General features: G+C 31.8%; 89 protein-coding genes, 4 tRNA genes, 1 other RNA gene and 1 pseudogene (1 of these 95 running past the window's edge). 30 read left to right on the forward strand and 65 right to left on the reverse strand.

Features of this window, described 5'->3' with window-relative positions:
• A partial coding sequence (locus T384_RS05900) for a hypothetical protein (protein ID WP_036498556.1) occupies positions 1 to 304 on the forward strand: 304 nt, incomplete at its 5' end.
• 106 nt (positions 305 to 410) lie between these two features.
• On the opposite strand, the gene T384_RS0100010 is transcribed toward T384_RS05900, so the two are convergent.
• From T384_RS0100010 to T384_RS0100055, 10 genes are all read right to left on the reverse strand, one after another.
• Positions 411 to 1,469, reverse strand: a complete 1,059-nt coding sequence (locus T384_RS0100010; RefSeq protein WP_027119310.1) for a DUF3196 family protein — start codon at positions 1,467 to 1,469, stop codon at positions 411 to 413.
• On the reverse strand, positions 1,450 to 1,914 hold the full coding sequence (locus T384_RS0100015) for a transcriptional repressor (RefSeq protein ID WP_027119311.1): 465 nt from the start codon (positions 1,912 to 1,914) through the stop codon (positions 1,450 to 1,452). The genes T384_RS0100010 and T384_RS0100015 overlap by 20 nt, the downstream gene beginning before the upstream one ends.
• Before the next feature lie 10 nt (positions 1,915 to 1,924).
• Positions 1,925 to 2,821: a deoxyribonuclease IV gene (locus tag T384_RS0100020; RefSeq protein WP_211247125.1), complete on the reverse strand. Its 897-nt coding sequence runs from the start codon at positions 2,819 to 2,821 to the stop codon at positions 1,925 to 1,927.
• A gap of 11 nt (positions 2,822 to 2,832) precedes the next feature.
• Positions 2,833 to 3,339 (reverse strand): cob(I)yrinic acid a,c-diamide adenosyltransferase, encoded by a 507-nt coding sequence (locus T384_RS0100025; protein ID WP_027119313.1) that lies wholly within the window; start codon positions 3,337 to 3,339, stop codon positions 2,833 to 2,835.
• 11 nt (positions 3,340 to 3,350) lie between these two features.
• A complete protein-coding gene (gene rpmA / locus T384_RS0100030; protein ID WP_027119314.1) occupies positions 3,351 to 3,656 on the reverse strand; it encodes a 50S ribosomal protein L27 in 306 nt (101 codons plus the stop codon).
• An 11-nt stretch (positions 3,657 to 3,667) separates the two neighbouring features.
• Complete coding sequence (locus T384_RS0100035; protein WP_027119315.1) at positions 3,668 to 3,976, reverse strand: ribosomal-processing cysteine protease Prp; 309 nt, start codon at positions 3,974 to 3,976, stop codon at positions 3,668 to 3,670.
• Between the two features lie 2 nt (positions 3,977 to 3,978).
• Positions 3,979 to 4,290, reverse strand: coding sequence for a 50S ribosomal protein L21 (gene rplU / locus T384_RS0100040; protein ID WP_027119316.1), 312 nt, complete (start codon positions 4,288 to 4,290; stop codon positions 3,979 to 3,981).
• A 370-nt stretch (positions 4,291 to 4,660) separates the two neighbouring features.
• Positions 4,661 to 6,442, reverse strand: a complete 1,782-nt coding sequence (dnaK, locus tag T384_RS0100045; protein WP_027119317.1) for a molecular chaperone DnaK — start codon at positions 6,440 to 6,442, stop codon at positions 4,661 to 4,663.
• Positions 6,443 to 6,618: 176 nt separating this feature from the next.
• Positions 6,619 to 7,788, reverse strand: coding sequence for a glycosyltransferase (locus T384_RS0100050; RefSeq protein WP_027119318.1), 1,170 nt, complete (start codon positions 7,786 to 7,788; stop codon positions 6,619 to 6,621).
• Between the two features lie 102 nt (positions 7,789 to 7,890).
• Positions 7,891 to 9,039, reverse strand: a complete 1,149-nt coding sequence (locus T384_RS0100055) for a glycosyltransferase (protein WP_027119319.1) — start codon at positions 9,037 to 9,039, stop codon at positions 7,891 to 7,893.
• Positions 9,040 to 9,223: 184 nt separating this feature from the next.
• Between T384_RS0100055 and T384_RS06850 the strand changes: the two genes are divergently transcribed.
• Positions 9,224 to 10,162, forward strand: a complete 939-nt coding sequence (locus T384_RS06850; RefSeq protein ID WP_052663369.1) for a glycosyltransferase — start codon at positions 9,224 to 9,226, stop codon at positions 10,160 to 10,162.
• Here T384_RS06850 and T384_RS0100065 read toward each other — a convergent pair.
• Complete coding sequence (locus T384_RS0100065) at positions 10,159 to 12,636, reverse strand: hypothetical protein (RefSeq protein WP_027119320.1); 2,478 nt, start codon at positions 12,634 to 12,636, stop codon at positions 10,159 to 10,161. The two genes, T384_RS06850 and T384_RS0100065, sit on opposite strands and share 4 nt — an antisense overlap.
• 231 nt (positions 12,637 to 12,867) lie before the next feature.
• Here T384_RS0100065 and rnpB point away from each other — a divergent pair.
• An RNA gene (gene rnpB / locus T384_RS07115) (RNase P RNA component class B) lies at positions 12,868 to 13,267 on the forward strand.
• Between the two features lie 150 nt (positions 13,268 to 13,417).
• On the opposite strand, the gene T384_RS0100070 is transcribed toward rnpB, so the two are convergent.
• Positions 13,418 to 14,017 carry an FMN-dependent NADH-azoreductase gene (locus tag T384_RS0100070; RefSeq protein WP_036498567.1) on the reverse strand — a complete coding sequence of 200 codons (600 nt, stop codon included), beginning with the start codon at positions 14,015 to 14,017 and terminating at the stop codon, positions 13,418 to 13,420.
• A gap of 270 nt (positions 14,018 to 14,287) precedes the next feature.
• Here T384_RS0100070 and T384_RS0100080 point away from each other — a divergent pair, with 270 nt between their 5' ends.
• The 5 genes from T384_RS0100080 to T384_RS0100100 all read left to right on the forward strand — a co-directional run bounded on the left by T384_RS0100080 (position 14,288) and on the right by T384_RS0100100 (position 23,614).
• On the forward strand, positions 14,288 to 15,226 hold the full coding sequence (locus tag T384_RS0100080) for an L-lactate dehydrogenase (protein ID WP_027119323.1): 939 nt from the start codon (positions 14,288 to 14,290) through the stop codon (positions 15,224 to 15,226).
• Positions 15,227 to 15,403: 177 nt separating this feature from the next.
• Positions 15,404 to 17,242, forward strand: a complete 1,839-nt coding sequence (locus tag T384_RS0100085; RefSeq protein WP_027119324.1) for an ABC transporter ATP-binding protein — start codon at positions 15,404 to 15,406, stop codon at positions 17,240 to 17,242.
• Complete coding sequence (locus tag T384_RS06855; protein WP_027119325.1) at positions 17,242 to 19,080, forward strand: ABC transporter ATP-binding protein; 1,839 nt, start codon at positions 17,242 to 17,244, stop codon at positions 19,078 to 19,080. The genes T384_RS0100085 and T384_RS06855 overlap by 1 nt, the downstream gene beginning before the upstream one ends.
• Positions 19,081 to 19,139: 59 nt before the next feature.
• Complete coding sequence (locus T384_RS0100095; protein ID WP_027119326.1) at positions 19,140 to 22,745, forward strand: AAA domain-containing protein; 3,606 nt, start codon at positions 19,140 to 19,142, stop codon at positions 22,743 to 22,745.
• Positions 22,746 to 22,891: 146 nt separating this feature from the next.
• Entirely contained in the window at positions 22,892 to 23,614 is a 723-nt protein-coding gene (locus tag T384_RS0100100; RefSeq protein ID WP_036498570.1) for a glucosamine-6-phosphate deaminase, read from the forward strand.
• Between the two features lie 126 nt (positions 23,615 to 23,740).
• Here the strand turns inward: T384_RS0100100 and T384_RS0100105 are convergent, their stop codons facing one another.
• The 3 genes from T384_RS0100105 to T384_RS0100115 all read right to left on the reverse strand — a co-directional run bounded on the left by T384_RS0100105 (position 23,741) and on the right by T384_RS0100115 (position 29,795).
• Positions 23,741 to 26,632, reverse strand: coding sequence for a discoidin domain-containing protein (locus tag T384_RS0100105; protein WP_027119328.1), 2,892 nt, complete (start codon positions 26,630 to 26,632; stop codon positions 23,741 to 23,743).
• 177 nt (positions 26,633 to 26,809) lie between these two features.
• Positions 26,810 to 27,529 (reverse strand): hypothetical protein, encoded by a 720-nt coding sequence (locus T384_RS0100110; protein WP_027119329.1) that lies wholly within the window; start codon positions 27,527 to 27,529, stop codon positions 26,810 to 26,812.
• 139 nt (positions 27,530 to 27,668) lie between these two features.
• Positions 27,669 to 29,795, reverse strand: coding sequence for a discoidin domain-containing protein (locus T384_RS0100115; protein WP_027119330.1), 2,127 nt, complete (start codon positions 29,793 to 29,795; stop codon positions 27,669 to 27,671).
• Positions 29,796 to 30,146: 351 nt separating this feature from the next.
• Between T384_RS0100115 and T384_RS06860 the strand changes: the two genes are divergently transcribed.
• Together T384_RS06860 and T384_RS0100125 are read left to right on the forward strand one after the other, a co-directional pair.
• The gene (locus tag T384_RS06860; RefSeq protein WP_027119331.1) at positions 30,147 to 30,989 is read left to right on the forward strand and encodes a Cof-type HAD-IIB family hydrolase; all 843 of its coding nucleotides are present in this window, start codon (positions 30,147 to 30,149) and stop codon (positions 30,987 to 30,989) included.
• A 339-nt stretch (positions 30,990 to 31,328) separates the two neighbouring features.
• On the forward strand, positions 31,329 to 32,924 hold the full coding sequence (locus tag T384_RS0100125; protein ID WP_156933087.1) for a hypothetical protein: 1,596 nt from the start codon (positions 31,329 to 31,331) through the stop codon (positions 32,922 to 32,924).
• Between the two features lie 88 nt (positions 32,925 to 33,012).
• Here T384_RS0100125 and T384_RS0100130 read toward each other — a convergent pair whose 3' ends face one another.
• From T384_RS0100130 to T384_RS0100230, 20 genes are all read right to left on the reverse strand, one after another.
• The gene (locus T384_RS0100130; RefSeq protein ID WP_027119333.1) at positions 33,013 to 33,507 is read right to left on the reverse strand and encodes an MPN499 family protein; all 495 of its coding nucleotides are present in this window, start codon (positions 33,505 to 33,507) and stop codon (positions 33,013 to 33,015) included.
• Positions 33,507 to 34,223, reverse strand: a complete 717-nt coding sequence (locus T384_RS0100135) for an L-ribulose-5-phosphate 4-epimerase (protein ID WP_084266082.1) — start codon at positions 34,221 to 34,223, stop codon at positions 33,507 to 33,509. Before T384_RS0100135 ends, T384_RS0100130 begins: the two co-directional genes overlap by 1 nt.
• A 2-nt stretch (positions 34,224 to 34,225) precedes the next feature.
• A complete protein-coding gene (locus T384_RS0100140; RefSeq protein WP_027119335.1) occupies positions 34,226 to 35,122 on the reverse strand; it encodes an L-ribulose-5-phosphate 3-epimerase in 897 nt (298 codons plus the stop codon).
• Complete coding sequence (locus T384_RS0100145) at positions 35,097 to 35,750, reverse strand: 3-keto-L-gulonate-6-phosphate decarboxylase UlaD (protein ID WP_027119336.1); 654 nt, start codon at positions 35,748 to 35,750, stop codon at positions 35,097 to 35,099. The genes T384_RS0100140 and T384_RS0100145 overlap by 26 nt, the downstream gene beginning before the upstream one ends.
• A 15-nt stretch (positions 35,751 to 35,765) precedes the next feature.
• Complete coding sequence (locus T384_RS0100150; RefSeq protein ID WP_036498573.1) at positions 35,766 to 36,248, reverse strand: PTS sugar transporter subunit IIA; 483 nt, start codon at positions 36,246 to 36,248, stop codon at positions 35,766 to 35,768.
• 5 nt (positions 36,249 to 36,253) lie between these two features.
• Entirely contained in the window at positions 36,254 to 36,529 is a 276-nt protein-coding gene (locus T384_RS0100155; RefSeq protein WP_027119338.1) for a PTS sugar transporter subunit IIB, read from the reverse strand.
• Between the two features lie 115 nt (positions 36,530 to 36,644).
• Complete coding sequence (locus T384_RS05920; protein WP_052663370.1) at positions 36,645 to 38,552, reverse strand: PTS ascorbate transporter subunit IIC; 1,908 nt, start codon at positions 38,550 to 38,552, stop codon at positions 36,645 to 36,647.
• 14 nt (positions 38,553 to 38,566) lie between these two features.
• Positions 38,567 to 39,625 (reverse strand): phospho-furanose lactonase, encoded by a 1,059-nt coding sequence (locus tag T384_RS0100165; RefSeq protein WP_027119339.1) that lies wholly within the window; start codon positions 39,623 to 39,625, stop codon positions 38,567 to 38,569.
• A gap of 363 nt (positions 39,626 to 39,988) precedes the next feature.
• Entirely contained in the window at positions 39,989 to 40,489 is a 501-nt protein-coding gene (locus T384_RS0100170; protein ID WP_027119340.1) for a hypothetical protein, read from the reverse strand.
• A gap of 210 nt (positions 40,490 to 40,699) precedes the next feature.
• Entirely contained in the window at positions 40,700 to 42,193 is a 1,494-nt protein-coding gene (locus tag T384_RS05925) for a serine hydrolase (RefSeq protein ID WP_052663371.1), read from the reverse strand.
• A gap of 284 nt (positions 42,194 to 42,477) precedes the next feature.
• Complete coding sequence (locus tag T384_RS0100180; protein WP_027119341.1) at positions 42,478 to 42,861, reverse strand: hypothetical protein; 384 nt, start codon at positions 42,859 to 42,861, stop codon at positions 42,478 to 42,480.
• Positions 42,842 to 43,864: a lipoate--protein ligase gene (locus T384_RS0100185; protein ID WP_027119342.1), complete on the reverse strand. Its 1,023-nt coding sequence runs from the start codon at positions 43,862 to 43,864 to the stop codon at positions 42,842 to 42,844. Before T384_RS0100185 ends, T384_RS0100180 begins: the two co-directional genes overlap by 20 nt.
• An 8-nt stretch (positions 43,865 to 43,872) precedes the next feature.
• Positions 43,873 to 45,279 carry a dihydrolipoyl dehydrogenase gene (gene lpdA / locus T384_RS0100190; RefSeq protein WP_036498578.1) on the reverse strand — a complete coding sequence of 469 codons (1,407 nt, stop codon included), beginning with the start codon at positions 45,277 to 45,279 and terminating at the stop codon, positions 43,873 to 43,875.
• Positions 45,280 to 45,323: 44 nt separating this feature from the next.
• Complete coding sequence (locus tag T384_RS07515; RefSeq protein WP_052663372.1) at positions 45,324 to 46,052, reverse strand: 2-oxo acid dehydrogenase subunit E2; 729 nt, start codon at positions 46,050 to 46,052, stop codon at positions 45,324 to 45,326.
• 88 nt (positions 46,053 to 46,140) lie between these two features.
• The gene (locus tag T384_RS07520; RefSeq protein ID WP_036498582.1) at positions 46,141 to 46,569 is read right to left on the reverse strand and encodes a biotin/lipoyl-containing protein; all 429 of its coding nucleotides are present in this window, start codon (positions 46,567 to 46,569) and stop codon (positions 46,141 to 46,143) included.
• 69 nt (positions 46,570 to 46,638) lie between these two features.
• The gene (locus T384_RS0100200; protein ID WP_027119344.1) at positions 46,639 to 47,610 is read right to left on the reverse strand and encodes an alpha-ketoacid dehydrogenase subunit beta; all 972 of its coding nucleotides are present in this window, start codon (positions 47,608 to 47,610) and stop codon (positions 46,639 to 46,641) included.
• A gap of 12 nt (positions 47,611 to 47,622) precedes the next feature.
• Positions 47,623 to 48,696: a thiamine pyrophosphate-dependent dehydrogenase E1 component subunit alpha gene (locus T384_RS0100205; protein WP_027119345.1), complete on the reverse strand. Its 1,074-nt coding sequence runs from the start codon at positions 48,694 to 48,696 to the stop codon at positions 47,623 to 47,625.
• Between the two features lie 286 nt (positions 48,697 to 48,982).
• Positions 48,983 to 50,371 carry an FAD-dependent oxidoreductase gene (locus T384_RS0100210; protein WP_027119346.1) on the reverse strand — a complete coding sequence of 463 codons (1,389 nt, stop codon included), beginning with the start codon at positions 50,369 to 50,371 and terminating at the stop codon, positions 48,983 to 48,985.
• A 305-nt stretch (positions 50,372 to 50,676) separates the two neighbouring features.
• The gene (locus T384_RS0100220; RefSeq protein WP_027119347.1) at positions 50,677 to 51,606 is read right to left on the reverse strand and encodes a hypothetical protein; all 930 of its coding nucleotides are present in this window, start codon (positions 51,604 to 51,606) and stop codon (positions 50,677 to 50,679) included.
• Between the two features lie 309 nt (positions 51,607 to 51,915).
• Positions 51,916 to 53,112 carry an acetate kinase gene (locus T384_RS0100230; protein ID WP_027119348.1) on the reverse strand — a complete coding sequence of 399 codons (1,197 nt, stop codon included), beginning with the start codon at positions 53,110 to 53,112 and terminating at the stop codon, positions 51,916 to 51,918.
• A gap of 167 nt (positions 53,113 to 53,279) precedes the next feature.
• Between T384_RS0100230 and T384_RS0100235 the strand changes: the two genes are divergently transcribed.
• Both T384_RS0100235 and T384_RS05940 read left to right on the forward strand, forming a co-directional pair.
• A complete protein-coding gene (locus tag T384_RS0100235) occupies positions 53,280 to 54,098 on the forward strand; it encodes an aldo/keto reductase family protein (RefSeq protein WP_027119349.1) in 819 nt (272 codons plus the stop codon).
• 164 nt (positions 54,099 to 54,262) lie between these two features.
• Positions 54,263 to 54,562: an MPN313 family protein gene (locus tag T384_RS05940; RefSeq protein ID WP_036498585.1), complete on the forward strand. Its 300-nt coding sequence runs from the start codon at positions 54,263 to 54,265 to the stop codon at positions 54,560 to 54,562.
• 41 nt (positions 54,563 to 54,603) lie between these two features.
• Here T384_RS05940 and T384_RS0100245 read toward each other — a convergent pair whose 3' ends face one another.
• From T384_RS0100245 to T384_RS0100265, 5 genes are all read right to left on the reverse strand, one after another.
• Positions 54,604 to 59,205, reverse strand: a complete 4,602-nt coding sequence (locus T384_RS0100245; RefSeq protein ID WP_027119350.1) for a hypothetical protein — start codon at positions 59,203 to 59,205, stop codon at positions 54,604 to 54,606.
• A 146-nt stretch (positions 59,206 to 59,351) separates the two neighbouring features.
• Positions 59,352 to 60,566 (reverse strand): hypothetical protein, encoded by a 1,215-nt coding sequence (locus T384_RS0100250; RefSeq protein ID WP_027119351.1) that lies wholly within the window; start codon positions 60,564 to 60,566, stop codon positions 59,352 to 59,354.
• Positions 60,567 to 60,573: 7 nt separating this feature from the next.
• Positions 60,574 to 63,144, reverse strand: coding sequence for a coiled-coil domain-containing protein (locus tag T384_RS0100255; RefSeq protein ID WP_027119352.1), 2,571 nt, complete (start codon positions 63,142 to 63,144; stop codon positions 60,574 to 60,576).
• Positions 63,145 to 63,182: 38 nt separating this feature from the next.
• The gene (locus tag T384_RS05945) at positions 63,183 to 69,014 is read right to left on the reverse strand and encodes a coiled-coil domain-containing protein (RefSeq protein ID WP_036498586.1); all 5,832 of its coding nucleotides are present in this window, start codon (positions 69,012 to 69,014) and stop codon (positions 63,183 to 63,185) included.
• 24 nt (positions 69,015 to 69,038) lie between these two features.
• Entirely contained in the window at positions 69,039 to 71,411 is a 2,373-nt protein-coding gene (locus T384_RS0100265) for a hypothetical protein (RefSeq protein ID WP_027119353.1), read from the reverse strand.
• Between the two features lie 243 nt (positions 71,412 to 71,654).
• Here T384_RS0100265 and T384_RS0100270 point away from each other — a divergent pair, with 243 nt between their 5' ends.
• Positions 71,655 to 72,032: a hypothetical protein gene (locus tag T384_RS0100270; RefSeq protein WP_156933089.1), complete on the forward strand. Its 378-nt coding sequence runs from the start codon at positions 71,655 to 71,657 to the stop codon at positions 72,030 to 72,032.
• Here T384_RS0100270 and ileS read toward each other — a convergent pair.
• Both ileS and ispH read right to left on the reverse strand, forming a co-directional pair.
• Entirely contained in the window at positions 72,029 to 74,728 is a 2,700-nt protein-coding gene (gene ileS / locus T384_RS0100275; protein WP_036498588.1) for an isoleucine--tRNA ligase, read from the reverse strand. The genes T384_RS0100270 and ileS overlap by 4 nt on opposite strands.
• A 9-nt stretch (positions 74,729 to 74,737) precedes the next feature.
• Positions 74,738 to 75,655, reverse strand: a complete 918-nt coding sequence (gene ispH, locus T384_RS0100280; protein WP_027119356.1) for a 4-hydroxy-3-methylbut-2-enyl diphosphate reductase — start codon at positions 75,653 to 75,655, stop codon at positions 74,738 to 74,740.
• Positions 75,656 to 75,704: 49 nt separating this feature from the next.
• Between ispH and trmL the strand changes: the two genes are divergently transcribed.
• A complete protein-coding gene (gene trmL, locus T384_RS0100285) occupies positions 75,705 to 76,226 on the forward strand; it encodes a tRNA (uridine(34)/cytosine(34)/5-carboxymethylaminomethyluridine(34)-2'-O)-methyltransferase TrmL (protein ID WP_052663373.1) in 522 nt (173 codons plus the stop codon).
• Positions 76,226 to 76,888, forward strand: coding sequence for a tRNA (guanosine(46)-N7)-methyltransferase TrmB (gene trmB, locus T384_RS0100290; RefSeq protein ID WP_027119358.1), 663 nt, complete (start codon positions 76,226 to 76,228; stop codon positions 76,886 to 76,888). Before trmL ends, trmB begins: the two co-directional genes overlap by 1 nt.
• A 4-nt stretch (positions 76,889 to 76,892) precedes the next feature.
• Here trmB and T384_RS0100295 read toward each other — a convergent pair whose 3' ends face one another.
• From T384_RS0100295 to T384_RS0100315, 5 genes are all read right to left on the reverse strand, one after another.
• The gene (locus T384_RS0100295) at positions 76,893 to 77,435 is read right to left on the reverse strand and encodes a hypothetical protein (protein ID WP_156933090.1); all 543 of its coding nucleotides are present in this window, start codon (positions 77,433 to 77,435) and stop codon (positions 76,893 to 76,895) included.
• A 35-nt stretch (positions 77,436 to 77,470) separates the two neighbouring features.
• On the reverse strand, positions 77,471 to 78,259 hold the full coding sequence (locus T384_RS0100300) for a hypothetical protein (RefSeq protein ID WP_027119360.1): 789 nt from the start codon (positions 78,257 to 78,259) through the stop codon (positions 77,471 to 77,473).
• Positions 78,260 to 78,429: 170 nt separating this feature from the next.
• Positions 78,430 to 79,137: an MFS transporter gene (locus T384_RS0100305; protein WP_027119361.1), complete on the reverse strand. Its 708-nt coding sequence runs from the start codon at positions 79,135 to 79,137 to the stop codon at positions 78,430 to 78,432.
• Between the two features lie 58 nt (positions 79,138 to 79,195).
• Entirely contained in the window at positions 79,196 to 80,557 is a 1,362-nt protein-coding gene (locus T384_RS0100310; protein ID WP_027119362.1) for an APC family permease, read from the reverse strand.
• Between the two features lie 269 nt (positions 80,558 to 80,826).
• Complete coding sequence (locus tag T384_RS0100315; protein WP_027119363.1) at positions 80,827 to 82,194, reverse strand: dihydrolipoyl dehydrogenase family protein; 1,368 nt, start codon at positions 82,192 to 82,194, stop codon at positions 80,827 to 80,829.
• Between the two features lie 162 nt (positions 82,195 to 82,356).
• Here T384_RS0100315 and T384_RS0100320 point away from each other — a divergent pair.
• Both T384_RS0100320 and T384_RS07205 read left to right on the forward strand, forming a co-directional pair.
• Positions 82,357 to 82,433 (forward strand) — tRNA-His (locus tag T384_RS0100320).
• 207 nt (positions 82,434 to 82,640) lie between these two features.
• Complete coding sequence (locus T384_RS07205) at positions 82,641 to 82,796, forward strand: hypothetical protein (RefSeq protein WP_156933091.1); 156 nt, start codon at positions 82,641 to 82,643, stop codon at positions 82,794 to 82,796.
• A gap of 55 nt (positions 82,797 to 82,851) precedes the next feature.
• Here the strand turns inward: T384_RS07205 and T384_RS0100330 are convergent, their stop codons facing one another.
• Positions 82,852 to 85,497, reverse strand: coding sequence for a hypothetical protein (locus tag T384_RS0100330; protein WP_027119364.1), 2,646 nt, complete (start codon positions 85,495 to 85,497; stop codon positions 82,852 to 82,854).
• A gap of 214 nt (positions 85,498 to 85,711) precedes the next feature.
• Here T384_RS0100330 and T384_RS0100335 point away from each other — a divergent pair, with 214 nt between their 5' ends.
• Positions 85,712 to 86,143: an OsmC family protein gene (locus T384_RS0100335; RefSeq protein WP_027119365.1), complete on the forward strand. Its 432-nt coding sequence runs from the start codon at positions 85,712 to 85,714 to the stop codon at positions 86,141 to 86,143.
• An 81-nt stretch (positions 86,144 to 86,224) separates the two neighbouring features.
• Positions 86,225 to 86,671, forward strand: coding sequence for a nucleoside 2-deoxyribosyltransferase (locus T384_RS0100340; protein WP_027119366.1), 447 nt, complete (start codon positions 86,225 to 86,227; stop codon positions 86,669 to 86,671).
• 29 nt (positions 86,672 to 86,700) lie between these two features.
• Here T384_RS0100340 and T384_RS0100345 read toward each other — a convergent pair whose 3' ends face one another.
• Positions 86,701 to 87,663: a DHH family phosphoesterase gene (locus T384_RS0100345; RefSeq protein WP_027119367.1), complete on the reverse strand. Its 963-nt coding sequence runs from the start codon at positions 87,661 to 87,663 to the stop codon at positions 86,701 to 86,703.
• A 532-nt stretch (positions 87,664 to 88,195) separates the two neighbouring features.
• Between T384_RS0100345 and thiE the strand changes: the two genes are divergently transcribed.
• A complete protein-coding gene (gene thiE, locus T384_RS0100350; protein ID WP_027119368.1) occupies positions 88,196 to 88,837 on the forward strand; it encodes a thiamine phosphate synthase in 642 nt (213 codons plus the stop codon).
• A gap of 101 nt (positions 88,838 to 88,938) precedes the next feature.
• On the opposite strand, the gene T384_RS0100355 is transcribed toward thiE, so the two are convergent.
• Genes T384_RS0100355 through miaA form a run of 3 tightly spaced genes read right to left on the reverse strand, consistent with a single transcriptional unit; the run spans position 88,939 to position 91,315 of the window.
• Entirely contained in the window at positions 88,939 to 89,310 is a 372-nt protein-coding gene (locus T384_RS0100355) for a desulfoferrodoxin family protein (protein WP_027119369.1), read from the reverse strand.
• 56 nt (positions 89,311 to 89,366) lie between these two features.
• Entirely contained in the window at positions 89,367 to 90,407 is a 1,041-nt protein-coding gene (locus T384_RS0100360; RefSeq protein ID WP_036498591.1) for a radical SAM protein, read from the reverse strand.
• A 2-nt stretch (positions 90,408 to 90,409) separates the two neighbouring features.
• On the reverse strand, positions 90,410 to 91,315 hold the full coding sequence (miaA, locus tag T384_RS0100365; protein ID WP_036498594.1) for a tRNA (adenosine(37)-N6)-dimethylallyltransferase MiaA: 906 nt from the start codon (positions 91,313 to 91,315) through the stop codon (positions 90,410 to 90,412).
• Between the two features lie 118 nt (positions 91,316 to 91,433).
• On the opposite strand from miaA, the gene T384_RS07445 reads away from it, so the two are divergent.
• A complete protein-coding gene (locus T384_RS07445; protein ID WP_027119372.1) occupies positions 91,434 to 92,327 on the forward strand; it encodes a DUF6856 family protein in 894 nt (297 codons plus the stop codon).
• A 25-nt stretch (positions 92,328 to 92,352) separates the two neighbouring features.
• Here T384_RS07445 and T384_RS0100375 read toward each other — a convergent pair whose 3' ends face one another.
• The 3 genes from T384_RS0100375 to T384_RS0100385 form a co-directional block, all read right to left on the reverse strand.
• Positions 92,353 to 92,652 (reverse strand): hypothetical protein, encoded by a 300-nt coding sequence (locus T384_RS0100375; RefSeq protein ID WP_027119373.1) that lies wholly within the window; start codon positions 92,650 to 92,652, stop codon positions 92,353 to 92,355.
• 164 nt (positions 92,653 to 92,816) lie between these two features.
• A complete protein-coding gene (locus T384_RS0100380; RefSeq protein ID WP_027119374.1) occupies positions 92,817 to 93,236 on the reverse strand; it encodes a hypothetical protein in 420 nt (139 codons plus the stop codon).
• Between the two features lie 104 nt (positions 93,237 to 93,340).
• Entirely contained in the window at positions 93,341 to 94,942 is a 1,602-nt protein-coding gene (locus T384_RS0100385; protein ID WP_027119375.1) for an amidohydrolase, read from the reverse strand.
• A 188-nt stretch (positions 94,943 to 95,130) separates the two neighbouring features.
• Here T384_RS0100385 and T384_RS0100390 point away from each other — a divergent pair, with 188 nt between their 5' ends.
• From T384_RS0100390 to T384_RS0100415, 5 genes are all read left to right on the forward strand, one after another.
• Positions 95,131 to 96,312 (forward strand): hypothetical protein, encoded by a 1,182-nt coding sequence (locus tag T384_RS0100390; RefSeq protein WP_027119376.1) that lies wholly within the window; start codon positions 95,131 to 95,133, stop codon positions 96,310 to 96,312.
• A gap of 90 nt (positions 96,313 to 96,402) precedes the next feature.
• Entirely contained in the window at positions 96,403 to 97,140 is a 738-nt protein-coding gene (locus T384_RS0100395; RefSeq protein WP_027119377.1) for a PQ-loop domain-containing transporter, read from the forward strand.
• 88 nt (positions 97,141 to 97,228) lie between these two features.
• On the forward strand, positions 97,229 to 98,572 hold the full coding sequence (locus T384_RS0100400; protein ID WP_027119378.1) for a Vmc-like lipoprotein signal peptide domain-containing protein: 1,344 nt from the start codon (positions 97,229 to 97,231) through the stop codon (positions 98,570 to 98,572).
• A gap of 35 nt (positions 98,573 to 98,607) precedes the next feature.
• Entirely contained in the window at positions 98,608 to 99,291 is a 684-nt protein-coding gene (locus T384_RS0100405; RefSeq protein WP_027119379.1) for a sialidase family protein, read from the forward strand.
• A 209-nt stretch (positions 99,292 to 99,500) separates the two neighbouring features.
• The gene (locus tag T384_RS0100415) at positions 99,501 to 100,733 is read left to right on the forward strand and encodes an ATP-binding protein (protein ID WP_027119380.1); all 1,233 of its coding nucleotides are present in this window, start codon (positions 99,501 to 99,503) and stop codon (positions 100,731 to 100,733) included.
• An 83-nt stretch (positions 100,734 to 100,816) separates the two neighbouring features.
• Here T384_RS0100415 and T384_RS0100420 read toward each other — a convergent pair whose 3' ends face one another.
• The 6 genes from T384_RS0100420 to T384_RS0100445 form a co-directional block, all read right to left on the reverse strand.
• Positions 100,817 to 101,191: a PH domain-containing protein gene (locus T384_RS0100420; RefSeq protein ID WP_027119381.1), complete on the reverse strand. Its 375-nt coding sequence runs from the start codon at positions 101,189 to 101,191 to the stop codon at positions 100,817 to 100,819.
• Between the two features lie 250 nt (positions 101,192 to 101,441).
• A tRNA-Leu gene (locus tag T384_RS0100425) sits at positions 101,442 to 101,525 on the reverse strand.
• Between the two features lie 5 nt (positions 101,526 to 101,530).
• A tRNA-Trp gene (locus T384_RS0100430) sits at positions 101,531 to 101,604 on the reverse strand.
• 3 nt (positions 101,605 to 101,607) lie between these two features.
• A tRNA-Arg gene (locus T384_RS0100435) sits at positions 101,608 to 101,682 on the reverse strand.
• 21 nt (positions 101,683 to 101,703) lie between these two features.
• A complete protein-coding gene (locus T384_RS0100440; RefSeq protein WP_027119382.1) occupies positions 101,704 to 102,864 on the reverse strand; it encodes a hypothetical protein in 1,161 nt (386 codons plus the stop codon).
• Between the two features lie 207 nt (positions 102,865 to 103,071).
• The gene (locus tag T384_RS0100445) at positions 103,072 to 103,368 is read right to left on the reverse strand and encodes a hypothetical protein (protein ID WP_027119383.1); all 297 of its coding nucleotides are present in this window, start codon (positions 103,366 to 103,368) and stop codon (positions 103,072 to 103,074) included.
• A 337-nt stretch (positions 103,369 to 103,705) separates the two neighbouring features.
• On the opposite strand from T384_RS0100445, the gene T384_RS0100450 reads away from it, so the two are divergent.
• Positions 103,706 to 106,588, forward strand: a complete 2,883-nt coding sequence (locus T384_RS0100450) for a hypothetical protein (RefSeq protein ID WP_027119384.1) — start codon at positions 103,706 to 103,708, stop codon at positions 106,586 to 106,588.
• A gap of 224 nt (positions 106,589 to 106,812) precedes the next feature.
• Entirely contained in the window at positions 106,813 to 107,436 is a 624-nt protein-coding gene (gene rpsD / locus T384_RS0100455) for a 30S ribosomal protein S4 (protein ID WP_027119385.1), read from the forward strand.
• A gap of 86 nt (positions 107,437 to 107,522) precedes the next feature.
• On the opposite strand, the gene T384_RS0100460 is transcribed toward rpsD, so the two are convergent.
• The 3 genes and pseudogenes from T384_RS0100460 to cypl all read right to left on the reverse strand — a co-directional run bounded on the left by T384_RS0100460 (position 107,523) and on the right by cypl (position 111,229).
• Positions 107,523 to 109,280, reverse strand: coding sequence for a PhnE/PtxC family ABC transporter permease (locus tag T384_RS0100460; RefSeq protein WP_027119386.1), 1,758 nt, complete (start codon positions 109,278 to 109,280; stop codon positions 107,523 to 107,525).
• 196 nt (positions 109,281 to 109,476) lie between these two features.
• Positions 109,477 to 110,016: pseudogene (locus tag T384_RS0100465) on the reverse strand (ATP-binding cassette domain-containing protein); the annotation flags it as partial.
• Between the two features lie 16 nt (positions 110,017 to 110,032).
• Complete coding sequence (cypl, locus tag T384_RS0100470; protein WP_027119388.1) at positions 110,033 to 111,229, reverse strand: ABC transporter thiamine pyrophosphate-binding lipoprotein p37/Cypl; 1,197 nt, start codon at positions 111,227 to 111,229, stop codon at positions 110,033 to 110,035.
• A gap of 606 nt (positions 111,230 to 111,835) precedes the next feature.
• Here cypl and T384_RS0100475 point away from each other — a divergent pair.
• A complete protein-coding gene (locus tag T384_RS0100475; RefSeq protein ID WP_156933093.1) occupies positions 111,836 to 112,405 on the forward strand; it encodes a hypothetical protein in 570 nt (189 codons plus the stop codon).
• A gap of 151 nt (positions 112,406 to 112,556) precedes the next feature.
• Here the strand turns inward: T384_RS0100475 and leuS are convergent, their stop codons facing one another.
• The gene (leuS, locus tag T384_RS0100480; protein WP_027119390.1) at positions 112,557 to 114,986 is read right to left on the reverse strand and encodes a leucine--tRNA ligase; all 2,430 of its coding nucleotides are present in this window, start codon (positions 114,984 to 114,986) and stop codon (positions 112,557 to 112,559) included.
• Between the two features lie 238 nt (positions 114,987 to 115,224).
• Here leuS and T384_RS0100485 point away from each other — a divergent pair, with 238 nt between their 5' ends.
• Positions 115,225 to 115,343, forward strand: the 5' portion of a protein-coding gene (locus tag T384_RS0100485; protein ID WP_027119391.1) for a hypothetical protein. Its footprint extends 97 nt past the window's final position; the window shows 119 of its 216 coding nt (coding positions 1-119); it begins with the start codon at positions 115,225 to 115,227; its stop codon lies beyond the right edge, outside the window.

Below are 115,343 nucleotides of genomic sequence, written 5' to 3' on the forward strand. Positions count from 1 at the left end.
CAAAAACACGATTGTTAATAAAATAAAATCATTGATTGAATGAAAACAATATTTTATGATTCAAAAGAAGATGAAACATCAAACGGGAGGTCATTCGCTTATAAGAATATTACAACACGCTCAACTTTCGTCTGCCAAAAAATTAGACCAAAACTATCAAGTTGTGTATAATTTTTCAAATCAAAAAAGTAATATTATAGAAACAGAAACTATAACTTATAAAAGTGGATCAAAGGGATTGCTAAAAACAAAAATGTTAGAGGGATATTTCATCAATTATTCCTTAGATAATACAATTCACTAACTGTTCTTCTACCACCTATTTATTTTATGAAACCTTTAAGTAAAAAAGCAATGATTAAAAGAAGAGTAAAAATATCCTTTTAATCAAATTTCTTTAAAGCAACAAATTAAATATCAATTTTCGTTAAAACTTCATCAATCAACTTGGTAATTTCGCTTTTTTTAACAGCAGGCGAAGAAACATCGTGATTAAGACTTCGATAAACGTATTCAACAATTTCTTGAGCAAGTAAAACTGGATCTAACTTAGGATGTTTTGGATAATAAAACAAAGCGATTCGATCAGCAATACTAATTGCTAACGAAGTAAGAGAAGGTTCATCAGCAACTAACTCGCTAAGCGTTTGACTAACAGTTTCAAAAAAAGTAATCGTTTCTTGAGAAGAAATTTGACCACCAATAACAGCTTTAGTAGTTTGTTTGGTGTTAGGGTTATGAATTTCTATTTCAATTCCATTAAATTCTGGAATTTTTGAAAAGATGTCAAACATATAAACTTTCCAATGACTTTCGGTTTGAGAAGAACTAAAGTAAGGGGCAATAAAAGCAAATTGTTCACGAGAAAAAAAGCCTTGGGGTTTATTTAAAGCAACTTCAAGAAGAGTCAAATTTGCTGGAAAATTACTGAATGCTTTTTCAATAAGTGCAGATGCACTTAAATGGCCTCATGAGTCTTCTTGATGTTTGTTCAAAATTTGAAAAATAACATTTTCAAACGAATGCATCGCATCTTCTACTTCTTTAGGAATATATGGCATTTCTAATTCCTCTTCAATTAGTGCAACTGCTTCTTTAAGTTTCTTTTGCTCAATATTTTCTTTAATCATTACAAAAATTTGACGGTAATAACTATACCCGGCAATATCTTTAGAATCGTTTAATTTATCATAATTGGAAAGAATTTCGTCAGCTGATAATTCTACTGTTTCATCAACTAAATCACTAAGTGGCATTGAATAAACTTGACTGGGGTCATCAATATATTTTTGAGCATAATTATCAATCATTTTCTCAACTTTTAAATATTCTGATTCGTTTATTGGCTGGCTACCTTCTGATTCATCTTTTTTGATGGCGCCAGATTTTAAACTATTATCACTTACTTGATTATGTTTCTTAGAAATTCTTTTTTTAGGTGTTGATGATTTATTTTCGGTCTTTTTCATTTTTGTTCTTCTTATGACTTGTGGCCACTAAATAATAATCGTGGACATCTATTTTATTAGATTTAAAAAATAAACTAATTTGTTTTGCTAGTTTGTCTGGAAATGGCAAAGTACTAAACGAAGCATTTTTTGTATTAAAAAAATAAGCGTGCTCGTGAGAATCGTGCCGAATATTAAAATAAATTTTAAAAGTATTAACTTCTAAAAACGCTTGAACTAAACCAAGTTTCACAAAAGAATGCAAAGTGTTATAAACACTTGCTGTATTAGGCTTTGATCCTTCAGTAGATTCCATATGACTAATTAAATCCTCAACAGTATGTCATCCTTGATGATCAATTAAACATTTTAATACTGATTTTCTTTGGCTTGTAACCCGCATCTTTTGAGAAGTTAATTTATCTATATAAAAATCCAGTTTATGATTATTTTCGTAGTCTCGCATGGCAGATTTCCTAAGCCTTTATTTTTTTATCGCTAGCTGCAAATGGGTTAGTGAATTTTTGTTTTTTAAGCATTTCAATTTCAACGGCATATGGTGGTTTGTCATCAACATAAGGGGTTTCTAAAATAACAGGTAATCCCAAAAATTTCTCATGATATAAAAGGTTCAGCAAATTTTCGAACCCAATGTGACCATACCCTATATTAGCATGACGGTCTTTGTGGGCTGATATGAAATTTAAAGAATCATTAAAGTGAACTACTTTAATTCGTTCAAAACCTACTTCTTTGTCGATTTGTGCAACCAATTTATCAACATCAGATAAATCATATCCAGCATCATGAATATGGCATGTATCTAAACAGATTCCTAACCGTTGATTATTTTTAGTCTTTTCAATAATATCATGAAGTTGTTTAAAATCTCTTCCGATTTCATTGCCTTTACCAGCCATTGTTTCCAAGCAGATAATGACATCTTGCGTTTTTGCAATTACAGTGGTTAAACTTTGAGATAAAAATTCAATTGCTGCTTGTGAAGTTGTATTGACGGCTGAACCAGGATGTAAAACTATATATTTTGCTCCTAATGCCTTAGTTCGTTCAACTTCTTTAATAAAAAAATCAACACCAAATGCCCTTTTTTGTTCGTCAACAGAAGCCAAGTTAATAATGTATGGAGCGTGAATTATTATACTACTTAAGTCACAACCGTTTTCTCGCCACAGCTTTTGAGCATCAGTTATCTTCATTTCATTGATATTTTTACGAATTGTATTTTGTGGTGGGCCAGTATAGATCATTAAAGCATTAGCCTGATAAGACAACGCTTCTTGAACGCTTCCTAAAAAATAATTGGGTGCTTTCATCATTACATGTGACCCTAAAATTAATTCGTTTTTTTTCATAATATTCTCGTTTAAAATTCAATATACTTGACGGCTTGAAGACCTTTATCAAAAGGATGTTTTTCTTTTTTAAAAAAGGTTACTAAATCACAAAATATTTTAATCGTGCTGTCCATGTGATGACCACTAATAAAGACATATTTATTTTGACTGATTTCTTTAAGAAAAGTACAAAATTGCCGAGAACTCATGATTTTATTTGTCACCAAATCCAAGGCCTCATCCAATATAATATAAGAATAAGAAGAAGCATTATCTAAAACGTATTGAATCCCTTTTTGGGCATTAGCAATTACCTGTTGCCTAGCCTTTAAATCCTTTGTTCAAATAAATGCTTTAGTTTTTTGCAATAATTTAACTTTTAAACCAAGTTTTGCAAAACTAATGTCTTCGCTGGTTGGCTTTCCTTTAAAAAAACGGACAAAAAAAACGGGTTGTTTGGACGCCAAAAGGCGCAAACATAATCCGTTTAAACAAGATGTTTTTCCTTGGCCATAGCCATAATAAGCATAAACCATTGTGGAAAAAATTATTCTACTTTAGAAGGGACAATTTCGACCTTAGTTTTAGCTGCGCCAAATTTCGTATAACGAACTGTACCTTCAGCTTTAGCAAACAATGTGTCATCAGTACCTTGACCAACATTTCTTCCTGGTCAAATTCGGTTACCACGTTGGCGGTAAATAATTTGACCAATTTTCGCATGTTGACCATCAGCTAATTTAGCACCTAAAAATTTAGGGTTAGAGTCACGACCATTTTTGGTTGAACCAACACCCTTTTTTGATGCAAAATATTGCAAATCAACTGTCAATCAAATTTTTTTGTTATTCATAATGTAATTCCTTAAATAATTATTTCACGTGAGCTGTTGATGATTTTGATATAGTTTGGATAAACTTTAGCAATCGCTTCAATTTGCGTTTGCATCACTTGTAATGCAACAAGTTTGTCATAATCACTATTTTTTAATTCAAATAAAAAGATGTTATTTTTTTCGACACGTTGGATATTGATGTCTTTGGGATCATATCAATTCAATCCGCCTAAAACAATTCCGCTAATTGCAGCACAAACAATATCATCACCTTTCGGTGCGAAAAAAGCATGACCTTCAATCTTAATGCCACCGGCATAAAAGGTGATAGCTAACATTTTTATTCCTTGCTTGATTCAACGATTTTAATAATTTTTAGTTTTGTATAAGGTTGACGATGACCATATTTTCGCATATGGTGTTTTTGACTAAGGTGTTTGATCACATTAATCTTTTTTTGCTTACCTTGCTTTTCAATTTTACAAACGACAGTAGCACCAGGTAAAGTTGGCCGTCCAACTTTAGTGTTAATTGCTAAAACTTTGTTAATGATAATTTCATCACCAACTTCTCCAGCAATTTTTTCTACAAAAATTTCGTCATTTTCACGAACCAGATATTGCTTGGCTCCGGCAGCTATAATTGCAAACATTTATTTCCTCCAGAATAGACTCGTTTGTCTGGTGTTTTATAAAAAAACTTAAAACCAGGATGAATACGGTTGAATCTGTTTATGTCAAATAATTAAACAAATAGTAACTATTTAGATAATTAGACATAGTATTTTAACATAAAGCAATTTTTAGTTGAATATCAAATTACTTCTTTTTTTGCAATTTAAAAAAATTATTATGAAAATCTCTTTAATCAGATTAATAATTTGAAATTCAATTTTCGGATATTTTTTGTTTAAAAGCTAATTTCATGTTTATCTAATCAAACTTTAGTTTACAAAAATAAAAAACCTCACGCTATCTTGCATGAGGTTTTTTAAAGGATTTATAGCTGACTCGGTAAGAGAATTATTTCTTGTCAGCTGGAGGAGTTTCTGGTCCGCCGTATTTTTTAGACATGTCGTCACGTCATTTCTTGAAGCCTTCAATTTGTTTTTTTAACTCATCTCAGTTTTCAGATTTCAATGCACCATTGATTCCGTCTGTAATTTTCTTCAAATTATCGCGGTCTTCTTTTGGTAATTGTTCAGCTTCTTTTGACGCTAGAATTTCATTAATAGTATTGACAATTCCTTCACCTTCATAACGCATTTCAATACGTTCTTTGATGATGGCATCACGTTCTTTATTAACTTCAGCTTCGTGCTTCATGCGTTCGATTTCTTCTTCAGATAAATCACTACTGTTTGTAATAGTAATACTGTTTTCTTTACCTGTAGTTAAATCTTTAGCTTTTACATTTAAGATTCCGTTAGCATCAATATTGAAAGTAATTTCAATTTGAGGCTTACCACGAGGTGCGGGTTGAATTCCTCCTAAACTGAAAGTACCAAGCGACTTGTTTTCGCGAGCCATAGGACGTTCCCCTTGACAAATTGAAACGTCTACAGATTCTTGATTATCTTGAGCGGTTGAGAAAATTTGACTTTTTGAAACAGGGATAGTTGTATTTCTCTTAATTAAAGCAGTAGCAACACCACCTAAAGTTTCAATTGCTAAAGTTAACGGAGTAACGTCAAGTAATAAAATATCTTTAACATCACCGCGTAATACACCACCTTGAACTGCAGCTCCAATCGCAACAACTTCATCAGGATTGATTGAACGGTTTGGTTTTTTGTTTGGAATCATGCCTTCAACTAACTTTTGAACAGCAGGCATTCTTGTCGAACCACCAACTAATAAAATTTCATCGATTTCATCAGCTTTAATTTTTGATTCCCGTAAAACATCACTAATTGGGTTACGTGTTCGTTCTAATAGGTCTTTAGTTAAATCTTCAAATTTAGCACGACTTAATTTGTATTCAGCATTAACTGGTCCACTTTGAGTTACTGCGATAAACGGTAAAGAAATTGTAGTTTCTAATTGTGCTGATAACTCAATCTTTGCACGTTCAGCCGCTTCTTTTAGCCGTTGCATCGCAATCTTTTCTTCGCGAATTTTAACAGATTGATTTTCTCTTTCGATGTTATCAACAATTCAGTCAATAATTCGATTATCTCAGTCATCACCACCTAAACGATTATCACCAGCAGTTGCTAGTACTTCGAAAGTTCCATCAGCAATATCAAGTAATGAAACGTCAAATGTACCACCACCAAGGTCATACACTAAAACCTTCATTTCACGATTAGCTTTATCTATACCGTAAGCTAAAGCCGCCGCAGTAGGTTCATTAATAATCCGTTCAACATTTAAACCTGCAATTTTCCCAGCAGTTTTTGTTGCTTGACGTTCTGCATCATTAAAGTAAGCTGGAACAGTAATTACCGCACGAGTAATTTTTTTACCGATTTTCTTTTCTGCGTAGTCTTTCAAGTAAGTTAAAATTTGTGCTGATACTTCTTCAGGAGATAATTCCTTTTCAACTCCGTTTTCATGGATAGTAACTTTTTTGTTGGTTCCCATTAAACGTTTAATTGAAGAGATTGTGTTCATATTTGTTAGCATTTGCCGCTTTGCAGCATCACCAACAATGATTTCACCGTTTCTGTACGAAACGATTGAAGGAGTCGTTCTTTTTCCTTCTGGGTTTTCTAAAACAACTTTTTGACTACCTTCCATAACCGCCACACAAGAGTTGGTGGTTCCAAGGTCGATTCCGATAATAATTCCAGAGTCTGCCATATATTGATTCCTTTCAGCAATATAATATTGTTAAATAAAGCACTATTTTGATGTACTTAAATCTAATTTACGATGATAATTATATACTATTTTTGTAAAAAATTAGCACTCAATACAAAAAAGTGCTAAAAAATTGAAATATTTTGTTTTCTGTGTTCGAAAATCAAATAATTTAATTAAATTCCGTTTTGTGCAAGAACAGTTTGAATTATTTCTAATCATTTTTTTTGAAAATTTATTGAGTCAAATTCTTTTTTACAATAAATCGTATTTTTGACCAACTGTTCATATTCAGAAAAATTAGCTAATAAATTATTGATCATTTTAGCAACATCTTCAGCATTAGCATTTTTGTCGTATAAGCATCCATTTTTAAATTTGGTTAAGAAGGGTGCATCCGTAAAACTATTGCGTAATGCTAAAGGTGTATTATTTGCAATAGTTTCTACTGCCGCGAACGGAAATCCTTCAGATTGACTAGTAATTAAAGTTAAACTAGATTCGTCAAAAATATTTGCCAATTCATTTCGATTATAAGGACCTTTGAATGTTAAATTAGGATATTTCTTGATCATATCGGGTCAAAAAGGACCATAAACAACAACTCTTTTATTCAAATGAGCAGCAATCTCATTAGCTAAATCAACCCGTTTATAGGCTAGGTCGGTCGCCCTACCTAGTCAACTAATTGGCTTTTCATACTTAGCTTTAATATCAATGGCATCGTTTTGGTTAATTGGTGTGCATAAATGATTTAAGAAAATTTGAAGTCTTGCATTCTTTTTTGTTTTTTTCGAAAAATAACGATTTTTAGAAAATTCACTAAACAAAACCTTTCGATGATAAGAATTGTAAGGAAAATGCAAACGTAGCAAAAATTTTAAAATTAACCTAGGAAAATAATAAATCTTTTTTGCATACGCCAAATCAAGATGCTGCACTCATATTATTCGCGGATGATCTTTATCACTCAAAGCACATTGAACAGTTGAAGAATCAATAATTAAATCGTAATTAGAAGCAATTTTTTTCAAATCTTTTCTTTGTCAAGATAAAGTTTTGAAATCAGCAAAGGCTTCTTGCATTCTTTGTTTAAATGAACCACGATAGTTGGATTCAACGCTTTCAGATAGCAAAAACTGACGCTTAGGTTGCAAATCATGAACAAATTCAAATCTTTCACAAACCTTCTTTTGGACATTTTGACAAGTAGAATATTCGTAAACTTCATATCCGGCTTGATGTAAAATTTTCATCAGATCACGATTGTATGTTTCTACCCCGCCAGCATAATTATGGTTTTGAATATCAATTAACAATATTTTTACAGGTTTTTTATTTTCCATTATTGATTACTTTTCTTTATATTCATTAATATAGATTAATGTAATATTAGGGTTTTATTTTTAAATGATTAAAATTGCAATAGCAAAATGAATTGTGGTTGCTTATTCATTCATAACTTCTTCTACTATTTTAATTCACTTTTTTTCAAATTTCTTAATATCAAAATACTTTTTACAAGCTATTGTGTTATTGACAAGTTTTTCATAAAGAATCGGGTCATTTAAAATCTCTTTCAAAATACCCGCGATTTTTTGTGGTTTTCATTTCCGATTACACAAAACACCATTATCTCATTGATTTAAGAAAGGCGCATCGGTAAATGTATTTCTCAAAATTAAAGGTGTATTATTGGTAATCGCTTCTACACCCACATAACTAAAACCTTCAGAGTCACTGGTGATTAAGCTTAAAGAAGTTTCGTTAAAAAGCTGTGCCAACTCGTTTATTTGATAAGGACCACAAAAATTCAGATATTTATATTTTTTAGGCTGCCAATCATAGTGCGTTCCATAAATGTTAATTTTTTGGCCTAGGTGTTTAGCAATTTCATTAGCAAAATCAACTCGTTTATTACGCTCATCTGTTGCTCGTCCAAATCAACCTATTGGACATTTTATTTTTTTACTTATATCAACATTATCATCAGGATTTATTTCGCTACACAAATTGTTTAAATAAATTTTCAAGTTCTTATTTTTGGGTTTTTCGAAAGGAAAATAACGGTCTTGAGAATAATGCGAATACAAAACTTTACGATGAAAAACATCATATGGAAAGTGAACTTTTGTAATTAAATTTCCTATTAAACGCGGAAGGTAGACAACATGTTTTGCATATGCTAAGTCAAGGTGTTGGACCCAAATAACTTTTGGATGTAAACGGTCACTCAAAGAAGATTGAACTGGAGAAGAATCAATTACTAAATCAAAGTCTTTAGCAATTAAAGGCAACTGCTGCCGTTGATACTTTAAAGTTTTAATGTCTTTAGGAATTTTTTTAATTTTTGTTCATAAAGTTCGCGTAAAGTTTTTTGGTGTATCAATTAGTCTTACAGTCCGGTCAACTTTGTAAATATGAACAAAAGGTAATGGATCACAAACTTGCGCATGAATATTTTCATATGTCGCATATTCATAAATCTCGTAACCAACGTCATATAAAATTTTCATCAATTGACGGCAGTAAGTTTCTAAACCGCCGGCAAAATAATGGTTCTGCTGAACAATAAATAAAATTTTCTTATTAGCCATAGTTTCCTTATTGTATTATTTTGATTAAAATTACATAGAAAAATTAACTTAAAAAATAATCGAAATATATTCAAAATTTTCGATGGACTTATGTTAACATTATTTACAAAAAATTTATAATACCTAACCAGATGCAAATAATACATAATTAACTTAATACTAATTTTAGATAACAAGATTAAATATGACCCATAATCAAAACGAATTTAAAGAACAAACATTTACAATTATCATTCCAGCTTATAACAGTGCAGCATATATTGATAAAGCTCTTAATTCAATCTATGACAATAATTATTCAAAGAATTTATTTGAAGTATTAGTTGTGGATGATGGATCAAATGATGATACCCAATTAAAAGTTCAAACTTTAATGCAAAAACATGAAAACCTTTTTTTATTTAAAAAAACAAACGGAAATTGAGGCTCAGTAATCAATTTTGTTAAACAACAAAAATTAATTAAAAACAAATATGTCGTTGTTTTGGATTCGGATGATCAATTAGATAAAAACTTTTTTAAAATGGTAAATAAAAAAATTAAGAATGCAGATGTGTTAATGTGTGGGGTAAAAATTCAAGGCAAAAATTTTAAATATCACTGTGATCCTTATTGATTTTTTTCTCGAAATTTACCCAATCAACAAAACCGTTTCACAATGTCGTTCGTTCCATTTTCAATAATTACTAAAACCGATATATTTATGCAAACCATTCCATTAACTGAAAATGTTTCATTTCAAGATACTTTACTTTTTTACAATATTTTAAAAATTGCTAAAACGGTTCGATGAACATCAGCAAGTGCTGGGTATTATTGACGTTCTCGTCCAGGCAATACTATGACCAGTTCATGGAGTGAAAAACGTTTTCATGATGAAACTCAATTGCATCAGGATTTACAAAAAATTGATTTAGCTCATCATGCTATTTGACGATTTTTATTAAATGGCTATAAACAAAAAGCTATAGAAAAGCAATATAAACTAGAATTGTCTAAAAAACCAGATGCAAAATGCTTACCATTTTGGCTTCGTCCAATTTTTTGAATAATGTATTTATTTTACTTAAAGAAACTAATTAAATACGTACCAAAAGAAAATCAGCAGACAAACAGCAACTAGTTTCTACTTACAGAAATATTAATCTTTGAAAAATCAAGATTAGATAAGCCCAAATTTTTGAAATAAGCAATGTCTGAAGTTTGATAAAACAATTGATAACCCGATTGATCAATTGATGGATCTGGTGCATATACGCCTGTTACTAAATTCATCTTTTTAACCAAATCAAGATCTTTATAATATGATGATTTCTTATTTAAGATAATTAAATCAGGTGCTCCAATTACGTCAATTTGATCTGTCAAAACCGGGTTCTTAGAAGCATCTGTAAGTGGTGCATCAGATGATGAATCAACTAAATTTGAGTCAGCAGATTCATTACTTTTAGCTACCATTACCCCAGGATGACTATTTTTATCGTTTGCTTGTTTTGGAATTATGGCATCTGTAGCCACGTTTTTTATCGCTTGGTTAATAATGAAATTAATGTTATTAACAGCATTTTTGAAATAGTAATAAATTAATTGATTGATTGGCTGACTTTGAATGGTATGCATCCTGCGATCATTCAAAACAAAATCTCCAACATTTGAAAAATTAGCTTCTCATGATGCACCTTGACTGAAGGGGGCACCATTATTTAAAAATTGGACTAATGATAGATCACTATAGTAATAAAAATTAGTATCTAGTAAATGAGACTTTGTTGTTAGAGGAATGTTTTGATCTTCATTAGCATTTTTCAATCGTGAAGCAACCCCTTGATTATTAAGCGCTTGTAAAAATGCTTGATCTTCAGGGGCGAATTGGCTAACTACAGGAGAAGTAACACCATCACTTCCAATAATTTCATTTCTAGTAACTCAAAAACCAATAGTCACAGCAGTTGCGATTCCAACTACTGCAAAATTTAAACTTGAAGAAATCAAGATCAATCGACCGCGTCTTCGAGGTGAAAAAGATAAATTCTTTTTTCCATACCTTAATCATTTAATAATTTTAGTTTCGTGATCTAAATAAATATGAACGACGATTAAAAAAATCATCCCAATGTAAACTGAAAGATTTCCCATGAAAGGAGATAAGTAAGTTGTTCTTCAAGCAGAAGCATTATTAGCAAACAAATGAGCTATCGTATACAAACTAGAAACCACCGCAAAAGCTATCAAAAATCATGTAATTCAATAAATGAATTCATTATTAACGCGTAATTTCACAGAACTATAAATTCCATAAAATAAAAGTAAACCAACAAAAATAATATTGACATAAGCAAACGGCTCAGCAATTGAAGATAATTTACTAATGGAGAAATAAGTAATAAATGAAGCAAAGATTCCAAAAATACTAAAAATACTTAATAGTCAAATTTGCTTTAGTTTATAAGTCCCAAATATTTTTTTGAAAGCCAATTGGGTTTTAATTCTTGCTTTAAACAAACCTTCAGTAGGCAAGATAAGACAATTAAATCTTGCAAATTTTTTAGAAATTAAAATTATTAACGGAATTGTTACAACTAAAAAAACAGTGGATCCGACTGCAGCATAACTTATTAAAGGGTTACCATCTGAATTACTAAGAAAACCAGACACCCCTAGTAAAAATAATCCTATTGCGCTAACCAGGAATAAGCTTAATTGTTTTCAAGTTCCTTTTACAATTGTGTAAACAATACCAATTAGTATAACCCCTGGAGACAACAATCCAGCGGTTGTACTAAAGAATAAGAAACTAAAAGGCAAAATTCACAGGTATCTACCATTTTTAGTAATCAATAAACTTAAAGCGACCAAAATGAACAACGATTGGATTTCGATGTTTCCTCCAGTAAATGTATAAACGACAATAAACGCAAGAGCACAAAAAACTAAAAAAACAAAAGAAATAGACCATAAGCGATATTTGAGTTTCAAATGAGCTAATTTTTCTTCTACAACATATTGTAAAAATCACCCAAATAAATAAAAAATAACACTTGTTCATAAATAATAATATGCGACTGAAACAAATTTAGGCAGGATTGAAATAACTGCATTCATGTAATATCCAACTGGTAAACGATAAGTTGCATTTAAAATATCTGAACCGCCAATCGAAAATGTCGAAGCATCATTTAGAAAGAAACTGCTTATTTGAATATATGCTTGAGTATCACTAAAAAATGCGAGTTGAGGTAAAATAATAAGAACAATTAATGGGATTATCATTAAACCCGAAATTAAAAAACTAAATTTATTTGCCTGTAAAAAATTATTTCAACTAATAGTTATTGGGAATTTTATTGTTAAATATATCACGTATCCTAATAGAGCAAAAAAGACGAATGCTAATAGAACATAACCTAAAACAAAAAAAGCGATATGACTGCGAATTTGTAGAATGGGAAACCAAACTAATAAAATCTCAAAAAGAGCAAAAACTAACAACAAGAAAATCATCGGATGGTTTCATCCTTTTTTAATATTTCACAAGTTGCGAATTGAATTCAAGACAAAAGGAAGCGCAAACAGTCCTAAAATTATGATAAAAACCATGTGATCTTTCTAAAGTTACCTGCCCTTCCATTCTTTGAAAATTACTTCTTCTTCAAAAATTTTTGTAAGTAGTTTTCGGCAAAGACAAACATACTGTATATATATTAACTATAGTTTATACAGATAATGTATATTATATTAAATTTTGTAAAAATTAGCATTTAACATTAAAAGTCGAGATTCGTATTATCAGAAAGCGCTTTTTCTAAAATTATAGTAGAATCACTAATGGCTTGTAGTCAATTGCTGCGCTTAGGCGTAGAGGAAAGTCCATGCTCACACACGCTGCGATGCGTGTAGTGTTTACGTAGGTATAAAAAATAAAGCCTAGTTCCGTAAGGATAACGACGGATTCACTTCTAAAACTTATGTCATGAAGGAAGTCCATAAAGTGCCACAGAAACGAACGTTATTGAAAGATGACGGTGAAACGCGGTAAACTCCGTAAGTGAGAAACCTAAATTTTGGTAAGGGAATATTCAACCGGGAATTGAACTGGAAGAATGACCAACATACTTGGTAGATAAATAATTGACGTCTGTGATGATACAATTCTGTTTATATTATCTCCAAAAACACATACTTTATTACTCATTGTTGTGCATTACAGATACAGAACATGGCTTACGCAAACCAAAAGGGACTCCCACTGGGATCCCTTTTTTTATGTCATAAAACAATTTGATATCTTTCAAAATTTCTATCCCAAATTAACCACACAACAAAAAAAGTTATCTCTGCATGAGATAACTTAATTCAACTTTAGTTAGTTTTTAAAAAATTAGAATTCTTCAGCAGCAATTTTAATACGTGCATCAAAATCAGCGATTGCTTCTTCTGGTTTTTTATTTAAATATGCTACTTTAGTCGAAGCAAGCAATAACGGTTCCGCAACTGTTGCTCCTAAGAAATCTCAAATTCCGCGAAGGTTTTCGGTGTGGTTACCTCATTGGTATCAGCCGTATGGAGCACCTTGTGTCGTTAGAATTTGTACTTTTAAGTGATCTAGTAAACCTTTAGCTTCACCTTTTTTAGAATATTTATAACTAAAAGTTTTATTAGCTACTGAAATGTGGTCTATATAGTTTTTCAATACAGCCGGGAAGCCAAAGTTAGTCATTGGAGCAGCAATAATAACTTTCGATACACTCTTAAGTTGTTCAATAAATTTATCAGAATCTTCTGCGTTAAAAAAAGTTTCTAAGTTTTCTCGAGTCATAGTTTTAGAAGCCATTGGCAATGTATTCAAGTCCAATTCTTCAAAAGTTGCAGACGCATTTTTAACTTTATAATATTCTAAAAATTTATTTAGTAAGTGAGTGGAGACAGAGTGAGCATCAGGAATCGGTGAAGATTTTATTACAAGAACTTTGTTAATCATTAATATACCTCTTTTCAAAATTATCTTTGAAAACACCTTTATTATAATAGATAGTTGATTTTTAAAGGAAAATAATGCTTGATTTTCAATGATTCTTGTTTTTGGTATTTGAGTCCAAAAAAAGAACTCATTTTTAAATCCAATTAAAAAATTTTCAAAATGAGCAATTATCAGCGCACATTATAAACATCTAAACGAATTTATCTATCATCCTTTTTTTAAAGATATTTTTTATAATCAAGAAATCAATTTATGGATCGGAGAATAATCATGGTTAACACAAAAGTGGTTGTGATTGGAGCTGGAAATGTTGGTGGATCATTTTTATATGCGGCTATAAATCAAGGAATTGCATCTAGTTATGGGATTATCGATAATAACAAAAAATTACGTGAAGGACAAATTTTAGATTTTGAAGATAGCATATGAAATAGCCAAAAAGATTTTCGCATATTTACATGCGATTATCAAGATTTAAAAGACGCCGACTTTGTAATTATTACTGCAGGAAGTTCGCAAAATAATGCTAAATCTCGGTTGGATGGCATTGAAAAGAGCATTGCAATGATGAAAAATATTGCTAAGCAAGTTAAAAAATCAGGATTTAAAGGCTTTACAATAATTGCGTCAAATCCACTGGACATAATGGTTTATACTTATTTAAAAATAACTAAGATTTCAAAAAATAAAGTTATTGGAACCGGAACATTACTTGATACTGCAAGGTTAAGAATTTTGATTTCTCAAAAACTACAAGTTTCACCAAAATCTGTTGAAGCATTTACTCTAGGAGAACACGGTGATACATCTTTTTCGATTTTTTCAGAAATTAGAATTGGGGGAGTGCCATTTAAAAATCTTGAAAAAATTCATGGCATTAATTCAAGTAATTACGAATCCTTACTTGATGATGTGGTTAGAAAAAGGGGATTTGAAATTGTCAGCCGAAAATCATCAACAAATTATGGAATCGGTCAAGCCTTAACTAAAATTTTAAGCGCGATTGTATATGACTCGCAAGAAGTTTTGCCAATTTCTACCTATTTAGAGGGTGAATATGGATATAACGACGTTTGTATTAGTGTCCCAGCAATCGTTGGTAAAGATGGAGTTCAAAAGATTTTGGAACATCCAATGAACAAAAAGGAGCGCCAAAAATTTAAAAAATCAATTGAATTTATTAAAAGTTTCAATAAACAATACGTTTAACCACTTATCCTTAGGATCTCAAATCTTTGGTAAAAACTGGCCATTGAATAGCTGATTAAATTAAAGATTTCTTAATATCTTATTTTATTAATAAGGCTTAATTTATAAAATGAATAATTTTTGTATAATGTACAAGACTATTTATGTACACGCTATGTACATAGTTATTTATATTATATGAAATTACTTTACAAACAACTAACTAAAAAACAATGAATATTGTGATCATTTACATTATTTCTTAGTGTAATCTACATTGGCGGGAGCAATTTTAGCATTGTTCTATTGTCTTATTTTGTCAATTTATTAAGTGTCGCAGTTAATCCAGAAGGGATCACCACAACAGCAACCACAGTATGAGATCAGGCCTTAGCCAACATTTTCCCTGCAATCACTAGCACAGATCCAACCATTGCTAAACAAGCTGCACTAAATCAAGCTTTTTTGGTTTTTGGAATTACGATCGCTTTAACAGTGATTAGCACAGCGATTAAAATGGCAACGCGAGTTTATTTAGCAACTTTAACAATGCAGATGTTATTTAGTTTAAGAAATCAACTTTATCATAAAATTATGTACTTAGATGAAGTAGCCTTTAATAAAATTTCACCGACAAGCATTATCAATCGTGTAACTAATGATATGTATCAATTGCAAGAAGCTGCTCTTGGCTATTTTATGTATTTGTACGAGTCGGTATTCTACGTTTTATTTAACATTATTTTTAGTATCACTTTAAGCCCACTATTATCCACAACTTACATTTTCTTTTTTCCATTAGCTTTAATCGTTGTTTGAATAACCCAAACTCGAGCAGATAAGTACTATGATCAAAATTTAATTGATTTAGATCGAACAAATCAAATCGTTAGGGAAAATTTAATCGGGATTCGAATTGTTAAATCTTTCAATGTTCAAAAACACCAATATCGCCGGTTTTTATTTACGAACAAATCCTGAAAGAAAACAATTTTTAAATCAGAATGAATTGTGATGATTGGTTTAGTAAGCATGTTTTTAATTTTAAATCTAGCAATTGTTGCAATTTTAATTTTCGGTGGGGGAATTATTAAAGATAACATCTTTGGTGGTGTTAGCGAAGGAGTAATTGTTGCCTTCTTAAATTATGTAATTGGAACAGTTTTTAATATTTATGCTATTGGTTCGATGATTATTTCATTAATCCGTGTTCGCCCTGTAAACCGAAGATTTCATGAATTATTAAAAAGTGCAGCAGAACGTTTAATTAATGGTGTTATTCCAGAAACTTTCAAACCTACGATTCGGTTTGAAAATGTTAATTTTAGTTACGAAGCAAACAGTTCAATTAAAACTTTAGAAAATATAAATTTAGAAATTCAACCAGGACAAACTGTTGGAATTATTGGACCAACCGGATCAGGAAAAAGCAGCCTTGTAAATCTAATTGCTCGCTTATATGAACCAGACGAAGGAAAAGTATTAATCAACGAATTGCCTACTAATGAAATAAATTTACAATTTCTACGTTCGAAAATTGGTTTTGCTCCACAAGATAAATTGATTTTTGCGGGAACAATTAAATCAAATATCAAAAATGGAAAAATCGACGCAACTGATGAACAAATTCAAACTGCCGCAAAACTTGCTTGTGCCCATGATTTTATCAACCTTTTGCCCAATCAATACAACAATGAAGTAAGTCAATATGGATCAAATCTTTCAGGAGGACAAAAACAACGTTTATCGCTAGCTCGCTGTTTGGTTCGAAATCCAGAAATTTTAATTCTGGATGACACGGTTAGTGCCCTTGACAATTTAACCCGTGATTTAGTTTTAAACAATTTAAAAAACAATTTACAGCACGCCACAAAAATTATTGTTTCCCAACAAATCAAAACAATACGTGAAGCAAATAACATCATTGTAATGGATAAAGGAAAAATCGTGGCTCAAGGAGTTCACCAACAACTCCTAAAAAACTGTGAATTATACCGAACAATCAACGAATCTCAAAAAACTGTAGGTGAACCGTAATGACTAATAAAAAGCAATCGCATCAATGAGCATTAACTTTAAAAGAGTTATGAAAATATCTTGCCAGAGATAAAAGGCAATTCGTTGGAGCAATCATTTTGACTTTTATCAAAACAGGAATTAGTATTTTTTTATCAATTGCTGTAGGATTTTTGTTGCAATTGTCTGTTCAGCGCTTAACTGATCCAAATCCGTCTGTTGTTAATGAAGGATGAATTTTCTTGTTAGGCGGTAGCGGAGTCTTAATCGCAGGGTATGTCATTTTCTTTATTTTCTATTTAATTGCATCGAAAATAGTGATTAAAGTTTCGTTTGGTTTAGGTTATAAAATTCGCGATTTAATTTTCATGAAAATCCACAAGTTTCCTTATTCGTTACTTCAACAAAAAATGAGTGGAGATTTAATGGGTCGCGCTACAACTGATGTTAACGCTCTAGCACTTAACATGTCTGTTAGTGCTAGTAACGTTTTTACTACTCCAGCAATTATGTTAGGTGTTTACATTGGATTATTCGTGCTTTCACCTTATTTAGCTTTAATTTCATTAGGGATCTTTTTCTTTGTACTAGGTGGATCATTTGTCTTTGCAAAATTAAGCGCTCCAAAATATAAACAAATGCAAACGGAAATGGGAAACATGAACATTGAAGTAGAAGAACAGATCAGTAATCGCAAAGTAATCAAGTTATTTAGTTTGCAAGAGCAAGCATATGATCAATTCAAACGATATAACGAAAAACAACGCAAAGTTACACAAAGTGCTGAAATCGCTGTTAGTTTTATTTGGCCATGAAGTAATTTAGTTGAAAACATTATGCTTTCAGCACTATATCTAGTTGCAATCGCATTATCCATCAATGACATTACATTTAGTACTGTTATGTTCAACCCTATCAGTGGAACACAAGGATCAATCGATTCAACTGTAGCCGTATTAACATCCTTTGTTTTATTAGCTCGCCAAGCCAATGGCGAAGCTACTAACGCTTTACGCTTAATCGGTAATGTTGAAAAAATGTTTGTCGCTGCAGAACGAAGCTTATCGATTCTTGACAATCCAGATTATATTGATGAAGGCAAAAACAAACTAACCGATATAAAAGGAGCAATTACTTTTGAAAATGTTCATTTTGGTTATCAACCAGCAAAACCAATTTTAAAAGACATAAGTTTTCACGTTCCAGCACAAAGCGTAACAGCCATTGTTGGTCCTACTGGAAGCGGTAAAACAACAATTGTTAATTTACTTTCACGATTTTATGAAATTAACAGCGGAACCATAAAAATTGATAACACAGACATTAGAACAGTCACACAACAAAGTTTGTGTGATAATATAGCCGTCGTTTTACAAGATTCGTTTTTATTTAGTGAATCGATTCGCCAAAATATCGCATATGGCAACAAAGACGCTACTGAAGCTGATATTAAAGAAGCTGCAAAAGCGGCTAATGTTGATCGTTTTATTGAAATGCTACCAAACAAATACGACACCATCGTCAGCGAACGAATTAATGATTTTAGCAATGGGGAAATTCAATTATTGGCTTTAGCTCGTGCTTTTTTGAGTAAAGCCAAGATTTTGATTCTTGATGAGGCTACAAGTTCAGTTGATACAAAAACTGAAACTGACATTCAAAACGCCTTATTAAAATTAATGAAAACCCGGACCGTAATCGTAATTGCTCACCGGCTTTCAACCATTGTTAATGCCGACCAAATTATCGTTGTTCACAACGGAAATCTTTTAGAAAAAGGAACCCACGATGAACTATTAGAACAAAAAGGCTTCTATTATGATTTGTATCAGGCAAATGCTGTGATGGCAGAAAATTAAAATGATTGTAATCAATCCAAAATCTTTTATTAAAATTCATTCGAAAGAGAGCTACTAAAATGTCAAAAAGTTTAGAATATAAATTAGGAAATATGGTGAATGTCCGCAGCACAGATGCGGCCATTCGCTTACGTAAATCAATTAATACTATCGATTTATTAACGCTCATAGATCCACAGCAAATAATTGTCTTTTTCCGAGACAATGTAGACCGGATGCCACTAAGGGGTTTAGTAGATTTAAAAACAATTAGTGGAGAATTAGAAAAAACGAAAACATATGATGAGTTTGTAGGAATTTTAGATCATCACAACGCCAATATTTTTAGTCAAAACAAACTAAATCAAATGGCAAAAAATTTCAATAATGATGTTATAAACACCGCTATTGAAGCGCTTTACGAATGAGATCATAAACTAAAAAAGAATTTAACCAGAATTAGCCGTCTAGCCAGAACAAGTTATATTGAACGTGGAGTTTGGCCATTGTATGCATCATATGGTTTTTTAAAAGGATTAACAATCCACAAAACCCCAATCAAAGCTCCTTTAGTTAGTATTGCAATAGATTTTGAATTTGATGGTGCCAAATTATATTTAGTTAAAAAAGATAAAAGACAAAGTATTAACGAACGATTGTATGTCTTTTTAATGCGTGAATACGGTGTAAAATTACCGATTCATGATTTTGAAGCTAAAACAGATTTAGCTGAATTGGCTGTCGACTTAGAAAAAATAACCCAACAACCAATTACTTATGACAAAACTCAACCATTAGTTGCAAAATACAAAGATGAAAATAAAGATGATATTGAAAGTTTTTCTAACCTAAGCATTTTATCCAATGCTGTTATTACAGTTGTTGAACTAACAGGTGGAAAACTAAAAGAAGATTTAGCTCAAATTTTGGACCGCCAAGAAGATGACCCTTTTGAGTCTAACGACACTCAAAAAACGAACGAATATTTCGAAAACCAAATAATCGAAGGTGAAGAGCAACTTGTTGAAATTCACCAACCTATTAATATATTTCAAAAATATGCCATTAATTCAGTTTTACATCAAAACACTGTAATTATCGGAGCTCCTGGTACTGGTAAATCAGAAGTTATTACAAACTTAATAGCAAACATTATTCATCGAAAGAAAAATGCGATGGTTGTTTCTGAAAAACAAGCGGCTTTAGACGTTATTTACAATCGTGTTGGAAAACTTAATCAACTGATTCTTTATATGTATGATTTCAAAAATAAAGAAGATTTTTATAAGAACGTTTTAGGAATTGAAGAAACTTTGGGTCAATGATACCGAAAGGATTTTAACGATCCCGAAATTGATTTGATAGATGAAAAAATATTAACTTTTAGAAGTGCTTATAACCATTTCTATAATTTAACAAAAAATGAAATCGAATTATCTCGTGCTCGTGATCCATATAATGAAATTTTTACTGAATATTCAAGTTCGCACTTAAATCAAACAGAGGTAGTTAACCGGGTTCGGGTTTCAAGTTATTTGATTTTACCAGACAATAGTACCAACCGTGAACCATGAATTCAACTAAAACAATACCTTATTCGATCTACTACAACTCCAATTGCAGTTAACTTTCAACGATGATACGAAAAAAATCAATACTTATTTGACGAAGCTAATTTCGATTTCTTTTTAAGGAATACTTGGAACGAATATGTCAATTTTAAAGACTTGTGTGAAAAGCACAAAGTCCTATTAGACAACTTCCCTCGTCTGCTGGAAAACTTATTACGAATGGACCGTCGGAGTGAACGGCGTTTTATTTCTGAATGAATTACTTTAAGACAAAGAAAGTTTATTTACGTATTCTCAGCAATGAATGAAGACGATAACATCATTCGCAAAACACCATTACTTTTTAAAATAGATTTATCCCGTGAACAGAAACAATTTTATAAAAATAATTATCTAGAATTAAAAGAATTTTTACGTGGTTTTAATCGCATTAAAAAACTTAACTGAATAAGTTATAACAAACTTGAAGAATATGCTCTTTCAACTTCAGAATGAAAAACAGTGATTCAAGAAAATTGGTGATCTAATTTATTTAGCAATAACGCTCTATTAGATGTTTTAAGAAACAACGCCTTTCAAGAAGCAATCCAAACAATGCGCCGAAATACAGAAATTTTTGCTAAAGATAATGATGAATTAATTGTGACTAATTTCTTAAAGTGACAACGAGCCCGTTTAAACGCTTTGCCAAAAGAAGAAACTGACCAAATCTTAGAAATGTTTAAACAAGCCTCAAAAGCTACCAGGCCTCCTGTAAACTTTTTTATTCGGCAGTACTACAAACAATTAAGACAAATCTTTCCGATTTGGGTTTTAAGCCCTGATAATGTGGCTGAGTTTATTCCCTTAAAACGGAAGGAATTTGATTACGGAATTTTCGACGAAGCAAGTCAAATGTTCTTGGAACGGGGTTATCCTTTAGTATATCGCTGCACTAATAACGCCGTAGCTGGTGACATGAACCAATTAAAACCTACTAGTTTCTTCATGTCCAGATTTGACGATTCAGAAACAAGCAATTCCAAAACTGAAGAATTCAATTTTGATGACGATTCTGATTATGAATTTGACGAAAACGAAGCAATTGTCTCATTATTAGAAAAAGCCGAAACGGCTCGTTGAAATAAGTTCCATTTAAGAAATCACTATCGGTCTGCTTCTAAACAATTAATTGAATTTTCTAATAAAAACATTTATGACAACAATTTACACGTGGCAACTTTGAATGGAAACTGAAGTAACGGAATCGAAACAATTGAAGCTAATGGAATTTGAAGTAACCAATGCAACGAAAAAGAAGCCGAAGTAGTTGTTGAACAGATTAAAGAAAACTTCGATAAATATGATTCAATCCTAGTTATTGCTTTTAACTTAAAACAATCGCTATTAATTGAAAATATGTTAATTAACGACGATTCAATCGATGGAATGACAAGAGAAAGATTAAACAAAAAGCTGGTTATTTCCAATTTAGAAAATGTTCAAGGAACCGAAGCAGATCTAGTTATTTTATCAGTCGCTTTTGCTCCAGGTACTGATGGCATCTTGCGAGCTAATTTCGGAGTTTTAAATCGTGATGGTGGAAGAAACCGCTTAAACGTTGCCATTACTCGATCAAAAAAGAAAATGATTGTCGTGAAGAGTTTTGCAGCAAAAGACATCGGTTCACGTTCTTTAAGTCCAGAAGCTATGGTTTTCATAGATTATATTCGGTATTTAGACACATTGTCTCAAACCGAAAAATCCGATTTATTAGCATTTTCTAAAAATAGTTATCAAGATTTTGAAACACCATTTAATAAAACAATTTATCAAGCCATTCTAGATTTAAATATTGGTGATGACATTTATGTCAAAACTAAATTACCAGTTGGTAACAAAGTAATTGATATTGGAGTTATGGACACCAAAACTAATAAATGTATCTTAGGAATTATTGCCGAACAATGAACTGCTAATATGAATGTCAAAAGTAAATTTGAAGAATACGATCACCAATTGTTCTTAGAATCAAGAAATTTCAAGATGTTTCGGATTAAACAATATGAATGGTCAACAATTAAAGAAGTAATTCTGGCTTCGTTACGATCTCATATTATTAATAATATTCAGTAACCGCAGATATTAATCAAAGAAAAAATAAGGTTAACCTTATTTTTTTAATGTCTAAAAAAGAATTTTGCCAATTCATAAGAACCAAACTCAACAAATATATATAATAATTACATTGAAAAAAGGAACGTAAATAAGAATACATTATTATGGAAAAGAATAACTTAGTCAATTTTAAAACAAGCGATGAAGCATCACAATTTGTGGCTAATCAAATTATTAGTTTAGTAAGATCTAAACCACATTGTGTGCTTGGTTTAGCAACAGGATCAACACCAATTAAAACTTATGAGTATTTAATTCAAGATTACCAATTAAACAAAACTGATTACAGTCAAGTCAAGACTTTTAATTTAGACGAATACTGTGGATTAAAACCCGAAGACAAAGATCAAAGTTATCTCGCTTTCATGAGAAGAAAACTATTTGATCAAATCAATTTAAAACACAATAATCAAAATTTCCCAGACCCAAATCATCCCGACCAATATGATGATTTAATTCAAAAAAATGGTGGAATAGATTTACAAATTTTGGGAATTGGATCTAATGGTCATATTGGATTCAATGAACCACCTGCTAATTTTGATTCTAAGACTAGTATTGTCCATTTAGTGCAAAGTACAATTAAAGATAATTCCCGTTTTTTCAAAGATATCAATGATGTTCCAACGACTGCTGTTTCAATGGGAATATCCAGTATTCTTAAAGCCAAACAAATTATTTTATTGGCATTTGGCGAACATAAAAAAAATGCCATCAAACGCCTAATGGAATTAACTAAATTTGATGAAACATTACCCGCAAGTTCGTTAAATCACCATTCCAACGTAACAATTGTTGTTGATGATGGTGCATATCCGTTCAATTAAATTTACAATCTACCTTTAATAAAATAAAAGATAAATAAATTTTAGCACAAATCAAAAAATCTCTTTTTAGCGAAACCTAGAAAGAGATTTTTAAATTGATTCAAGATTATAATTTACTTAGGGAAATTAAACCGGTGAAGAAAATATTGCAAATTCAGAAACTCGGCTTCAGCTATTTGTATTCGACGTCGAAATAATACGTACGTATTGAGCTTTTATATTATCAGGGAAATTAATGATTACTTGTCCTTTAGCAGTGCTATGAATAATTCCATTATTATCTAAAGTAGCATTTGAATTATTCCCTGAAATAGTATAGCCTTTAACATCAGTTCATGTCTTATTATCTGTTGAAGTTTGAACTTTATAATCACGTCACAAGTCACTTCTTGATCCGCTGTCATCAATATTACTTGGTCCACCATTATAGAAGATAATTCGATTAATCATCCTTTGACTATTTAGATTAGCACCCAAAAATCCTCCGTTGTTAAGAATAGAACCATATCAAATGAATTGTGTGGTTTGTCCATCAGTTAATATACCTATATCTCTAGTACTACCCGGTCCAGTTCTATCAACATAAGGACCTCAACCACCCGGAACCATAACATTACCCGCATTCAAACGAGTCACAGAAGAAAATCCAGAAATTGTTAATGGCGTTCCCGCAAACGAAGCATTCACATTCCCATTATTATCATAGCGATCTGATCCTTTAGTAACAATGGCGTTTAAAGTTATTGCTCCATTATAAACATTCGCTTGTCCTTGTGAAAATGTTAGACTATAACCTGCATTTGTTAAAGCCGGACTCAAAGTTGGTAATGGCGAATTAATTACTCCATTGATATCATTTAATAATGGTGCTTTAGTTGTTAAAACAGTACTATCAGCGAATTTGTTTTTTTGGCTGGAACCAATTGTTAAATTTGAATTTAATAATTGATAAAAGTTCTTGATGGTAGTTGTAGCATTTGCAAATCCAGAAATAGTAATGTCTTTACCAGCTCCAGATGCAGTATTTTGACTATTTCCATCAGTCTTATAAAAATTACCATTGTTAGTTACTGTGACATGCAAAGTGATTGTTCCTTGAGCATCATTTCCTGTGGCGTTAAATTGCAAACCAAAACCAGAAGAGATTCCAGACGTTGGTAAATTAGGGACTTGATTGTCGCCGTTATTTAAAATTGCATTAATCGAATTCAAATTAGAATTTGAATTAAGGTTAGTAGCTACCGTACTTGGTAAAGAATTGGCTTGGGACGATTGTGCTGAAACATTTTTTAGACTGTTATAGTACTGAACAACTACTCTTTGATCACGTGTTAAAGTATTTAAAAAGTTAGAAATAGTAATATCTTTACCAGCGCCATTTGGGTCCGATTGCGGGGTTCCATCTTGTTTATAATAACTTGCACCATTGTTAACTAATGCGTGCAATGTTATTGTTCCAGTAGCATCATTTGGAGTAAGTTTGAATTGTAAACTAAAGCCACTGGAAATATTATCTGTTGGCAACCCTCGAACTTGATTATCACCGTTATTTAAAATGGCATTAATAGATTGTAAAGTGGGATTTGCTCCTAGCGTATTAACAACTTGGCTTGGTAAAGAATTAGCTTGTGATGCTTGGGCTGATACGTTTTTTAAGCTGTTGTAATAGTTTGAAATTGTTGATTGATCTCGGGCTTGAGTTTTTAAAAAACCAGAAATGATAATATCTTTACCGGTCCCGTTAGGATCAGTTTGAGCAGTCCCATCTTGTTTATAATAATTTGAACCATTATTAACAACTGTATGTAAAGTAATTGTTCCAGATGCATCGTTTGCACTAATGGTAAATTGAGTTGTAAAACCACCAGAAATATTGTTGGTTGGTAAACCAGGAATTTGACTATCGCCAGAATTTAAAATATTGTTCAAATCAGTCAAGGAAGGGTTATTACCTAACTTACTAACAATTTGACTTGGTAAAGTATTAGTTTGTGACGATTGAGGTGAAACGTCCTTAAGACTTGAATAATAACTAGAAATTGCAGTTTGATCTTGTGATTGAGTTGTTAAGTATCCCGACGCTGTAATATCCACTCCTGGGTTAATTGTTGATGGTTCGCCATTAGCATCATATTGGACAACAGGATTTCCTAATTTTGAAATAATAACTTTAATTGTTAACTTCCCATTGGCGTCGTCATGATTACTTAAACTAAAATTTAAAGCATAATTTTGGGTTGCTAACGTTTGTGAAAAAGCAGGAAGTAAAGTATTTGATGACAATAATGCATTGACATCTGCGATACTTGCATTATCTGGTAATGCAATTGAACTTGGAAGAGTATTTTTTTTAGTGTCATTAGCCAGATATTGAAGTTGTTGTTTAACTTGATCGTAATAATTTTTAATTAGGTTAGTAGTAGCGGTAAATCCAGATAATGAGAAATCAATTCCTCCGGCATTTAAATCCGTACTAGTAGTTCCATCACGATTAAAAGCGATTGCTTCATTACCTTCGCTATGAATCAAGCGAGCATGAATCTGCAAAGTTCCTGATGCATCGTCTGCGGCCCCTTTAGAAAGAACAACGCGATAATTATCATGATCTAACATTGTTGCAGTAGCGGCTGGTAAAACATTATCAGAATCTCCAAAGAGATTACGAAATTCGTTAATACTGATTGGCCCGGTTGGCAAATTGTATCGACTGGGTAAACTACCATTATCGTTTATAGATACTTTTGTATTATTTTCTTTTGAAATACTTGTATAAAAGTTAAAGGCGTTTCGCTGTTGTTGAGCAGATTTTCTAACTGCTTCTTGTAAAACTGGCTGTTCATTAACGCCATAGTTAATTGCTGGAGCAGCAATAACAATAATCCCGATAATAGCTAGAGCACTTCATGCTCCAACCCAGCCTTTAACATTAAATTTCTTAAGTTTTTTATTCGCTTTAGGATTAATTTCGGGCTTGGTTTGCTTGCTGTTTTTGTTTGAAACGTTACTTATTTTTTTCATAATTTACCTAATTTAGTCTAACCAAAATTGCAATCTATAAGATTGAGTCGTTCATTATTCTAAATTAAAATGATCAAAAAAAATTATTACAACTTTTAAAACTATGCTAAAGAAAATGAATTAAAAGACAAAAAAATAAAATGTAATGGGTGTCAAAGAAATTCAAAAGCTTTAAAACTATAAATTACGGTAAACTTCTGGGTATTTATTTAATATTTTCTTAACGTGTTTAGTCAAATCTTGAACTTTACGTCTGCGGCGGATGCGAACACCTTCAACGTTTTTAAAGATGATAACTCCCAAGAATGAAGTTAAAATGTAAGCTCCCAATAAAACACCACCACCGATAGTTAGTCCTAAACCAACAGCGCCAAAGTAATATCCAAATTGTTGTTCATTTGGAAGTTTATTATTCACAACGTCAAGTGCTTGACTCAAGATAGGCTGAACAGTTGTAGTAATTATATTTTTAATATCAAAAACTGCACCACCTTCAGTTGTAAAACTTTTAACTTTACCTTGAACTTCTGTCAAGGAAGAAGAAATTTGAGATAATTGAACGATTATTTTTTGAAATTCGTCTTTTGCTGTAGGATCCACAGTTTCCTCTTTTTGTTTTTGTAACGAAGTTTTCAGTTGGCTTATCCGTGTAATTCCAGTTTGTAAACTACTGTCAGCAGTATTAATTACTTGATCAATTGTTCCAGGGACATCAGTCAAAACTTTATTTGCTTCTGTTAATGCGTTTTGTACAGTGTTTTTTGTAGAACCATAAAAAGAGGTAGCTTCTTTTTGAAAATATAAAGATGCAGCCCCAATTGCAGTAACTACAATTAAAGCTAACAACCCAATTAAAAAAGCAATTCTTTTTACAATTGTATTTACAAATTTAATCATTAGTAAATCCTTGAAGGTTTATTTGAAAACTTTAAAACATTAGAACTATCAAATATTTAAAGTTTAGTTATTATATAGAAATATCTTTTTAAAGGTGTTTATTTGGAGTTTTTTTCAAAATTTATAAAAAACACTAAACTTACGATGAAGGAGTAGATGACGTACTTATTGGTTGAACAACATAAATGGCAAACTCACCAATATTTCACCAAGCATTTTTGGGTTGTGTATTAATAATTCTTACAGCCCGCGCCTGAATTGGCTTATCAAATAAGTAAATATCAGCAAAAGATCGACCATTTTGGAATGAGCCATTTTCAAAAGTTGTTCAGGTAGCACTAGAATTCGCAGGATCATCTGTTGTGTATTGGACGCTATAATTACTTGAAAAATTATTTTGAGAATTGGTGTAGTTGCCGTTCACAATATGAATTTTTTGAATTGTTTGAACAGTTTTATAATCAAATCCAATTCAATCATTCGCAAGTAAATTACGGTTATTAGCAGCAGCTGAATTAAGCGGTGGATGTTGGGGAATAAAAATAGCAAATGTTCCATCATTCCCATCATTTAATTTAGCTATTTCTGCTGTAGCACGTGAATCAGTTAGTGGAACATTTTGATCAGTTCCAACTTGAAACGTTCATGGTCCATTTGTTGAAGCTGGTTGATTTGAGCTAGTAATTAATGTTGCTGATGTTAACGGCAATACTTGTAAATTCAATTGACTTGGTTTGTTTTGATATGGGTTATCCAAAGACAAATGATTAAATAAAGGTTGATTAATAAACGAATTTCACTCTTTTGCTAAACCATCAAGGCCTTGAATTTTAGAGTTCCCACCCATTCCATTACCAGATGTTAAACTATTAACAAACGCAGGGTTTGTTGATGTTACTACACTATTTGTATTATAAGCGTGACCTCCAATAATTAAAGATGAACCATCAGCTGAGTAAATTTCTTCATTAGTTCCCTCTGGGTTTAAAGAAAATCAATAAGTTGAACTTCCGTTAAGTCCATTTTGTGAAATCTGTTGTAAAAACGCTTGTTTCAAAGTATTATTTTCATCATCATAATGAACTAGCGCTTGTAAATATCAAATCACTTGTTGAGTTGTAGTTAAAGAAGGGATTGCAACCTTGATGTTAAATTGATTAGCACTTTGAGTTGACGAAGTTTTTCGGTTGGTAAGGAAAAAACGAGTAAGAGGCGTAAACACATAATCTGGTGCGTTGTGCTCAACTTTTGCACCTGGAGTTTCTTGATATGGATTATCAGTTCAAAAATTAGTAAATAAATCTTTACTTAACAAATTTTGAACTTCTAGAGTTAAACCGTTAACTCCATTAATAGAACTGCGAACATAAAACTGGGTAGTTTGGTCACTACCGTTTCCAACTTGCGTATCAAACATTCCATTTTTTGGATCTGTTGCATTTGCTTGACGACCTCCAACAACCAAACTGTAGCCGTTTGCTGAATAGGATTGAAAATCTTCTTTACTTCCGCTGGCTGTCAACACTTCGGGGTTGAAAGATATTAAGCGAACAGATTTAGGTGCATTAACTAAGTCGTCGTTGATTGTTTTATTATCAGTAAGTGTTTTTACAAAAGTATCGATTAAATTATATTTTTTTACTGCTTGCAAATATTCAATAACCTGGTTTTTGGTTATTAATCCATCAATGTTAACATTTAAATCAACTTGGGTACCAAATGTTTGTTCATTAACGTTAGTGATTGTTTTAAGTTTGAAAAAGGAATTATTAGCCTTAAATCCAGAAATGGTAATGGTTCTTCCGGCTACATTTTGGTTCGAAATAACTTGACCATTTGTGTTATAAAAAACTTTAATTCCATCACGATTTTCTTCAACAATGATTCTCACTTGAAGTTGACCGTTGTAATCATCGGTATTAACTTTATTTAGCACAATTTGAAAGTTGTTTGGTAAACTCGAAGGCAGGTCAGGAACTTGAAAGGTTTGGGCAAGTTGGGAATTTAATGTAGCTAATAGTTCCCCATCTTTAAAATCAAAAACTGATGGAAATATCTGATTATTAGCAGTTGTTGTATTAAACGTTTTGTCTATTAATGAATCATAATATTCTTGAACGGTTTTTGAATTCTGTGATTGTACTACGTCTGGATCAATTTTTTCTTCTTGAATTTTAGGTCGTAAAAGACTATTGGAATTGAATTCATAATCAACAGCAGGTACGACAATCAAAATTGCACCAGCAATACTTGCTATGGTACACATTGATATTCAAGCTTTGATGTTAAAGCGATATTTTTTCATAATGATATTTTGAGTAATTTTATAGATTAATAGATATGTAATATCTATTTCTAGTATAAAAAGAAAATAATGAATGTCAATATTTTATTGCGAAATAGTTTGTAGCAAAATCTGTTGAATTAAAACAATTATCAAAAAATCAATTTCAATATTTAAAGTATTTATACAGACATAAAAATTAAATATTTGGTTTCAAAAAAATGTCACCAAAATAGCATTTTTCATGTAAAAACAGTTTCAATTAACATAATATTAGTGGATGGTTTTAGGTAGCTAAAATAACCAACCTAAAAAATAAAAAGAGACTTAATTATGGATATTAATAAAAACGAAATAATCAAAGAAGTAAAATATCTTATTTTTGATATGGATGGAACTTTACTTGACGATCATAGCTCGCTTCACGAAGAAAACAAAAAAATTCCGAAACTAACAAAAAAATACAATCTTAAGCACACAATTGTATCTGGAAGACCACTATTTATGATGCATGAACAAATTGAAATTATTAAACCCCAAATGCCCGTTATAGGTCTAAATGGTTCAGTAATTCAAGATGGAAAAAAAACGCTTTGGTCTAAATCTCTTGACAACGATTTAGCAAAACAACTAATAGCAGATTTAAAAAAAATGAACATGAGTTTTTATGCTTACACACAATCCCAAATGTTTGTGCATCCTTTACATTTTGAACACGTAGATCGACGCCGTAAACAAATGGCAACCATCGATTTAAAATATCAATGAAAAATTGACGAATTAGCTGTTCACGAAAAGCAATGAAAAGAACCTATCTCCAAATTTTTAGTTTGCACAGATCAAGTTTTAAAATTGAAAGAATTAATTGAATCCAGATATCAAGATAGTTTGTATTTTACGCAAAGTTTTGCAACTGTGTGTGATATCGGTCACAAATCAGTTAACAAAGGCGAAGGAATCAAAGAATTAATTAAAGCCTACAACGCCAAACCAAACGAATTTATGATTTTTGGCGACGGATGAAATGATATCTCAATGTTTAATGAAGTTAAATATAGTGTCGCTATGTCAAATGCTCACGACTCAGTTAAAAAACATGCGTCATTTGTTACTTTTAAAGATAACAATAATGGTGGGGTAGCTGATTTTATTGAAAAAATTTGAGGTTCTTTATAAACTGAAAAAAATCCTGAATTAAATTTAATTATTTAATTTGCAACACGTCGTTTCAGTTCAAAGATTCCTTGTCAAAAGAATTTATTTGAACTATTTAAAATAAGATAATTAAAATTTAAGTAGCCAAATAATGACTAGCTAAAGAGCTCATATGAAGTTAAAAAAATATTTGTTTAGATTTGTTTCTTATTTTGAAAAATTTTAAAACAAACATTTTTTAGAAGAAATGAACAATTCTTTAATTATCCAGAAATATTTTTTTAATTTAAGATATTCATTAATCAATTGTTAATTGAATTTTTCACTATTAAAAAACGTAAAAAAAAATATTTCGCAACAATGAATTTCATTTTAAATTCTAAAAAATCAAAAAAAATAAATGTAAACAACCTGAAAAACAAAACAAAAGATTTTGGTTATCGCGACGGAATCGTAATGTACGTTATGTTATTTGCTGGTTATTTAGCTTTTGCTGTAAGTTGAAATGGCACCCTTTTCATACAGAACATTCATACAACATTTAATCCTGAAAATCTTAACATATTAGTGACGAGTGACAACAGTATACGACCAGTTATTATTAATGGCCAAACTACAGGTTTTAACAGCGGGTTTATTTATCAATTCTTTCCTCATGGTGTTTCTTTAACTGTCTCTCGTGGAACAAATTGATCAATAACTATCGGACGTACTATTGGAACTTTCTTTTTTGGATGACTGATTACTAAAATTAACCACAAATATACGGTTCTGACAGCTTTTGGATTAATTGTTTTATCATTCCCATACTTGCTTGCTCCATTGGCAATCCACACTGATGGTAATGGAATCATTACTAACAGTTCTGGTGTGTATGTTATGTTCATTTTATTTCGGGTAATGTTTGCGTTTGGCGGATCGGCTATTATTTCTTATGCCAATAGTGTAATAGCCACTAATTGTTCAAAAGATGCAACAAAATTTTCAACCGTCAGTGTTTTATTAATTAATACATCTGCTGCTACTGCTAGTATTTTTTTGTTGTCACCAATCATCACATTGGCTGTAGGATTAAATTGGCAGATTTTTGGTGGTGTAGTTCAGGTTTTGTTTTTAATTATTTTTTGTTTGTATTGGTTGCTTGGAAAAAAATTAAATTTTCATCAAAAAACAATTAATGCTGAACACGAGTATGCACAAAAAAACTTGAATCATCCATCAAAAAACATCATTCGTCAACTGTTTAAATATAAACAAACTATCCCCTTTTTAATTGCGGCTACTTTTATTGGCTACGTCTCGGTTGAACCAAGCACAAACATTTTGCTTAATTTTATAACTTTCTCACCATTCAATAAAACATCAGACCCAAATTTATCTTGGACTTTTGGCGCTTTCAATATTGTTTTTTTAGGTGGCATTTTTTTAGGAATTGTCACAATCAGCAAATGAGCTAAAACAAAATATGCTTTACATAAATTTACAGGGATTATGATCACTGTTGGAAGTCTATTTATTGCCTCTGGAATAGCAATAGGATACCATGGTCTAGATGATCTCCACATTAGTTTTATGATTATTCTTACATTCATAGGCAGCGCCTTTATCTTTGGAGTCCGAGGCAATTTCTATACTATGCCATACCGATGAGGTTTTAGTAAAAAAGAAATTTCTGTAATTAGTTTTATTATGTTTGGTTTCACTTATGGCGGATACACTATTTTAGACATTATTACTTCTGGAATCATCGATGCTGGAATTGGTGCAATCCAACCCGAATATCCACGAATTATTAATCACGGCGATGGTGCAGGAGCAATCCCTGCAGTTATTGTGATGTTTTTAATTACTTTAATCCCGGCTACCGCTTTATGATTTACTAAAGGGGAACTAAATACTATTAAATTTAGTTTTAAAGATTTTTACCAACGTTATATTGTGAAAACCATTAAATAAAAACCATCTTGCAAGTTGCCTAACAAAATGGTCTTTATGAAATTTTTATAAGCGTAATTAGACTAATTACAATTTTTGAATTTAGCGATTACTCCATAATAATATGATCAATGACAAATTCTTTTTTATCTCATCTAATCACAACTGGTTTTGTATCATTTTCGGTTACGAAATTTTTTGCATATCAATTTTTATTTGCAAAAGGAATATAACCTCTATAAATTCAATTCAAAGCTTTTTTATCTCACTTTATTTTAACTAATTCATGAATCGATTCATCTAAGCAAAATCCGTCACGTTCAATTTTAGTGAACGTTTCTGTATTTCATCGAAAGGACAATTCTTTCATCTGGTTTAATTGATTCATTCAGTCACAATTTTTTTCTTTTAAGGAGTTGAATGAAAAATATGCATTTTTTTCAAGCAGATCATTATTGTGAACTAATTCTTTCAAAGTTTTAGATGGTAAATATCCAAAAGTTCTTCCATGAACATAAGATAAAATTCCAGGTGCAATTCAAAATAAATTATTAACGTAATTAACTTTTACTTTTGAAAACGGTTTTTTAAATTTATCGAACATTATTTCTTTTGACCATAATATGCATTAACCCCGTGCTTTCTTTCGTAATGTTTTTTTTGTAACTCTAGTTTAGCATGAATTGCTTTTGGATTTATGATTTTAGTATAAATCGCCATTTTTGCGATCTCTTCTAAAGTTAAAGCTAAATTAGCTGCATCATAAGCATTTTTCATACTTCAACAAAAAGGCCCATGTTCTTTTACAAGACAAGCAGCTGTTGCTGTGTAGTCAATTTTATCTTTTTTAAATTTCTCTAAAATTACTAAACCTGTATTATGTTCATATTCACCGTTAATTTCTTCTTTAGTCAAATCCCGAGCACAAGGCACAGATCCATAGAAATTATCAGCATGAGTTGTCCCGTAGCACGGAATATCAGACCCGGCTTGGGCATAGGCTACAGCATGAGGACTATGTGTATGAACAATTGCCTGAATTTTAGGAAATTTTTTGTAAAGCAAACTATGCGTAGGTGTATCAGTAGATGGATTTAATTTCCCTTCAAGCACTTTGTCATTAAGGTCCACAACAACCATATCATCTGGTGCTAATTTTTCGTAACTGACGCCGCTGGGTTTAATCACGAAATAAGATCGATCTTTAGATATTGCACTAACGTTTCCTCAAGTGTGAATAACTAAATGGTATTTTTGAAGTAACATATTAGCTTCATAAACTTCATCTTTAAGCTTTTTTAACTCTCGCTTATCAATCATAATTAAGCCTTCTTCGCTAGAAATTCTTTTCTTGCTATATTGTATTTTTCGGCAAAAAACTTATGTGCTGCACTTATTTCTGATGTCGCACTTTCCGCACTTTGTTTAGGATCATTCTTGCTTCACATTTCAATCATAAACGGGCCGTGAAAGTCAATTTTAAAAATACTTTTAAATGATTCAACAAAATCAACAGTGCCTTTGCCAAAAGGAACGGTTTTAAATTGGGTTGGTGTAGTATCTTTAAAGTGAAAAGCCAAAATTTTATTTTTAGCTAATTCCAGTTCGTTTTCAAAATTCCCTCTAGCAAATTGGTTTAAATTACCTATATCTGGATAAATTGCTAACATCGGCGAATTCAAATAAGTAAGCACATTTCAAATTCTAGACAAAGTCCCCAAAAAAGGTGTGTCCATTGATTCAAAAGCAATCTGAATACTGTAATACTGAGCCCAACGGCAAACTTTCTTCATATTTTCTAAAAAATATTTCTTTGTAACTTCATCACTGGGTTGATAATACTCATCATAACCTGCTAATTGAATAATTCTAATTCCAAGTTTTTTTGCAAAAATAAGTGCTAAATGAATTATTTCTAACCCTTTATCCCGTATTTTGCGTTCCTTGCTTCCCAAAGGAAACCGGCGATTAGCCGAAAGACACATTGAATTAATATAAAGTCCGCTGGCCAACATAGTTGATCTTAAATTGTCAATTTGTTTATCAGACCAATACAATCTTTCAATTCTTTCGTTTGCTTCATCTATACTGATTTCCACAAAGTCAAATTTAGCTTTTTTAGCAATTGCAAAGCGATCTTTTCAATCGAATTTTGCATTAATTGCCTTTTCGTAAATTCCTAACTTGTATGGCTTATTTTCAATATTTGGCAATTTCATCTTGCAATTCCTTTGCAGCTAACTCTGGGTTCTTAGCGTCACGAATTGTTCTTCCAGCGATAAAGATGTAAATTGGAATCCCTTTAAATAACTTGATATCTTCAACATCAATACCGCCAGTAACAGTTACATTGAATCCCATATCAGCCAATCTTTTAACATTGTCAATATTTTTTTGGTCTCATTTAACACCTTCTTTTTGAGAATCGCGGCTCCGGTGTCAGACCACTTGATTAAGTCCCGCTTTTTTTCATTCTGCTACTTGTTCTCAAGTAAAGTGAGTTGTCATTTCAACTTGAACATCTGTATCTGGAAACTTTTTAGCTGTTTCGATAGTTTGTTTCAATGTCGAAGTTTCAGCTGCACAAATAACAGTTGTATAATTTGCTCCATTTTCGAAAAACATTTTTCCAAAAACTGCTCCAGCGTCGGCAATTTTACCATCTGCTACTATAATCTTGTTTGGGAAAGCTTCACGGATTTTTTTGATAGCAATTTTTCCTTCACTAGATATCAGAATTGTTCCAACTTCAATAACATCTAAATACTTTTCAGCTTTTTTGGCATCTTCAATAGCGCTTGTAATAGTCAAATTGTCTAAAGCAATTTGTAACATCGGTTTATTCATAATAATATCTTCTTTCTAATGGAAATTTTTTTGAAGATCAACTTTTTTAATAATAGCGATAACTTCGTCTTTAGATTTAGCGTTTCGTAATTTCTCTACGTTAGATTCATCTTCTAAAATTGCTGCTATTTGAGGTAAAGCTACAGCAACATGAATATCTGGAGAATTGCTAGCTAACCCAATTAAAACACTTACGGGTCGATCATCGTTGTCAAAATAAACTGGCTCTTGTAAAGTAACTAAACTAAAACCATTATCGTGAACATTTTCAAGTTTTCCTTCAGCGTGTGGCATTGCAACGTGATCCATTAAAATGAAGTATGGACCATTAGCTTTAACACTTTCAATAATTGCGTCATAATATTTAGCTTCAACAATGTGCTTTTTAATTAGCGGTTCAATACAAACTTGAATTGCTTGTTTTCAATCTTTAGCAAGGCAATTAACTTGTATTGAATCGTTCTTAATTAAATTTTCTAATAAATCGATTCGTTCCATAATAATTAAAGAACTTTTTGCAAAGCATTGCGAATTTCGTTTTTATCCATCAAATTTTTTACGCCAACAATTTTTGCTCTTTTATCTGTTGCAAAATTTTCAACTAAATGTGTTGAACAAATAATGATGTCAACAGAATTAACCATCCCTTTAGATTGACCCATTGAAAGAGCTTCAACTTCAGCTTCGATATTTAACTCTTTACAGATTTTTTGAACAGCTAATTTGATGAGCATTGAAGTACCCATTCCATTTCCGCAAGCGGCGATTATTTTTAACATAGTGAGATTTCCTTTTTTGAAGAAAGTGATCTTAATCTTTCGTTTGCTTTGAAAGAAAAGATCACCTTTTTGAATTAATAGTTAAGTTATTTCAGAATTAAATTCTATTGAACAATTATGCAGCTATAGTTTGCAATTCTTGTTTTTTAGAAGGTAAATGTTTTTCTTTAAAGCGTTGCAAGATTGATTTGGTATCACTCATTCCTGTGTCAATAAATTGAATGAATAAGAACAATCCAATAATTTGAGCAGGAATAAAGACATAAGCAACAATGACGTTCATTGACGAGAAGATCAATGGCAACGATCAGAAGAAGGTCCAGTCAATCATCCCGTTAAATCCACTTAAGATTGGTGACGCTCTTGAGCCATCAGCTAATAATGGAATACCAACAGCTGCAGGATCATTAACAGCATTTGTAAGTTGACCTAAAGCAAAAGAAACTACAATAATTTCGATTACCCCATACATAAACGGAATGCTAACCGCGGCCTTCCAACCCCCTTGCATATTTGCGTAAATTCCAATAGCACCAGAGTTAAAGAATAAGGTAATAAACAATGGAATAGTAACAGCAATTGATAATCCAGGAATTTGGCTTAAACCAATAACAATTCCAACACCAATGAATTGACCAATTACACCGGCAACAAAACCAAAGGTAACAGAGTTTGGACTAAATCCATAAACCGAAGCGATATCAACAGCAACCACAGCACCTGGGATTACCTTTTCAGATATTCCTTGGAACGATTGTTGTAATTCAGTAACAAACATACGAACACCAGTAATGATGGCCATAATTCCAGCCACTAAGAATAATGAACCCATGATAACTCTAACAACTCAGAAGCTACCAATATTACCAGCAGCGCCTCACAAAGAGTTAGAAGCAATAATTCCATCAAATGTGTTATTTTGGGTTACAACCCCTGCAGCATTTGTGACAACACGTCCTGATGTTTGTAAGATAATAGCTAAGATTAAGAATAAGATGACAATAATCAAACTTTGGACAAAAATGTTATCTTCAAAAATTCTGAACTTACGACTCATACGACGATTTTCTGCTGATACGATTTCGTGACCTTTTTTAGTAAATGAGAAGTATTTACCAAGTTTGTTTGCTAAAGTCAATCCCAACATTTGTTGGTGACCAATTGCAAAGTTTGCATTATCAGTTAGTTTATTAGTAACTTTAATGGTTGCAGTTGTTGCAGTTGATCAATAAGTTCCTAAGAATATACCTGCCATTACAATTGTTCCGGCTTGAGCACCACTTTGCATAGTGTTATCACCAAGTAACGGAAAGTTTCTAAAGAACAACACATAAATAAATGGAACAATAACAGCACTGTGTTGGAACATAATGTGACCAGTGGTCATTACAGCATGACAGTTAGTTCAACGTTTAAGAGAAACGATAATTAAGTTAATTACAAATCCAATAATTAAAGCATAACTAATTCACGAAACATAACCTCCACCACCAAATGCAGCAAGGAAGTTTGAACCACTACTTCAACCTAAATAAGGGTCAAGTGGAACAACGTTAACAGTGAATGAATTTCTAATTGCAGTAAATAATGGTGTGGAAATACCAACAACAGCAGAACTACCAATTGACAACAACAAAACTCCAATAGCGGTTTTTACAGCACCGATTAGCGCATCAACAAAACCACGTTTTAGTGTTAAGTATCCTAAGAAACTCAACAACGCTAACAGAATCGCTGGAACCCCTAATATGTTACGAATTAAAACAACGTCAACATATCACGAGACAGCACCACCCGCATCTTGAAAGTTACCAGCAATAGCTGGGTATCTAACGTTAGCTGTTGGGTCAACAACGAATGCGCCCACACCAACACCAGCAACAATTAAGTATCCAAGTATAATCACTAAGATAAAAACAGATCAACCGACAATTCATTTCCAATTGTCTTTTAAAGTTCATTTTTTCTTTAGTGATTTCTTTTTATCAGTTGAATTCTGGGATGAATTTGGAAAATCTGACATAAAAAATCCTTATTTTATTTTACTTTTAAGCGTTTTTTGATTTCCAACGCTCATGGATCGACCTTACTAGAATTAAATTTACGAGGTTCATCAAATGCAAGAATTTCTTTTGGATTTTCAACAAGCATTGTCTTGATTTGTTTTTCGGTTACTCCCAGTTGTTTTAATAAAGGAAGAAATCTTTCAAACAAGTAAGCAAAACCAAAAGTTAATTTTCCACGTTCAGCACCATAATTTCTTTGGTACAAAACCCGTCCCGCATCTAAAGCTAAGGTAATATTTTTTTCATAGCCTTTATCTAATAATCATTTCAAGTTTTCGGCCAGTGTTGAATCAGGATAGTATTTAACCCGGTCTGGACCATCAAAACAAATATTAACGTTTAGGTCTTTAATAATTTTTTCGTAATAATACTTATCAGGGTTTTTATTTAAATGTGATAATTCAATTTTTCTTGGATTTGCTCCAAAACTGATTAAGTATTTTGCAACTTCATAAGCCATAGTCCCTAATTGGGTATGTACTAAAATAGGACATCCAGTTTCTACTGAAGTACGTGCTGCAATTTCAAGCGCTTTAAATTCTAAACGATCAATTGCTGCATATCCCGTTCCGGCCTTAATAATTCCAGCTTTTGCTGTACCCCGTTTAACGAATGGACCATTATAGTTATACATATCCATCCCCTCAGTAATTTCAGCTTTTGTTAATTTAACTATTTCATCAATTGGAACTTCAGCTAGTCATGAACTATACTTGTCATAAAACTGAGCTTTGTGGAATCCAGTACTCATAATAAAGTTGACTTTACCTTTTAAAGCATTAGCGATTTCTAACGTCTTTAAAACATCTCGGCCAACGTTTGGTGGATCCATGACACAAATTGTGCGTCCCCCACATCTATAATATTCTTCGCATTCTTTTATGGCCGCTTCAACACTAAGCATAATGAAGTCTGCGTGTTCATGAGATTCAGGACCGCCATTTTTAATTAAATGGTCGTGACAATCAGTAACCCCTAATTTTTCTGGAGAAATGTCACCAAGGATAGTCCTTGCAAATTTATTTTTCATAAAACTCCTTCAATTAATAAATCACAAAAGTGATTAAATAATGTCAAAGATATAACTATTAAACTGTATCAAACTGTGATCATGCAAATCAATAGAATTTAAACTTTGACATCGCATATAAGGAACTCAATATTTCATCCTTCTGTTTTTTAAACAGATTGGAAAAGTCCAATTAAATTATAAACTTGTATATTTTTATGAATTTATAAAATGAAAAATAATGCGAAATCTTTTCGCCATAAAAAAACCAAAAATGTGTAAAAAATATGAAATTTGAAAAAAATGTGATAGCAAGATACAAAAAAATATTTTTTGCAATATGAAAAGGTTTTCATTTTTGAAAACAAAAAAGCCAATTAACTTTTATTTTTCTTCTACGCTAGTTTCTGGTTGTGAGTATCCATCGTACTCATAATTTAGTTGCAAGATCAACGAAATGCAAGATCTTAAATCATTTGCTGTAAAAATAACATCAATAGCTGATGTGTGATAAAAGTTGTTCCGGAACCAACGAAATTTATGCATGGTATCGGTAAAGTATGCCGCTTTTTTTTCAAATGGTGTATTATCTTCAAATAACTCGGCTCGTAAAGAATGATCAACTATTTCATGAAATCTTTTATTTTGTCATAAACTATCAATTAAAGATGCTAAGTCGCCAATTATTCCATATCTAATTTTCATAATCGTTTCAAACTTCATTCATGCATAAGTAATGATTTTTAAAAATTTTCCGTTCATAATACGACGATCAAAATAAGCTCAGTCATATTTTTCGAAATATGCTAAACCTTGTTGCTTACGACATTTTATTTCGTGTGACAGTCAACGATTTATTTCAGCATCATTTTTAAATTTTGGCATACAAAATTTTCCTTAATTGATTTATCAGTTAGTATCAATTTGTCATTTTTTTAATTTACTTAAGTATTAAAATCATTGATATTTTATTCTGAAATCTTTGAATTGCTAATATTATATAGGTAATTAAAAAAATCAGGAATAGCATTTAACGCTTGGCCTGATTTTTTGGTTTTCAATTTATTTAGTTTACTAATTAATTTTTAAACAATATTAATAAACACTAGCAGCTTTATTAATTAAAGTAACAACAGCTTTTTTGATCTTCTTTAATACGGGACATTTACTATCGAGATTATAAAGCTTTGCAAAACTCATTAAGTTCTCTGTAGTAACCCAAACGTTTGCACTAGAATCTTCATAAACCCCAATTGATAAAGGTAACCTCGATCCCATTCATGGATTGTCTTGAATTAAATGAGTACCTACTGCGGGATTACCAAAAGTTATTACTTTATTAAAGTTCAACTTCATTTTAGCGTCAACAGCATTCTTTTGATGGTCTACTTCTGCAAAAATAGTGTTACCTGATTTTTGAATTAATTTTTTTAATTTTTCATAAGTATCTGGCGCATTCAAACGAGATTCAACTGTAGTGAATAAATCTTGGTTAGCTGGTACCATTAAATCGGTCTTAAATGCTGCTGCTATCTCCCGCGCTAATTCTGTAACTTCTAAGCCTTGTTTTGTTGCTAGAATAGTAACACACACTAAATCAGCAGGATCAGTAAATCTTGACAAGTAAGTTGTAAATCCATTAGTATTATCGTAAATATCCATAAATCCTTTAGAATGAGTAAATTGTCATCCGCAAGAAGCATTGATGGTTTTTCCATTCAATTCCATCCCAGAATAAATGAATTTGCGGTTGGTACCTTCTTTAACTAAAACTGTTCCTGCTAAAGCTATATCTCAAAAACTGATTTCGTATGCAGAAGCATAAATATCGCAGTAGCCTCTTAAATTAACATCTTCAATTAGATTATCATCTTGACTTTCAGCAATTTCTTGACCATCAATGTAAGCAACTTCTTGTTTGAAACGTTGGTGATCATGAATCTTTTTTACTTTTTCTAAAGTAATGTGCTTAGCTTTATCTTTTAAAAAGAAGGTATTTTTTAATTTCAGCCGTTCAATTTGGTTTTTGTTGACCCAAGCTTCATAACTCATCTTTGTTACTTTATCAATAATTAAAGATAATAAATAAAAGTTTGAAGGATTTTGTTCAATTTGCGTATTTGGTTCATGATGCAAAGCGGATTTAAGAATTCATTCTGCAATTTGTTTTTTATCATAAATTTTAATAGGACTATAATCACTTCGTTTAGTAAAATCAATTAAACCACTAGTGTGTTGCAAAAGATTTTTTATTTTAATTGCTTTCAGTTGTTTATCAACTTTGAAAAATTTATCGATACTATCGTCTAAATCAAGCAGTTTATTTTCGTAAGCTTGCATAACCGCAATTGCCATATATCCTTGAGAAATCCTTCCGACTGGAAAGACAGTATTCCCTGACACCAGTTTTTCACCTTCGCTATTAGCAGCTGCCGTTCCATAATTTACTACCCGACTAATATATGGAGCTTGAACTATTGATAAAGCTAAACCACCAACTTCGTTTTCTTCCATAAAATTCCCAATTAAGCGATCAATAGTCGCGCCATTCAAATCTACCTTATAACTACCACGTATATTTTTTGACATTATTTGTCTCCGTTGTGTTGTATTAGTTTTTGCTAATTACCCTAATCATACGCCTAAGTCAATTTTTTTGCACTAAATATGATTATAGAACCACTATATTTTTGTTTCCATAGTTAATCCAATTTTGTTTCTAATTTCTTTAAATTTTCTAATTAATGATCAAAAATTAACTTTAAAAATAATGAATAAGCAAGAAAAAATAAACCATTAATTTTGGATTTAAACAAAAAAACATGAAAAAAAATCGCCGAAGCGATTTTTGACATGTATTTGAAGATACTAAATTAATGATGATTTTGTGAATGAGTTAAATAGCGCAAATACGCAGGTAATTCTTCATATGCAATAACTTCTGGGAGCTTTTTTTCGCAATAGATTGATAACGGTTTGAAAAACCTTAAAACTAAACTCGAAAAAAGAAAATAAGGTAAATACGAATACTTACTAGCAAACGCATCAACGCTGCCACAAATCGCATTGGCAGTTAACTCATTCACTATAAAATTTGCAAAATCAGGACACTTATTAATTAGGGTTTGATCTTTTTGTAAATCATCTATACTAACAAGTTGTTGCAAACTTAATTCTTGTCATACGTGATCTGAAAGTTGTTTAACAAATTTTTTAAGTTGCTTACAATAAGATAAATTAACTAGACGATTTTCCATTATCAAACATTAATTCCAAAATTTCATTAGCTTGGATAGTTCCAAAGTATTTACTTAAATCGATTTTTTCTAACACGGTATTAACTGCTGATTGTTCGAAATTGACGCCGATGAAAAGATTAAGTATTTCACTTAAATCACTCACGCTTAAGAAGTCACCATAAAATTTAATATCGGTGATTTTACCTTCATTAGTTTGTAAATTAACTTCAATTAATCCACCAGGAAATTTCTTTTTATTGATAAACGAAAATTCTTTAGTTTCACCATAATTCCATTCTCATGTACTAAAGTGATACTTGGCACGGTTGGCTATCCAAGTTTTAGCTTTTTCATCTAATTCAATTGTTTGAGCAGATTCGTGAATAATAAATCAATCACATAACTGTTTTTTAAAATGGTCGACATCGCGCAACTTTGAATCCTTTGATAAATGATCAACGATATTAGTCACACGTTTACGAATTGAATCAATTCCCTTGGCGGCGATCTTGGTTGGATCAACGGTTAAATACAAATTGAGTAATTCAAAATTAACGTTAAACATTAAAGTTCCATGTTGTAACAACTTCTTTTTGTACAAATATTGGGCATTTCCACTAATTTTTTTACCGTCAATCTCAATATCATTGCGACCATGAAAAACGGCATTAACTCCAATGTTTTGCAAAAAATCAACAACAGGTTGGCCGATTATTGCAAATTGGCTTGGCTTGTTAACTTGCACATCATCAATGATTGTGTAACATAAATTACCCAAATCTTGGTAAACTGTTCCTCCGCCAGAAAACCGTCGGACCAGATTAACATGGTCTTTTTTGACATTAACCAAATTAATTTCTTTAAATGTATTTTGGTTTCTACCAACAAAAATGGTGTTGTCGTTTTGTCAAATAAAAAGGATTGGCTCGTTATTTGGATTATCGTATTCTTTTAGTAAGTATTCTTCTGTAGCGGCATTGAAATATGGATCGGTGGTATGAGAAATAAACAAAAGGGGCATAAGTTTAATTATTGAATATTAAAGATATGATCTTTAAAATTTTCGTAAATAATCTTACGTGCAGCATCACCAATAGATTCGGCAATAGCTGGGTGGGGATGAATTGCACCATAAATATCAAACACAGTCATTCCGTTAGTTAAAGCTACAGCAATTTCACTAATCATATCGCTTGAAGCACTACTAATCATATGAACCCCTAAAATTTGGCCGTTTTCTTTATTGGCTAACATCTTCATCATTCCGCGTGTTTCTCCATCAGCAATCGCTTTTCCATTTGATGTCATAGGTAAAACAGCTTTTACATAAGGGATATTGTGATCTTTTAAGTATTCTTCGGTGTAACCAATAGTCGCAATTTCTGAATGGGTGTAAATACAACCAGGAGTGAATAATGGTAAAACCCGCATTGGGTTGTGGTGTAAAATGTGATCTACCACAAACCGTGCTTGGTGATATGCATAGTGAGCTAACATCATTTGACCTGTTACATCACCAGCCATGTAAATATGCGGCTTACTAGTTTGTAAGTATTCATTTAATTTAATGTGGCCTTTTTCATCTCGATCAAGATTAAGTGGTTCAAGTAATTCATCATTAACCTTACGACCAACACTTTCAAGAATGTAATCACCTTCAATGACTTGATCTTTACCATCAACATTAATATGTAAGTTGCCACCTTCAGACTTAATAATTTTGGCATTTAAAATAACTTTAACACCATAATCAGTCAAGTGCCGTAAAGCGTGACGACTAATATCGCTGTCTAATTTTTCTAAAATTCGATCTAAGCCTTGAACAATCGTAACTTCGGCATGCATGCTGCGGTAAATGGTTGCGATTTCAATTCCAATAACCCCACCACCAATTACGGTAAATCTTCGGGGAATTGAAGGTAAATTCAATGCTTCGGTTGAACCTATCATTTTTCCAGATTTATAAGATTCAGCAAATCCTGGTAAATTTAGTGAACGGTTACGACTTCCGGTTGCGACTAAAATATTTTCACCAGTGTAATTTTTTCCGTTAACTTGAACTGTGTGATCATCTATAAAACTAGCTTCACCTTCAATCACAGTTGCTTTAGCAGCTTTTAAAATATATTTAACGCCATTAACTAAAGTATCAACCACTTTTTGCTTACGAGTTTGAATCATCGCTCAGTTAGGTTTAAAAGATGCGTTTTCAGAAAATTCAATTCCATAAGAACTTGCATTTTCTAAATAGTGAGCAATTTTACCACTTTTAATTAAAGCTTTAGTCGGAATACAACCGATGTTTAAACAAACACCACCATACATTCCTTTTTCAATAATTAATACCTTTTTTCCATAATGGCCTGCTTGTTCAGCAGCCATATAACCACCAGGACCAGCCCCGATGATAATTAAATCAAAATCAAAATTATTCATTATGTTATCCCTGATTATTTTCAAAAATATTTGTTTTTATATTCTTAAGCAACTTTTAAGCCGTCAAGAGTTGTTAAATGTTCAGCTAATACCTTGGCAAACCGACCAATGTCAGCACCATCAATTCAACGGTGGTCAGCAGCAATTGTGATTGGCATAAATTGCTTCACAATATACTTGCCTTCAGCGTTTTTAGAAACATGTTCTTCGATGTTTCCTGGGGCAACGATACAAACTTCTGGAAAATTAATAATTGGAACACCAAAAGCAGCGCCAATTGAACCAAAATTAGTTAGGCTAATGGTACCGCCACGAATGTCAGTTAAGCCTAATTTCTTATCTCGAGCTTTTTTTGCAAGTTCACCAATTTTATGGCCAATTTCCACGATTGATAATGCTCCCGCATTTTTAATATTAGGAACCATTAGACCATTTTCAGTATCTACAGCAATTCCAAAATTAATTTCCTTTTTTAAGTGAATTTTGTTAGCTTCTTTTTCATATGAAGCGTTAAAAATAGGGTATTTTTCAATCCCATAAATAACTGCTTTCACTAAGAAAGGTAAAAAGCTTAATTTTAAATTATGACGATTCATAATTTCGTCTTTAACTTGCTTACGATAATTTACCAAGTTGGTAACATCCATATAAAAAGTTAATGTTGTAAAAGGAATTTCGGCTTTAGCAACATTCATTTGTTTAGCAATGGCACCACGAATGGTTGACACTTCTAGTAAAGTATCACCAGGATTTATTTTAATTTCAGTACTCATGATTGAGCTCCTTTAATAAATGGGATTGATTTTAATAACAAAGCCGCTCGTCTTGACAAAGCAAGAGCAAGCGACTTTTTCAATCAAGTTATTTTTTCTTTTGACTACCAAATAATGGTAAAACTTTGTTAGAAACTTTTACTTCTCCAACAACTGAAGCTCCGCCTGATGGTTGAGCTTCTTCTTGTTTGACTTCTTCGTGGACTTCTTCAACTTTCACTTCTTCAACTGGAGCTGGAGCAGGTGCTGGTGCAACTTCAGCAACCGGAGCGCTAACGCTAGCGGTTTCGTCAATTAAAGCAATCACGTGACCAACATGAATCACTTCACCTGGAGTCACGAATATTTTAGTTATAACACCACCAACCGGAGTTGGAATATCTGTAGTTACTTTATCAGTTTCAACGTTCAAAACTGGATCATCGGCTTTAACAACATCGCCTTCTTTAACAAGGATGTCGTTAACTTTACCTTCTTCTAGTCCTTCGCCGATATCGGCAAATTTAAATTCATACATAATCTTTTTTAGGGATCCTTTCTCTCTAAAGTTATTATTTCAAGTTTGACTATACTTAGTGTTTTATAACTATGCCAATAATTCTTTAATGGCATCGTTAACACGGTCTTCAAGTTTAAATTGAATGTGTTCGGCTTTTGCTAATGGAATTGAAATATCTCAACCAGTTACTCGAACCGGTGGTTTATGAAGAGTAATTCCGGCTTCCACTACCGAAGCAATGATTTCAGCGGAAACACTAAACGATTTAACTGCTTCATGAACAACCAACAAGCGACCAGTCTTACGAACAGATTCTAAAACTGTTTCTTTGTCTCATGGAGAAATTGTGCGTAAATCAATTAATTCCACAGCGTCTTCACCATAAGCTTGAATTCAATTGTAACAATCAATTACTGGAGAACCAAAAGTAACCAAAGTTAATTTTTTACCTTCTTGAATTATATTTGCTTGGCCAATTTCAACAGTATATGCTTCATCTGGAATTTCTTGTTTAAATGCCCGGTAAGTTTTTTTAGGTTCCAAGAAAACAACTGGGTCAGGGTCAGCAACGGCTGCTAAAAACAATCCTTTCATATCATACGGGTTTGAAGGATAAACTACTTTCAATCCAGGAACATGAGCGAAAATTGCTTCTAATGCTTCACTGTGGTGTTCAAGCGCTTTAATACCACCGCCCATTGGAATCCGTAATACCATTGGTACATGGCGTTGTTGTCGAGTTCGTCCTCGGTAACGTGCAGCATGAGCAAATAAGTGCATATATCCAGGGAATGAAAAACCATCAAATTGAATTTCCACGATTGGTTTTAATCCACCTAAAGCTGCTCCAATTGCGGTTCCAACTAAAGCCGCTTCGGCAATTGGTGAATCCCAAACACGTTGTTCACCATATTTTTTTTGTAATCCAGCAGTTGCTCTAAAAACACCACCTTCAAAACCGACATCTTCACCATATAAAACAACTTTGTCATCACTGCCTAAGGCAAGGTCCATCGCATTGTTTAATGCTTCAATATTATTACGTGCTTTGTTACTCATAATCTTTATATCCTATTCAAAGTATTTCTTAGCAATGGCTTTTTGCTTAGCAAGTTCAGGAGTGATTTTGGCATATTGAGAATCGAAAATATCATCAATTGAAACATGTCCCATATTTGCAGCACAAATTGCGTATTCTGCTTCAACTAAGTCAGCAATTTCTTTTTGCATCGCTTCTTCTTTGGCGTCATCTCAGTGCGCATTAGCAATCAATCATTTTCGTAAACGATCAATTGGGTCTTTTTTCATTCCTTCAGCTAATTCTTCTTTAGTTCGGTAGATTGTAGGATCATCTGAAGTTGTGTGAGGACCTTGGCGGAATGTTACGAATTCAAGAATTACTGGACCCATCCCACTGCGAACGTAAGCTAGCGCATCACGAGCAGCATCATAAGATGCAAATAGATCATTTCCGTCAACTCGAGCGCGTGGAATATCAAAGGCAATAGCTTTTGATGAAATATCGCTAACAGCTGATTCATTGTGTGGTCTTGTTGAAATTGCAAAACCATTGCTGTTAATACAGAATAAGCTGTTTCATTTGTGAATTGCAGCCATATTAATTGCTTCATAGAATTCACCTTCAGCTGTTCCACCATCACCGATGAAAGAAACCGAAGCGTTTTTCTTACCTTGATACTTTAAAGCATATCCCATTCCAGCATTGTGTGAAATTTGTGCACCAATGGTAATGTTAATCGGTAAAACGTTAACGCCTTCAGGGAAAACATTTCCAAGTTCATTTCCCGCTCAATACAACATTAAGGTATGAAGGGGAACACCACGCATGTTCATCAAACAATCACTGCGGAATGCTGGAACCAATCAGTCTTCTTTATGCATTGCAAGAGCAACTGCTGCTTGAAGTGCTTCTTCACCTAAATTAGGTGCAAAATTCAACATTTTACCTGAACGTTGTCAGTTCAGCATCTTTTTGTCTTTTTGCCGACTAATGTTCATGAACTTATATGCTTCTAACACCTTTTCAACTGATAAATTAGGTGTATAACCATCTACTAATTTACCATCAATATCTAAAACCTGAAAAAAACTTTCAGGAATCTTACTTTTGACAAGAATGGACATCGATATTTTCCTTTAATCTGGCACGCCAACCGTGCTTATAAAAGTAAAACCTTATATTATATAAGGTTCATACCTTGGCTCTTATTTTACCTTTTAAATTAAAAAAATTAAAAAAAACGCTTGTTTAGATAGCGAAATAAAGCAACGAAAATACGATTTTTTTAATGATTTAATAAGACAGTCAATTTTTTTGTAATTTAAGACTTTTTAGCATGATAAACAAAATAAAAAAACGGTCAGGTTTAAAACCCCTGAGCCGTTTTTTAAATAAGATACTTAAAAGATTTTATCCCTTAAAGTAGTTAAGTCCAAGTGCTTGCATAATTGCGCCTAAAACAAAGTTGAATGGTTTGTTGTAATGTGGCAAGAAGAAGACATCAGTGAACGCTAAATCAATCAAAGTCATTTTCTTTTGAATAGCTAAAGCTAAATAATAAATTGTTTCTGTGTGATTAGTGTTGTGTGATCCAATTTGAGCACCTAACAAACGTAATGATTGTTTGTCAAAGACAAGTTTACATTTAACGCGGTCATAAGTGTTCATTCATTCAGGACGGTCGTTGTCTTCTCAGAAAGAAGTAGCAACTTCAATACCCATGTGCTTAGCAGCATCTTCAGAAATTCCAGTACTTGCTAAATGATTACCAAATACGTGGATTGCGTTTGTTCCAACAACGCTTTCTAAAGCAACGTGTCCAGCCCCATTAATATGGCAGGCTGCAGCGATTCCGGTTTTAACAGCATTAGTTGCTAAATCAATACCCATATGTTGACCTGTTGCTGCATTATATAAAGCAGCCATACCACCAATTACATAAACGTCTGGAATTGAAGATTCACAGTGTTCATTAACAATGATTGCGCCGTTTTTAACTTTTTTAGCATTAGGCAACAATGATGTATTTGGGTGGAATCCAATTGATTGAATAACTAAGTCAGCTTCAACTTTACCGTGGTCTGTTTGAACACCAGTAATTGTTTTGTTAGCTTGGTTAACAGTGTAACCTTCAACTTTAGTACCAACCATTAGATGAACACCAGCTTTTTTAACTGATGCTGCTAACATATCAGAAATTTCATGGTCATAGTAATGTGCAGCTGGAGCTGGAAGTAAATCGATTAAAGTAGTTTCTTTACCGCGTTCCATAGCAGCTTCTGCTAATTCAATACCAATGTATCCCGCACCAATAATGGCAACTCGTTTAATTGCTGGGTCTTCCATATCACGAATGATTTCTTGTGCGTGTTGGTAAGTTTTACTTGCAACTAAGTTTTTAATTCCACCACAATATTTGTCAGCATAGTTTAATTCAGCACCTGGTGTGCAGATTGGTCAAGAACCAGCTGCTACAACTAACTTATCATATTTATCTTCAATCATTTCGTTAGTGTCTAAGTTTTTAACAACTACTGTTTTTGTGTCAGTGTTAATTTTCATAACTTCATGACGCATAAACACACTAGCACCCATTTTTTGAAGTTCAGCTGGATTAGAATAGAACAAATCTTTCATATCCTTAACAATACCAGATACTGCTAATGCAATTCCACATCCTAAAAAAGAAATGTTGTCGTTACGATCATATGCAGTAACTTTGTTTTGAGGGTTTTGCGCTAATAAAGTACGAATGGCAGATGTACCAGCGTGATTAACTCCTACTACAATTATTTTCATTTAATTACTCCTAAAATTTTGGTATTAAATTTGCAACCTAATACCTTAAAATTACATCTATATTCTATATAAAAATTATGTTTTTCGATATAAACAGCAAGATAAAAAAATATTTTAGGAAACAAAAAAAGAACAAATATAATGCAAAAAAACATTTTTTTAAAAAAAAAGAGATTAACGACAAACTATTTAGTCGATAATTTTGTTATGACTTTAGCTAACTTATAACAAAAAACAAGGAAGCAGATTTAATCATCTGCTACTCCTTGTTTTTGATTTTTCCAACTTATTAAATTTAAAACAATTTAGTATCAAATATAATGTTTTTTTCCAGTTTTTCTTATTAATTCTTTGTGTTGTAAGTGTCAATAAGCAAGTTGCGCGACACAGAAAGCGAACGACAAGAATTGTAAGATGAATTGGAAAGAATAAATTCCTAAGTTTTGGCTATTTCCTTGAATCACTTCCTTGATTCCGGGGATTGCTGCAATTGTATTTGCAGCATTCAATTGATCAATAATGTATTGGAATTTTGCAATTTGAATTGCTCAAGCAATAGTTCATAAACCATTATAAATAACAACTATAAAAATGTAAGTGTAAGGTTGAGCTGGTAAATTTTTCTTGCGAATTCCAATAATTGTTTGTGGAATGAAAGAAGTTAATAAAAGCACAGGAGCTAAAACATTAGGGAATAGCGCTAAGTTATTTAAACTAGCTGCTTCATCTGAAGAAATTGAAACAACTGAATTTGGTGGCACACTAGCAACAATAGGAAGTGGAGTGCTTACAGGACCAAAGATCTTTCCACCTGTTAATCCCATAAACATTACATTAATTGCAACATAGAGAACAATAATCGAATAACTAATGTATTTTTTTGGCATACTCAAACGCGAGACTTTTCGATAACGAACTATCAAAAACATTTGAGCACCGAACACCATAACTGCTAAAAATTCGGCAATAACTAATTCCAGATTTCTGGTCATTGTTCCTAATCAACAAAATGCGACTAATGAACTGAAGAAAATTCAAAACGAAGCTAGTGAAATTTCCTCAGAATTCTTTGTTCTTAACAAAGTGATAAAGTGCGGTGCACCTACAAGAATAACAAAAACAACACCAATACCTGCAATAACGCTATAAGCGTTATCAAGCGAGGTTACAAAATTGCTTGAAGCAATCTCGGATGCTGCATCTTGAAATATAGCAGTAAACGGATGAATACCCATATTATTTCCTTTTATATATTTTATCTAACCACCTAAAATAAAGTCCAAATACTATGAGGTTGTCATGCTTCAAAAATTAAATCAGATATTAGAAACGGCAAATATTATACACCCAAATAAAATATTAAAAATAATTATTTGCATAAATTATCACCACTTTGGGTGCGAATTTTGTTGACCAAAATAAAAACGCTATTTTGATAAATTATGTCAATCAAAGCATAAAAAAATGGCAATGGCCATTTTTTCCTTTTTGACATAAATATTGATATTAATCATTTTTTCAGTTAATGCTAATTAGTAGTTTTGTTATTTACTTTTTTTTACGTTTTTTAATTTTCCAAAAGTTTTAACATCTCGTAAAATCATTAATTCTTCGTTTGTTCTTACTTGATAAACTGGAATGGGCGATTTTTTATCACTCACAAGACGCAAGTCTGAATACTTTTCATCAAAAGCTTTTTCATTTAAAGAAATCTTCAAACCACCAAGTTCTTGAGAAATCCTCAATAAAGAAGGCTTACTATTTTCACCAACACCTGCAGTGAAAACAATGGCATCAACTTTGGCTTTTAATTGGTTTCAGTATTTAACGATATAATCAGCGATTCTTGAAGCATACATTTCTAAAGCGACAATATTATTCTTGGCGTTTGCTTCAACATCGCGCATATCAGAAGAACCAGTAAGTCCTAATAAACCGCTTGCTTTATTTAATTTGTTAACTAAATCGTTTGCACTCATTTTAGTACAAGCCATTACATATTCAACTACTGAAGGATCAATATCTCCTGAACGGCTTCCCATGACTAACCCTTCAAGAGGTGTAAAACCCATTGAAGTATTGTATGATTGTGAATCTTTAATCGCACAGATTGATGCACCATTACCTAAATGACAAACAATTAAATTTACTTTTGATTTCTTTAAATGCTTTTCCATTCTGTCAGTAATGTACCGGTACGAAGTTCCGTGAAAACCATAACGTCTTACTAAATATTTTGTTTCTCATTCTTGAGGAACTGCATACTTATAATTCTTGGCAGGCATAGTTGCATGAAAGGTAGTATCAAAGACAGCAACATTACTTGCAGCAGGAACTAATTTCATAACAACTTTAATAACGTCAGATTCAGCCTTATTATGCAATGGTGCAAGTGCACTGTATTCAACAATTTTGTTTAATGCCTTCTGATCAACAAAAACTGAACTCTTGAAATAACTTGCCCCTTGAACGATACGGTGTCCGGCTCCTTTAATTTCATTAAGGTTAGAGATAATTTTCAAACTTAATAAATGATCTAAAATACATTTAAAAGCTGCTTCATGATCTGGAAAATCAACTTTTTTAGAAAGTTTTTTGCCATTAGCTTCAATTTCGAAACTTCCGTCAACGAAAATTCGTTCGCATAATCCCTTTGCTAAAACTGCTTCTTTTTCATCATAGACTTGAAACTTAATAGAACTAGATCCGGCATTGATTACCAGAATTTTATCGGTTGTCATTAATTAGTAACTCCTTTTGATAACTATTAAGTATTTTATACCTTTAACAATAAAATAATTCATAAAAGCAATTTTTAAAACATTCATATTTTTTAAAACGATATAATTTAAGCAATAGCCTTATAACTTAATAAATAATCTTCTACTTGCGCAAAAGGAATAAACAAATGAATCAAAAATTAATTAGCCAATGTGAAATGGGTTTTGGAACCTACAAGAATCATGACAACGGAACTGCTTTTTTGAAAAATTTAGAAATCGTGTGTGGATTAAAACAGTATCAATTCATCGATACTGCCCGTTTGTATAAAAACGAGAAAGCAATCGGATACGCCCTTAGCAAAATACCACCTATAAAGAAAGAAAACATTCTCATTCAATCAAAAGTTTGAACTAACCAATTTCATCAGGTTAAAAAAGAATTAATAAAGTCACTAACAGATTTACGGCTGCTTAAGTTAGATAGTTATTTATTACACCGACCCCATTGAGATATGAAGGTTAATATTAAAGCATGACAAGATTTAATTAAATGCCAACAACAAGGTTTAGTAACAGAGATTGGGGTTAGCAACTTTGATTATGAAATGATTATGATCTTATATAACAAAACTGGAGTAATGCCTGCTATCAATCAAATTGAATTATCGGTATCTAACATGCGGTGGGATCGTATTTTCAATAACAAAAAATTAAAAATAGTAACACAAAGCTGGAGACCTTTAACTAATGACTTTAAGAGCATCAGCAAAAACCCATTAATTGTTCAACTATCTAAAAAATATAAAGTCGCTGAAGCATTGATTTTAGTGGCCTTTTTAAAAAATTTAAAACTATGCCCAATTGTTAAATCGCAAAATCAAGAACGAATTATAGAAAACGCAAAAGCTTTTGAAATTAAACTATCTGAAAAAGAAATTGCACAATTGCAAAAACTAAACATTTATATAAGTGCATCTTCAAGTACTTATTCAAAGTTAAAATAGCATAAATATGTGGAAAAAACCAATATTTTGTTAACAGACCAAAATATTTTCTTAAATTTAACAAGTTTTAAGCATTTAGATATATAGGGAATCAAAAAAAATAATAGATTAACCCAAATTTCAAAAATAATGGTTTTTTGATTCCTATTTCTTAAGGAGGAAAAATGCAACGTATTTCAGTTCAAAACAAAAAGAATATTTATGGCGGATTATCTTTTTGGTCTTTTGCCATGGGAGGAAGTTTATTAGTCAATATGGCTGTTCAAGGAATTAACAGTTTGATTTCGACAATAAGAGGACCACAACAGCAAGCAAAACCAACTAGCTATAATAATTCTTGGGCATCAGGCACTAACAGCTATAACTCAGGAACGCCTTTGTATCTGCGATTCGGTCTCACCCCTGGTAAAGCAGCAATGATGGTTGGCTTACCAAGCGGTGGTGCTCCGTACTCTATTTTGTAAATTAAAAGTGAGTGATCTAGACTAACATCTAGGCACTCATTTTATTTTTTAGATTGTTTGGTTTTGTAATTCTTATTAAGTTTTTCTGGTTTCTTAGAATTGGTTTGTTTTGTTGGACTAATCTTTTTTAATGATAATGAATTTTTGATCTTGTTGGATTTCGTTTTTTTGACTAATATTTGTTCTTTGTTTAAATCTTCATTTAATTTATTTATATTGTTTTTCAAATCTAATAATTCAAAACTTTTAATTCTTTTATCGTGCTTCAAGAAATTTTTGTGCGAAGCAGCAGAAGGGGTATTAACCACAATTTCTGGACCTTCGAACCTTCTATTTAAATCAGATAATGAACTAATTCTTTTATTCGCAGATAAAACTTCAAATTCGTCATTTGATTTAATATTAGCAAAAGTGTTTTCATTAAACATTTGAGCAGACGGACGGCTTTGATTAGTTATGATGTGGTTAATAGGAATTAAATCGGAATCGTTTTTGTGATCATAAATATCTTCAAACACAGTGCTTGTAAAATAGTTTTCGAGATTTTTTTCAAGTTTTGCAGTGTCATCATCAACTGGATTAATATCTTTTCTTGAAAGTGTTTGCGTTAAAAGGTAATCGTTTTCTTTATTGATAGCAGATTCGATATAAGTATCGTCAAATAAACCTGGATTACGTAATAAATCTTCTGTATAGGGTGCAAATTCCAAATTAGCAGAGACCTCAATTAAATTATCTTGTTTAATCAAAGACTCATGATTATTCAGTTGTTTTTGCGACTTATTTTGGATTTTTTTATGAGCTAAATTTTCCTTAACGTTTTTAAATTCTAATGGTGATTTTTCAAGAACCGCTTTAGGTGAATTAATTTTTTTAACAGAAACTTTTTTATTGGAGTCTATTATCTGATTTTTGTTATTGAATTGAACAAATTGATTTTCTGTTTTTTTTGAATCATCATTAATCGATAAAAATAATGGTGTTTCATAATCATTATCGTTTGGATTAAGCAAACTAGAATTGTGATTATTAACCAATGAGCTGCCAAACACATCTTCAATAATAGTTGGAGCTTCTATATCATTAGAAATCAATTCTGGTTTTGAAACAACTGATATTTCATTATCGGTTTTTATTATTGGTGGAACTAATTCTTCTTCACTAACTACTAAAGAGTCAACAGGGGTATCCTTTTCTAAATTGTCGATCAACTTGGTTAGCACCGTTTCGGGTGGACTAATTTCGGCTGAATCTAAAAATCCTAAATTAACTTTATGTTCTTTTTCAATATCGCGGTTGAGTTCAATGATCGGTGGATCTAATACAAACAAATCACTATTTTGTTCATCAAAGGTGTTAGTAAGCAGATGCTCAGGTACAGCAATTGCATTTGTAGATTCATTCGACAATGACTCACTATTTATTTGCAAAGAATCAGTATTAATCATTAAATCGCTAGTATTAAGTAAACTTCAATCAGATAATGTTGTAACTTTTAAAGTCGATTGAATAGGAATCAAAGTTTCAGATAAATTATGGTATTTTTTTACAACTATATCAGCAGTTTCCAAATCATGACTTTGTTGTAGCCGCTCAGGACCAAAAATAATCTCATCCCCGTGAATAACATCTTGACGGTTGCTAGCATTTTCTGAACTTAAATTATCAACTAACAAATCCTCTTCGGAATAAACAGCCAGTGGTTTTTTGGTGTTCAACATATTCTCGAAGTCATAAACCTTAGATGCTATTTGTTCATCCTGAGTTTGATCTTTCTCTGCTGGGGTATCTAATAAAACATCCGTAGGTTGAGAATTATCAGAATCAAGCGATTTTTTTGAAGTGAAAGCAGAATCATTAATATCAGAAGAAATATCGTCTGGTATTGAATCTAAAGCAAATTTTTCGTTAACTGGTAACATTTCTGTAATTTGGTGATTCTTGTTAAACGTTTCATCAAGTTGCTGTTGCGTTTCAACATTGACATAGTTATCAAAAACACAAACTGAAACGAAATCTGAAATCATCTCTTTAGACAACTCATTATTGTTGGTTTCAAAACCAACATCTTCAGATAATTTTGAGCTCAAAGAATAATCATTATCAATTAAATCTTTGTCGCCGTTCAAACTTTGAGAATATTTAAATTCATTAATTAAATTGATTAGTTCGTTCGTTTCAATGATTTCGTGCCCTTCAGAAGGAGTCATTCACATTGGCGAAAAAGCTTCAACAGGATCTAAGTAATCTAAATCAGAAGATTCTTGATAATTATCAATAACTTCAACTATTTCTGGTTCTACTTCTTGCGGTTGGATTTCTTGTAAAACTTGATTAGCAGATTGTTCATACTTAGTTTCTTGCAACAAGTTTGAAGAAGAATCGTGGGGTTGTTTTTCAATTAGTATGTCTTCGTTTGTGTTTGAATTTTGATAATCCTTTTTATTTTCAATTTCACTATTCATCGCATCATCAAGTACGTTTTTAATTTCAGTTTCAACTTTATTTATATCAGCATCAAAAACACTATTATGGATTGCGGCGTTGACAATTTCATTTTCTTGTTCTGATAAAACTAAATCATCTTCAGATTTTGGTGAATTTCCAACCAATAAATTGCTATTAACAGACGTGGTTTCTATCACTAAATTATCCAAAGACGCAGAAACGAGTTTCTCTGGCTGAATATCATATAAATTCAATGCTGTTGGTAAACTATGAGAAACTTTAGAATTAACATTTGAATTTGAATCAACTAAATTAACGTCACTATATAATTCATAAGTTGGTTCTTGAACAAAAATTTGTTCATTATTTTCGATATTAATTTCTTGCTCTAACAAAACGGTCTCTAATTCAATTTGGCTTGGATTATTTACAGGTAATAATTGAATATTATCATTAGGTAATTTCTTAGATTCTAAAAAAATGTCATCATTTGGTACAAGTGATGGAGTAATAACAGGAGCAACTTGAACTAAATTGTTATCAGCATTTAACTCTTGTTCTTTTTCGTATGACGTTTCTAAGAAAAGATCAATTGATTCATTAAATAACTTCAAATCAGATTCAGTTAACTTATTATTTGATTGTCCTAGATCAATTTGATTATCGTTGGCAGTAGTTTTGCTTGCTTCGATTGTTTCATCAATCACTAACTGATTAATTTTATCAGATGATAAAGTTTGTGATGAATCTTCGATTTTGGAAGTTGGCCGATATGTAATTGGTTCAATTGTTTGAGTTTGCTGATTAAATTCAGCAACTTCTGCTACTTCTTCGTTTAATGAAACATCATTTGCCAAAGCAATAGGCTGTTCGATAAATGAAGGTGATGATAAATCATCTTCGTTCTTTTGATTAACTGGATATTGATCATTTTGGCTAGGTAAATTAGCAATATTAACGGGTTCGTTGCTTTCGTTAATACTATCTACTTCAACGCTGTTAAACAAAGACTCAGGTTGGTTTTCAACAATATAAGCTGTAGCTTGAAGAATCTTTTGATAAACAGATACTTCGGGATTAGGTTTCAATTGGGTATCGTCAACTTGTTCGTGTGACTCTAAATTCTGGTTGGAATCCAAATTTAATTGAGTAGCAGAAGAAGAATATGATTCAGAAAATTCATTTGTGTTGTTAACTGAATCTGATGATTGATCGCGCTGTTGCAAAGTTTGTGAAGATAAAACAGGCAAATCAGTTATTGTTGATTTAACTGAATCATCATCAAATTCATTTTCAACTATTGAATCCTTAACCTCAAGTGTATAAACAAATGATCCATCACTTTCAAAATAACCATCTCAAACTCATTCTTCATCTTCAATATGACCGTAGTTTTCGTCTCCGACAAACTTCCATCAAAATTGATCCTTGTTATCAGGAGTTTCTGGTTCGTATTCTAAATCATCAACAGAATTTTCTTCTTTGGTTTGTGCTAATTGCAAGTCATTGTCATCTTGTGGTTTAGTAAACGAAGATTCGTCTGCGATTTGTTTATCGGGACGAGCAGTAAGATCTTTATCATCGTTAGAACTAATAGTTTCGTTTAGGAGTGATTTAGAAGAATTAACTGTCTGACTATGGTTGTCAGCTGGTATTTTTGGTAAATCAACGATTTCTTGAATTAATGGAGTACCAAGATCTGAAAAATAATCCGGTTTTTTTAAAACAAGTTCATCAGGAACTAAAAATTCGTTCACAATAGCGTTGGTTACATCTTTAAATTGCGGAACAGGAATTTCTTTATCTAAATCAATAAAATCTGCTTCGTTTAAAATAATTGTATTGCCGATTTGTGCAAACAATTTGGGATTATCTTTTTGTTGGGTCGGGTCGTCTTCAAATTCAAATTCATGATTATTAACGTCAAATTTTTTAACAGTTTTAACTGCATTCTCAAATTCATCTAAAATTGTAACTGAAGTTGGTAAAACTTCACTAGCCGAAAAGACCTGATTTTCATTCAAAATGATTTCATCAGGAATTTTAATTGCTTTGGTTAAATCAATTTGAGTATCAGTTTCGTCACAAAAACTTTGATCAAAATCACGTTTAATTTGAACACGCGCTAATTCAACTTCATATGTTGGGAGTTCTTGACTATTTTCGTTGATTTCATTATGAATCTTTTTAGCCATTTTTACTCCCCGCTAAAATGTGCGACAACTTGATTACTAAGATGTATAAAATTATAATATATTGAATAAAAACAAGATGAATTCTTCAAAAGAAAAATCTTTTGTTTGAACAGAATTAGAATTGAAAAGATAAATTAAAACTGCATTTAATGTAGTTTAGTAACAATGCTTGTTTTTTGTGATCAGTTTACTAATAAATTTAAAAAACGTTGAAAATTAATATAATAAGTCTTTTTAATATCCTTATTTTGTAAATAAACTAACATTGGACCAATACTATCGTTGCCTAATCCTAACTGAAGCAAACTTTGTTTTTCTAAATCAAAAAGCGAAACCTGTTCATTATAAGGAACATAATCATCTTTTAGAACAACTAGTTTTCCAAAAGGACGATAAATCATTCCTAGAGCACTAATTCATAATTTTAAAGTTTGTTGAATTGTTTCTCCACCTAAATCAACACCTTCAAAAGCTCCATAATTAATAGGATCATAAAAGACTAAATATAATTGGTTAGTTGAAACTCGTTTTAAGTCTTTTGAATAAACGGGAAAACTACGAATGATTTTAGCAGTTGATAAAATCCGGATAATTTGGTGAAGGTCTAAAATGTCTAGTTCTAAGTGTTCAGCTAAGTCAACTAAATTAAATACTGGCATTGAAGCATAAGCCATTAAGCGCAATAAACGCAAACATGTATGAACGCTATATTTTTTTAAATGTAATTCATAAACGTCATGACGCATTACTTGTTCAACCATTGACGCTAATCGTTCTGCTAAAAAGTTAGGTGTTTTTGGTAAAACCGCTAAAGAACCATTAGTGTTTAAATAGTTACTAAAAGTTGTTTCATTACTTGTTTTTTTGACATCACTTGCTAATCATTCATAAAAATTGATTGGTTCAACATAATAGTTAGCGCAATCGTGACGTTCAAAAAATTTTGAATATAACAAACCAATTTGATTAAAAAACAAGAAAAAATTAGCTTGATATTTTTTTGCCAATTGTTTAATTTGACGTAGCAATACTTTTGTGCTTAATAAGTTTTGCACCTCATTAATAAAAATAATCGCATTATTATTCTGTTGTAAATAACGAATCAATTCAGCAAAATGAAATTGCTGTTGATTGATTTCTTCACTAACACAATTAAACAAAGCGACTGTTTTATCTTCTTTGGCAACACAAATCAATTGGGCACACAATTGATTCAACCCTGTATTTGAAATTCCGTTAACAATTGTAATTGGTTTGGGATTGTCAAGTAATTGATCAAGTAAACCAACTGGTCTATTTATAACATTGGCCTTCAAAATTCCAGTTGTTCACTTATTTAAATTTTCATTAATCAATAGCATGAGATTTTTAATTTACTTTAACTTGTTTACGTCTATTGGCAGCAATAATAGCATTGGCATAACGACGAATTTCTTCACTTGACAAACGGCCTGATCCATCATTTTCTTTCAAAAAAACAGCTTTGCGTGATTGCGGTTTAACTACTGGTTGATCATAGTTTTGGTTACTATTAGCATCCGCTACGACTTCACCCTGATATCCATATGGTGGTTGGTTATATGTATTTTCTTCGTACTCTTGGTATTGCGCGTTGTAATTTTCATAACGTGCCGATTGTTGTTCATATTGGGATTGTTGATCATAAACTTCAGGGCTTGCTGGGTTAATTGGATACCCGTACGGAGCAACCATCGGAGCGTTATAATCAATTTGATTATCGTAAGGTTGTGGTTGATATTGATCTAATTGGAACTGAGTTGTTGGATTAAGAATATCTTGTTGATACTGGATCCCGCTATTGTATTGATTGTCTTGATAATTAGTATTTCCACTTAATTGGACATCATAGTTAACAGGAGAATCTAATTGGGCTCTTAAGCTTTGTAATTCGTTTTCGAATTTTTCACTAACTCTAGCAGTAATTTCTGTGGTTAGCTTATCAATACTATTACGTTCGTGAGCTAATTTTAATTGTTCTTGGAGTGACGCTCTTTGGTTTTCAAATTGAGAATACAGCGCTTGGGCCTTTTTCTGAGCTGCTTCAGCTTTGGCAATTTCTTTATCAATTTTAGAAGCACGTAAAGCATTTAATTCACTAAAATATTTTTTATTAAATAAATCAGGACCGGCATTAGGTTCAAATTCTTCATTTAGTTCTTGGGTTTCGCTTGTTTCAGAGGTTGAAATTACATCATTTACTTCTGTAATGACATCATTTGCTAAAGCTGGTTTTCGATTATGACTTGTAACATCGCCACCATTTATAGCAAGTGATGGTTTATTACTAGTATTTTTTACAGTCAAATTTTGTAAATCGATTAATAAACTGTTTTTTTCTTCAAGAAGTCGATCCCGTTCGCTTGAGATTGCGTTCATTTTTGATTCTAAATCTGATAAACGAGCATTTTTAGTTTTCACTAGTTCATCTTTTTCTTGTGCTCATTCTTTAGATTTCAAAGCTAAAATTCCTTCAAACCGATTTCTTTCGTTTTCGATTTGTTGTTTCAAATTAGCGTGTTCATTACGTAATTCACTAATAAAGTTTGATTGTTCGTCATCCACAATTTCCTTATAGGCGTCTTGTAAATCTTCACGGGTTAATTTTTGTTCAGAACCTTCTAATAATTCAGAAGTTTTGGCTTCAATTTTGTCGCTAATTAATTCGTTCAAATGTTTTTGCTTTTCAGCTAGAGTTGCTTCGAAAGAACCTTTTAAATTAGCTATTTCGGTTTCGTATTTAGCAGTTTCATTTTCAAAAATTGCTTTTCATTTTGCTTCTTTTTCTTCGTTAGCTTTTTGCAAATCAATTATTTCTTGTTGCATTGTATCCCGAACTTTTTCAATTTCGGCAGTCAACCGATTAAGTTCTTCTTTATTCATATCAAGTTCATTTGAAGTTTCTTCATTAGTAAATTCAGGAGTAGATGAATCTGCTTGATGTAAAAATTCAGGGGCATTTTCATAAAGAGTCGAATTGTTTACTAGTGGATTGTGGATTGAAGCAGAAGTGGACTTTGAAATAACTGGTTCTGCAGATTGAGCTTGGTTTACATCAATTGGACTTTCCTTGTAAGGGTTAGCAATAGGAACAAAAACATCAGACTGAGTTTTTTCTAAAGCCGCTTCTTTTTTAACAATTAATAAATCCACAGCTGCATCCAAATTTTCTAAAGCATCGTAATTACGATCTAACTTATCGGTTTTTTGGGTAATATAAAGTTTCAAAGCTAAATTATTAGGTATTAACCCGGTTGCATTAATGTCAACTTTTTTAATTAAAACTTCTAGTGCTTCAAAAAATTCAGGTTCTAAGTACTCTAAGGCTAATACTAATTCATCACTAACTGATTGAATTTGATCTTGAAAATTGCTGTTAAAAGTTAATTTATAATCTCCAATTTCTTGCTTCAAACTAGAAAGTAAATCAAGATCAACAAATTCAAAATCGTTTTTGGCTTCTAAATAGCGATCATTAAAATCTTTCAAATGAGATTGAATTGTTTCACTTAACTGTTGATAATTAGTTTGGAAGTGGTTTAATAAAAGACTTAACTTTTCAACAACTTCTTTAACCTTGGCAGCTTTTTTGGCATTTGCTTCATCTTCTTGCTGTTGTTTTAAAAGTTCTTGCAATTCTTTTAATTGACCCGTTAACTGTTCAATCATTAAATCATCTTCATCAAGTTCGTTTTCATCTTCAACTAATTCAGTTGGGGTTGGAACAGCTTCAGATAATGAACTGAGTTCTTGAGCAATTACCGCATTCGGGTCAAAGTTATTATTCGTTCTATTTAATTCATTCGAAGCTGCTAAAAAAGCATCTCGTTCTTGTTGAATTCGAGCCCGTTCTTCTTCAAGTGATTCATTCGCTAAAGCAAATGCTTGATTTTGTAAACTTAGTTCATTATCGTTTGCCATTTTCATATCCTTTTTTAATGTTGAAATTTAATTAAAGCTTATTTTTTAGTAAGCATCGCTTTCATTGCAGCGATTTGTTCATTTAATTGGGCAATTTGCTGCTTTTTAGCTTCACTTGCAGCTGATGTTGGTTTAGTTACAGGAGCATTAGTTTTTGAAAGTTTGTCGCGGGTGTTTGCAAATTGTAATCGCAAAGCTTGTTCTTTTTGTTTGTCAAGTTCGGCTTGAACTGCTTTTTGTTTGTTAGCATTATCAATCAAAGCTTGACGTTCACGAGCGTAGCGGGCACGTTCTTCGGCTAAAATTTGTTTAGTTTTGTTCATTAGTTCAATTTGTTGTTTTGTTGGAACTGTTTCATCAGGAGTTTTTTCTTTAGTTTCATTTTTAACAATTGCTGAACTTAGTTCTTCAGATAATGCCTTTAATTTTTGTTCCATTTGCTTTTTTTCTTCATGAAACTTTTCAATTTCTGAAGTAAAGTTATGTTTCAATTCGGTTACTAATACGTGACGTTCATTTTCAAATTTTGAACGTTGTTCTTCGATTAAAGCTCGTGCTTGATTTAATAATTCAGAACTGCGTTTTTCAGCATCTAGTAATTCGGCCTGCTTGCGTTGTAAATCATTGATCAATTGTTGTTGCGGTTCTCGATCATTGCGCAAAATTGCAATTTCTTCTTGCATCGCTTGTAATCGGGTAGTAGTTACTTTTGCCAAACGTTTAATCATTTCGTTTACAGCAACATCATCTTTCCGTTTCTCTTCAGAATAAGGAGTTAAGCCTCTTGCGTTTTCTTCGTGTGGTTCAAAACGATCATGATCATGATAATCGTGATGGTGATGTTGGTGTTCATCATGATGTTCGTGATCGTGATGATGCTTATCGTGTTCAGCTAAACGACGTTCTTTTTCTTCTTTGCGGAATTTTTTGATTGCTTCTAATTTTTTAAGCAAATCATTGCGTTCCTTATTAATTTCACGAAGTTCTCATTGGTGGTTGTGTTGTAACATTTGAATTTGTTGTTGGGAAATCATTTGTTGCATAGCCACTAATGGATTGCTCAAAATAGCATTTGCATTGGGTTGGTAAGCATTGTATGGAATAACCGTTTGGGGAACCGCACCTGCACATTGCATGCAGGGTGTAGCAAATTGGTTGTAAGGGTTATTATTAGAATTGTGAGAACACATATTTTCCTCCGGATGGTGATGGCTCATTGGTTTTGGCAGATCACTAGTGTTTTGTGTGCGAGCTGCCAAGTTTTGGTTTTCTTTTTGCAATTTGTCTTTTTCAAGTTGCAATTTTTCTAGGGCCTCTTGAGTTTTTTCGGCTTTTGTTTTAATTTCTAGGTGTTGTTGTTTTAGTTGATTTCCAATCTTATTCAAAGCTTTTTCGCGATAATCTAGATTTTCGTTAATTTGTGACAAGCGCTTCAATTCATTTTCTTTTTCGGATTTAAATTGATCTGTCTTATCAGCAATCTCTTTCTTTGTCATCTCCAATTTTGCTAATTCAATTTCACGTTCTTTAGCGATATTTTGTAATTCTTCTTTACGTTGATCTTGTTCTTTTTGGATTGCTTTCACTTTTGTATATAAAGTTTTTAAAGTTTCCCGTTTTGTTTCAAGTTCGTTATTAAATTTGTTCAATTCTTTTTTAGTTTCAAACTTGGCTTTTTCTAAATTTTGTTGATCTTCGTGGATGGATTTACGTAATCGATTATACTGATCATATTGTTTTTGTAACTTAAATCGATTAGCATTAATTGCTTCAGAGCGTTCTTTCAATTTAGCGGCGTTTGCTTTAAAATCAAGAATGCGCTTATTTAAAAGTGCTTCGGTTTTTTCAAGTTCTTTATAACGTTTATTAATTTTTTCTAAATCTTTATTTTTGGATTGATCAAATTCACTTTTTTGTTCGTTTAATGCAGCAAGTGAAGCTTCAATTTCCTTTAAAGTATTAGTTTGTTGGGTGCCAACTTTTTTAAGTCGCAATTCATCAATTTCAATTTGTTGACGACGTAATTGTAATTGACCCTCTAGGGCACGTAATTTACTTAAAACTAATGAACGATTATATTCCACTTCAGCGATTCTTTTTTCAATTAATGATCGTTTTTCGTTTAATTCATTTAATTCTTTGTTGAATTTATCTTTGTCGGCTGAAGTTAATTTACGTAACGATTGCAATTGCTTAAACTGAACTTCTAATTTGTAAGCTTGTTTATCTAATTCAGTTTGACGATCCTCAAGGTTTTTTTGTTCAGATCTAATTTGAGCAATTTCATTAGCTTTTTGATCATCAAATTCAGCACGTTCTGCTTCCAAATGTTTTAAAGACAATTCTATTTCTTTATCTTTTTCTTCTTGGAGGCGTGCTTTTTGCAGGATTTGTTGTTGTTTGGAATTAATTAAATCATTACGTTTTAATAGTTCGGATTGTAACAACTGAATGCGTCGCAACAAATTAGTTCTTTGATTTTCTAATTCAAATTCTTTTTTCTTTAATTGTTTTTGCTTTAAGGATAAAACTTGGGCTTCTTTTTTAACTGTTTGGCGTTGGGTTAAAGTGTCGGTTGAAGCAGCATCTAATTCACTAAATTTACGTTCTAGTTCATCACGTAATAAATTATTTTCAATTGTGAATTTTTCTAATTCATTATAACGTTGTTGAATTTGGTTTAATTCGTTTTTTCTAGATTCATCAAAACGTTCGCGATCTTTATTTAATTCAACTACTGCTTGTTTCAATTCAGCAGCATGTTCGGCTTGTTGTTTTGCTGTTTCTCGATTTTTTTGGACTTGATTCAATAAGATGTTTTCTTTTGAACGCAGTTTGTTTTCATAAGCTCGAACTTGTTGCACTAAATTAGCTCGGGCATCATCTACTTTTTCTTGTTCTTTAATTAGTTCGTCTTGACGAATTTTCAGACTTTGTAAGCGAGAATCTATTTCGCTTTGAGATATTTTTTGCTGACTAGAGATTTCTTTAAAACGTTTAAATTCGGCGGCTAATTTTGTCGCATTTATGTTTAATTCATTTTCACGTTGATTAAGTTTAATATGAACCGAATTAATTTTATTAATTGCATCTTGTTTTTGATCTTCAAAAGCTCCGCGTTCTTTTTCTAGCTTCTTAACAGCAGCATCAAGTTCCTCTCGTTGAGCCTTATAAGCTTTTTGCTGTTCTTGTGAATACTCTTCTAAATCTTTCCGGCGTTGTGATAGATCTTCTTCGTATCCATTTAATCTTTCCAAAGATTCTTCACGGAAGTTTTCAAGTTGTAATTTGTAATCTTCAAGTCGACGCTTTTCACTATTAACTTCATCTAATTGACGTTGTAAATCACGTTTTTCATTAGCTGAAGCTTGTGTTGATAAATCTGCTTCCGCTTTTTGTTTCTGCAATTTTGCCAATTGTTGTTTTAATGATTGTTCACGAGCGTTAAGTTGTTGAGTAATTTTAGTAACTTCTCAAACACTTTGTTGTTTTTTAAAATTAAATTCAGTCTTAGATTGCAACAAAGCATCTCGTTCAGCATCAAGTTGTGCTTGGGTTTTAGCTGAAGCTTCTTCGTTAATCGCACGTAAGGAATCAATTTCATTTTTTTGGTTTGCTAAGTCTTGTTCGTAAGCTTTTAAATCAGCCATCATAACTTCAGATTTAGCATCAAGTTCTTTACGTTCTTTTTCAAGATTTAGTTTTGTTTGTTGGACTTGATCTAATCCAATTCGTAAACGACGTTGTAAAGCAAAAGAGTCCTCTTTGGAAGCTTGTGCATGAACTAACTCAGCATTCAATTTTAAAATTTTGTCTTGTGCTGCTGCTTCTTTAACGCTCAAACGTTCATAAGCATCTTTTAATTCTTTATCACGAATTGCCAAATTGGAACGTTCCCGTTCCATATTATTTTCAAAATCAACTTGTTGTTTTTTTAAATTACGTTCAAATTCGTTAAGCTGTGCATCGCGTTGATCTTGGCGTTCTCTTTCAACTACATACAAGCGTTCAAGCTCTGCTCTTTCACTAGCAATTTCAGACTGAATTTTAGCTATTTCTTGTTCGTTAACCTTTTCTCTTTCGGTTAATTGTTGTTTTTGATAATCAATTGAACGCTTCATGTATTGTAATTGGTTCAAATGACTATTAACTTCAGCCCGTTTTTCTTCGCTTCATTGTTTTTCAGCCTTGGCTTGGGTTAAACGTTCATTAGCTTCGAATAGGATTTTATCAACTTCTTTTCTTTTCGCATTTAATAATTCTTCTGTATCGGCAATTTTTTCTTGTGCCAGTTTACGTTCTTGCGATAAAGCGTCACTTTTGTTTTCTAATGATTCACGAAGCATTTCGACTTCGGAAATTCGTTTACGATAATCACTTTCAAGTTCACGGCGTTCGTTTTCTAAAGACTCTTTTTGAGCTTCCATTTTATCTTGAAGTTCACTCAATTGTCGTGATGTATTTTCACGCATGAAATTTAAACTATTAGATTCATTTTGTAAACGCATTTTTTCTTCACGTAAACTATCTAGCAACTGTTCGTTTTGTTCGCGTAATTTTAATGCTTCATTTTTATTAATGTCGGCTTCTTCGCGATCTTCAGCAACTCGTTGAATTTCGCGTTGTAATTTAGACATTCGAGTTTCAATTTCTAGATTACGAGCGCTAATATAAGCGTCGGCTTCTGTCCGAATTTTGTTCCGTTCTGATTCTTCAGAATCAAAAATTTCGCGGGCTTTTTCAATCTGCGTATTAATTTTTAGAAGTTCAAGCTTAAAGCTTTCGTATTTTTCTTTTTGTTCTTTTTGAATGGCTTTTAAATTGGCTTCGCGTGTATTTAAAATATTTTGTAAATCTGCCAATCGTTTTAAGCCTTGTTCACGCTCGAATTCAAACATTTTTTTACGATTTTCAAGATTTGAACGATCCTCTTGCAAGATGCGAATTTCATCTTGTAATTTTGCACGTTCTTCTTGCAACATATTATTGTCATAATCATAACGTTGCAAATCTTGATTTAAGTTATAAATTGCGTCATCAATTTTTTCTTGCTTATTGGCGATTTCGGCGTTAATGGTCGTTACTTCAAGTTTGGCATTAGCTGCTTGTTCTTCAAACAAACGACGTTCTTCTTCTAGTTTGGCTCGAACTTTTTCTAATTCAGAAAATTCTAAATTAAGGTGTCGTTCGTATTCATTTTTTTCTCTTAAAAAATCATTTCTTTCTGCATCTAATTTTTCATTTAATTCTTGAACGTAATCGATGCTTTCAGATTTATATCTTTCAATTTGATCTCATTCAGCATTCAATCGCTCTAATTCATCATTTAATTGTAATCTTTGTGCTTCAAGATGAAGCCCTTTCCCTCCGCGGTTAGCGTCGGATTCAAGACGTTTCAAACGTTCGTTAATTTCATCTCGACGCGAATCTATTTGGGTTTTAGTGCTTGATAACAATTCTTGACCTTGAGGATATGTCCGATTAGGTTTATAACCATCTTCACTACTAAAAATCTCCCTAGTTGAATCATACGCTTTGGCATTTTGATTCAGACGATTAAAACCCGATTGAATTTGTGCGTACAGTTGTGCATTTTCACTAGCTAAAGTATCATTAATTTGTTGTAACCGTTGATTATTAAATACCTGATTATTCAAATCTTCTAATGTAGCTTCAACTTTATTTTTAGTTGAAGCTAATTCAGCACTAGCTTCAACTTGTTTTTGAATATAACCATCGTCAAACCCAATATCATAAACAGCTTGAGTGTTTTTGATTTTTGGTGTTTGAAGGTTAGGGGTTGAAGCAAAATTTCCTACAGGAGCGTAGGAATCGGGATGGGGAATTGATTTAGTTTTATTGTCGTTCATTTTAATTTATCCTAAGGTAGAAAACTAATATTGCTCAGCATTAACGCCGCGACGGCGAAATGAAGGCTGAATTTCATCTAATACTTCATGATGCGATGTTGATTGGGGTTGGTGAAAATATGCAGGAGCGGCTGGCATTCGCGGTTCTGCTTCATAAATTGCATGCGGTACAACTCCTGCGACTGGTTGACGCAGGCCATAGTTTGGGGTGTATTGAGAAGGTACCGCTTGGTTAAAATTTGATTTAAACATATTTGCTAACATAAGTTTCTCAAACAATGAAGGTTGATCAGCTGCAGGTGCAAACGGATTAGCAATTTGGGAATTCAAATTAGGTGCTGGTGGTAACAACGGATATTGTCCAGGAAGATTTTGATAAGGATTTGGATAGTATCCTAATTGATAAGGCGCACCAATCATTTGAGGATTAATCGGTTGTTGCATCCTAGGTTGTTGGTTGAAACCCAACGCTGCTTCCATTAACATTCGTTGTTGAAGCAGATATTGTTGCTGCTGTTGCAATTGTTGTTGTAACAAATAAGCGTTTGAAGTTTCACTCGTTTGGTTACTATCATTTAAACCTTTCAAACGTCGCGCTGTCTCTTCGGCTAATCGATTCTCATCAATGGGTTTTGTATTGTAACCCATTTGTGCAATTGATTCCATACGACTCAATGCCTCATTTAAACGATTTTCTAAATTTACAACTTTTGGAGTTGCTAAAAGATTATTTTTGTTAATCATGTCTGCAACAGTCTCAAGTTTTCGATCAATCAATTCATCACTTCTAGAAGGAATTTCGCTAATTTGCTTAGTCAACTCGTTCATTTTTCGTTCTAATTCTTCATGGTGAAATTCCGAATTAGGATAATTCTTAGATAATGAATTAATTTTTGAAGATAAAGAGTCCAACTTTCGTTCAAGTTCTTGTTGCTGTTTTTTAGTTGGTTCATCAATTGAAGCAATTTTCATTGCTAATGTATCAAGTTTATGTTCTAAAGCGGATTTTTCATCTGAATTAGACAAGGTATGAATTTGTTCAGCTAATTCTTCTAACCGTTCAGATGCTTGAGTTGGTAGTTTTTGAACAATTCGTGTTAAATCATCTAGTCTTTCATGAACGTCGCGACTTGAAGCAGTAGCATAATCACTTGAGTTTTTAGAAATGTTTTGCATATTGTTTAAAACAGTTTCCAATTGTGCTTCAATCCGGCGGTTGGATTCTTGCAAAACTTTGTTGGCTTCTTTTAAGTCATGTTGCGATTTTTCTAAGTTTAAAATCTTCATGTTATTAGCATCAAATTGAGGTGCTAAAGCATGTTCGATTTCGGTAAAAGGAATATCAATAACATGTTCTTGAGCTTTGGGGTCAACAATTTGAATCGGTTCAATGATTGTTGTAGGCACCTCTTCTTGGATTACATCTTGTTTAGATGGTTGAGCACCAACGTTTGGTTGATTGTTTTTTTCAACTGCAACTGGTTCAGTTGGAACATATGCGTCTAAATTTTCAACTGAAGAACCTTGCTGCGTATCTGCATAGTTTTGCGGATATTGAGGATTGGCAAACTGACTTTGGTTAGAATTATCCGGATTGTTTAATTGAGCTTTTTGATATTCTTGAAATTCCCGTTGTAAATCTGCAAGTTGATTTGGGTCAGGACGATATTGACTCAATTCATACGGATCATATTCCGAATTTCCGATTGGGTTACCATACTCATCATATTGTTGATTAAATTGAGCTGCATCATCAGGTTGCTGATATTGCTGAACATTTTGATCGCTATTTGAATCATTTGGCGCGCCATATTGATCGTATTGGTACTGCCCATTAACGTCTTGTGGAGCAAATCCTTGATCGTTTTGGTTTTGACTATAAAACTGATCGTTTTGATCTTGCTGATCATAACCATTTGGATTATCATAATTTTGCGATTCAGGATTATAAAATTGTCCATTCAAACCATCAGGACCATATCCAGCTGCATTGGGGTCTTGACTGTATTGATTTGGTTGTTGACCATATCCAACTGCGTCAGGATCTTGATTGTACTGATCAGGTTGCTGCCCATATGCTACATTAGGGTTTTGGTTGTACTGATCAGGTTGTTGACCTGCAAATTGTGCATTAGGATCTTGTTGATTGTCAAATTGGTTTTGCACCGGTTGGTCAGAATAACCAAAATTATCCATCGGTTGGTTTACATATTGGTTAGCAGAATCTGAACCATATGCTTGGTTGCTTTGCATATCCAAAGGCATCCCAGTCTCTGGATTGATTACAGGTGGATATTGAGAATTAGCATCTTGCGGCTGATTTTCATAATTTTGTGGTGATCCATATCCAGCTTGATAATTTGGCTGATTTTGATCAAAATTGTCGTTTACGTTCATGAAGTTTTTACCTTTTAAAATCTTGATAATTAGTCAGATTTATTCATCCCAAAGAAATTCAAATTCTAAAACATTATTTTTTTGTCGTTGAAAATTGGGCTATTATGTAATTAATTATACAAAGAATTTAGAGTAATTAATAAAATAATATAGTATAAAAGATTAAATCTAACGTTGATTCAAAGCTTCGAGGTAACATTTATTGAATTTTTAAAACAAAAAAGCCGAAAATTTTATGACAAAATGATTCGGAACGCCATCAAAAGGCTTGGACCATATCCAATTCGAAAATTAGTAATTAATTCTGTTAAATCTAATATTTTAGTCGGAAAAATCAAATCTGAAAAAATGCTCTTAGAGTACTGTGGTTTAGATAACGAAACCCAAACTGACAAATGCTTTTTAATGCTTTCAAGCAAATTCACCGGAACTTTTCTGTTCAAAAAAACGTATCTTGCAGTATATTGCAATGTTAAATGAGATATTATTCAAATGGTTAAATTAGAACCTAATAAAATAGTTTCACCAATTCCAAATAGTGAATATGTTTTCATTATGTCGCCTAATTTAGCAAACTATCTTAATCTAAAAGATGGAGATCAAATTCGTATCGCACACTAAAGTGCTTTAATTACATTGTGACAACGTTTACAAATTTTGTCATTTGCAAATTCGCTATCAGAATAATGAGTTCAACAACGATCGCAGCGCTTAAATTCGGATTTTGTAACCAAAATATCATTTTGGTTAGATAATTCAACTTCAGCAACATTTAATCATGTTTTCAATCGTCTAAATAAAAACGGCTTTAGCGTTTCATATTTTTTAGATAAAACAACTTTTGCTTCATTATTTTTTTGGAATATTTTTTGATTTCGGGCCAGTTCAGTTTTTGCAAAAACTTCGTCTTTTAAAGCACTAAAATCTTTTCATAATTGATCTAAATTGACTGAACTAAGCATCTTAATTTTACTTGGATAATCGCACAAAAGAACACTTTCAAGTTTCTTTGGGGCTTGATAAAAACTATATGCTTCTTCACATGTGTGCGGTAAAATAGGTGCTAAACGAATCAAAAAATGCTCAAATATGTAATTTAACGTAGCTTGAATTGCTTTTCTTGAAACGTTATCTTTTGGATTACAATATAAACTATCTTTTATGAGTTCAAAATATCAAGTTGACAATTCAATAACTTGTTTATTCATTAAACGAACAACATTCAAAAAATCGTATTTTTCAAATGCTTCATCTATTTTGTCCAAAGTTACATTCACTCGATGAATAACTAAATGATCTGCTAATGATAATTCGTATTCATTAATCGGTTTAAAATCAAAATCATTTAAATTCGACAAAATGAAGCGGAACAATGTATTACGGATTTTGCGGTATGTTTCTACTACTTGACTCAAAATATTTTTACCAATCCGGTGATCGTCATTATAGTAAATAGAACATACTCAGAGTCGTAAAACATCCGCCCCGTACTCTTGACAAATTGCTAATGGATCAATTACGTTACCAACGGATTTAGACATTTTTAAACCCTTTTCGTCAAGGGTAAATCCGTGAGAAACTAGTTGTTTATATGGCGCAACATTATTGACAATAACACTACAAATTAATGAGGAATTAAACCAACCACGATATTGGTCGTTACCCTCCAAGTACATATGCGCTCGATGGCCTAAACCATTGCGTTCAAGAACGTTTCAAGAAGATCCCGAATCAAACCAAACGTCCATAATATCTTGTTCTTTAGTATATTTTTTGTTCTGATCATATTTTTTTGTTAAGAAAAAACTAGCAGGTTTATCAAATCAGGCATTAATCCCGTGTTTGCTTAATAAATTAATAATATTCTGAATTAACTGTGAATCCATAATTGGATCGTTATTTTCATCATAAATAATTGGAATTGGAATCCCTCAAACGCGTTGTCGAGAAATGCATCATTCTGGACGAGAAGTAACCATGTCCGCAATACGCTTTCTATAGATTTCACTTTGGAATTCAACATTTTTTAAAGCTTCACGAATGTCTTTATGGATTTTTTCTAAATTTACAAACCACTGCTTTGTAGCCCGATACATGACGGGTTTTTTAGTTCGTCAATCATGAGCTTCTGTATGTTCAATAAATTTCAAAGAGTGTAAGTGGCCCAACTTTTCTAAACGCATTCCGATGTCTTTATTAGCATCTAGATAAAATTTTCCAGCTAATTCAGAATCATTTAGAGACGTATCAAAACATCCTGCATCATCAATTGGTACTAGAAGTTCTTTTATTCCATATTTTTTACATACTAAAAAGTCATCCATCCCAAATCCTGGAGCTGTATGCACCAATCCTGAACCATCATCATTAGTAACATGATTCCCTAATAATACTGGGCAAATTCTTTGAGGATACAAGGGGTGTTGGTATTTTAAATTTTCAAGTTCAGGACCACTTATTGTTTTAATAACTTTATATTCAACTCAACCAATAATCCCCGCAACTTTTTCTAATAATGATTGTTCAACAACAAACTTCTGATTAGCCACATCAACTAAAACATAAGTAAAATTAGGGTTAACACAAATTGCTTGGTTAGATGGGATGGTTCAAGGAGTCGTTGTTCAAATTAAAAGTTTAGTCCCTTTTGAAATCGTCGCATGATTTTCACTAACAACATCAAAACTCACAAAAACACTCGGAGCTTTTATGTTGCGATATTCTACCTCGGCATCAGCTAATGCACTTTTGGAAGATGATGATCAATAGATTGGTTTTAAATCTTGGAAAATTAAACCTTTAGATACCATCTTTTTAAAGACGTTCAATTGTCGCGCTTCAAATTCTGGTTCAAAAGTGTAATAGCATTTTGAAAAATCAGTTGCTAGACCTAATTTTGAAAATTGATTTTTTTGGATTGCAATTTGTTCTTTTGCAAATTGTAAACATAAATCACGCTTTTGTTGAACACTAAGAGAATTATAGTTTTCAGTTTTTACAGAGATGGCGTGTTCAATTGGCAAACCATGTGTATCTCATCCGGGAATATATTCAGAATAAAATCCTTGGCTTAATCAAAAGCGAACAATAATATCTTTTAAAATCTTATTCACTGAGTGACCAACATGAATGTTTCCATTAGCATACGGTGGTCCGTCGTGAAGAATTTTTTTAGGTTTAGATTTGTTTTTTTCTAACCGTTTTTGATAAACTTTTTTTTCTAATCATTGCGCTTGGATTAAAGGTTCTTTTTGGGCTAAGTTTGCTTTCATGTCAAACTCAGTTTTAGGTGTAATCAAGGTTTGTTTAAAGTCCATATTTATTACCTATAATTCTTTCGAAATTTTCAAAGTTGCTTTAAACTTTTTACAAATTTCTTTGATTATCTCATCTGTCAGATAATCTGGTGTAGATGCACCGGCTGTAATTCCAACACGTTGCTTATTTTTAAACCATTCTGGATTAATGTCTGCCACATGAGATAATAGGTATGATTCTACATTTTTTTCTTTGGCAATACTTACTAATTTTTGAGAATTATTAGACCTTTTATCACCTACTACGATAACTAAATCCAATCCTTCACTAATGTTTTTGTCCAAATGATACATCAACGCTTCTTGTCGTTCGTTCGTTGCATTGCAAATATCGTTTTTGCATTCAATATTTTTAAAACGCTTTCGAAGTGATTTAATAATTCCATAAAACTCGTAAATGGAAATGGTTGTTTGATTAGTCATAAATATTTTTTCATCCTTAATATCTAACTTCGCGACATCTTCTGGTGTTTCTAAAAGTTTAATTTTTGGGTTTAACGAAAGAGCCGCTGCTGTTTCGGGATGATTTCTTACGCCAATATATAAAACTTGGTGACCTGTTGCTAACTTTTCATTAATGATGTCATGTGTATTAGTTACATAAACACAAGTAGCATCAATTGCTCGCAACCCTCTTTTGGTAGCATATTCAATAATTTTCGGGTCTGTTCCATGAGCTGAAAAAATAACAATTGGCTCACCAGATGGATCAATTTTTGAAACAAGTTTCTTGCGATCTTCTTTGCGATCATCTAAGACGATAATTCCTAATTGAGTCATTTCTTTGACTACATATTCATTATGAACCAGTCACCCAATCATATAAATTTTCTTGTTGGGATTATTAGCTACTACATTTTTAGTTATTGCGAAGGCGTTAATAACACCACTGCAAAAACCCTGGGGATTGATTTTAATTAATTCCATTTGTAATTTATTGTTTTAGTAAAGACATCCATTATTATAATTATTTTCTATGGAAAATAACTTTACTCACACACAAACACCAAAACCTAAAAAATTAAACATCGTTTTATATCAACCAGAAATCCCTTACAACACTGGAAATATCGCCCGGAGTTGCGTTGCTTTTAATGCTCGATTACATTTAATTCGACCTTATGGTTTTTTTCTCAATGATAAGCGAATGGTCCGCGCTGCAGTTGATTATTGACAACAAGCGGAATTACAAGAACACGACAACTTTGATGCATTTTTAAAAATCGTTAATCAAAACGACCAAATATTTTTTTTAACTAAATCAGGAAAACACAACCCGCATCAAATTGATTTTCAAATCAAAAATGATCACGAAATTTATTTAGTTTTTGGACAAGAAACGAAAGGCTTACCCGCTAATATTCTTGAGAAATATAATGACAAAACTTTAAGAATACCTGTGGCCAAGGAATTACGCAGCTTAAATTTAAGCAATAGTGTTGTACTTTTAATGTACGAAGTTTGGCGACAAAACAATTTCAAGGATTTAGTTTTATAATGCGTTTAAGAAGTGATCCACAGGCATTACAAAAGTGCCAAAAAAGCCATTATTTTCATGAATTTGATAATGATGCAAAAGCAGATTTAAAAAAATGATTTGCGAATTCTAATAAAACATACTATTTAGAGATTGGTAGTGGAAAAGGAAACTTTATTTGAAATCAAGCTCGAACTAATCCTGACATTAATTTTATCGGTCTTGAAAAGTTTCCTACAGTTATCAAAAAAGCCTTAATAAAATATGAAAAGAGTGATTTTGAACTAAATAATTTAGCTCTTGCATGAGGCGACGCTAACAAGCTATTAGATTATTTTGCAGTTCATAGTTTTGAAAAACTATACTTAAATTTTAGTGACCCGTGGCCTAAAAAACGTCACGCTGCAAGAAGATTAATCCACCTAAATTTTTTAACTATTTATGAAAACTTATTAAAAACAGGTGCCACAGTTGAATTTAAAACTGATAACGATGATTTATTTTCCTTTTGTTTAGAAGAATTAGAAAGAAAACAAAACGTCCAAGTTATTGCAAAAACTACAGATTTACATGCTCTTAATAAGAACGATCTTTTACTCGCGAATAATGTTATTACCGAATATGAAAATAACTTCATCAAAAAACAAAAAAATATCAATAAAATAATTTTTAGATTTAAGTAATTTTTTATTGCTCTAACGTTATTGCTAATAAATAGGGATTATTGTCTTTTATTTCTTTTAATAAATTTTTGTCCAGATCTAAGTTTGCAGCGGTCGGAATGGCATCGTTTCAAGGACCAAGATTTTTTAGCAATTTTACGCGATTAACAATGATTGGGTTGTCGGGGAAAGCTAAATCTCAAATCTTCAGTTTTAATTTAAGCAGATGAACTAATTTTACGTCTAGATTTTTGTTAATTGACAAAAAGGCATCTAGTTTTTTGACTGAAGGTGGTGTTAATTCAGTAGTTTGCATTTCTTTTAAAAGTGAATTTAAAGCCATCAAGTCGTTACGATTTTCAAGTAAACTATTTAATTCATTTTCTGACAAACTAAAAGCCTGTGGATTTTTTTTAAAATACTTATGTGTATTTCCGATAACCGTATTTCAAAAAAGCCGAACTTTTTCAACTGAATATTTGTTTGAAATCCAACAATTATAAAAAATATCGAAAGCGTTAATTTCGGCGCAAGTATTTAAAATAAATTTTCTTTGATAACGTTTCATAAAAAAGATTTGAATAATAATAATTTTAATTGGGTTTAGTACCAAATAATAAGTTTTTTTCCGGTAATTGCCTTTAATTCAAAATGATGAATAAACCAAAAAATAAACTGGATCAAGCACATAATAAATGTCGGCAAACGCATAATAAATTGAAAACTAAATATTCCTAAATTTAAGGTATTTCCTGAAGCATTAAACTGAGCAATTTCAATTGCTCATGCACAAGATCACAAAGCACTATAAATTAACACAACAATCATATACGAAAAAGGAATGTATGGTAAATTGCGTTTTTTAATTCCAGAAATAACTTGGGGAAAATAAGAAATTAAAAACAAAACAGCTCCAACTACATTTGCGATTAATCCCAAGATATTCAAAGCATCTACATTAGCCGAATTTGGAATCGCTAAAATAATTTTTCCTGGTGTATCGCCAAATATTTTCCCACCAATTAACCCCATAAAAAGGGTATTAATAAAAACCAAAAATCCAATCATTGAATATGATATGACCTTTTGGGTTTTATTAAGACGAGTTGATTTACTATAAAAAACAATCATCACCATTTGTCCGCCAAAAACAATGGTTGCTAAAAAATCAGCTATGACAACTTCGATATTAGTAACTAACAGTCCAAACAAAGAATAAACCGCTAGTGAAGTAATAAAAATTCAAAATGAAGATAATGAAATCGCTGATGAATCTTTAGAACGACGCAAATGAATAATTTCGGGAACTCCGATAATAATAATGAACACAACCCCAATTGAAGAAACAACAGTATACGCAGAAGACAAGCGAAAAATATATGCAGAATCCATAATTCACATTTTGGCGTCAAAACGCCCAATTTTCCTTTTGACCCAAAAGAGGTTTAAATTGCTAGGATATTATATCACTTTAGACATATTTAAAATTAGCGAATAAAACAAAAGTTATTCATTAATTTTAATAATATGAGTACGACTAATCGGAGTTTCTAATTAAATAATTATTCTTCAATTTTGGTTCGTGAAAGTAAAGCAATTGCACCAGCAAAAGCAAGAATAGGAATAATAATTCCAAAACCTAATAAATTAGTGTATATTCCAGCACATTTGTCAAATGACTTAAGTTGTGCTGATTGAACTGTAGCTACTATTTTAATAATGAAATTAAAAATTGATCACAAGACAGACAAAGCAACAAACACAACGCCAATAACAAGGAATAACGGAATACCTATTGGCCCAAACGTAACCGTTTGAGTGGGAAATGTTCCAGTCACAAATTTAAAGAATTGTGAAATCCCGATGACAGCTAAAATGATGCCTACAACGGAAATAACAAAACTAAAAATCATAAAACCAATTAATCATCCAGCGCTTGTTCTTGCGTGGCGAACTTTTCTATCTAGTGCTGCTTGATCTGAAATTTCTTCTGAATATTTATTTGGTTTTAAATTTCTTTCAGGCAAATCTTCTGGACTATTAGGAGTTTTAGCATAAGCAGGCTCATTTGAAGAATGTGATCGATTAGGATAATCGCGCTGTATTGGTGGATTAGTAAATCTTTCCCGATCATAATTTGGTTGTTCACGATATTCTGGTTCTGCTTGAGGTCGCTTTTCCAATGGCTCACGATTTTTATAATTATTTTCGGGGTAACGATTAAACGGAGGACGAACTTGTCTGTTTTGGTTATTTTGGTTTTCGTTCATACTTTATTCCTTGTTTTGATATGGTTACATTTTACTATTTTAAATTATGAAGATGATTTTAGATTCGCTTTGATAATTTTTTTATCGTGCAGATAACGGAAAAAATACAGAATGTAACCAACTCCAATAAAGACAACGTAGACAACAATAATAACAGTGTTTTTACTAGTTCAAGGATTACCCGTAATTGGTGGAAACAAAAAAACAGTAAAGCTGCAAGCATAAGCAAGATAGCTAAAAAATATCCAACTTTTTCAACTCACGGAATTTTGGAAATCAATTTCTTTCGTTCAAGAATAATGGCGCTAAGCATTGTAAATGTATATTGCCAAAAAAAGCAGATTACACCAATTTGGATAACTACGCCAAAAAAATCTTCCAAATGTAATAAAAACGGAATAAGTCAGAAAATAAGAAGGGCAATAATGGTTAATAAAGTTGAAAATCAAATCCCATTGCGAAGTTCGCCAGATTTATTTGTTTTAGTAAATAATTTCGGCAAATAGCCATCCTCAGCTAATGGTAGGATTTTTCTTGCCACAACAATACTCCTACCAATTGTGGACGAAATTCCGTTAAAAATTAATCCAATCACAAAAATAATAACACCTGTTAAACCAGTTAAAATTTGATAAACTTCACTAAAATTATGAATTTTTGGTCCGATATTTAATCCCATAATCACAATATAGCCAAAAAAATATAAAACCAAAATAAAGCTAAAAGCAAACATCAAGATCTTACGAAAATTATTAGTTTTAACATCAGCCACCATCGTGGCCGTATCGTCAATTCCACCAAATGCAAACATAAACGTAATTACGTTACTGAAAATGGTTAAAACACTTACTTGGGTAGTATTATTAAAATTAATATGATAGGCTATGTGGCCTTGAGAAATAGCTAAAATTAGACCCATTAATAATCCTAAAAATAAAATAATCCATTTAATAATTCCACTAAATAAAATTACTTTCTTGTTAAGTTTTAAGCCTTGGGTAGAAATCAAAACAAGTAAAATAAAAAATAAAATTGAGCCAATCCGAATTCCTAAAACGGCTTGGGAATTTGTGACAACAACAGCTAAAGCATCAGCCAAAAATAAAGGTGCTGTTGCTGTCAAAATCGGAGTTCGAATCAATTGGTTTCAGCCAACAAAAAAAGTTAATTTTCGGCCGTAGGACTTTCGCGCATATGCATAAGAACCTCCATAACTTTTTGAAAAAGCATTAGTCAAACGCGAAAATGTTAATGCCACCATTAAAGTAATAAAAGCTGTAATTAAAATAACAAGTAAACCATAAGGGCCAAGATTAACTACACTTGAAATTGTGGTAATAAAACCAAGACCTGCGACATAATTAATGACAAATGAAGTAAATTGTCGTGAAGACAATTTGTTTTGTAAAAGTTGTTTCATAAGATGAAATGTATAAAAAATATTCCCGATTTAAAAATAAAAAACAGCCACTAAAGGCAACTATTTACGGGATGTACAGGCTGCAGAAAATAAAATATAACGGTAAATTCGAAAAAAGTTATTCATAGTATTCGATAACTATTATAGCGCTCAAACAAAAAAAGAGTTTAATAATGAAATTATTTTTTTAAAAACCCTAATTTTTAAAAATAAAGAGAGAAAAAGACCACGTTTTGCAACGTGGTCTTAGAAAAAAATAAGCGTTTAGATTAAAGTCCGTAACTTCTTAAAGCGTAGTATAAAACTTCATTAAAAGTTGGGTGAGTAAACGGAATTTTAACAATTTGATCTGCAGTTAAATCATTAGCCATGGCTTGAGCAATTTGGTTAATAATATAAGAACCATCGTTAAGATAAATTCATGCACCTAAAATCTTATTTGAATTATTATCTACTAAAATTTTAAAAACACCTTCTTGAATATCGATTTCGGCATGTGCTCTTGGTAATTTAGCAGCAGGCAAAATAATTTTTTTGTAATTTGCTTTGCGAGCAATTAATTTTTCTTCAGATTCTCCAACAAAAGCAAAATCCTTTGGACCATAGATACATGCTGGAGTTACCCCGTAGTTAATTGCTTGTTCTTTCCCATGTAAGATGTGACTTGCAATCATATCTGCAGTTTTATAAGCCACACTTGATAATTGAATAGTTCCTAACGTATCACCTAAAACATAAATGTTTGGTTCGCTAGTTTGCAAATTATTATTTACTTTAAGATTATTGCGTTCGTTCCGGTCAAGTCATGTAATGTGACTGTAAGGTTTATCAACGACAACACGGCCAATTGATTCAAAATATAAATCAGATGTGAAAGTTTGGGGTTTGCCATCAATTACACAAACAAGGTTTCCTGCATCATCAAATTCTCGAACATCAACCCCAGTATGAATTTTAATTCCCTTATTTTCTAAACTAGAACGTAATTGGGCTGCAACTTCATGATCGAAGTTACCAAAGAAAGCTGATTGCATTTCAACAAGTGTAACTTCAATCCCTAAAGAACGGTAAATGTTAGCAAATTCAACACCAATAATTCCGCTCCCAATGAAAGTAATTGATTTAGGAAGCTTTTCCAAACGTAAGCCACCAGTTGAAGTAATTAAGCGATTTTTTTGGCGCATCACATCAGCGTTTTTGATTTTCAATAACCGGCTAGTTGCGCCAGTAGCAATAACAATTTTATCGCCTTCATAGGTTTTATCTTCAACACTAACTGTGTTCTTAGTTTCTAATTTAGCTTCGCCGTGAACAATAGTAATGTTTTTTATGGCGGTTAATTGACCTTCAATCGCGCCATTTAAAGTTTTGCTAACACCCAAAACATTTTGGTGAATCTTATCTCAGTCATAAGAAACTTCGCCAATTTTTAAAGAGTAGCGGTCAGCACTCTTTAATTGTGATAATAATCGGGCGTGTTTAACTAACATCTTAGTTGGAATACACCCCCGGTTAACGCATGAACCGCCAAATCGTTCTTTTTCAATTAATAACACAGTTTTATTGTTAGCACCAAGCTGTAAAGCTAGCGTGTAGCCTCCTGGTCCAGCCCCCATTATAATTACGTCGTATTTCATTTATAAGCTCCTGCTTTTTCGAATAGTATTTTAAAACGCTATAATTCTATTTTTTAATCGCTAAATTAAAACAAATATGCTCAATTATTATTTTTTGGTTCAATATTTTTGAAAAAAAACGATAAGTCTTTTATAATATATAGGCGCGTATACGCGAATATGGCGGTTATGGTGAAGCGGTCTAACACACCTGACTGTGACTCAGGCACGCGAGGGTTCAAATCCCTTTAATCGCCCCATTTTTAAAATATCCCCCCATTGTTCTCCTAAAGTGTGAAAATGGGGGTTTTACTTGGCAAATTTAAATAATAAATTTAAACTGAAAATAAATGTCGCTTTTCATTAATAATAGAAGTTAACTGAAACGTTAATTTATTCTAAACGAATATAAACTGATAAAATTGATTAAACATTTTAAAGTTTTTCATCATACATAAGGAAATAAAATGGCCACAAGATTTGAAAAAATAGTTCACATCGTTGAAAAAATAAAAGGATGAGCTGATAATGAGTTTGAACCTCTTGATCGCTCGATGATTGCAAGTACATTACAAATTGTTTTGGATGACTTAGAACTTCTTAAAAAAGAAAAAGATTTATAAAGAAAAAAGACGCGATTTTGTTCACGTCTTTTTTTCTTGACAACCAGATTTTTTATTATGCGGCGGCGGGAACTGCGGCGAAGGGATTACCAGCAGTAACGGTTTTAATGGTTGCTGAGGCAAATAGACCGTCTAGTTCAGTTTCCATTCCTGCAAAATTAGCAAGTTTTCAAGAACCATTTATACCATTATGTCCAGGATATCCTTGATTGGAATTTGAAGGGCCGTGTCCACCAAGCATTAAAGTTGATCCGTTAGGATTAAATTCTGGGATTTGCGTGCTAGCATTAATGATGGTAGGATTAAAGGAAACTCTGTAAACGTTACGTGAGGGACCATTTGCAAAATTATTGTCGTTATTTTGGAATAACCCCCGCAATTGGGTTTTAAATTCAGCTGTTTTACCATGAGCAACAATTGCTTGTAAGTATCAAGTAACTAATTGCACAGTATTTAATTCCGGGAAATTAATTTGTCATGTGCGAATTCCTGCTTGATCAATTCCTTGGGCTCCATTAGGTGTGATTAATGCAAAATTATTTTTATCATAAACGACATTAGTCATCGTGAAATTAACCCCTGCATAAGACGAATCTGCAAGCCCAGTTGTAGCATTTATTGGTGTACCTTGATCGTTAACAATTCGCAAATTAAATGTTATGCTGTTAGTCGCATAATTTCTGACAATATTCGAAATATTTAATTTGTATCCACCATCAATCACTTGACCGTAAGCTTGTGTTAAAGCAGTTGGTGAGTATTTGTTCAACGCATCAATCACTGGTGAACTTGGAGTTGCACCAGTAACATTTGGTGCTGCATTCGCTGCTTGTAATGCGGCAACAATCGTTTGCATAGATTCAGACGTTTTGTTAGCAAATGATTTAGCAAAAGAATTAATTGCACCATAATAAGAAATTGATGCAACAGAAAGTGTATTGTATCCAGTAATTTCAAATGTTTTACCATCTGCAGAATTAACATCTGAAGCAGTTGTTCCGTTAGTATTATAGAAAGTTGTTACACCATTCGTAGTTGTCGTTAAAACCAATTTAACTTTCAGATTTCCACGATCATTATCTGGCGTTAGAACAGATTGAATTCCAAAATTAGCTGGTAGTTGCGGCAATTTAGTAGAAATTAATGCGTTGATATTATCTAAAGTTGATGAAGTTGTTAATGAAGACTGAACTGGTACTTTTTGGGTTTCATCTGAACCAGAAACAAGTGGGTAAGTTGTACCAACTTGAGCATAATAATTTTGGCTTAATTGTTGATTAACAATAGATGAGCCATCAGCTCCTGCGGTTTGGTAAGGGTTATTTGCACTTAAAGAACGGAATGTAGAAAGCGATAAAAGATTATTTAGTTCGGTTCTAATTCCTTCAATGCCGTTGAATTTTGAAGCATCAGTCATACCATTACTGCCAGCAGCAGGACTACCTTCAGATCCAGCAGGTCCATGTCCTCCTGCAACTAATGTTGAACCATCTTGACTATAACTAAATTGTGACTGTGTCGCAGTATTATAGTCTGAAGTTGTAGTCAACGGGTTGAACGTAACAATATAACCATTTGGATGTGCTGTAAGCTCATTAGTGGCGTTCATTTGATCAACAATCTGATCAATAAATTGTTGAGTATAGCCATAATGCACAATTGCTTGTAAATACCATTGGGCTTGAATTGGTGTACTAACTCCAGGAATGTTGATTCTCCAGCGGTACCAATTACCAGGATCACCAACTTGAGAACCAGTAATCGAAATAGAATTTTGAAAAGTAAACACAGAACCAGATTTAGCACCTGTAAGTGTTAAATTTAATCCTGTATCTGTTGTGTGACCAGCAACCGAAACACCAACCGGATTGTTTTTTGCATCGACAATTGACAATTTAAATCCTAGCGAACCGTCATCATTTGGTGTGATATTGGAAAGCACTGGTTTGAATCCAGTATTAGCAAGTTGTAAAGGAAAGTTCGGAATTTGTGACGAAGCAAACTGATTGATAGCATTTGCTGCATCTGAAGAAGCACTCGAAGCAATAATATTCATATTAGCTCCAACTTCTTGGCTGGTAATGTTTTTTCCATTATCATTAATTACCATTGTATTGTTAGCAAAAACTTGCGCTACAGCAGTATATCATTGTGTTGCTAAGTTATCAACACTTCTGAATCCGGTAATGCTTATTGTTTTTCCGGAGTTATCTGATGTACCGATTTCACCGTCCGTTTTAAATGGTGAATTGGCACCACCAGATTCTTGAAGGATAATTTTAATTTGCAATATTCCAGAATCATCATTAGCGGGTAAAACCGATACTTTAACATTAACTATACCAACTAATTCAGCAGGTAAATTAGGAATTTTTGTTTCGTTAGTTAAAAAACCATTTAATTGAGCAACAGAAGAAATTGATGAAAAACGGGGATTTGATGGAAATAATGCTTGATCAACTGAATTAGCTAATGCAACATTATCATGAATACTTTTGTAATAAGATTGAATGAGTTGGCTTGTTGTTTGGGCTGGTGTATTGTCGTTTTGCGTAGTATTTTGCCCTTTTTCAGGAATCAAAATTGAATTTTCATCAAAACGAGCGTCTAAAACCATGACAACAGGAACAAATAATCCAACAGACCCTAATACGGTTCAAGTGATGGCTCATGTTTTAAGGTTAAAATGGCGTTTTTTCATATTTATAACTTTCTAAGTAGATTTAATAAAAAGATCAACCAAAATCAGGTTTAATAAATAAAGTGTATTCCTTATATTGTCTACAATTATAAATAAAATACCCAAAATCTACCAGATTCTGGTTATCCGAAATCGTATTGAGTTTATATTGTTGTAGTGGATCGAACCTAGTTTTGTTATAAAATTCAAACAAAAAAAGACAGGAAATTTCATTATGAGTAAAGTTTATGTTGTCGATGCCAAAACAAAAGCAAGTGATACTTATCGCGTCCAAATTGGGGCTGGAACCTATTCTGGATTTTTAAAAGACAAAAAAGGAATTCCCTTAAAATTGAAGGATCAAAACCCAGAACAGTTATTAGCTGCTGGATTCGCATTATGTTTTGGTAAATCTTTGTCCAAAATCTTTGAAAAAATAAAAATCAAACTTCCGGCTGTTAAAATTAGGGCTGTCGTGGAATTACATTTTTCAAAAAAATCAGGTTTTAAATTACAAACCGGATTAGATGTTGTATTTTCTAAAAAGATAACTCAAGAGCAAGCAGAAATATATGTAAAAAAAGCAGAAGATTATTGTCCATATGCTCAATTTTTAAAAGCTAGCCACTTCGCTTTTTTAAAAGTAAATGGAAAAAAACTTAAATAATTCATTTTTACAAATTAAAATTTTTAAAAATCTAAAGATAACTAAACAGCTGTACACAGCAGCGTTTTTTAGGAGATTGTTATGAAATTATATTTAGCCGGTAGTTTGTTTAATGAGGCTGAAATTGCTCAACGTTTATTAGATGCTAAAAAAATAAGGGCTACATTTAATAATCTGGAAGTTTTTAATCCTATTGAACAGCCTTTTAATGAAGATAAGTCGACATTGCCATCACCTCAAAAAATCTATGAAGGCGATACTGCAGCCGTTCTAGACTCAGACATTTTTATAGCGGACATGACAAATGATGATCCAGGAGTTTTGGTTGAACTAGGGATCGCTATAATGTCTCCTAAAAAACCAATTATTATCTGCATCAATTCTGATATTCGCTTGAAAGATGCTAATCGTTACAATATCCCTTCTTACAGTATGAACCATTATGTTCTTGGGGGAATCTTAAAACATGGCCACTTGGTTTTTAGCATTGATGAAGCTATTGACAAATTAAAAGAATTATTAAAATAAATTAACGCAGTTTAATGCCATTGGCCTTTCTAATTATTTTTTAAAAACAGTTCAACATTTTTAATAACATTTTTAAATTGACTAATATTGTCCAATTTGAACCCGGAAGCCAATGCATGGCCTCCTCCATTAAATTTTTGAGCAATTTTATTAATTTCATAATGGCGGCTTCGTAGTGAACCTTTCCATTTGTTAGTTGTTACATCATAGTATAAACTACACCAAATTTTAATTTCGTGTAAGCCCATCATCGTCCCGACTACAGTGGCAAATTCACAATCTTGATATTTTTCAGAAATTTTTTTATCAAGAACAATATATCCAAAACCCGCTGGAGTATATTTCATTTTAGAAAAAGCAAAAGTTTCAAATTGTTTTTGACGTAATTTTTTTAAATAAATGTTATCTAAAACATGCTGGACGTCAAATTTAGTTTCTAATAATTTTGCCGTTAATAAGTGAGTTCTTGGGCTAGTGTTTGAATATAAAAAACGTCCGGTATCAGTCAATATCCCAGCATATATGTACTGTGCTATTTCCTTATTAAAATCGTAACTCAATTGATCTATTAAAACGCCTACCATCTCAGCAGCTGCAGGATAAGTATGATCAATTCATTCTAAATTACCTATTGTTTCAATTTTGGGATGGTGGTCTATTCGAATTAATTCCTTAGCTTCATTATGTCTTCCTGTTAAAATTCTGGCTTGGTTGGCAGTATCAACAATAATTCCTAAAGATTGACTCAAAAAACTTTTCGAAACCGGTTTGGTTTCAAACGGAAACAGTCCTGAACCATATTTATTTTTTAATTCAAAAGTGCCCATTACATAAGATTTAATTTTAGGGAAATATGTATGCAAAAATGCTTTTAAACCGTATGCGGAACCAAAAGCATCGAAATCCGGGCTTTCATGAATAAAAAAAGTAATTTTGTCGTATTTTTTGATTTTGTTTAAAATCTTTTCAAAAACTGGTAATTTTTTTTGCATCGTTAATTCCTAGACTTAGTTAAGTAAATTAGTTTTAGAATAAAAACTTGAAAAAAAATATTTTTTCAATATTTGTTTTCAAGGCTTAACAGCCAAACCAAATAAAATCACAAAAATGAATCACTCTTTCTATTAATTTTTTATTAATCTAAAAGTAGATTGGATTCGTATTTAAAAAATTAAAAAAGCTCATTAACTGAATTTCAGTTTATAAATAATATAAATAAAAACAAGAAGCCAAAATGAATCATTTTAAAGTACGATAAACGTTTATACGAACTTGATTAGTGTTAAAATGACTCTGTATTTATTAGTTTTTGTACGCTATTTTATCGTGTCCATCACCAAATTTATGCACTCATCTATATATCATCCAAAGGCAGATTTTTAATGTCTAATTATTCTTTACAAAATACTTACCTAAACACAAAAAATAGTAACCATTTGAGATTCAGAAAATTAACTAGTTTTATATCTTTTTCGCATGCCACAATAGTTAATCTGATATTTTCTATATTTACTGGAAGCGTTTATGAAACTAAATAAAAAAGACTTATATTTATACGCAGTAACTGACCGACGCTGAGCTAACAATAAAACTTTGTTGGAACAAATTGAAGAAACCATTAAAGGTGGCGCAACAATGATTCAATTAAGAGAAAAAGAGTTACCAGAACAAAATTTTATATGCCAAGCCATGTACGTCAGAAGCCTATGCAAGGATTACCAGATTCCTTTCATCATTAATGATAACGTTGATGTTGCTATTAAAATTGGAGCAGATGGGGTTCATCTAGGAAAAAAAGACACTCCAATTAAGCAAGCACGAAAGAAATTAGGAGAAAGCCGAATTATTGGCGCATCTGTTGAAAATGTTAGGCAAGCTATTGATGCCCAAAAAAATGGTGCTGATTATATCGGGGTTGGCCCACTTTTTACAACAAGATCAAAAAACGAAATATCTACCATTTCTTTAAAAACATTAAAAGAAATTTGCGAAAATGTAATTATTCCGGTTGTAGCTATTGGGGGAATTAATTTAAGAAATATTTCTAAATTAAAAGGGACAGGAATCAGTGGTGTTGCTGTTATTAGTGCGATTTTTGCTGAAAAAGATATTCTTAAAACGACCCAAAAACTTAAACTTTCAATCGATAAATTAATTTTGAATTAAGTGTACTGAATTCTGTAGTAAAAAACAGTTTTAGATTAGCAAGAAAATACAGAAAGCTATTTGCTAAATTGCTAAACAATTGCAAAACAAAAAATAATGTTTTAATCTTTTAATGTTGAATAATATAAACCGTGTAGATTACAAAAACTATAAGCTTCTATTTTTGAACCGTGAGGAACATCAAAATTAACAGTCGGGTGATCACCAACCTTATAATCAAAACGATATTTTCATTGGTCATCCACAACCAAAACAACAGTCACTAAATGGTGCTTGATTGTCATGTCGTGATTTGCTCCAGATGCGTTATGTTCTACACTATAACCATCTTCAGTTTTTTTTATTACGGGAAGATGGCTTTTATTATGCGTATCTTCTTGTCTAATTCTTAATTCAATTAAAGTGTCGGGGCGTTTCCCTCCATCTTTTGCAATTTCATCATACAAGATTCAATCCTTTCGAAAAAATTTCATTATAATCCTCCGTTTATTTTGTAATTGTTGACTTTAATTCAAATAACATTAAATGATTAAAACAAATCAAGCAAACTATTATTTAAGAGGTTTATATTATCACATTTTAGTTGATGATTTTCAATACTCACAAAGTGGAGTTTATCTTTATAGTATTGATATGCACTTTTGTAAGGTTCCATTTTAATATTAATTCCATCAACCAAACGCAAACCCATAATTAAAACTTGTAAATAATAATCTTTGTCACTTATTTTGCGAGATGTTTTGATGGGTCTTTGAATACTTCCGGTATATTCATAAGCAACCTGATTCTCAAATCCGTGTGCACCATATCCAACTCCAACCCAATCATGTGAATACCAGTAAGCTAAATTATGCTGGGAATGATATTTTTTTTGTTTTGCTCAGTTTGATACTTCATAGCGCTCAAAGCCAATTCGGGAAAATTCCTTAACTGCAGTTTCTAATTGATCTGCTTCATCATCTAAATCAATTTTATATTTTTGTTTAGTTAAAATGGCTCCCGGTTTTAAATCTAGTCCGTAAAAAGAAGCATGCTGTAAATTATTTTTTTCAATAAATTTAACCGCATTAATAACATCAACCGTTTTCATTAAAGGTAAGGCGTAAATAAAATCGGCTGAAATGTTGTTGAATCCGTAACTTTGAAAAAGTTTGATTGTTTCACTACAAGTTTCAATAGTATGAAGTCGATTTAATAATCTTAAGATTCTGTTATTGGTTGATTGAACTCCCAACGAAATTCGATTAACTTTATTTTTTTTCAAAACTTGTACTTGGCTTGGAGTTACCAAATCAGGATTGCATTCAATTGTAAACTCACATTTATTGTCTTTTAAAGGGTTCAATGCCTTCAATAGTGAGTTTAATTCTTCATTTGAAAAAGCATTAGGAGTCCCTCCACCTAAATAAATGGTTTTAAATTGTTTAGGTTGATATGGTTTTAATTTTCGTAACAAATAACTCAAAACTTTTTTAGGATCATGAGCACACAACAATTCACGTTTAAAATCACAAAAAGTGCAAATCGTTTTACATAATGGAATGTGTATATATAAATGTTGTGGTCGCATTATTAATCTTTCAAAAAATTTCGAACATATGCTAATAATTGTTCTCAAGTTACATCGGTTTCATCATAGATAAAACCAATTTTACAATAACGATTTTTACATCAGGTAATTTGCCGCTTTGCTAGATTTCTAACTAGCTGCTGTAACTTTGCCAATTCAGGTTCTGCATTAGTATGAAGACAGTTTGCCAAATAATAATATCCAATCGCCTTAATAGACTGCAATTCGAGAAGATTAGGATATTTTTTGAATAATTGTTGAATTTCTTGAATTCAACCATTTTGATACATTTTGACTGTTCTTAAATTTAGTGATGCATATAGCAATTCTCTTGGTGGTAAGCATACTATTAAACACGTTTCATATTTAAACACTGATTGGTTATCCAAAGTCGATTTTGGCTGATTTGTGTTTTCAAAAATTTCAATTGCTCGTATCAAACGGCGGCGGTTATTACTTCCAATTTTAAGCGCTTCTTTTGCGTCTATTTTCAATAAATTAGAGTAAAGTTCTTCATTTGAAAGTAAATCTTTATTATTTCGCTGTCTTTGGGGAGACTTCAACAGTTGATAATCTTTTAATAAAGCATCAACATATAAATGTGATCCCCCACAAACAATGGGTATTTGATTTTTGTTTCAAAGATTATTCAATATTTTTTTTGCCTGTAATTGAAATTTAAAAATGTCTCACTTTTCGTTAATTTCTAAAAAATCAACAAAATGGTGTTTTACCGACTGCAATTGTTGATGATCTGGCTTATTTGTTCCAATATTAAGATCTTTATAAACTTGAAAAGCATCAGCACTAATTAATTCTGTATTCATTTTTAAATCTGTTATCAATTTTAGTGCGATTCGACTTTTTTTTGACCCCGTTGGTCCAACAATAGCTATTACTTTATTCATTTTTCAATATTTTGTTCGCTGTGAAATATTATTTAATATCTAGAATATTACTTTATAATATTATTTCTAAATTCAAACATTAAAAATTAAATATTGAAAAACTCAGGTTAAAACTAATATGCGCATTCAAAAAAAATCGAAAAAACTTGTTTTAGGTCTTGGCCTATTAGGAATTACAACAATTGTAGGAACAGTTGCAGCTAGTTGTGCAACGGTCGACACAAATGTTTTTAAACAAATATCAACAAGTGATTTCAATACTCAAAGTCCTGTAAGTTTTCAAGACATCTCGACTGTTCCAAACAGCAGTGTTAAAAACCTGATATATGGGACCACAGCATTTAATAATGGCAATTATGTATTAACTATTAGCACTAGTACTGATCTCAACCAATATAATTTTTTACATGGGGGAACACCATCTACAAATAGTACCCAATGAAATGGTGATTGGGCCCGTGGAGTTCGTTTCATTAGTAACAATTTCAATTCAAGTTCTCAAAATGGCTATCCTAATGGCATTCAATTTTTATTATATGAAGATTCGTACACTGGCGACGTAAACCAATGAAACCCATATAGTAAGTATCCTGATAAAACCAATGATAATAGTGCATCTCAAGAAGATAAAAATAACTCAAATAAATTGCGTCGAAATGATTCAAGCGCTGAAACTTATCGAGAAATTTTTGATTTAATTCGTCAAACTTACGGCAGTAGTGTTACAAGTTGGTTAAATGAGGCAAATGTTAGCGCACAAAACCCCGGTAGTCAAGTTACTACTGTTGGCATAATTGCTTTTAGAAATGTTAATGGTGTTGTAACTCCGCATTTCTTTAATGGTGCTGCTACTCCTGCACCAGCACCAGCACCAGCTGACACTCCGGCTTCTAATCCTGCTCCGGCTCCAGCACCCGCAAGCACTTCATCTAATCAAAGCTTTTCTATTAAAAATCAAGCAATAGCGGTGTCGACTTCATTCATCGATTTTCTAAACGGTGTTTATCGATAAATTAAAATAATTAAAGATTTACGCTTTAACTTAATAACATTTTACTTTTGGGTTTATCTTCAGTATCAATTTCATCAAGTTGATCTAATGATTCGTCAAATTCTAATTCCAGATCTTGTGTATCTTTAATCAACGATAAGCAATCTTTTTCTAGTCCAATTGTATTATCTGGGAGCAATACAGTAATTTTATAGGTTTGAATCATCAGTTCTAGTCGCCCCATCAGTCATTTTATTTTTTCATCAGTTTTTCCTAATGTGTATCTCGCTTTTATTAACGTTTTAAGTATTTTACTATTGCTAGTTGGAGATTGATTGTTGCTCATGTTTAATTCCTTTCGAACATATATTTTGTCATCCATTAAAATAAATGTCCAAAAGTCGTTAAATTTAAGAAAAAAATTTCAAAATATTTCAAAAATTGGGTAACAAAAAAATAAAGTCCAATGACGAAATTCAATCCTAAATAAATTATTTTAATGAATTAAAATTACTTTAATTGTTGTTCACGATATGCTTTTCTTAACGAATTTTTATACAAGTGATATTTCACATGAATTAAAAAAATATTAGAAACTAGAAAATAAACAGCAAAAACATAAGCAGTAACAATCACACCATAAAAATAATCAAAACTATTTTTCAATGAATTCATTGAATTAAAAGAATTTTGTAAAGTGCCATTTTTAAATGCATCGTACGCTTGTAAAAACGCAGCAGATTGAACTCCGGTTACAATAATCAAAATCACTGCTAAAATTGTGACAATTACAAAATTACCAACCCAAACTTGATGTAGTGTTTTATTTTTGAATCGAAAAAAGTTAATAATATATTGCTTCAAATTTTTTGGTTTAAAAAAATTTTTTGCACCAATTCCCATTCCTTTTTTAATATTTTTTTGATCCATAAAGTTCCCTTTAAAAAATAAATTAGGTTTCAAAATACGTTTCCTTTTGAAAGCGGGAAAAATTATATCGCAATATTTTAATTTGTACTATAATTTGTTACAAACTATTTGGAATAAATGATTTTCCCGTCAACAACAGTCATCACTGATTTCGTTTTTTGAATTTGTTTTATATTTTTTAGTTTAAAAATATTGCGATTTAACACAGCAAAATCAGCTAGCATCCCTGGTCTAATTCTTCCTCTAATACTTTCTTCACCAACAGCATAAGCGGCTTCATATGTAATTGCATCTATCGCTTGACTTAAACTAATTTTTTCTTTATACAAAAAACCTTTTGCGGGAGTTCCGTTTAATCTTTTCCTAGTAATTGCACAATACAAATTCATCCAAGGGTTTATACTACATCCTGGTGCATCAGAACTTAAAGTAACATGAACTTTTCGCTTGATCAAAGAAGCTAAAGGGTTGTAAAACTTCAATAATTTAGAACTGATAGTATTCTTAATAAATGCTAAATCGCCGTCTAGAAAACCTGGTTGAACATAGGCTAAAAGTTTTGATTCAATAAATTCTTCAAAACTTGAAGATGGTAATAATTGCAAGTGAATAACACCATTACGTAAGGGGTTTACTGAACCATGGACTTGTTTGTTAATTTTTAATACTTGTGCAATTGCTTGGTCACCAATGGCATGAATAACATATGGTAAAGAAATACTTTTCAAAATCTCAAAAGTTTGTTTCAAATCATGATCTGTATATTTGATTCATCCTTGAGTATCTTTCAAGTTAAGATAGGGTAATGATAAAGCAGCAGTATGTGAACTCATTGTTCCGTCAGCAAATAATTTCACAGCGCTAATCTTATTAAATGGAGTTCCTTTTCTAAAATGTTTAAACTCTTTAGAAAATTTTAGAACATCAGATAATTCGCTCATTCAGCATTGGTGTCTAAAACGAATACTCAATTGCTTCATACGAGCTAATTCTTCGAACACTTCGTAATCAGATTCAACTTGTTGATTTGTCAAATCACAAGGGTGCAATGTAGTGATTCCATACTTACTAAATTCAACTAAGTAATTTTTGATAATTTTCTTTTTATACAATAAAGTATTTTCTTTCAATAAATTACTATATAAAAATTGAGCATTTTCTAATAGAACACCAGTAGGAAGACCACTCTCATCCAATTGAACACAACCACCTATTTTGCTCTTGTAATTTTTTTTAAAAACTTTAATTAACTTTAAACCAACCGTATTAGCGCATGAATAATGTTGATCGAAGTGTTTAAAGAAAATAGGATTGGTTTTAGAAATTTTGTCTAAGTCAAAACGGGTAAGTTTACGTTGTTCTTTAAAACGTCCATCAATATAATTAAGCCCAAACAAAATTTGGTTCTTAGTATATTTATTTTGAATTAAATACTTCTTAGCTTTAGCAATTAATTGTTTGATTGAAGTAACATCTCCAAAATTTAATAATTCATGGCAAAACGCATTGTACATAAAATGTAAGTGTGTGTCAGCAATACCGGGAATGACCACTTTGTTTTTAAGATCAATTTTCCGGTCATATTTAAATAATTTCAATTCATTATATGAACCAACTTGGATGAATTTATTTTTGTTAGTTATAACCGCATCACAAAACTTGTTTTTTCCTAAATAAAAATTCCCATTAAATCACAAAGTTGTCATTCTTAAACTTCCTATTCTTTTTTTTGGATTTTTAGAATTTTAAAAAAATAAAATTCGATTTTGTTTTAAATATTCTGAAATTAATTAAATAAATATTTATTAAAATAAAGTAATTACTTCTAAACTCCATTTATTAAAGTTAAAATAAAGATATTAAATGAAAGAGTTTTAAAAATTTAAATCTCCTTATGAATGACTCAGTTCTTGACTTCTTGCAAAACGAATCAAACAGAAACTTCAATAAACCTACTAGTCAGGGAAATGTTTTGATTGTTGATTATAAACAAATAATTGTTCCAAATCGAACTGATATTCTTTTTCTTTTTAATGATCCGTTTCGTGATTTGGATCAAACTTTTAATCAAGATTATGGCTTCAAACTTAATAACCAAGCTTCTAAAGTAAGTTATTATGTCAAAGATTTTTATCAACCAACTGAAGAAGAGATTGCGGCAGATGAATTTCGCCAAAAAAGTACCAAGCAAATTGATGAATGGTTCAATTTAGATAATTCACAATTATCTGATAACAATATTTTTTCAACAAAAGAACAAGAAACTAAAGCAAACGTGTTTGAAAAAACTGCAGACTCTAACATCAACGTTTTTAATCAAGTTAAATTATTTCAATTAGATACAGTCAATATTTTTGAAGAAAATAATAGCTTTGAAGAAAACGACGATAGATTCACAAATGATCAAGAATTCAACGAAATTGAAGTTGATCAAGACGTTCAAACTCAGGCTAATTATTTACTCGAAAGTTGATTTAACTTAAGCGACCAACAAGCCCAACACCAAATTGATAATATTTTTGATAATGAACAAGAAAATCCAGAAAATATCTTTGTAAAAACTATCCAACCAGTTAAACAAAATATTTTTGTAAGTACCAATTACAATGATTATGAACAAACAGATGAAGAAATCGAATCCAGTGATTGAGTAATTGAAGATGAAAGTGAAGAAGCATATAACAAAAGAAGTATCCTAAATCAAATTGATGGTTGATTTAACCTTAAATCTAGTGAACCTAATATCTTTCAAACAAATCAAGTCAAACCAGATAATATCTTTACTAATTCCATCGCATACTTATCCGAAGAAGACGAAATTGCAAATGAACCTGAACAAGAAGATTCATGAGAAAACAATCCAGAAGACAAAGAAAAAGTCATGGAAGAAATTGATGAATGATTCAATTTAAAGAATTCAACAACCGAACAAAAAGATAATGTTTTTCAAACGCAAACTGAATTTTCGCAAAACGTTTTTTCTATTCGAAAAAAATATAAAACAGACACCGCTAAAGAAAACTATAACGAAGAATATAATACAAATATTTTTCATTTTGAAAATGACCACCAATAAGCCAATATATTTTTTTAAAAACTAATCTTTTTTTAGCCCAAATAAAATATAATTGATGCAATTTATTTTGCATTTTAAGGGGCGATAGTAATGCTTGGGCTGAGTTTCAATGTACTTATTGGGGTTGCTTCTTTTTTATATATTGTGGTTGGAATTCCTCAATTGCTATTTTTAATTCGTAAAAAGAAAACTGAAGGGCTAGCACTAACCTCTTTCTGACTATACTACAGCTCATCTGTCTTTTTTGCTATTTTTGGGTTTTTAGTTGCCAATGATCAAATTGTATATTCCGAATTTTGTGCTTCGATTATTTTTGGAATTCAATTAGGAATCATTGTTAAATATATTCCTAAAGAAGAATTCAGTTTAAATAAAAGAATAATTTCATATTTATTTGTTGTTATCTATATTTCGAATAATTTAATATTTACGGTTTTAAATGCCTTAAAAATTATCGGAACAGATATAGACCCAAATCCAAATGCAATCATTCACAGTCACACAGTTATTGTTTTAAGTGCCATTATTGCCAATATTGCACCGGTTTTATCAATGATCGCCTTTTTACCTCAAGTAATTAAAGGGATTAAATCTAAATCCCTATACAAACAACCTTTTACATTTGTTATTGTAATTGTTATTTCCAGCACAACATGAGTTGTTTCTTGAATTTTAGGAATAGCTTATTTTTCCGAAACAAACCCATCGATTGTTCCAACTTACATTATTAGTTGTATTTATCAGATTATCAGTTTAGGAGTTACTTCGACACAACTGAGTGTATGGACCACACAAGTCAAAAAAAATCACCATTTGATTTGATTCTAGTTTGCATATATTTCAGTTTTTTAGTCACCGAAAACAAATAAATATATGACAATTAAACATATATATAAGCTTAAAAGATTAAATAATTATGCATAAAACTAAAAAACAACATTTTTTATTAGCTTTATCAACTTTAGCGATAACTCCCATAATTACCGCAATTGCTGTCGCATGTGGTAATAATGAACAATCAAACCAACAAAGTGATAAAAGCAAAGAATTACAAGAAGGCCCTCAGGGACCAAGGGGGATTCAAGGACCAAAAGGAGAAAAAGGAGATCCAGGAAAGACTGACCTTGAAACGTCTGATCAAATTAATAATTTATATAAATTACTAATTAGTAAAACTTATGCAGACATCTCGTCTAATTACACAATCAAAACAAAATTCAGTCATCAGACTGCTTCGGATTTTATCAATAATCAATTAAAATCCATCTCTTCGAAAAACTTCGGTGACTACACTAACGAAACCTGAGTCCAACCGTTCACAAGTGGATTAACTTACTTACTAGATGTTACTAATCCTAAAGCAAGCGATGTTGCCGGGCGATTTAGCATATCTTTAGTTGTTCAATACAATAATGTCTATTACAACGAGGATGGAACAAGTGCTGCTTCATTAAATCAAACAAAACCTAAGATGATTACTATTTCTGGATTTGAAAAAATCGATGCTTTTAAAAGTATTACTCAAACTTTTCAAAAAACTTTTAATCCTAGTAGCTTGAATGCTAAATCGATTGCGAAACCAGATCTTAATTACCAAAGCTTCAGAATTCCATCGTTGCTTAAAACTAATGATGGAATGCTAATTAATTTAGATGGAAGAATCGAAAATGTAAACGATTCGCCTGACTCAAATATAGAACAAGTATTTTTTACAGCTAACCAAAACGGAACACAATGAAGCAAATCTTCAACAGTATTAAGCATTAAAAATGACAATGTCGACCGTAAAGTCGGAGCAATTGATGCGACCGTTGCTGTTGATAAGAATAATGTTGCTCATCTTTTTGTTGATATCTTTGGAGGAAATACAGGTACTTATGTAAGAGCTTCAAATTTTATACCATTGCAATATCAGTATTTACATAGTCCGTATTTTATTGCCATTGACAAACAAGATAAAAACAACCCAATTGAACTCCGACCCAAAAATAACTCGTTTACAGATTTTGATTTATACAAAAATAATGTTCAAATGAGCGGATATGATGCTCAAATAAGTTTAAAAAATAATAGTCTAAGTTGAGAAGTATACCAAACAATAGATGAGCAAAGAAAACCAATCAATTCATTATTTGATGGATTCGTAAAAAATGGTGTCTATCCAACAGCTGACCCGTATCGCTTTGCCTTAGCTGCTGTATCGTATTTAGGGTATTTTACTTATGATTTAATACCCAACAACTCAAATTTAAAGGATTAATTAATCAAAAGATAGACAAACACAATCCTAATAATATGCCACCAATTACCACAATTGTATTTGGGCCTGGAAAAGCATTAGAATTACAGCATCAAAAAGACCCTGCATTGAACGGAAATATAATTGTTCCGTTGTATGAATTTGGGAACAACGGTGGGTTGCGTCAAAATGCTTACTATGCAATTATTAATCCAAAAACAAATCAAATCTCTACAAGCAACTATCTTTTGGGTTCGGGTGGATGAACTAGTGAATCACAAATAGTTGAATATCATGACGGGACATTAATAGCGATGAGTCGTAATTCTACCAATGGAAGTATTGCTATATCAAAATCAATCGATGGTGGAAAAACGTTCACCGATTTAGACGGCTCTCTATCAAGAACAAGTAATTTTAGTATTGGCGTTAACAACAATACTCAAATCGGACTAACTAATTTTTATTATCAAGGAAATGACTATACTTTATTTTCATTACCGTCTAATCAAACAAACCGCGTTGATGGAGCAATATATTTAGTTAAAAATTATGATTTTGATAAACCTCAAAAAATTTATTCATTTCCTAAAGGTTCTTTTCAATATTCATCACTAGCTGTGATTGATATCACAAATCAAACTTTGAAACTAGGCACTTTATATGAACGATGAGTTTCGGGTAATTCTGGACCAATGGAAGTTGTCTATAATATTTTCGACATACAACTAAATCAATAATTTTTTGATTAAAATAACGTTTAATAATTTCATATTTAGAATATCCAAAAGGTCAATATTTGTTGCTATTGAATCCAATAAAATTTTATACATCATAATGTTAACTACCGAATAATTAGGAGTTAAAATCCGGATAATTAGGAGTACAAATCTGGAAAATTAGTAGTAATACATATTCTTGGAGTTATAATTGATTCATTAGGAACACTATGATACAACGATCGATAAATGAAAAAATTCTAGATAGTATTAAAAACTACCCAGTTACATTAATTACAGGAGCAAGACAAGTAGGTAAATCTACACTTTGCTTTGAAATTAAGAAAAAATATAATTTTAGTTACGTTTCTTTAGATGACTCTAAAGACTTGAAGTATGCTTTAGAAGATCCAGAATTATTTTTGAAAAAATATAAATTGCCTTTAATTATTGATGAAGTTCAAAAAGCACCAATTCTTTTGGAATATATTGCCCCAATTGTAAATCGAACTAGACTAGAAAAAGGTTCCGCTAACGGAATGTTCATCTTAACTGGATCACATCAATATAAACTAATGAAAAATGTTACTGAATCGCTAGCTGGTAGAATCAGCATTAATGTTGTTTCTCCATTATCAAACAACGAATTATTAGCCCGTCCGGAAGTCCCTTTTGAAATAAATCCTTTAGTCTTATCAGAACGTATTCAAGAAAACTTCTCACAAGAAAAATTACTTGAACAAATTTTACGTGGCGGTTACCCAGAAGTTAATATCAACAAAAATTTAAAACCTAGCACATTCTATGAAAATTACGTTAAAACTTATGTAGAACGCGATGTCAATGAAATCATAGGAATAAAAGAAAGAGATGCATTTGATATTTTTCTAAGGATTATTGCTGCTGAAAGTGGAAAAGAACTCAACTACAGTTTAATTGCTAAAAATGTTGGTGTTAATTATAAGACAATTCAAAGCTGAATAAGCATTTTAAAAACGTCTAATCTAGTTTTCACTTTAGAACCATATTTTGAATTTTCTGTTGTTAAAAGAATTATTCGACGCCCTAAAATTTACATGAATGATACAGGGTTAGCATGCTACTTAACAGGAATTAAAGATATTAAAACTTTAGAAAATCATGTCAATAAAGGTTTTTTGATTGAAACTTATGTCATCAACGAAATAATCAAAACATACAATAATTCAAATGATAGCATAGCAAGTTTTTATTATTTTAGAGATGCTTATCAAAATGAAATTAATTTAGTTATGTTAGCAAATGGAAAATTAAGTTTAATCGAAATAAAATCTGGAACAAGATATCATCCAAGTGTTACTAAAGCTTTCGATTTAATTAAATCAACTAATTATCAATTAGGCACCAATGCAGTTATCTGTAACGCCAGTTCAGTATATCCACTAAAAAAAGGCGTTTATATAGTTCCTATATCAACAATCTAAAATACTTTGAAATACAAAGCCCATCAAACACATTAGGTGTTTTGATGGGCATGAGTTAGCAATTCTTGAATAAATTGAATTTATTACTTTGTAATTCCCACTAAGTTGGTTTCACTATAACCGACGTTCATTCGTTTTCTTTCAGAATTTACTAGTTCTTCAATTTTTGCTCCGAATTCTTTGTAGTTTTTAATTTTAGTTACATCTAGAAACTTAGATGATACATCACCAGAAGAAAGGGTAAATCCACCAACTCTAAAAATTCAATTTCCAAAAGAACGATGATACGAAAAATCGTTCACTTTGTAAAGTTTCATTTTTGATGTTTTTTTACGAATTAAACCTGAATCTACTCATAATTCGTAATCGTCAAAATTTTTCACTATTTTGTAATAAGTAAAACGAATTTTTCACCACATAAAACATCTCCGCTCAACATGAATTACTTCTGTTGCCATATTTATAAAATCGCCTTTAAAAAAATACTTTAAAACTAATTGTCGTTTCACAACAAGTCTTTCTCAATTTTATTTTTTTTTTTTTTTTTTGTCAAGACCCATCCCTCGAGTTCGTCAAATGATATATTCTTTACAAAAGCTCAAAAATATATGAAACTTTTGATGTTCGGATTTAAAATAAATCTTTAATTGTGTCACTTTAACACATGAAAAAATGCACTATTTAATAGTGCATTGAATCTTTCTTTTATGGTATCAGGGAAGGGACTTGAACCCTCACAGTTTTACCCATACGCACCTCAAGCGTAAGCGTCTACCATTCCGCCACCCTGATATAAATGGCAGGGGTGAAAGGAATTGAACCCTCATTAACGGTTTTGGAGACCGTTGCTCTACCATTGAACTACACCCCTATATGGCCTCCCCTAGAGGAATCGAACCTCTATTAGTCGTTTAGGAAACGTCTGTGTTATCCGTTACACCAAGGGGAGAACATAATAATTTTATTTTAATTATGCATCTTTTTTAATGCGATCATCAACAATCCTAAATGAAATTTTAGGCGGAGCTTTGCGAGTAATTACTGGCTTAATAATTGTTTGCTGGCGCTTAACTATAGGTGATACAGCAGCCACGGTAGTGGTTACAGGGGGTGGTGATGCTACCACTTTCTTTTCTGTAAATATTTGTTGTGTATGTTTAATTTCTGGCTTCTTAGCTTTAGGTTTAATAACATCACGAGATTTAGTTGGAGCTAGAATTGTTGATTCAGGCAAAGCGGCCGGACGTTTAGGATTTCGCATAATTTGCATTAACATATTGCGTAATTGTTGATTTTCAAATCGTAAGTCTTTAACAATACCACGTAATTGATTTAAAACTGATGAAGGCTCGATTTGCAAAGTTTGGACTGTATCAAGATTTCCAAATGGCCCTTCATTTCATGCGGCCGGCAAATTAACCCTGCGAGTATGATCTGGGTAGATTTGTTGCGTTGGTGAAATGGGGTTAGTAACTCCCTCATCATTTTCTGGAAAAGAAAAAATGTCAGTATCAAAATCAGAATCTACTAAACCAAAGTTTTCAAATGATGGCGCAAAGATATTGGCAATTGATTCTTGATATCAAAGATTCAATTTATCATACTCATCTTGTTGAACGGTTTTGAAAGAAAATGCCGGAATTGAAGCGATTGTAATATTCAAGAAAGGAAATCAACCCAACGAAAAAATCAAGACCGCATTAGTATGAACGGTTTTTCATTCGGCTTTATGATCTTTTTTCAAGAATGATAATTTCTTCCAAGAAAAGATTAAAACTAATTCAATAGATATATACGCAACTAAAAATAAAACTAAAAATAAAATTTCTAGCGCTCAATAAGCGAAATTAAAATCTGAATTAACAACCCAATTATTAACCCCTAAGAAAATAATAAATAACGTAAAGAAAGAAGAATATAAAGTAGTTAAAACTATCTCAGTAGTCACAACTCTTTTAACAAAAGAAATCGTTTTGTTAAAAGCTTCATATTGTTCATCAAGTAGCTTAAAATTTTCCGGTTCTTCAGATCCATCAAATTTTAAATCGACCGGATGTTCGGGGTGATGTTCTTCTAGTTCAGATGTGGGAACTAACGCTGTTGGGGTGTAAGCAATATTTTCGTTGGTCATATTTGATTTTTTAGCACAATACTTTCTTTAAGTTTTTGTTGGTACAAACAAAAAAGCGTTTAAACACAGCAAAAAACACATTTGTTGGATAAATATCTCGTGAACGAAAGTATTTATTTACATTTATATTATATATTAGGATTGATTTCAAGACCACCAAATATTGGTTTCTAAGAAATAAAGTATTATTTTCCCAATTTTTAACTATTAAGTTGGGCTTGAACGCATAAAACCAGTTATTGTGTGCGCTGCACCTGTAAAAGTAGTTCCTGGTGAGGCTGTTCCCGTAATATTGTAGTTATTTCCTAGTGCATCTTTAACAAAAACGTTGATGACAATTGTTCCCGCAGTATTATCGGTTGTGCCTTTAGTAAAAATGACGTTAAAGCCTTGGGATATTAGATTATCAGATAAAGGCTGAAGTTGTGAATTTGCATCCAAAATTGCATTTAATTGGGTAAGGGTCGGACTGTTGGCCAAAGCCGCAGGGTCATTCGGGGCCACTATCAATATTCTTTCATCAATCTATCTTAACTACAGACAGACTACAGGAAATCCTCAGATATTGGGCACCGTTCCAAAAACATAAGTGGTAAAATATAATGAATATTATTTCATGTAAGTAATTTTCTAGGATTACTGAAAATTGCAACCGTTGCACTGTGCGTTATATCTTTTGTTTTATGCCAATCATAACCTGCGCGTTAACCTTATTAAGAAATAATCTAATCATCAATAAATATATTTGGATTTTTAAAATGAAAAAAACAAATTTAATCTGAAGAGTTGAATCATTACATGAAGCACAATTGGTGCAATTGGTTTAGTTGTCCCTGTTGTCATGATAATCGATTCGGAATTTAATCCTAATAGTGTTTTACACGAATCTCGTGAAAGCGAAGTTTTGCCAGGCAACCAAAGTATAGATAACCAAACTGCTGTTGCTAATTATTACAAGGAAATCAATCCCAACAATAATTTGGTAAATCAAACTTTAGCCAATGAGCTAGCTAGCTCATTTCCTCTAGCTAACACCATAAACAATGGAACATCAGTAACGGAGATTAATAAGCAATTAATTAATAAATTACCAACATTAAATCAACAATTACAAGAAAATCAGTTTCGAGTAATTGCAATCAAAAATACTGCATTAATTAATGACGAAGATGGGAATTTAAGCATCCGTGTTGTTGTCCAAGAAAATAAGAATAATGTTTGGGTTTCATATAAAACAGATGGAACCACAACAACTAACTTAAATAATGCTGGTAAATTAGTGATGTTAAATGGATTTAAATCCACTAAAACAACTATTATTAACTATTATCAAGCTATTAATGACACAATTACATACGCTCTTAGTGATACAACAACTAAAGAACAATTGCCTAGTGCTTTCAGTGTCTCTAGTGATCTCACTAACGGAACTCCACTGGTTGATATCAATAAACTTTTAACTACGCCATTACCAACATTAGATTCAACTTTAACTAAAGTTGGATATCAGGTAATGGTTGTAAAAGATACTGATGGTGTTAACGATTCTGCAGGTTCATTAAAACTTCGTGTGATTGTCCAATCAAAATCAACAGTCTTAAACTCTTATGACACTACAGGATTAATTAGTGAAAATTCAACCAATGCTGGAAAAATCATAACCATTACTGGATTCAAGTCTGCACAAGCTACTGTTACTTCATATTATCAACAGATTAATTCAACTACTCCGTTTACCATCACAGATACAACAGTAATGGCTCAGTTACCTAGCGCATATAGTGTTTCATCAGATTTAAATAACGGAACTTCACTTGCTGATGTTAATAATGTTCTATCCAACAAGTTACCAGCTCTTGATCAAGCTTTAGTTCAAGCAGGTTATCAAGTCGTTATTGTAAAAGACACGAATGCGGCTAATGATCAAAACGGGTCATTAACCATCCGTGTTATTGTGCAACAAAAAACTAATGGCTCACTTGTTTCATATAAAGATGATGGATCACAATCAACTAACTTATCCGAAGCAGGAAAACAAACCACTTTAAGTGGTTTTAACTCTTATCAAAAACTAGTTCAATCCTTTTATAATAACGTTAATCAAACTTATAGTTTGGCAGATGGAAATAATGAATCGCAAGGAATTCCAAGTCAGACAAGCATTGGTGCAACTACTGATTTAAATACTCTAAATAACTTATTGACTGCAACTGTAAAATTGCCTAGTTTAGACCCTTTATTAACTGGATTTAATGTCATAATCAATAAAGGTACACCAGATAATAATAAAGGATCTATTCCATATAAAATTGTTGTTACTCAAGCTAGTGCAGGCCAAACAATTTATTACAATTCAGATGGTTCGGTTGGAACTGATGCATCAGCAGGTAAAGATTTCACAGTAACTGGATATGCAACCCTCCCATCACTTGTCACATCGTATTATAATAACATTAGTCAAGCAGCTTCAAACTCCAAAACAACAGCTAAAACCGATAATGTTAATGTGGCTGCAACAGCCATTCAAAATGCTAATAACACAGATGATTTAATTGCTGCCTTAAACACTTATTTATCATCTAAACTGAGTCCTTTTTTCGGCCAATTTAAATCACTTAACTACAAACTAAGCGCAACAAATATAAATCCTAATAGCACTACGGGAGTGCTAACTTTTAACTTACAAATTCAAAACGATCAAAATCAAGCTCTGAACACAGATGGAACAATTGCGCCAAGTGGGTTTAGTGGCACTGCATTTAGTATTTCAGGGTTTCCTCAACCCACACCACCCAATCCGATCCCAGCGTTTAATCTAATCCAAAATCCAACTTTAAACTACACCCAATTAGTAGGCGATAATTGAGGACGCTACCGAGTCAACATTCCTGGCATCGTAACTAAACAACAAATGACTTGATACTTACAAGAAGTTGTTGCGAATAAAAAACAAACTGATTTTGTCAATCAAATAGTCGCTTTGTTTAACAACAATGTCAATGGCTCAGCCTATCTTGTTAGTTTCAATCCAGAAGATATAACAAATCGAACTTCCGACCAAGCCAGATATGATTCAACCGGTGCTACTTTAATCGCTGGCGGTCGAGGCTTTGCTAATGGAAATGGCATGAATAGTGCATCCAAAATTAACGGAATTACAGGACTAAAAATTGAGTTAAATAATCTATTAACTTTAAGTAGCTTTGCTAAAGTTGATGATAATAATTCCTTTAAAGAACAAACCTTCCCCGCTATTGGACCAACAACAGGAAAAATTATGGGCAGTTTAGTAGCTAATACTCAAACCCCGATGATCCGTTTATCTAAAGGCGAATTTAACGGAATTCCTGTAGATAATAAATTCTTGTCGAAATTAACGTACACCGCTAACGGGATTGGACGGTTCATGGGAAACACCGGTGGTACAGTTATTAGTTTCGATCCAACTTTAACAGTATTTAATGGAAACAGTCCAACTCCTTCAATTACTTTGTGAGCTAATGACAATAACACTTATAAGGGAGTTATTTTAAATCTAACTCATGATGCGAATTGAGTTTACGTAACATTTGTCAAAGCAATATATATACCAGTTGGATCAACCACTCCAGATAAATTAAAAGCAGGAGACTTTTCTGGTCAACAAAACCAATCGTTAGCTAGCAATATTCGCCAAGATGGTTATGGAATTGGCAATTTGACTTGAACTTATCCAAGTAAATAACAATTTTTGACACAGAAGAAACAAGAAAACTGGATTTCTGTGTTAAAATATCTAAGCACAGTTCAGCAGGTTGATATTGTTTTAAATAAGCGTTAACCAATTTGGTTTTGTTAGTAAGGATTGCTGAGTTAAACCCGAACCCATTAATAGCGCTTCATATAGCAAGAATCTTCATTCAACTAGTGTTTATAATAAAAAAGTTTAAAGAAAGGCTTTAATTATTTATGTCACGATATACAGGTAGTATTAGTCGAAAATCACGACGTCTTAATTTTTCATTGTTAGAAAATAACAAAGAATTCTCAAAAGGGAAAAAACGAAGTACCATTCCCGGGCAACACGGAAATGCCAAAATGCGTCCTAAATTGTCAGGATATGCTGAACAGCTTCAAGAAAAACAACGAATGCAATTCATGTATGGAATTACAGACCGTCAGTTCCGGAGATTATTTTCAGTTGCTAAAAAAATGGAAGGAATCTTGACCATGAACTTATTTAGAGTTCTAGAATCACGCTTAGACAATTTAGTTTATCGAATGGGATTAGCACCAACAAGAAGAGGTGCGCGACAACTTGTTAACCACGGTCACGTAAAAGTAAACCAAAAAACAATAGATATCCCTTCAACCATTATTCCGGTTGGTTCAGTAATAGAATTAAAACCTAAAGCACATGCATTACCAATGGTTAAAATGGCTAGCGAATCTAAAGTTGTTAGTCCGTTTACCGAAGTAAACCACAAAACTTTCCAAGGAACATACGTTCGTTATCCCGAAAGAAACGAATTACCAGCCGAAATTAATGAAACCTACGTTGTTGAATGATACAAACGTTTGGTTAAAAATTAATTTAATCTAGATTTAACAAAGAGTTTAAAACGCGACTATACGGTCGTGTTTTTTATTATGTTCAACGTTTTTGTTTCGGCTAATATCTATTCTTTGCCTTTTTTGTTTAAGCGACATAAATTTCATTTATTTTTCAAGTTGTCTTTTACTGTTTTCAATTTATCCAGAAAATTATTTAAATCTCATTCCCGAACTGCGGCTGATGATAAATCCACAACAATAATTAAAAATACCGCAGGTCACATATAATTTGCAACGTCCGCATACAATCTACGATCAAATAAAACTTGGATTGTATTTCCTAGTGCGCTAGATCCAAAAATTCCAAAAAAGATTACATCTCTTAAAATATTTTCAAATTCAAAACTTAATAAGCTAATCCGATCTTTTTGGATTGCAGGGTAAATATAATTAATGACAATTCATAAATAATTTTTCCGTTCTAATTTGTACTGATGATAAACTGAAAAATCCATTGTGTTAATGGCTAATGACATCTGTTTGGAAACACTTGCTATACTTGTAATCGTTAACGTAATAATGACGGCACTGACTGGATTAACTACAATGAAGTTAATTAATCGAAAAAACAAAATACTTGGAAGTACGCGTAAAATTGTCAAACACGTTTTAATAAAAAAAGAAAAAATAATATTGTTTATCTTTTCGTTTTGCAAGACTGCAAAAACAAAACCGAAAATACTGACAAATAAAATAATTGAAAGGGCTTGTTGAAATACAATAAAAACTTGAAAAACTGCAGAAGCATTATTTCATGAATATGCTTGAACCCAATTTAAAACAAAAAGACTACTAAAAGCATTAGCAAATGAAGTTGTTGGGTCAATCCGAAATTGGGTGGTTACTAATTCATAAATTAAAATAATTAAAAATAATAGAGCAATGAAATATAGAACAAAATTACGCCAGCGAAATTGCTGAAAATAAAGACGTTTGTTGCCGATTCTTTTAGATGGTTGAACTAATAAGTATTTATTTAAGATAACACTAAAAAACTCAAGCAATAAACTAAACCCAATTAAAATAAACAAAGGAATACTCACTTGATCTCAAGATACTAATCCTGTACTCACGGGAATATAAACTAATTGCCCGATCCCGGGGACACCAACTGCAGCAAGCAAACTAACCCAACGAATGTTTGATTCAAAACTATAAAAAAATAAACTAATAATCCGGTCTTTAATCCGAAAATAAACTTCATTTTTGAATGCCAAAAAAAAATTATGTCCTGCGGCTTTTTGAGCATAATAAAAACTTAGATCGAGGTTTTCAAAAATCTCTACATAGTACTTATGTAATCACAATCACGTAAACCAAAACATGATTAAAATTCCACTCAAGTCTGCGCTATATGATCTTGTAAAAAGTAAAGTAAAAATGATGGTAGGAAAAGCCCGTAAAAATAAAACACCTAAACGGATAGGTAAACCATACCAAAAATTTTTCAGCCGTTTAGCGGCAAAGTATGCCGAAAGTAAAGCTAAACCAACTCCAAAAACAGTTCCGGTGACTGTAATTTTGATGGTTTGTCATAATAAATTAAAAGATGTAGTTACTAAATTTCGACCAAAGCCAAGTGAAGAATTTTGGTTAAAACCAAATAACTCTTTTAGTTTTTGGTTAAAAAAGAAAAAACCGTTATTTGTATATGTATAACTACTAAATATTAGTAAGTAAATACTAATACTTAAAACAACAATTAAAATAAATACTTTTCATTCTATTCTCAATTGTTTTTTAGTTATTTGATTATCAGAATTAACATACCAATTAAAAAACCAATTAGATTGTTTTCGTTTAACTTTATAAATCTTATTCATAAACTTTTGCAATCTCTTTTTTTTCTAATTGTTCAATAGGTTTGAAAAACAATATTTGACAATCTTTAATGGCAACTACATAGTCAAAATACTGTGGCATTAATAAGTCTAAAGAATGAATGTTTACTAACGTAATAGTTTTCAGTTTTAAAGTTGTATCCTTTAACAGTTTTAAAGTTAATTGACTTGTTTTTTGGTCTAAGCTGCTAGTCGGTTCGTCAGCAAGAATAATTTCCGGATTTTTTAATAGTAACTTACAGATTTCAACTCGCTGCTGTTCACCTCCAGATAAATCTTTAATTTGATGAAATAAATAATTTTCAATTTTTAATTCTTTCAAAGTATCGTAGAATTTATCTAATAATTTAGGTGAAATAAATTTAAAGTAGTTCAAAATCCTATTTTTTTCAAAATAATAATCTCTTTTCAAGTTTGTAAAAACGGTTTCGGTAGGTACTAAATTAGGTTTTTGATGTAAAAAACCAACTTTTAAAATAAATTTCTTAAATGCTAGAAATGACATCGAATCAATACTTTTATTATTGTAAGTAATCTGGCCATTTTGGATTGTTAAAATTCTTGCAAGGCTTTTAAATAAAGATGATTTTCCAGCACCAGAAGAGCCAATAATTGCCACCATTTTTGACGATTCAAACGTCAAATTTATATCTCTTAATACAAGAGACGAATGTTTTTTATAACTCAAACTAGCGTGTGAAAACTCAAGGATATTCATAAACTAAAACAATAATTTAATTGATCGATTTATTATACGCGCTAACGATTTCGTTATATTTCATGGACAGATCGTAACCATTATATCCAGAATAAAAACCTAAACCGTCAACAATATTTTGGTCAGTTGTTTTTTGCGATAAATTTTGAAATGTTTTTAAAATCAATTCCTTAAATAAGGGTTGATCTTTAAATTTACTGTTAAAAATTCCATAGTCATAAAACAACGGGTCGGTCACTGATAAAACCTCTATTTTAGCTTCTGCATCTTTCGGATTGAAATAAGATGGATCGCCATTTTTTTGTCATGCTCACGACCCTTCATCATCAAACGCAATTCTAAAATTTGGATCTTGGCCAATTAAATATCCGCCATGGGATTTCTGCTCAGATTTTGCAGGCAATAAATTATCAATCAATGATCAAGAAGCATCAAAACCAAACTGCTTGCGAATTAGTGCTTGTTCTAACAAATAACCACCTGCCGAAGATGTTTTATCGTGAAGAATACCAAAATTACTAAATGTTTTTCAATCCTTATCTGTCCATGCTTTTTTAATATTTGCTAATTCAGTAGGATTTCCGTAAATCATAATCATACCGCGATAAAACCGAACCAGTTTTTCGCCATAAAACTTTTTATATTTAGCACCATCTCATTCCTTATCGCTATCTCATGACTGGTATGGAGTTTTATTAAATGCATCAGTGGCTTTTTGACCTATTGTCATTAAACTCTTTCCTTGATCTTGATCAAAATAAGTTTCGTTAGAATCATAAGTTCAACTTTGTGTAAGAGTTTGAATGTAAGGTTCAAAAAAATTCTTATTAGTTTGGGCGTCAGGAGAACTAACGGTTGCCATGTTAACAAAACTAAAATCAGACTTTCCAGTCATGACATTTGTTAGTTTGGTAACTGAATCGCTTACATTTGGGTTAATCTTCAAGTTAACACCTTCAACACCTTTGTATTTTTGATCAGAATTTTTAATTTCATCAAAAGTTTGATTAAACAGTTTTTGATAATTTTCGACAGCTTGTGAGTCTGTCTTTTGAATTCATCATGATCCATCCATATCCATCTTAAATGAATTATCTGAGCCTTGAGATCCACCGCACGCCGAAACGATAACAGGGACAGTTAAACCGAATGCAACAACAAAAAAAGAAAAGAAAAGTTTCTTCCCTTTTGAAAATATGTTTTTATTTGCCATAGATTATTTTTTTCCTTTATAAATCTAGGCAAAGGATTTGATTGACTTAAGAACTAACTACGCAAGTATGAACTTGATCAGCTAATAAGAGTTTTTCTCAACCACTCAATAATCTTGAGCGATACCTCTGCCTTAACATATGCTTCCATTATAATTAAAAAATCAAAAAAAGAGTAAACTTAGAACAATAGGATAAAAAGCAACATTCGCGTTGATAAAAAAACAACTGGCAAGAAATAAATGGATAAAACGATAACCGTAGTCAAGCAAATAATTTCTCTTTTTAAATTTCTAGCTAAATAATTTTTTTGTTTTTGTTTTTTATTATCTTTTAACAAACAATGAGAAACAACCAAAATACGTGAGTATCTAAAATTTTATTGGTGACCATAAATCCACAAATCCGGATCAATAAAATTGTGAAAAAAAATATAAAAATGGATAATCCAACCATACAAAAAAAGATAATTTTATATTTTAGACTTGTAGCTATAGTATTAAATAATTAAACAGCCAATAAGATAAAAAAATAATTGTGACATACGACAAAAAAATTTAAAAACCTATATGCTGTTTATTTGCAAGTTTTAGATAAAGAAAGGTTTTATGATGAAACGACTGGAAATAGAAGACTTATTAAAAAGTTACTATGAAACAAATGCTGTATCAGATTCGCAAATCACTCAAAAAACTGATTTTTTTCACTGATTGATTGAACAGTCCTTGAAATTAATAAATATAGCACTGGAAAGAACAAGACAAATTGAAATCAACAAAGGCGCAGTCAATTTATCACTTGAACAATTACATGAGCAAATGCTTGCTGAATCATGCTGTGATAAAAATCCAAAACTTGCCACAAAAATTGGAGCTGATGTACTGCAAACAATTTTTACCTTGGATTATCTGAATAATTGTATTAAAGAAGACAACGTTTATGAACTCAGTGTTGAAAAACTAGAAAAATATAAAAAATATTTTTCTTCAAAAGAAGAAAAGTCAATGGGAAAACTTGAAGATTTTAAGGCAGGACTACGTTGAAATCCGCAAGCAAAAACCGATAAACCAACTTTTAGTTTTGGGCAACTAATAAAATTGCTTGATGACTCTTATGATAAAAGATTTTCCAAAGCTTTAACCTGATTAATTAAATATCGAAAAAATAAGGAAAGCTAATTTTTTGCTTTAAATTTTGCCTACTTACCATTAACAAAATCTAGTCATTATGAATACCATTTTTCATATGCCATATTTAACATAAAACAATTTAATAAACTAAATCTCAAATATAAAACCACACGCGCCGAAATAAATAACTAATAAAATTTTATTCCACAATAAAAGTAATAACTTTATTGGGAATATACTTAATTTCTTTAATTTTTTTGTCTTTTAAAAAATTGGCAGTTTTAGGACTTGATCTAAAATATTCTTCAATTTCTTGTTGTTGTGCATCTAAAGCGAAAGTCGCCACACCACGAAACTTCCCGTTAATCATGCAACGAATGGTTTGTTCGGTTTGAATTAAGTATTTTGCATCATATTTAGGCATTTCAAAAACTGAAATACTCTTCTTATTATTTAAAACTTTTTCATTAAGCTCTTCAGCAATAAAAGGGCAAATAAAACTTAAAATAACTAAAAAGTTTTGTAAATAATTTTTGTAAATAATTTCTTGTTTATAGCAATGATTAATAAAAACCATCATAGCACTTACAACTAAATTGTTTTCGTAGCGTTCTAAATGTTCACAGACTTCTTTAACAAATTGATGATATGCGATTGTAAAGTCTTTAGACATTAACTTTTCATCGTCTGTAATTTTTACAGATTGATATAAATTATAAACACGATCTAATCATTTTCTTGAGCCATTCAATCCGCCGGTATTTCAAGGCAGCGAAGCTGCAATTGGACCCATAAAGGTTTCATACAACCGCAGCGCATCCGCACCATGTGAAGCCACAATTTCATTAGGGTTAACAACATTACCAGTTGATTTTGACATTTTTGTTCCATCTGGGCCTAAAATCATCCCTTGGTTAATTAAATGCATAAAAGGTTCAGAAGTCGGAACCACTTTGATGTCATACAAGAAACGGTGTCAAAAACGCGCATATAATAAGTGTAAAACCGCATGTTCTTGGCCACCAACATAAACATCAACAGGTAAAAAACGTTTAAACATTTCTTGAGCTTGAGGACTATTGATTGGTCAATAAGTTGCAGTAGCAGCGCCAATTTTCATAAGGTAGCCAAGGTAATATCAGCACGATCCCGCTCAATTTGGCATTGTATTTGTTTCCCGTTTAAAATGTTGGTTATTAATCACAACATCAATTCATTCTTTAGCATTAGCTAATGGTGCTAAACCATCTTTATTAGGAGCATAATTTTGAAGCGGAGGTAAAACCAGTGGCAAATCTTCTACTAAAAACGCTTTATTGTTATTATCAAACAAAATTGGGAACGGTTCGCCTCAATAACGTTGACGACTAAAAATTCAGTCTTGTAAGCGGTATACAACCATTGTTTTTCCAATTTTATTTTGTACTAAATAACTCAACATTTTTTCATTGGCTGCATCATTATTCAAACCATTAATGAATTCTGAATTCAAATGCTTTCCATCACCAGTGTACGCTTTATTTAAATTAAAATCGTTTTCAATAACGTTAATGATTGGTAAATGGTTAGTTTGTGCGAATTCAAAATCACGATCATCATGAGCGGGAACGCCCATTACTATTCCTGTTCCAAAATTGTTTAAAACATATTCTGCAATTCAAATTGGAAGTTTCTTTTTAGTAAGTGGATGAAGCGCGTATACGCCACTAAAGATTCCAGATTTAGATTTTGATTCTTTTCGTTGCAAATCACTTTTTTGTAAAACTCCATCAATATATTTTTGAATTTCGGAATTAGCTGATTTACTTAATAATTGAGTGACAAATTCATTTTCAGGCGCTACTACCAAATAAGAAACGCCATATAAAGTATCAGCTCTTGTTGTAAAGACACTTAATTTATCATTAGAATTTTCAATTGCAAAATCTAAAGTGACACCAGTTGTTTTACCAATTCATTCCCGTTGCATTGTTTTGATAGAGTTACTTCAATTAATTTCGTTTAAACCGTCAATTAATTTATCAGCATAGTGAGTAATTTTCAAAACTCATTGCCGCATTTTTTTATGCACAACAGGAAAGCCACCGCGCTCACTAACGGGTTGGTTTTGATCATTATAAACAACTTCTTCATTTGACAGAACTGTTCCCAATTGTTCACATCAGTTAACATTGATGTCTTTTACTTCCGCTAAGCCATGCTTGAAAATCTGACTAAAAATTCATTGGGTTCATTGGTAATATGAAGCATCACTTGTAACAACTTTTAAATCAAAATCATAATCAAAACCCAACATTGTCATTTGTTTTTCATAAACCGCAATATTTTGTAAAGTAAAAATTTCTGGATGGTTTCCTGTTTTAATTGCATATTGTTCGGCCGGCAAACCAAATGCATCAAAACCAATTGGGTGTAAGACATTGAAACCGCAAGCTTTTTTGTAGCGACTTAAAATATCGGTTGCGGTATATCCTTTTACATGGCCCACGTGCAATCCGCTACCTGAAGGATACGGGAACATATCTAAAACATAAAACTTCGGTTTAGAAGCATCATTATAAAATTTGTTCGTTTTATTAACTTGTCAGTTTTGAATTCATTTTTTTTCAATTTCGTTATGGTTGTACATCAATTATTACCTATATCATTTAATAAAAGTTTTACTTTTGAAAAAGATTTTTAAATTTTCCTAATGAAAAATTATAAATATAAGATAGAATAAATTTGAGAATATTTTAAGGAAACTATATGTCTTACCGAAATCATCTGGAATTTGCACGTTATTAAAACTTCATAGAAAATACTAAATGAAGTCAATTAATAACGTTAACTTAAAATAAAAAAACTTTACTCAAAGGAATTAATTAATGTCTAAACAAAAACGAATCGTTGCCGCAATCGCAGCCGCTGGTCTAATTCTTTTTGGGATCGCGTCCTTGTTTGTTACATTCACGCTTTGTCAATATGCTTGAATCGCAAGTGCTAT

Source organism: Mycoplasma testudinis ATCC 43263 (genome assembly GCF_000687795.1).
GTDB classification, from domain to species: domain Bacteria; phylum Bacillota_I; class Bacilli_A; order Mycoplasmatales; family Mycoplasmoidaceae; genus Mycoplasmoides; species Mycoplasmoides testudinis.